The sequence below is a fragment of the Acinetobacter sp. YH12132 genome (assembly GCF_013418645.1).
Classification (GTDB): Bacteria; Pseudomonadota; Gammaproteobacteria; order Pseudomonadales; family Moraxellaceae; genus Acinetobacter; species Acinetobacter indicus.
Genome location: NZ_VPBR01000003.1, coordinates 173015 through 287065, shown reverse-complemented (window position 1 = coordinate 287065; position 114051 = coordinate 173015). Strand labels below are relative to the sequence as shown.

Annotated in this window: 123 protein-coding genes (2 of these 123 only partly in view); 83 read left to right on the top strand and 40 right to left on the bottom strand. The window is 46.3% G+C overall.

What is annotated here, in order from left to right:
- The 15 genes from FTU67_RS05335 to FTU67_RS05265 all read left to right on the top strand — a co-directional run.
- Nucleotides 1–226 carry the end of a pilus assembly protein PilP gene (locus FTU67_RS05335; RefSeq protein WP_045795346.1) on the top strand. Its footprint begins 302 nt before the window's first position, so the window shows 226 of its 528 coding nt (coding positions 303–528); its start codon lies off the left edge, out of view; it ends in the stop codon at nt 224–226.
- Nucleotides 227–286: 60 nt separating this feature from the next.
- The gene (locus FTU67_RS05330) at nt 287–2428 is read left to right on the top strand and encodes a type IV pilus secretin PilQ (protein WP_180057398.1); all 2142 of its coding nucleotides are present in this window, start codon (nt 287–289) and stop codon (nt 2426–2428) included.
- Nucleotides 2429–2464: 36 nt separating this feature from the next.
- The gene (aroK, locus tag FTU67_RS05325; RefSeq protein WP_075167858.1) at nt 2465–3007 is read left to right on the top strand and encodes a shikimate kinase AroK; all 543 of its coding nucleotides are present in this window, start codon (nt 2465–2467) and stop codon (nt 3005–3007) included.
- Between the two features lie 22 nt (nt 3008–3029).
- Nucleotides 3030–4112, top strand: coding sequence for a 3-dehydroquinate synthase (gene aroB, locus FTU67_RS05320; protein ID WP_075167859.1), 1083 nt, complete (start codon nt 3030–3032; stop codon nt 4110–4112).
- 12 nt (nt 4113–4124) lie between these two features.
- Nucleotides 4125–4961 (top strand): hypothetical protein, encoded by an 837-nt coding sequence (locus tag FTU67_RS05315; RefSeq protein WP_180061500.1) that lies wholly within the window; start codon nt 4125–4127, stop codon nt 4959–4961.
- Nucleotides 4962–5399: 438 nt separating this feature from the next.
- Nucleotides 5400–9875, top strand: a complete 4476-nt coding sequence (gene gltB, locus FTU67_RS05310) for a glutamate synthase large subunit (protein ID WP_160232280.1) — start codon at nt 5400–5402, stop codon at nt 9873–9875.
- 73 nt (nt 9876–9948) lie between these two features.
- A complete protein-coding gene (locus FTU67_RS05305; RefSeq protein ID WP_104472446.1) occupies nt 9949–11370 on the top strand; it encodes an FAD-dependent oxidoreductase in 1422 nt (473 codons plus the stop codon).
- Nucleotides 11371–11610: 240 nt separating this feature from the next.
- Nucleotides 11611–12495, top strand: a complete 885-nt coding sequence (locus tag FTU67_RS05300) for a metal-dependent hydrolase (RefSeq protein WP_180061499.1) — start codon at nt 11611–11613, stop codon at nt 12493–12495.
- Nucleotides 12496–12661: 166 nt separating this feature from the next.
- On the top strand, nt 12662–13252 hold the full coding sequence (locus FTU67_RS05295) for a LemA family protein (protein WP_163170438.1): 591 nt from the start codon (nt 12662–12664) through the stop codon (nt 13250–13252).
- Between the two features lie 25 nt (nt 13253–13277).
- Nucleotides 13278–14342: a YgcG family protein gene (locus FTU67_RS05290; protein WP_180061498.1), complete on the top strand. Its 1065-nt coding sequence runs from the start codon at nt 13278–13280 to the stop codon at nt 14340–14342.
- Nucleotides 14336–14896: a TPM domain-containing protein gene (locus FTU67_RS05285; protein WP_180061497.1), complete on the top strand. Its 561-nt coding sequence runs from the start codon at nt 14336–14338 to the stop codon at nt 14894–14896. The genes FTU67_RS05290 and FTU67_RS05285 overlap by 7 nt, the downstream gene beginning before the upstream one ends.
- A 195-nt stretch (nt 14897–15091) precedes the next feature.
- Nucleotides 15092–15529, top strand: coding sequence for a pilin (locus FTU67_RS05280; protein WP_180061496.1), 438 nt, complete (start codon nt 15092–15094; stop codon nt 15527–15529).
- 178 nt (nt 15530–15707) lie between these two features.
- Nucleotides 15708–15926: a hypothetical protein gene (locus tag FTU67_RS05275; protein WP_180061495.1), complete on the top strand. Its 219-nt coding sequence runs from the start codon at nt 15708–15710 to the stop codon at nt 15924–15926.
- A gap of 152 nt (nt 15927–16078) precedes the next feature.
- A complete protein-coding gene (tfpZ, locus tag FTU67_RS05270) occupies nt 16079–16813 on the top strand; it encodes a TfpX/TfpZ family type IV pilin accessory protein (RefSeq protein WP_180061494.1) in 735 nt (244 codons plus the stop codon).
- 92 nt (nt 16814–16905) lie between these two features.
- Nucleotides 16906–18546 carry a PglL family O-oligosaccharyltransferase gene (locus FTU67_RS05265; protein ID WP_180061493.1) on the top strand — a complete coding sequence of 547 codons (1641 nt, stop codon included), beginning with the start codon at nt 16906–16908 and terminating at the stop codon, nt 18544–18546.
- Nucleotides 18547–18657: 111 nt separating this feature from the next.
- Here the strand turns inward: FTU67_RS05265 and bfr are convergent, their stop codons facing one another.
- From bfr to gmk, 6 genes are all read right to left on the bottom strand, one after another.
- Nucleotides 18658–19122: a bacterioferritin gene (gene bfr / locus FTU67_RS05260; protein ID WP_005180468.1), complete on the bottom strand. Its 465-nt coding sequence runs from the start codon at nt 19120–19122 to the stop codon at nt 18658–18660.
- A gap of 226 nt (nt 19123–19348) precedes the next feature.
- Nucleotides 19349–19543 carry a bacterioferritin-associated ferredoxin gene (locus FTU67_RS05255; protein ID WP_034597991.1) on the bottom strand — a complete coding sequence of 65 codons (195 nt, stop codon included), beginning with the start codon at nt 19541–19543 and terminating at the stop codon, nt 19349–19351.
- 154 nt (nt 19544–19697) lie between these two features.
- Complete coding sequence (locus FTU67_RS05250) at nt 19698–20081, bottom strand: RidA family protein (protein ID WP_104513240.1); 384 nt, start codon at nt 20079–20081, stop codon at nt 19698–19700.
- Between the two features lie 70 nt (nt 20082–20151).
- Entirely contained in the window at nt 20152–22251 is a 2100-nt protein-coding gene (locus FTU67_RS05245) for a bifunctional (p)ppGpp synthetase/guanosine-3',5'-bis(diphosphate) 3'-pyrophosphohydrolase (RefSeq protein ID WP_180061492.1), read from the bottom strand.
- Between the two features lie 222 nt (nt 22252–22473).
- Nucleotides 22474–22755 (bottom strand): DNA-directed RNA polymerase subunit omega, encoded by a 282-nt coding sequence (gene rpoZ, locus FTU67_RS05240; protein WP_004809957.1) that lies wholly within the window; start codon nt 22753–22755, stop codon nt 22474–22476.
- A gap of 76 nt (nt 22756–22831) precedes the next feature.
- Nucleotides 22832–23455 carry a guanylate kinase gene (gmk, locus tag FTU67_RS05235; protein ID WP_045795273.1) on the bottom strand — a complete coding sequence of 208 codons (624 nt, stop codon included), beginning with the start codon at nt 23453–23455 and terminating at the stop codon, nt 22832–22834.
- A 135-nt stretch (nt 23456–23590) separates the two neighbouring features.
- Here gmk and ispH point away from each other — a divergent pair, with 135 nt between their 5' ends.
- The 12 genes from ispH to rplS all read left to right on the top strand — a co-directional run bounded on the left by ispH (nt 23591) and on the right by rplS (nt 34260).
- Nucleotides 23591–24541, top strand: a complete 951-nt coding sequence (ispH, locus tag FTU67_RS05230; RefSeq protein ID WP_104490304.1) for a 4-hydroxy-3-methylbut-2-enyl diphosphate reductase — start codon at nt 23591–23593, stop codon at nt 24539–24541.
- Between the two features lie 163 nt (nt 24542–24704).
- On the top strand, nt 24705–25121 hold the full coding sequence (locus FTU67_RS05225) for a Tfp pilus assembly protein FimT/FimU (protein WP_180061491.1): 417 nt from the start codon (nt 24705–24707) through the stop codon (nt 25119–25121).
- Between the two features lie 12 nt (nt 25122–25133).
- The gene (gene pilV / locus FTU67_RS05220; RefSeq protein ID WP_168381546.1) at nt 25134–25637 is read left to right on the top strand and encodes a type IV pilus modification protein PilV; all 504 of its coding nucleotides are present in this window, start codon (nt 25134–25136) and stop codon (nt 25635–25637) included.
- Nucleotides 25630–26709 (top strand): PilW family protein, encoded by a 1080-nt coding sequence (locus tag FTU67_RS05215; protein WP_218946087.1) that lies wholly within the window; start codon nt 25630–25632, stop codon nt 26707–26709. Before pilV ends, FTU67_RS05215 begins: the two co-directional genes overlap by 8 nt.
- Nucleotides 26706–27413 (top strand): PilX N-terminal domain-containing pilus assembly protein, encoded by a 708-nt coding sequence (locus tag FTU67_RS05210; protein ID WP_168408052.1) that lies wholly within the window; start codon nt 26706–26708, stop codon nt 27411–27413. The genes FTU67_RS05215 and FTU67_RS05210 overlap by 4 nt, the downstream gene beginning before the upstream one ends.
- A gap of 26 nt (nt 27414–27439) precedes the next feature.
- Complete coding sequence (locus tag FTU67_RS05205; protein ID WP_180061490.1) at nt 27440–30976, top strand: PilC/PilY family type IV pilus protein; 3537 nt, start codon at nt 27440–27442, stop codon at nt 30974–30976.
- Between the two features lies 1 nt (nt 30977).
- Nucleotides 30978–31523: a prepilin-type N-terminal cleavage/methylation domain-containing protein gene (locus FTU67_RS05200; RefSeq protein ID WP_005180440.1), complete on the top strand. Its 546-nt coding sequence runs from the start codon at nt 30978–30980 to the stop codon at nt 31521–31523.
- Nucleotides 31523–31957, top strand: coding sequence for a type IV pilin protein (locus tag FTU67_RS05195; protein WP_005180438.1), 435 nt, complete (start codon nt 31523–31525; stop codon nt 31955–31957). Before FTU67_RS05200 ends, FTU67_RS05195 begins: the two co-directional genes overlap by 1 nt.
- Before the next feature lie 144 nt (nt 31958–32101).
- On the top strand, nt 32102–32359 hold the full coding sequence (gene rpsP, locus FTU67_RS05190; protein WP_004809941.1) for a 30S ribosomal protein S16: 258 nt from the start codon (nt 32102–32104) through the stop codon (nt 32357–32359).
- A 28-nt stretch (nt 32360–32387) separates the two neighbouring features.
- Nucleotides 32388–32936, top strand: a complete 549-nt coding sequence (gene rimM, locus FTU67_RS05185) for a ribosome maturation factor RimM (protein ID WP_075167879.1) — start codon at nt 32388–32390, stop codon at nt 32934–32936.
- A 26-nt stretch (nt 32937–32962) separates the two neighbouring features.
- Nucleotides 32963–33712 (top strand): tRNA (guanosine(37)-N1)-methyltransferase TrmD, encoded by a 750-nt coding sequence (trmD, locus tag FTU67_RS05180; RefSeq protein WP_180061489.1) that lies wholly within the window; start codon nt 32963–32965, stop codon nt 33710–33712.
- A gap of 173 nt (nt 33713–33885) precedes the next feature.
- A complete protein-coding gene (rplS, locus tag FTU67_RS05175; protein WP_168406100.1) occupies nt 33886–34260 on the top strand; it encodes a 50S ribosomal protein L19 in 375 nt (124 codons plus the stop codon).
- Nucleotides 34261–34322: 62 nt separating this feature from the next.
- Here rplS and FTU67_RS05170 read toward each other — a convergent pair whose 3' ends face one another.
- The 4 genes from FTU67_RS05170 to FTU67_RS05155 all read right to left on the bottom strand — a co-directional run bounded on the left by FTU67_RS05170 (nt 34323) and on the right by FTU67_RS05155 (nt 38867).
- Nucleotides 34323–35306 carry a triacylglycerol lipase gene (locus FTU67_RS05170; RefSeq protein WP_180061488.1) on the bottom strand — a complete coding sequence of 328 codons (984 nt, stop codon included), beginning with the start codon at nt 35304–35306 and terminating at the stop codon, nt 34323–34325.
- A gap of 71 nt (nt 35307–35377) precedes the next feature.
- Nucleotides 35378–36352, bottom strand: a complete 975-nt coding sequence (locus tag FTU67_RS05165; RefSeq protein WP_180061487.1) for a triacylglycerol lipase — start codon at nt 36350–36352, stop codon at nt 35378–35380.
- 87 nt (nt 36353–36439) lie between these two features.
- Nucleotides 36440–37426 carry a triacylglycerol lipase gene (locus tag FTU67_RS05160; protein ID WP_075174928.1) on the bottom strand — a complete coding sequence of 329 codons (987 nt, stop codon included), beginning with the start codon at nt 37424–37426 and terminating at the stop codon, nt 36440–36442.
- A gap of 412 nt (nt 37427–37838) precedes the next feature.
- On the bottom strand, nt 37839–38867 hold the full coding sequence (locus FTU67_RS05155; RefSeq protein ID WP_180061486.1) for a lipase secretion chaperone: 1029 nt from the start codon (nt 38865–38867) through the stop codon (nt 37839–37841).
- Between the two features lie 149 nt (nt 38868–39016).
- On the opposite strand from FTU67_RS05155, the gene truB reads away from it, so the two are divergent.
- The 3 genes from truB to FTU67_RS05140 all read left to right on the top strand — a co-directional run bounded on the left by truB (nt 39017) and on the right by FTU67_RS05140 (nt 41344).
- The gene (truB, locus tag FTU67_RS05150; protein WP_180061485.1) at nt 39017–39922 is read left to right on the top strand and encodes a tRNA pseudouridine(55) synthase TruB; all 906 of its coding nucleotides are present in this window, start codon (nt 39017–39019) and stop codon (nt 39920–39922) included.
- Between the two features lie 36 nt (nt 39923–39958).
- Nucleotides 39959–40726: a TSUP family transporter gene (locus FTU67_RS05145; protein WP_104473447.1), complete on the top strand. Its 768-nt coding sequence runs from the start codon at nt 39959–39961 to the stop codon at nt 40724–40726.
- A gap of 159 nt (nt 40727–40885) precedes the next feature.
- Nucleotides 40886–41344 (top strand): hemerythrin domain-containing protein, encoded by a 459-nt coding sequence (locus FTU67_RS05140; RefSeq protein WP_075168265.1) that lies wholly within the window; start codon nt 40886–40888, stop codon nt 41342–41344.
- Nucleotides 41345–41413: 69 nt separating this feature from the next.
- Here FTU67_RS05140 and FTU67_RS05135 read toward each other — a convergent pair whose 3' ends face one another.
- The 3 genes from FTU67_RS05135 to serA form a co-directional block, all read right to left on the bottom strand.
- Nucleotides 41414–42286: a DMT family transporter gene (locus FTU67_RS05135; RefSeq protein ID WP_034598244.1), complete on the bottom strand. Its 873-nt coding sequence runs from the start codon at nt 42284–42286 to the stop codon at nt 41414–41416.
- A 146-nt stretch (nt 42287–42432) separates the two neighbouring features.
- Nucleotides 42433–43308: a DMT family transporter gene (locus FTU67_RS05130; protein ID WP_005180400.1), complete on the bottom strand. Its 876-nt coding sequence runs from the start codon at nt 43306–43308 to the stop codon at nt 42433–42435.
- 236 nt (nt 43309–43544) lie between these two features.
- Entirely contained in the window at nt 43545–44777 is a 1233-nt protein-coding gene (gene serA / locus FTU67_RS05125) for a phosphoglycerate dehydrogenase (RefSeq protein WP_005180397.1), read from the bottom strand.
- Nucleotides 44778–45131: 354 nt separating this feature from the next.
- Here serA and FTU67_RS05120 point away from each other — a divergent pair, with 354 nt between their 5' ends.
- The 3 genes from FTU67_RS05120 (at nt 45132) to FTU67_RS05105 (ending at nt 48526) form a co-directional block, all read left to right on the top strand.
- Nucleotides 45132–46541, top strand: coding sequence for an FAD-binding oxidoreductase (locus tag FTU67_RS05120; protein WP_045795292.1), 1410 nt, complete (start codon nt 45132–45134; stop codon nt 46539–46541).
- Between the two features lie 152 nt (nt 46542–46693).
- A complete protein-coding gene (locus tag FTU67_RS05115) occupies nt 46694–47065 on the top strand; it encodes a hypothetical protein (protein WP_005180395.1) in 372 nt (123 codons plus the stop codon).
- Nucleotides 47066–47296: 231 nt separating this feature from the next.
- Complete coding sequence (locus FTU67_RS05105) at nt 47297–48526, top strand: MFS transporter (protein WP_180061484.1); 1230 nt, start codon at nt 47297–47299, stop codon at nt 48524–48526.
- A gap of 114 nt (nt 48527–48640) precedes the next feature.
- Here the strand turns inward: FTU67_RS05105 and FTU67_RS05100 are convergent, their stop codons facing one another.
- The 4 genes from FTU67_RS05100 to FTU67_RS05085 form a co-directional block, all read right to left on the bottom strand.
- Complete coding sequence (locus FTU67_RS05100; RefSeq protein WP_045795347.1) at nt 48641–48940, bottom strand: DUF3817 domain-containing protein; 300 nt, start codon at nt 48938–48940, stop codon at nt 48641–48643.
- Nucleotides 48941–49226: 286 nt separating this feature from the next.
- Complete coding sequence (gene sodC, locus FTU67_RS05095; protein WP_104489504.1) at nt 49227–49772, bottom strand: superoxide dismutase family protein; 546 nt, start codon at nt 49770–49772, stop codon at nt 49227–49229.
- Nucleotides 49773–49877: 105 nt separating this feature from the next.
- The gene (locus tag FTU67_RS05090) at nt 49878–51005 is read right to left on the bottom strand and encodes an AI-2E family transporter (RefSeq protein ID WP_162182848.1); all 1128 of its coding nucleotides are present in this window, start codon (nt 51003–51005) and stop codon (nt 49878–49880) included.
- Between the two features lie 136 nt (nt 51006–51141).
- Nucleotides 51142–51786: a ParA family protein gene (locus FTU67_RS05085; RefSeq protein ID WP_005180385.1), complete on the bottom strand. Its 645-nt coding sequence runs from the start codon at nt 51784–51786 to the stop codon at nt 51142–51144.
- Between the two features lie 119 nt (nt 51787–51905).
- Here FTU67_RS05085 and FTU67_RS05080 point away from each other — a divergent pair, with 119 nt between their 5' ends.
- Complete coding sequence (locus FTU67_RS05080; protein WP_180061483.1) at nt 51906–52373, top strand: Holliday junction resolvase-like protein; 468 nt, start codon at nt 51906–51908, stop codon at nt 52371–52373.
- 23 nt (nt 52374–52396) lie between these two features.
- Entirely contained in the window at nt 52397–52987 is a 591-nt protein-coding gene (locus FTU67_RS05075; RefSeq protein WP_286420076.1) for a hypothetical protein, read from the top strand.
- 6 nt (nt 52988–52993) lie between these two features.
- On the opposite strand, the gene FTU67_RS05070 is transcribed toward FTU67_RS05075, so the two are convergent.
- Nucleotides 52994–53620, bottom strand: a complete 627-nt coding sequence (locus FTU67_RS05070) for a class I SAM-dependent methyltransferase (protein ID WP_168384184.1) — start codon at nt 53618–53620, stop codon at nt 52994–52996.
- A gap of 200 nt (nt 53621–53820) precedes the next feature.
- Here FTU67_RS05070 and FTU67_RS05065 point away from each other — a divergent pair, with 200 nt between their 5' ends.
- Complete coding sequence (locus FTU67_RS05065) at nt 53821–54354, top strand: hypothetical protein (RefSeq protein ID WP_373366849.1); 534 nt, start codon at nt 53821–53823, stop codon at nt 54352–54354.
- A gap of 55 nt (nt 54355–54409) precedes the next feature.
- Nucleotides 54410–54829, top strand: a complete 420-nt coding sequence (locus FTU67_RS05060) for a protease inhibitor I42 family protein (protein WP_034597979.1) — start codon at nt 54410–54412, stop codon at nt 54827–54829.
- Between the two features lie 57 nt (nt 54830–54886).
- On the opposite strand, the gene FTU67_RS05055 is transcribed toward FTU67_RS05060, so the two are convergent.
- A complete protein-coding gene (locus tag FTU67_RS05055; RefSeq protein ID WP_034598239.1) occupies nt 54887–55219 on the bottom strand; it encodes a HopJ type III effector protein in 333 nt (110 codons plus the stop codon).
- A gap of 173 nt (nt 55220–55392) precedes the next feature.
- On the opposite strand from FTU67_RS05055, the gene crcB reads away from it, so the two are divergent.
- Nucleotides 55393–55773, top strand: a complete 381-nt coding sequence (gene crcB, locus FTU67_RS05050) for a fluoride efflux transporter CrcB (RefSeq protein WP_180061482.1) — start codon at nt 55393–55395, stop codon at nt 55771–55773.
- Between the two features lie 105 nt (nt 55774–55878).
- Here crcB and FTU67_RS05045 read toward each other — a convergent pair whose 3' ends face one another.
- The 4 genes from FTU67_RS05045 to FTU67_RS05030 all read right to left on the bottom strand — a co-directional run bounded on the left by FTU67_RS05045 (nt 55879) and on the right by FTU67_RS05030 (nt 59548).
- On the bottom strand, nt 55879–56136 hold the full coding sequence (locus FTU67_RS05045) for a type B 50S ribosomal protein L31 (RefSeq protein ID WP_016658507.1): 258 nt from the start codon (nt 56134–56136) through the stop codon (nt 55879–55881).
- Nucleotides 56137–56244: 108 nt separating this feature from the next.
- A complete protein-coding gene (locus FTU67_RS05040) occupies nt 56245–57543 on the bottom strand; it encodes an AarF/ABC1/UbiB kinase family protein (RefSeq protein ID WP_016658508.1) in 1299 nt (432 codons plus the stop codon).
- Between the two features lie 156 nt (nt 57544–57699).
- Nucleotides 57700–58998, bottom strand: coding sequence for an MATE family efflux transporter (locus FTU67_RS05035; RefSeq protein ID WP_075168245.1), 1299 nt, complete (start codon nt 58996–58998; stop codon nt 57700–57702).
- Nucleotides 58999–59089: 91 nt separating this feature from the next.
- Nucleotides 59090–59548, bottom strand: a complete 459-nt coding sequence (locus FTU67_RS05030) for a DMT family transporter (RefSeq protein ID WP_016658510.1) — start codon at nt 59546–59548, stop codon at nt 59090–59092.
- Nucleotides 59549–59675: 127 nt separating this feature from the next.
- Between FTU67_RS05030 and hemW the strand changes: the two genes are divergently transcribed.
- The gene (gene hemW / locus FTU67_RS05025; RefSeq protein WP_180061481.1) at nt 59676–60830 is read left to right on the top strand and encodes a radical SAM family heme chaperone HemW; all 1155 of its coding nucleotides are present in this window, start codon (nt 59676–59678) and stop codon (nt 60828–60830) included.
- Nucleotides 60831–60879: 49 nt separating this feature from the next.
- Here hemW and FTU67_RS05020 read toward each other — a convergent pair whose 3' ends face one another.
- From FTU67_RS05020 to hemF, 5 genes are all read right to left on the bottom strand, one after another.
- Nucleotides 60880–62499, bottom strand: coding sequence for a PT dipeptide repeat lipoprotein (locus tag FTU67_RS05020; RefSeq protein WP_180061480.1), 1620 nt, complete (start codon nt 62497–62499; stop codon nt 60880–60882).
- Between the two features lie 352 nt (nt 62500–62851).
- A complete protein-coding gene (locus FTU67_RS05015) occupies nt 62852–64675 on the bottom strand; it encodes an acyl-CoA dehydrogenase C-terminal domain-containing protein (protein WP_016658512.1) in 1824 nt (607 codons plus the stop codon).
- Between the two features lie 408 nt (nt 64676–65083).
- Nucleotides 65084–65872, bottom strand: a complete 789-nt coding sequence (aroE, locus tag FTU67_RS05010; RefSeq protein ID WP_075168246.1) for a shikimate dehydrogenase — start codon at nt 65870–65872, stop codon at nt 65084–65086.
- Nucleotides 65873–66090: 218 nt separating this feature from the next.
- A complete protein-coding gene (locus tag FTU67_RS05005) occupies nt 66091–66300 on the bottom strand; it encodes a hypothetical protein (protein ID WP_016658513.1) in 210 nt (69 codons plus the stop codon).
- A gap of 204 nt (nt 66301–66504) precedes the next feature.
- Nucleotides 66505–67446: an oxygen-dependent coproporphyrinogen oxidase gene (gene hemF / locus FTU67_RS05000; protein WP_180061479.1), complete on the bottom strand. Its 942-nt coding sequence runs from the start codon at nt 67444–67446 to the stop codon at nt 66505–66507.
- 235 nt (nt 67447–67681) lie between these two features.
- On the opposite strand from hemF, the gene hemN reads away from it, so the two are divergent.
- Entirely contained in the window at nt 67682–69055 is a 1374-nt protein-coding gene (gene hemN, locus FTU67_RS04995; RefSeq protein WP_180061478.1) for an oxygen-independent coproporphyrinogen III oxidase, read from the top strand.
- 315 nt (nt 69056–69370) lie between these two features.
- Here the strand turns inward: hemN and ribA are convergent, their stop codons facing one another.
- A complete protein-coding gene (gene ribA, locus FTU67_RS04990; RefSeq protein WP_034598236.1) occupies nt 69371–69973 on the bottom strand; it encodes a GTP cyclohydrolase II in 603 nt (200 codons plus the stop codon).
- A gap of 310 nt (nt 69974–70283) precedes the next feature.
- Between ribA and dxs the strand changes: the two genes are divergently transcribed.
- From dxs to FTU67_RS04950, 8 genes are all read left to right on the top strand, one after another.
- The gene (dxs, locus tag FTU67_RS04985; protein WP_005180334.1) at nt 70284–72194 is read left to right on the top strand and encodes a 1-deoxy-D-xylulose-5-phosphate synthase; all 1911 of its coding nucleotides are present in this window, start codon (nt 70284–70286) and stop codon (nt 72192–72194) included.
- A 112-nt stretch (nt 72195–72306) separates the two neighbouring features.
- Nucleotides 72307–73137, top strand: coding sequence for an inositol monophosphatase family protein (locus FTU67_RS04980; RefSeq protein WP_034597976.1), 831 nt, complete (start codon nt 72307–72309; stop codon nt 73135–73137).
- Nucleotides 73138–73594: 457 nt separating this feature from the next.
- Nucleotides 73595–75403 (top strand): DEAD/DEAH box helicase, encoded by a 1809-nt coding sequence (locus FTU67_RS04975; RefSeq protein WP_180061477.1) that lies wholly within the window; start codon nt 73595–73597, stop codon nt 75401–75403.
- A 390-nt stretch (nt 75404–75793) separates the two neighbouring features.
- Complete coding sequence (locus FTU67_RS04970; protein WP_005180329.1) at nt 75794–76615, top strand: ABC transporter ATP-binding protein; 822 nt, start codon at nt 75794–75796, stop codon at nt 76613–76615.
- A complete protein-coding gene (gene mlaE, locus FTU67_RS04965; protein WP_005180328.1) occupies nt 76612–77391 on the top strand; it encodes a lipid asymmetry maintenance ABC transporter permease subunit MlaE in 780 nt (259 codons plus the stop codon). Before FTU67_RS04970 ends, mlaE begins: the two co-directional genes overlap by 4 nt.
- The gene (locus FTU67_RS04960) at nt 77391–78062 is read left to right on the top strand and encodes an outer membrane lipid asymmetry maintenance protein MlaD (protein ID WP_075168244.1); all 672 of its coding nucleotides are present in this window, start codon (nt 77391–77393) and stop codon (nt 78060–78062) included. The genes mlaE and FTU67_RS04960 overlap by 1 nt, the downstream gene beginning before the upstream one ends.
- A gap of 18 nt (nt 78063–78080) precedes the next feature.
- The gene (locus FTU67_RS04955) at nt 78081–78713 is read left to right on the top strand and encodes a phospholipid-binding protein MlaC (protein ID WP_005180322.1); all 633 of its coding nucleotides are present in this window, start codon (nt 78081–78083) and stop codon (nt 78711–78713) included.
- Nucleotides 78714–78724: 11 nt separating this feature from the next.
- Nucleotides 78725–79012 (top strand): STAS domain-containing protein, encoded by a 288-nt coding sequence (locus FTU67_RS04950; protein ID WP_045795311.1) that lies wholly within the window; start codon nt 78725–78727, stop codon nt 79010–79012.
- Between the two features lie 136 nt (nt 79013–79148).
- Here FTU67_RS04950 and FTU67_RS04945 read toward each other — a convergent pair whose 3' ends face one another.
- Nucleotides 79149–80162 (bottom strand): CorA family divalent cation transporter, encoded by a 1014-nt coding sequence (locus FTU67_RS04945; RefSeq protein WP_005180320.1) that lies wholly within the window; start codon nt 80160–80162, stop codon nt 79149–79151.
- Nucleotides 80163–80314: 152 nt separating this feature from the next.
- Here FTU67_RS04945 and FTU67_RS04940 point away from each other — a divergent pair, with 152 nt between their 5' ends.
- The gene (locus FTU67_RS04940) at nt 80315–80908 is read left to right on the top strand and encodes a TIGR00730 family Rossman fold protein (RefSeq protein WP_160240933.1); all 594 of its coding nucleotides are present in this window, start codon (nt 80315–80317) and stop codon (nt 80906–80908) included.
- 2 nt (nt 80909–80910) lie between these two features.
- Complete coding sequence (locus FTU67_RS04935; RefSeq protein ID WP_180057072.1) at nt 80911–81312, top strand: NUDIX domain-containing protein; 402 nt, start codon at nt 80911–80913, stop codon at nt 81310–81312.
- 24 nt (nt 81313–81336) lie between these two features.
- Here the strand turns inward: FTU67_RS04935 and FTU67_RS04930 are convergent, their stop codons facing one another.
- A complete protein-coding gene (locus FTU67_RS04930; protein ID WP_180061476.1) occupies nt 81337–81972 on the bottom strand; it encodes a ComF family protein in 636 nt (211 codons plus the stop codon).
- Nucleotides 81959–84004: an ATP-dependent DNA helicase RecG gene (gene recG / locus FTU67_RS04925; RefSeq protein WP_180061475.1), complete on the bottom strand. Its 2046-nt coding sequence runs from the start codon at nt 84002–84004 to the stop codon at nt 81959–81961. The genes FTU67_RS04930 and recG overlap by 14 nt, the downstream gene beginning before the upstream one ends.
- A 33-nt stretch (nt 84005–84037) precedes the next feature.
- Here recG and FTU67_RS04920 point away from each other — a divergent pair, with 33 nt between their 5' ends.
- Entirely contained in the window at nt 84038–84853 is an 816-nt protein-coding gene (locus tag FTU67_RS04920; protein WP_180061474.1) for an NAD(P)H-binding protein, read from the top strand.
- 80 nt (nt 84854–84933) lie between these two features.
- On the opposite strand, the gene plsB is transcribed toward FTU67_RS04920, so the two are convergent.
- On the bottom strand, nt 84934–87498 hold the full coding sequence (plsB, locus tag FTU67_RS04915) for a glycerol-3-phosphate 1-O-acyltransferase PlsB (protein ID WP_016658523.1): 2565 nt from the start codon (nt 87496–87498) through the stop codon (nt 84934–84936).
- Nucleotides 87499–87785: 287 nt separating this feature from the next.
- Between plsB and FTU67_RS04910 the strand changes: the two genes are divergently transcribed.
- Together FTU67_RS04910 and FTU67_RS04905 are read left to right on the top strand one after the other, a co-directional pair.
- The gene (locus FTU67_RS04910) at nt 87786–88658 is read left to right on the top strand and encodes an acyl-CoA thioesterase II (protein WP_005180310.1); all 873 of its coding nucleotides are present in this window, start codon (nt 87786–87788) and stop codon (nt 88656–88658) included.
- Nucleotides 88659–89020: 362 nt separating this feature from the next.
- Entirely contained in the window at nt 89021–90265 is a 1245-nt protein-coding gene (locus FTU67_RS04905) for a dicarboxylate/amino acid:cation symporter (protein WP_180061517.1), read from the top strand.
- On the opposite strand, the gene FTU67_RS04900 is transcribed toward FTU67_RS04905, so the two are convergent.
- The 6 genes from FTU67_RS04900 to FTU67_RS04875 form a co-directional block, all read right to left on the bottom strand.
- Nucleotides 90256–90681, bottom strand: a complete 426-nt coding sequence (locus tag FTU67_RS04900) for a VOC family protein (protein WP_180061473.1) — start codon at nt 90679–90681, stop codon at nt 90256–90258. The genes FTU67_RS04905 and FTU67_RS04900 overlap by 10 nt on opposite strands.
- Before the next feature lie 113 nt (nt 90682–90794).
- Entirely contained in the window at nt 90795–91742 is a 948-nt protein-coding gene (locus FTU67_RS04895) for a metal-dependent hydrolase (RefSeq protein ID WP_168406090.1), read from the bottom strand.
- 149 nt (nt 91743–91891) lie between these two features.
- Nucleotides 91892–92731 (bottom strand): ribosome biogenesis GTP-binding protein YihA/YsxC, encoded by an 840-nt coding sequence (yihA, locus tag FTU67_RS04890; RefSeq protein ID WP_005180304.1) that lies wholly within the window; start codon nt 92729–92731, stop codon nt 91892–91894.
- A gap of 87 nt (nt 92732–92818) precedes the next feature.
- The gene (locus FTU67_RS04885; RefSeq protein WP_005180301.1) at nt 92819–93271 is read right to left on the bottom strand and encodes an Rrf2 family transcriptional regulator; all 453 of its coding nucleotides are present in this window, start codon (nt 93269–93271) and stop codon (nt 92819–92821) included.
- Between the two features lie 91 nt (nt 93272–93362).
- Entirely contained in the window at nt 93363–94574 is a 1212-nt protein-coding gene (gene hmpA / locus FTU67_RS04880; RefSeq protein ID WP_005180299.1) for an NO-inducible flavohemoprotein, read from the bottom strand.
- 149 nt (nt 94575–94723) lie between these two features.
- Nucleotides 94724–96307 (bottom strand): helicase HerA-like domain-containing protein, encoded by a 1584-nt coding sequence (locus tag FTU67_RS04875; RefSeq protein WP_180061472.1) that lies wholly within the window; start codon nt 96305–96307, stop codon nt 94724–94726.
- Nucleotides 96308–96557: 250 nt separating this feature from the next.
- Between FTU67_RS04875 and FTU67_RS14185 the strand changes: the two genes are divergently transcribed.
- Entirely contained in the window at nt 96558–98258 is a 1701-nt protein-coding gene (locus FTU67_RS14185) for a hypothetical protein (protein ID WP_257221833.1), read from the top strand.
- Between the two features lie 56 nt (nt 98259–98314).
- On the opposite strand, the gene FTU67_RS04865 is transcribed toward FTU67_RS14185, so the two are convergent.
- Nucleotides 98315–99502 (bottom strand): PLP-dependent transferase, encoded by a 1188-nt coding sequence (locus tag FTU67_RS04865; RefSeq protein WP_180061471.1) that lies wholly within the window; start codon nt 99500–99502, stop codon nt 98315–98317.
- Nucleotides 99503–99663: 161 nt separating this feature from the next.
- Here FTU67_RS04865 and FTU67_RS04860 point away from each other — a divergent pair, with 161 nt between their 5' ends.
- The 29 genes from FTU67_RS04860 to rplQ all read left to right on the top strand — a co-directional run.
- Nucleotides 99664–100416: a type 1 glutamine amidotransferase gene (locus FTU67_RS04860; RefSeq protein ID WP_168383351.1), complete on the top strand. Its 753-nt coding sequence runs from the start codon at nt 99664–99666 to the stop codon at nt 100414–100416.
- 266 nt (nt 100417–100682) lie between these two features.
- Nucleotides 100683–100994 (top strand): 30S ribosomal protein S10, encoded by a 312-nt coding sequence (gene rpsJ, locus FTU67_RS04855; protein WP_005180291.1) that lies wholly within the window; start codon nt 100683–100685, stop codon nt 100992–100994.
- Nucleotides 100995–101053: 59 nt separating this feature from the next.
- Entirely contained in the window at nt 101054–101692 is a 639-nt protein-coding gene (rplC, locus tag FTU67_RS04850) for a 50S ribosomal protein L3 (protein WP_005180289.1), read from the top strand.
- A gap of 11 nt (nt 101693–101703) precedes the next feature.
- Entirely contained in the window at nt 101704–102306 is a 603-nt protein-coding gene (gene rplD, locus FTU67_RS04845) for a 50S ribosomal protein L4 (RefSeq protein WP_005180287.1), read from the top strand.
- On the top strand, nt 102303–102623 hold the full coding sequence (gene rplW, locus FTU67_RS04840) for a 50S ribosomal protein L23 (RefSeq protein ID WP_005180285.1): 321 nt from the start codon (nt 102303–102305) through the stop codon (nt 102621–102623). Before rplD ends, rplW begins: the two co-directional genes overlap by 4 nt.
- An 11-nt stretch (nt 102624–102634) precedes the next feature.
- Nucleotides 102635–103459 carry a 50S ribosomal protein L2 gene (rplB, locus tag FTU67_RS04835; protein WP_127801047.1) on the top strand — a complete coding sequence of 275 codons (825 nt, stop codon included), beginning with the start codon at nt 102635–102637 and terminating at the stop codon, nt 103457–103459.
- A 20-nt stretch (nt 103460–103479) separates the two neighbouring features.
- The gene (gene rpsS / locus FTU67_RS04830) at nt 103480–103755 is read left to right on the top strand and encodes a 30S ribosomal protein S19 (RefSeq protein WP_001138119.1); all 276 of its coding nucleotides are present in this window, start codon (nt 103480–103482) and stop codon (nt 103753–103755) included.
- An 11-nt stretch (nt 103756–103766) separates the two neighbouring features.
- Complete coding sequence (gene rplV, locus FTU67_RS04825; RefSeq protein WP_001982638.1) at nt 103767–104096, top strand: 50S ribosomal protein L22; 330 nt, start codon at nt 103767–103769, stop codon at nt 104094–104096.
- Between the two features lies 1 nt (nt 104097).
- Entirely contained in the window at nt 104098–104850 is a 753-nt protein-coding gene (gene rpsC / locus FTU67_RS04820; protein ID WP_005180281.1) for a 30S ribosomal protein S3, read from the top strand.
- A 3-nt stretch (nt 104851–104853) separates the two neighbouring features.
- Nucleotides 104854–105267 carry a 50S ribosomal protein L16 gene (gene rplP, locus FTU67_RS04815; protein ID WP_005180280.1) on the top strand — a complete coding sequence of 138 codons (414 nt, stop codon included), beginning with the start codon at nt 104854–104856 and terminating at the stop codon, nt 105265–105267.
- A complete protein-coding gene (gene rpmC / locus FTU67_RS04810; protein WP_000849928.1) occupies nt 105267–105464 on the top strand; it encodes a 50S ribosomal protein L29 in 198 nt (65 codons plus the stop codon). Before rplP ends, rpmC begins: the two co-directional genes overlap by 1 nt.
- Entirely contained in the window at nt 105461–105718 is a 258-nt protein-coding gene (rpsQ, locus tag FTU67_RS04805) for a 30S ribosomal protein S17 (RefSeq protein ID WP_005180277.1), read from the top strand. The genes rpmC and rpsQ overlap by 4 nt, the downstream gene beginning before the upstream one ends.
- Nucleotides 105719–105809: 91 nt before the next feature.
- Nucleotides 105810–106178, top strand: a complete 369-nt coding sequence (gene rplN / locus FTU67_RS04800; RefSeq protein ID WP_001982634.1) for a 50S ribosomal protein L14 — start codon at nt 105810–105812, stop codon at nt 106176–106178.
- A gap of 9 nt (nt 106179–106187) precedes the next feature.
- A complete protein-coding gene (gene rplX, locus FTU67_RS04795) occupies nt 106188–106505 on the top strand; it encodes a 50S ribosomal protein L24 (protein WP_005180274.1) in 318 nt (105 codons plus the stop codon).
- A gap of 16 nt (nt 106506–106521) precedes the next feature.
- Nucleotides 106522–107058, top strand: coding sequence for a 50S ribosomal protein L5 (rplE, locus tag FTU67_RS04790; protein WP_005180272.1), 537 nt, complete (start codon nt 106522–106524; stop codon nt 107056–107058).
- A gap of 9 nt (nt 107059–107067) precedes the next feature.
- The gene (gene rpsN / locus FTU67_RS04785) at nt 107068–107373 is read left to right on the top strand and encodes a 30S ribosomal protein S14 (protein ID WP_005180266.1); all 306 of its coding nucleotides are present in this window, start codon (nt 107068–107070) and stop codon (nt 107371–107373) included.
- Nucleotides 107374–107385: 12 nt separating this feature from the next.
- Complete coding sequence (gene rpsH / locus FTU67_RS04780) at nt 107386–107781, top strand: 30S ribosomal protein S8 (protein ID WP_005180264.1); 396 nt, start codon at nt 107386–107388, stop codon at nt 107779–107781.
- Between the two features lie 13 nt (nt 107782–107794).
- Entirely contained in the window at nt 107795–108328 is a 534-nt protein-coding gene (gene rplF / locus FTU67_RS04775; RefSeq protein ID WP_005180261.1) for a 50S ribosomal protein L6, read from the top strand.
- A gap of 14 nt (nt 108329–108342) precedes the next feature.
- Nucleotides 108343–108693 carry a 50S ribosomal protein L18 gene (rplR, locus tag FTU67_RS04770; protein WP_005180260.1) on the top strand — a complete coding sequence of 117 codons (351 nt, stop codon included), beginning with the start codon at nt 108343–108345 and terminating at the stop codon, nt 108691–108693.
- 2 nt (nt 108694–108695) lie between these two features.
- Nucleotides 108696–109193, top strand: coding sequence for a 30S ribosomal protein S5 (rpsE, locus tag FTU67_RS04765; RefSeq protein WP_005180258.1), 498 nt, complete (start codon nt 108696–108698; stop codon nt 109191–109193).
- A 6-nt stretch (nt 109194–109199) separates the two neighbouring features.
- Nucleotides 109200–109376 carry a 50S ribosomal protein L30 gene (gene rpmD / locus FTU67_RS04760; RefSeq protein ID WP_005180256.1) on the top strand — a complete coding sequence of 59 codons (177 nt, stop codon included), beginning with the start codon at nt 109200–109202 and terminating at the stop codon, nt 109374–109376.
- Between the two features lie 3 nt (nt 109377–109379).
- A complete protein-coding gene (gene rplO / locus FTU67_RS04755; RefSeq protein WP_005180254.1) occupies nt 109380–109820 on the top strand; it encodes a 50S ribosomal protein L15 in 441 nt (146 codons plus the stop codon).
- A gap of 45 nt (nt 109821–109865) precedes the next feature.
- Nucleotides 109866–111185 carry a preprotein translocase subunit SecY gene (gene secY / locus FTU67_RS04750; RefSeq protein WP_171065119.1) on the top strand — a complete coding sequence of 440 codons (1320 nt, stop codon included), beginning with the start codon at nt 109866–109868 and terminating at the stop codon, nt 111183–111185.
- Nucleotides 111186–111205: 20 nt separating this feature from the next.
- A complete protein-coding gene (gene rpmJ, locus FTU67_RS04745; RefSeq protein ID WP_000867907.1) occupies nt 111206–111322 on the top strand; it encodes a 50S ribosomal protein L36 in 117 nt (38 codons plus the stop codon).
- A gap of 107 nt (nt 111323–111429) precedes the next feature.
- Nucleotides 111430–111786 carry a 30S ribosomal protein S13 gene (rpsM, locus tag FTU67_RS04740; RefSeq protein ID WP_005012957.1) on the top strand — a complete coding sequence of 119 codons (357 nt, stop codon included), beginning with the start codon at nt 111430–111432 and terminating at the stop codon, nt 111784–111786.
- 19 nt (nt 111787–111805) lie between these two features.
- Nucleotides 111806–112192, top strand: coding sequence for a 30S ribosomal protein S11 (gene rpsK / locus FTU67_RS04735; RefSeq protein WP_001040166.1), 387 nt, complete (start codon nt 111806–111808; stop codon nt 112190–112192).
- Nucleotides 112193–112204: 12 nt separating this feature from the next.
- A complete protein-coding gene (rpsD, locus tag FTU67_RS04730; protein ID WP_005180248.1) occupies nt 112205–112831 on the top strand; it encodes a 30S ribosomal protein S4 in 627 nt (208 codons plus the stop codon).
- Nucleotides 112832–112848: 17 nt separating this feature from the next.
- Nucleotides 112849–113856 carry a DNA-directed RNA polymerase subunit alpha gene (locus FTU67_RS04725; RefSeq protein ID WP_005180245.1) on the top strand — a complete coding sequence of 336 codons (1008 nt, stop codon included), beginning with the start codon at nt 112849–112851 and terminating at the stop codon, nt 113854–113856.
- 19 nt (nt 113857–113875) lie between these two features.
- Nucleotides 113876–114051, top strand: the beginning of a protein-coding gene (gene rplQ / locus FTU67_RS04720; RefSeq protein WP_004754212.1) for a 50S ribosomal protein L17. 190 nt of this gene lie beyond the right edge of the window; 176 of the gene's 366 nt are visible here — the first part of the coding sequence; its start codon is at nt 113876–113878; its stop codon lies beyond the right edge, outside the window.

Here is a 114051-nt window from a genome sequence, read left to right as displayed (position 1 = left end):
TATGAAAGGTAGCATGCGCGGGCAACGCGGCGAGATTCTGGCCCTGATTCAAACTCCAGATGGGGAAATTGAACGGATTCAGCGCGGCAGCTATATGGGCTTGAATCATGGTCGGGTCATCAATATTACGCCGACACAAATTGACTTAATTGAGATTATTCCAGATGGTCGCGAAGGGTATGTTGAACGTCCAAGAAGTCTAGTACTGATTGGGCCGGCGCCATAAATTAAAGGAATAAAAATGAATAATACTGTGAAAGATTTTATTTTTGGGGATGGCATTACAATGAACAATTTGTTCCGTCAGTTTTCAATGGGCGCTGTTGCGATGGCCGTCATGCAAGTGGCCAATGCGCAGGTCAGCATTACCAATATTGTACCAATGCAAATTCCAGGACAAGGTACTGAAATTCGTGTCATGTTCAATGGCTTGCCACCTCAGCCTGCAGCCTATCAGCTTGAGCAGCCATCACGTTTGGTGCTGGATTTTGATAAAGCCCAGCAGAGCTTAAAACAGGCCAGCATTCCGGTTGCGACCCGGGAAGCCAGCTCGGTTGATGTCAGTTCCGATGCCCAGCGTGCACGTTTAACGGTTAATCTGGCTGAAGCGGGTGCTTTGACTACCCGTGTCGAAGGTAATACTTTTATTCTTAAAATTAACAGCACTCAGGCAGCCGCAACACCAGTAGCTGTACAGCAGACGGCTCAAGGCATATCGAATATCGGCTTTCAGCGTGGTGCAGAAGGGGAAGGTCAGGTAGTAATTGACCTGGCAGGCAGCAATACCCCGGTCGATGTACAACAGCAAGGCAGTAAAATTATTGTCCGTACCTTGGGTAATAAAATTCCTGCACATCTGGCACGCCGTTTAAATGTCAATGATTTTGCCACGCCGGTATCTACCATTGATGCGCAAAATGATGGTGGTAATGGGGTGATTACCATTCAGTCTGCCGGAAGCTATGAATATATGGCGTATCAGGCGGAAAATAAACTGACCATTAGCCTGAAACGCCCGGTAGATAAGAACCCGTTTAAACCACGTGCAGCACAAAGCTATACTGGCAAAAAGATTTCTTTAGATTTCCAGGATATTGAAGTGCGTCGTGTGCTGCAGTTACTGGCGGATTTTACTGGAATTAACATGGTTGCCGCCGATACGGTACAAGGCAATATCACCTTACGTCTCAAAGATGTGCCGTGGGATCAGGCACTAGATATTATTTTAAAAACCAAAAATCTGGATAAACGCCGTAATGGCAATGTGATCTGGATTGCACCCGTCGCAGAGCTGATCAAGGCCGAAGAAGAAGAAGCCAAAGCGATTGCACAAAGCGTCAAGCTGGCGCCGCTGCAAACCGAATATATTCAGTTAAATTATGCCAAGGCTGCTGATATTGAAAAACTGATTACCGAAGGTAAAAATGCGTCTAATTCCCGTAGTGGCACAAGTAACAGTACAGCCAATACTGATCCACTCGGTGATAGTGTCGGTAGTCTGCTCAGTCCACGTGGTACGGTGTCAGTCGATCCACGAACCAATACCCTGATTATTAATGATACCGCGCAAAAGATTGACCAGATTCGCAGCATGATTGACTTGCTGGATGTGTCGGTGAAACAGGTGATGATTGAAGCGCGTATTGTGCGTGCCACCACTGACTTCACCAAAGAGATGGGGGTGAAGTGGGGTATCCTGTCACAGGGTATCACGAATAATAACCATCTTTTGGTTGGTGGTAGTGATACCACACTGTGGAATTTACGTGAGCCAGAGCTTGATGAAGAGCGTGGTGGTTATACCTATGAAATTGAACGTCCGCAAAACCTGAATGTCGATTTAGGAGTGACCAGTGCAGGTGCTAGCCGCATTGCCTTTGGTTTAATCAGTTTATCTGACTTTATGCTAGATTTGGAATTGTCTGCCCTACAAGCTGATGGTTATGGTGAAGTGATTTCGACCCCGAAAGTACTGACTGCTGATAAGCAACAGGCCAAAGTGGCTTCAGGTACGCAGATTCCGTATCAGTCTGCTGAAGGTGGTGGTGTCAATGCGGTGTCAACCACCGAATTTATTGATGCAACTTTAAGTCTGGACGTAACGCCAAGTATTACCCCGGATGGTAAAGTACAGATGAACCTGAATATCACCAGTGATAGTCCGGGAGCACCAACGCCGACCGGTCAGCTGACGATTAACAAAAACTCGATCAATACCAATGTACTGGTCGATAATGGTGAAACCGTCGTGCTCGGTGGTATTTTTGAGCAGCAGACAGCCAATCAGCAAACCAAAGTGCCATTCCTGGGGGATATTCCGTATTTAGGCCGTTTATTCCGTAAAGATATTAAATCGGACAATAAACGTGAGTTGCTGATTTTTGTGACACCACGAATTGTTAATGACAGTGTTTCAAGAAATCATTAATATATTTTCAATTTAACAAAATAAATAGGTGACTCCTTGCCAAGCAAAGAGTTTAACGCCCTGCCAAATATCTATTTGGTGGGGCCAATGGGGGCCGGAAAAACCACGGTAGGGCGACATTTGGCAGAGCTGCTCGGACGCGAGTTCCTGGACAGCGATCATGAAATCGAGCGTCGTACCGGGGCCACCATTCCCTGGATTTTTGAAAAAGAAGGGGAAAGTGGTTTCCGTCACCGTGAAACCACCGTCATTGACGAGCTGACCTCTCGTACTCAACTGGTTCTTGCCACCGGCGGTGGTGCAGTCACCCAGGCCCCAAACCGTGAATTCCTCAAACAGCGTGGTATTGTGGTGTATCTGTATACTCCGGTGGAAATCCAGTTGCAACGTACCTACCGCGATAAAAACCGTCCTCTCCTTCAAGTTGAAAATCCTGAACAGAAACTGAAAGATTTGCTTGCAGTACGCGATCCATTATATCGTGAGGTGGCGCATCATATTATTGAAACCAATCAGGGTGCAGCCCGTGATCTGGCACAAAAAATCCTGAATGTGATCGTGGCGAAAAAATCAATTTAATTGAGTACAGTGTTTTAAAACCATGCAAACCTTATATGTTGAACTCGGCGATCGCCGTTACCCGATTTTTATTGGCAGTGATTTAAATCCTCAGACCTTACTGGAACCTTATATTCAAGGCAAGCAGGTCATGATTGTGAGCAACAGTACCGTAGCGCCTTTGTATTTAAAGCACTATCAAACTGCCATAGAAGCACTGGGTAAACAGGTGGCAACATGTATTTTGCCCGATGGTGAAAAATACAAGGATATTCAGCATCTCAATCTGATTTTTGATGCCCTGCTAGAGGCCGGGTTTAACCGCGATTGTACCGTGCTGGCACTCGGCGGCGGTGTGATTGGTGATATGGCCGGTTTTGCCTCAGCCTGTTTCCAGCGCGGCGTGTATTTTATTCAGGTACCGACCACCTTGCTGTCTCAGGTCGACTCCAGTGTGGGTGGGAAAACCGGGATTAACCATCCGCTAGGTAAAAACATGATTGGTGCCTTCCAGCAACCGCAAGTGGTGCTGGCCGATATGTCACAGCTAAAAACCTTGCCCGATCGTGAGCTGTCTGCCGGTCTGGCCGAAGTGATTAAATATGCACTGCTGGGTGATATTGAGTTTCTGGACTGGCTAGAACAGCATATGGATGCCTTGGTGGCGCGTGATCCGGTTTTACTGGCAGAAGCGGTGTACCGTTCTTGCGCGCACAAAGCCCGTATTGTCGCCAATGATGAAAAAGAGCAGGGCGAACGCGCATTGCTGAATTTGGGTCATACCTTTGGTCATGCCATCGAGTCTTATCTCGGTTATGGCGAATGGCTGCATGGTGAAGCGGTTGCGACCGGCATGGTGATGGCTGCCGATTTATCGCATCGGATGGGCTGGATTTCTGCAGACGATGTTGAGCGTACAAAAAGAATCATTTCTCGTGCCCAATTGCCGATAGTATGTCCTAAAATTCCGTTGGATGATTTTCTCGGTTTTATGGCCCATGACAAAAAAGTGCTGAATGGCCAGTTGCGACTGGTATTAATGCAGCGTCTGGGACAGGCCATCATTACCCGGGAATTTGATCCGGAATTAATGAAACAGTCTATTCTTGCGCATCAGGCAGCATAAATAAGGGATCCCATGGCAGCAGCATCACAAAGCGTCAAACAACGTGTTCAGAATTCCATCTGGTTGGTGTGTGGTGCGCTGTGTCTGCTGCTGGCGATTATCTTCTGGGCCATTACCGATCGTGATGAGCTGGTTGAAGTGGAAAAAGCCCCGGAATCGGAAGTTGAATTACAGATTCAGCCGGCAAAAGTCACGGCAACCGCGCATTTGGGTGCCTTGATCGACGAAGTCAAGCCATTAGAACAAACCAAACGTTTAACCGCTTCCGGTTTGCATGAGCCTGAATTCCGTGGCACCAAATTTATCTCCGAGCAGCGTAAAAACCAGACCATTGAGCTGTTTCGCGTGAGCGAAGAAGATATTATCAAGGGCTTTCTGAAAAAACAGGCTGATCGCCAGAATTTTCTTTATATTCGCTTGAGTGGTGAAAACCGCGCCGAGCAATATGTGTTGCTGTATGGCAATTATAAAAATACCAGTCAGGCGCGAAGCGCTTTAGAACAGCTGGCGCTGCAATTGCCTGCATCGGTCAAACCGGTGGTAACCAGCTTTATGGACTATCTACCGTTTGTGAATGACCTGGGTGCAGAGGAAGTGAGCCTAAACAATAAACTTTATGAAGTGGCTTTAAAGCCGGCTGCGCTGCCGAAAATTGATGAAAGTCTGCTGGCTGCACCAAAACAGAGCGCAACCAGTCCGCAACGCTCCACTACAACCACCACCGTAACCCGCCGTGATCAGGACGGAAACGTGGTGGATGTGCAAAAATCACAAAGTGGTGTTGCTCCACCTGCACCAGCATCGAATAACACCACCACAGAACAAGAAATTAGCGATCCTTTCAATTAAACTGCCGTTCTAAAATAGCGCAGGCTGGTGTATAAAAATAAAGATATGCACAAAAACAGTGCGTATAAAATAAGCGAAACTTCCCTGAAAGCGCACCGCTCTCACTGAAACTTGCCCAAATTAAGTCATTTAAAAATAGCACAATAAAGTTGGCATCATTTTTGCATTATTGGGGCATCAATTGAGTTAATGTCCCTATTTTGGAGCAAGAAAGATTCAATGATTGTGCGAAATCGTCAAATGTTTATGCTTGATTTAAGTGCGTAAAGGCAGTCACGGTTTTCCTCAGCTTGTCATCTTGATCACTCAAGATCAAAGCCAGGAGAAATGAACTTGCTCAACATGGATCTTAAGCTAAGTCAGTCGGACCAGGTCGCAAAAGAAAGTAGATTGTTAATGCCCAGCAAGGGCGCGTTGAAAGAAGGGTACGCTATGCACATGCCATCGCCTAATACTGTAGCTCCCGCTCAAGGTTTATACCAACCGGATGAGTTTAAAGATAACTGTGGTTTCGGTTTAATCGCCCATATGCAGGGTGATGCAAGCCATGATCTCGTCAAGACCGCCATTCATAGTTTGAGTTGTATGACCCACCGTGGTGGTATTGCCGCAGATGGCAAGACGGGCGATGGTTGCGGTCTATTGCTTGCCATGCCAAAGCAGTTCTTCCGTGAAGAAGCCAAACGCTTAAGTGACATTACCTTAAGTGAAGTGTTTGCTGTGGGCACCATTTTCCTGAGCCTCGATCCGGCCTTAGCTGCGCATGCCAAACAGACGTTAACCAAAGAAATTGAAGCAGAAGGCTGTAAAGTCATTGCCTGGCGTGTAGTGCCAACCAATAACGATGCTTTAGGTTCAATTGCCATGCAGTCTTTGCCTGCATTTGAACAGGTCATCGTGAACTGCCCGATTGGCGTGACTGAAGTTGAATTTAACCGTAAATTATTTTTGGCGCGTCGCCGTGCCGAACAGCAACTCAGCAATGATCCGTATTTCTATGTGACCACTTTATGTTCAACTGTGATCAGCTATAAAGGTCTGATGATGCCAGCTGCGATTGCTGACTTCTATACCGACCTGGCTGATGAGCGTTTAGCGTCCCATATTGTGGTGTTCCACCAGCGTTTCTCGACCAATACCTTGCCACGCTGGCCGCTGGCGCAGCCGTTCCGTTATCTGGCGCACAATGGTGAAATCAACACCATTACGGCAAACCGTAACTGGGCGCTGGCACGTACCCCTAAATTTGAAAACCCGTTATTGCCGGGCTTAACCGAGCTGAATCCAATTGTGAACCGTACCGGTTCGGATTCATCCAGCCTGGACAATATGCTGGAAATCCTCGTGGGTGGTGGTATGGACCTGTTCCGTGCGCTACGTATGTTGGTACCACCAGCCTGGCAAAACGTGGAAACCCTGGATGCAGACCTGCGTGCCTTCTATGAATTTAACTCGAAACACATGGAAGCCTGGGATGGTCCGGCAGGTCTGGTGATTCAGGATGGCCGTCATGCCATCTGTATGTTAGACCGTAACGGTTTACGTCCGGCACGCTGGGTCATCACCAAAAATGGTTACATCACCCTGGCTTCTGAAATTGGGGTCTGGGGTTATGAGCCGGAAGATGTGGTGTCAAAAGGCCGTGTTGGTCCGGGCCAGATTCTGGTGGTGGATACCATGACCGGCAAAGTGCTGGACACCAGTGATGTAAACCAGCACCTGAAAAAAATGCGTCCTTATCGTGAATGGTTACGTGAAAATTCAATTCGCGTTCAAGGCAGCCCGGAATTAGAAGAATATTTATGTGATCAGGGCTTAAAAGGCGATGGCCTGAAAGCGGCACAGAAAATGTTTATGGTCACTTTTGAAGAGCGTGACCAGTTGCTGCGTCCAATTGCAGAAAGCGGTCAGGAAGCGGTCGGCTCGATGGGCGATGATACCCCAATGGCCGTGTTGTCGCGTCAGGTGCGTCATGTATCGGATTATTTCCGTCAGCAGTTTGCACAGGTCACCAACCCGCCAATCGACCCGTTACGTGAATCAATTGTGATGTCGCTGGAAACCTGTCTGGGCCGTGAGCAAAATGTGTTTGAACAGGGACCGGAACATGCTGATCGTCTGATCATTTCCAGCCCGGTACTGTCAAACTCGAAAATGCACCAGATTCGTACTTTAGGACGTAAAGGCTATGAAATTGCCGATATCGACCTGAACTATGCTGAAACTGAAGGTCTGGAAGCGGCAATCACACGTATTTGCGAGCAGTCTGCGCAAGCGATTCGTGATGGCAAAACCTTATTGGTACTTTCCGATAAGAAAATCCGTGAAGGCTATCTGCCGGCCAATGCGGTAATGGTGACGGGTGCGGTGCATCACCACCTGATCAATACCGGTTTGCGTACCGATGCCAACCTGATTGTGGAAACCGGTTTTGCCCGCGATCCGCATCAATTTGCAGTGTTACTCGGTTTTGGTGCCACCGCCATCTATCCATATCTGGCTTATGATGTGATCAATGATCTGGTCGCTAAAGGTGAACTACTCGGTGATCCGGTCTATGCACAATCGAACTTCCGTAAAGGGATTGAAAAAGGCCTGCTGAAAGTCCTGTCAAAAATGGGTATTTCAACCGTTGCTTCGTATCGTGGCGGTCAGCTGTTTGAAGCAGTTGGTTTATCTGCCGAAGTGGTGAATACCTGCTTTAGCGGTGTACCAAGCCGTATTCAGGGCGCGACCTTCGTCGATCTGGAAAATGACCAGAAAAAACTGGCCGATACCGCGTGGAAAGCGCGTAAGCCAATTGATCAGGGTGGTTTGCTGAAATTCGTCTTCGGCAAGGAATATCATGCCTTTAACCCGGATGTGATCAATTCCTTACACAAGGCGGTACGTTCAGGCAATTATGCCGATTTTAAAGAATACGCCGAGATTGTGAATAAGCGTCCAATCGCGACCATTCGTGATTTATTCAAACTGAAAACAGACAATTCGATTCCACTGGAACAGGTGGAGTCAGTTGAAGAGATTTTACCGCGCTTTGACTCTGCCGGGATGTCTTTAGGTGCATTGTCACCTGAAGCACACGAAGCAATTGCGATTGCCATGAACACCATTGGTGGTCGTTCAAACTCGGGTGAGGGCGGTGAAGATCCAGCGCGTTACGGCACCATCCGTAACTCGAAAATCAAACAAATTGCATCGGGCCGTTTTGGTGTGACGCCTGCTTACTTAACTTCAGCAGAAGTCCTCCAGATTAAAGTCGCGCAAGGTGCAAAACCAGGTGAAGGTGGCCAGTTGCCGGGCGGTAAAGTAAACGGTCTCATTGCCCGTTTACGTTACTCTGTACCAGGTGTAACCCTCATTTCGCCACCACCGCATCACGACATTTACTCGATTGAAGATTTATCACAGTTGATCTTCGATTTAAAACAGGTGAACCCACAGGCGATGGTGTCGGTGAAACTTGTTTCTGAGCCAGGTGTCGGCACGATTGCGGCCGGTGTTGCGAAAGCTTATGCCGATTTCATTACCATTTCTGGTTATGATGGCGGTACAGCGGCTTCGCCACTTTCTTCTATTCACCATGCCGGTTCTCCTTGGGAGCTCGGTCTGTCTGAAGCACATCAGGCACTGCGTGTGAACGATCTGCGTGGTAAAGTTCGCGTACAAACCGATGGGGGTTTAAAAACCGGTCTGGACGTGGTGAAAGCGGCCATCCTCGGTGCAGAAAGCTTCGGTTTTGGTTCTACCCCAATGATTGCTTTAGGTTGTAAATACCTGCGCATCTGTCACCTGAACAACTGTGCAACAGGTGTAGCAACGCAGCAGGATCACTTGCGTCAGGAACACTATATTGGTGAGCCGCAAATGCTGATCAACTTCTTCACCTTTATTGCTGAAGAAACCCGTGAATGGCTGGCGGCGCTGGGTGTATCCAGTCTGAAAGACCTGATCGGTCGTACAGACTTGCTGGAAATCCTGCCGGGTGAAACCGACAAGCATGCGCATCTGGATTTAAGTGCCTTGCTGGAATCGCATCCTGCGGCGGAAGGGAAGGCGCAGTACTGTGAAGTACAGGGCAATGAGCCGTTCGATAAAGGTGTATTGGCTGAGCAGATGGTTAGCGAGATGCTGCCAGCCATTGAAGCCGGTACAGGTGGTGAATTTAATTACAGCATTGGTAACTGTGACCGTTCAATCGGTGCACGTATTTCCGGTGAAATTGCCCGCCGTTATGGCAACCTCGGTATGGAAGCCCATCCGGTGAAAATGAACCTGACCGGTACTGCAGGTCAGTCCCTGGGTGTCTGGAATGCCGGTGGTTTACACATCAAGCTGGAAGGCGATGCTAACGATTACGTCGGTAAAGGTATGGCCGGTGGTCGTCTGTCGATCTTCCCGCCAAAAGGTTCACCGTTCCAGACCCAGAATACCGCGATTATTGGGAACACCTGTCTGTACGGTGCCACTGGCGGTAAACTGTTTGCAGCCGGAACTGCAGGTGAGCGTTTCGCGGTGCGTAACTCGGGTGCCTTTGCTGTGATTGAAGGCGCAGGCGATCACTGCTGTGAATATATGACAGGTGGTATCGTAACGGTACTGGGTAAAGTCGGACACAACTTTGGTGCCGGGATGACAGGTGGTTTTGCTTATGTACTTGATTTGGACAACGACTTCGTTGACCATTACAACCATGAGCTGATCGAGTTAAACCGTATTTCTACAGAGTCGATGGAAGAACACAAAGAGTTCTTGTCACGTATCTTAGATGAGCATATTCAAGAAACGGGTAGTGCCTGGGCGTACAAGATCCGCCATGAGTTTGATTACTACAGCCGCAAGTTCTGGCTGGTAAAACCAAAAGCAGCCAACTTGCTGACTTTGTTAAAGACAACTCAAGCTGATCCTCAATAATTCCACGACTGCAGAAATGAAGCCAGATGCAAGGCAACTGTGAATCCCTTGCATCTAGCCACGGAGTAAAGACATGGCAGAACGCCTAAGTAATGACTTTCAATTCCTGGATGTTGCACGCCAAGACCCAGAGAAAAAAGAGATTGACGTCCGCAAATCTGAGTTTGTGGAAATTTATAAGCCATTTACCGCAGAAGTGGCGACCAACCAGACCCATCGCTGTTTAGGCTGTGGTAACCCGTATTGTGAATGGAAATGTCCGGTACATAACTACATTCCAAACTGGTTAAAACTGGTTTCAGAAGGCCGTATTTTCCAGGCAGCAGAACTGTGCCATCAGACCAATACCTTGCCAGAAGTGTGTGGCCGGGTGTGTCCGCAAGACCGTCTCTGTGAAGGTGCCTGTACCCTAAATGATGGTTTTGGTGCCGTGACCATCGGTAATGCAGAAAAATACATCAATGACACCGCTTTTGCGCTGGGCTGGCGTCCAGACATGTCACATGTCAAATGGACCGATAAAAAAGTCGCGATTATTGGTGCGGGCCCGGCAGGTCTGGGTTGTGCCGATATTCTGGTGCGTAATGGTGTAAAACCAGTCGTATTTGACAAGCGTCCGGAAATTGGTGGTCTGCTGACTTTTGGTATTCCAGAATTCAAGATGGAAAAAGATGTGATGAAACGCCGCCGTGAAATTTTCACCGGTATGGGCGTAGAATTCCGTTTAAATACCGAAATTGGTACAGATGTCACCATCGACCAGTTACTGGCTGATTATGATGCTGTCTTCATGGGCATGGGTACTTATACCTACATGAAAGGTGGTTTTGCCGGTGAAGACTTAGATGGTGTGTATGATGCACTGGATTTCCTGATTGCCAACGTCAACCGTTGTCAGGGCTGGGAAAAGGATCCATCGGAATACATCTCTGTGGAAGGCAAAAAAGTGATTGTCCTGGGTGGTGGTGATACCGCGATGGACTGTAACCGTACTTCAATCCGTCAGGGTGCCGAGTCGGTGACCTGTGCCTATCGTCGTGATGAAGCCAATATGCCGGGTTCACGTCGTGAAGTAACCAATGCGCGTGAAGAAGGCGTGGAATTCCAGTTTAACCGTCAGCCAATTGAAATTGTGGGTGAAAATGGCAAAGTTACTGGAGTAAAAGTGGTGACCACGCAACTGGGTGAACCAGACAGCCGTGGCCGTCGTAGTCCAGAGCCAATTCCGGGTTCAGAAGAAATTCTGCCGGCAGATGCAGTATTGTTGGCCTTTGGTTTCCGTACCAGCCCAGCCGACTGGTTTGCCGATGTGAACATCAACCTGGATGGTTCAGGTCGTGTCGTGGCTGCAGAACAGCAGCAATTCAAGTTCCAGACTTCAAACCCGAAAATTTTCGCCGGTGGTGATATGGTACGTGGTTCTGATTTAGTCGTGACTGCAATCTGGGAAGGTCGTCAGGCAGCAGAAGGCATTCTGGATTATCTGGATGTCTGATTCACGCTGAATTCATTCAAGAAGCCCGCTTTTAGAGCGGGTTTTTTAATCACTTTGGTTTTAGAATCGGTAGGTGAAGATGAAAAAGAGACAAGGGCTGCTAGCAAATTCGCTGTAAACACACTTTATGCAACAGGTCATTTTGAAGTTTTTTGCAAATTGAATCGGTCTTTTTGCCATAGGGGAAAAGTGATTTTGTTCACATACTGAGCTTCTCCAAAATAAAAAAGGTCAGTAACCATGACGCAAGTGACGGCAGAAAAATCCTATCTTCATCGTCCGAAAGCCATTGGGATCACGGTTCGCCGGCTCAAATTTAATCCTCATGCTATCCGCCGGCATTATTTTGCCAATTCTCCAGTGATGTCGCATCTGCTTACCGCCTTATCTTCCACTTTTCCCATTGGTGAGCAGTTTTTTGTGCATAGCGTGCGCAATGTGCGCGATCAGGTTCAGGATCCGCAGTTACAGGCACAAATTGCTGCGTTTATTGGGCAAGAAGCAATGCATTCCAAAGCGCATCGTGAATTTAACGACGCCTGGCGCCGTGATGATTATCAGCTCGATCGTTTTCAGGCCTGGCTGGCGCGTAAAGATCATCGTGTCAAAAGTCTGCCCCCTAAAGTGCAACTGGCGATTACCTGTGCCTTTGAACATTTTACTGCGCTACTGAGCGGTTATATCCTGCGTCATCCGGAAGTGCTGAGTACGCTGGATGATGATGCGGCCAAGCTGTGGATCTGGCATGCGATTGAAGAAATTGAACATCGAGCGGTGGCGTTTGAGGTATATCAGCATGTGTATGCCGATCATCGCCTGCGCCGTATGATCATGCGCAGTGTGACTGCCGGTTTTGCCAGTCTGACTTTTTATAGCGCCTCACAGCTGTTTTTGCAGGATAAGAAAAACAGTATGCCGAAGATCGGCGGTAATCTGTTTGGCCTGTATTTGCTGGCGAAAATGCTGCTGCAGCTATTGCCGGAATATCTGTCTTATTACCGGAAAGATTTTCATCCGGCTAAAATCAATTACAGTCGCAGCCTTACCTACTGGAAGCAGCGCATGGCAACGCAGTATCAGGTTGAAAGTTTCCAGCAGGAACAACAGCCACAATTATTCAGTTAATTCAAACAGATGCTAAACCAATGATTAAAACCGGACTTCTTTACGCGTCCGGTTTTTTCATGCGCGTATGTTTTCCAAGTGATAAATAAAATTAACAAAACTGGGCTAAAATACCGTTAGAATCAAATTATTGAACAAATACAAATAAATAATTAGAGGATAAGGCATGAACTTGATGAAAAAAACACTGCTGATGCTGGCGCTCAGCAGCAGCTTGACCCTGAGTGGCTGTGGCTATAACACCTTACAGGTCAAAGATGAAGCCGTGACAGCGGCCTGGTCGGAAGTCCAAAACCAGTATCAGCGCCGTGCCGATCTGGTGCCGAACTTGGTCAATGTGGTGAAAGGCTACGCCGCGCATGAAGAGCAGGTATTAACTGAGGTGACTCAGGCACGCGCCAATGTGGCCGGCTTAAAAGTCGATCAGGCGGTGCTGGAAGACCCAGCCCTGTTCCAGCGTTATCAGGAAGCGCAAGCGCAAATGACCAGCGCGTTATCGCGTTTAATTGCGGTATCAGAAAATTATCCGGATTTAAAAGCCAATCAGCAGTTCCGGGATTTGCAGGTGCAGCTTGAAGGCACCGAAAACCGTATTGCGGTAGCGCGTAACCGTTATATCACTACGGTGCAGGACTTTAATGCCTACTCACGCCAGTTCCCGCAGGTCATGACTGCAAAAGTGATTGGTATGGACACCAAGCCAAACTTTAGTGCCGATCAAAACGCACAAACCGCACCGACCGTGTCGTTTGAATAATCCCACGCCCAAGGAGCCGCGGATCATGCCTGATTCAATTACTGCTCTCATCCGGTGGATACTGCACAGCCTGCTGTTGTGTTGTGCGCTATTGCTCAGTTCACTCAGTCTGGCAGACACGACTGCCACCGGCTCAGCAGATGATCTGGCAGCGGCACGCATCATTCAGGAACAGCAACGTGCGGCCAATGCTCGTCATCAGAGTCAGGCAGGCGCTGCATCCGAGGCAAGTGTTGAACAACTGGTGATTGCCAATGATATGGCAGAAGGCGAGTCCATCCGCGGCTTGCCGACTTTAAATGAACCGGTGATTGATCAGGCCAATTTGCTGAGTGCAGCGCAGAAACAGGCGATTAGCCAGCGAATTTTAGCGCTGCATCAGCAGGGTAAAGCACAAATTGGGGTGGTAATTGTCCCGACCACCGGTCAGGAAGATATTTTTGATTTTGCCATGCGCATTGCAGAACGCTGGCAGTTGGGCTCGGCCAAATATGACAATGGCTTGTTAATGGCAATTGCAGTGAATGATCGCCGTATTCAAATTCTGACTGGTTATGGTCTGGAAGGGGTATTACCCGATATTGTGCTGGGCCGGATTATCAACAACCAGATCACCCCATATTTTAAGCAAGCGCAATATGCCAGCGGCATTGAAGCTGGTCTGGCTGAAATTGAACGTATTTTGAATATGGACCCGGACGTGGCGGCTAATGCTGCCAAAGAGCTGCAGGAACGCCAGCAACAGGCCTTACGTGAGCAGCAGGCACGGGAAAAAACTTTTAATACAGTCATTTTTATTTTAATTGCCGGGGTGATTGGCTCTTATATTGTCGGTAAACGTCTTAGCGCTTCAACCGCTGCGGTAGCGGCTACGGTGGCGGGGCTGGTCAATGGTGTGGGCATATTCACCAGTTTATTAATGGGACTTGGGATTTTCTTTTTACTCATTACCGCACTGGCACAAGCGATTTTTCATATTTTCCTGGCCTCGGCTGGTCGTGGCGGTGGAGGCGGCGGCTTTGGTGGAGGCGGTGGATATAGCGGCGGAGGCGGCGGCTTCGGCGGGGGAGGGGCATCAGGATCATGGTAACCACAACAGATACAACCGAAATTATTACCCAGCCGAAAACCCAGGAGCTGAGTCAACCCAGTTTAAAACGCTGGTTCAGGCATTTTTTCTACATGCCGGCCACTAAACGCTTTTTTAACCAGCAGGACCAGTACGCGATTGCGCAAGCGGTCACAGAAGCCGAGCATGGCCATATTGGTGAAATACAGGTGGTGATTGAAGGCTGTCTGCCTTCGCGTTTGGCTTATTATCAGGATACACGTACCCGCGCACGGCAGCTGTTTGCTGAATTAGGTGTTTGGGATACGGAATATAACAGTGGTGTACTGCTGTATTTAAACCTGTGTGAGCGGAAAGTCGAGATTGTGATTGACCGTGGTATTAAGCATGCCACCGAGCAGCAGGTCTGGGATGAGATTTGCCAGAAAATGGTGTATGGCCTAGCGCAAAGAGAGTATCAGCAGGCAGTGATCTTGGGTGTTAAAGAAATTGGCATGATTCTGGATGCTTTTTATGACCGGAAAATTCAGGATGAAGCCAATGAGCTAGGGAATAAGCCGATTATTCTTGGTTAATGTTGTAAATATGTGACATTAAGTGTCACTTTTTTACATAAAAATACATTAAAAAAATAAAGTGAAAATTTTTTATCCATAAATGGCTGTTTTTTCTTTAAATATATTTATAATAAAAGTTGGCACATATAGTGCTATATACAAAATAGCTTATAAAGCTTATAAAAAATTAACAAAACATTTGTGGAGAATGTTATGAACGCTCAAAAAGGTTTTACCTTAATTGAATTAATGATCGTTGTCGCGATCATTGGTATTTTAGCTGCAATTGCGATTCCTGCTTATCAGGACTATGTGTCTAAGTCTAAAGCATCAGCTGCATTGGCAGATATTGCCGCTGGGAAAACAAGCTATGAGTTGCTTTTCACTGAAAAAGGAGCAGGTGGATTTACTGCTGGTGGTGCTGTACCTGGAGATATCGGTTTGTCGGCTTCAACAGGTAACTGTTCTGCAATTACTGTGGTTGCTCCTGGTGCTACTGGTGCTGCAACTGGTGCGATTGAATGTACAATTAATAATCCTGGTCGTTTAGGAACTGGTGCTACTATTAGCTTTGACCGTACTACTGCTGGTCTTTATGAATGTAAAACTACAGTTATGGATGCCAAATATAAACCAGCTGGTTGTGCATAATAAGATAGTCTAAAAAAGAGAGGCGAAAGTCTCTCTTTTTTATTATTTTTAGATGAATTTAAAAATATAAATAGGAAAACTAATCACTTATCCTTGGTGAAATTTGTTAATTGATATTGTTTTTAAGCATATATCATTTCTAATCTGGATGGTAATTGTAATTTTTTAGGTAATGAAAATGAATAGATTTAGTCAGTATATGGACGGACTATCAGAAAATTCTTTAAGGATGATGCATGATAGCATTCAACGTTGTCTAAATGAAGAAGATAATTTGCTCTCAAATCAAACTAAGCCTTATGGAATTAGAGAACATGATGATTTCCGTTTACAAGCAGAAGCTATAGAGTTGGAATTTACAAAGAAAAATATCTCTTTTGATAAAATTAACTGGTAGATTTTAATATATCGATTGCATAACTAGTCTAAGCATTGTTATAAGGCTTGATTCATTGAGACATTCGACAGTCAAATGATTTATGTAAAAAATCTAATAGGTTTACCTTATTTAGATAATAATTAACTTATTATTGGAGGATGTTAATTCTAATGTCCAAACGCCTAAAATTTTTCCTTAGTCATTTATCACTCTCCTTTCTAATTGCTTTATTCGTGATTGGACTCGTCTTTTTTATTTGGTATCCATCACCACTTGCCACAGTAGTTGGCGTAACGCATATCTTTTTAATGCTGTTGGTCATCGACGTAATTTTGGGACCACTTTTGGGGTTGTTGGTCTATAAAGAAGGTAAAAAAACACTCAAATTTGATCTTAGTGTCATTATTCTCATTCAAATCGCGGCTTTATGTTATGGCGTATTTAGCATTGAGCAGGGACGCCCTGCATGGTTGGTTTATAACGTAGATCGTTTTGAACTTGTACGCAAAAATGAATTGGTTGACAGTAATATCCAGCAAGCACAGCCACAGTTCCAACAAGCTTCATGGTTTAAACCACAATATGCAGCAGCTGAATTTGCCAAAGACACACAACAACGCAATGATGAAATGTTTGCGGAAGTTTTTAGCGGTATTTCAATTGCACAGCGTCCAGAACGCTACGTAGAACTCACGCAAGCCAAACCCCAAATCCAACAGCGCGCATTACCACTTAAAGAATTGGAACAGTACAACTCAAAAACTGAAGTTGAAAAGACTTTAGCTAAATATCCAAAAGCAGATGCTTGGCTGCCTTTAAAAGCCAATGCTATGGATATGGTTGTTCTTATAAATAAAGAAAAAGCTGAGGTCATCAAAATCGTCGACCTCCGCCCTTGGCACTAACATAAAAATAGAACAGTAATTTCACCAAGCAGCTGATTCCCTCAGCTGCTTTTTTGATTATCATAGCTCATCTTTTTCTCAACTCTTGCAGCATGAAATTTTTCCTCTTGCTTCTCGCTGGTATTTTTATCTCCCTCGCTTGGCTCCTTCCCATCCATTACCGCCCTTGGGTGACCTATACCGGCGAGCTGTATGCCTTTTTTGCATTGTTCGCTTTGGCTGCCATTTTCTTAAAAGAAAAACTACTTATCCCAAAAATCAGCCTGCCTTTACTGGCCTTAAGCGCTATCCCATTCATCCAATGGGCCTGTGGTTTATTATTCTTTTTTGACAAAGCCCTATTTAGCAGCCTGTATATCTTTGGTTTTTGGCTGGCAATTGTACTGGGTTATAACCTGACCGTAGATGCTGCGCAGCGAGAAAAAATATTTACAGGTTTGAGTTTCGTCTTTTTAGGTGTCGGCACGATCACTGGTCTCATGGCCATTTGCCAATGGCTCACCATCGACCAGTATTTCCCGTTTATGGTCGATATTCGTACCGGCCAGCGCCCTTATGCCAACTTTGCTCAGCCGAACAATATGGCGACCTTTCTGGTCATGTCCTTAATGGCCTGTTTATATCTATATGAAAAACAGAAACTGAAAACAGCACTTTTGGTTGCAACTGGTTTGATCATCTTAAGCGGGGCAGTGTTGAGTCAATCGCGTACCTCTTGGGTCGCCTCGCTGTGTATTCTGACCTATCTCGGTTATCAGCAATACCAAGGCTATATCCGCCTGAAATGGTTCTATAGTGCGCTCTGGTTTGCCGCTTTTGTTGGTTTAATCTTTATTGCACCTTCTTTAAGTCAGCTACTCTCTCAAAGCGCAGATATAGCGGTCCAGTCTCGTGATGTGGTACAGCGTGCTACAGGGGATATGTCGCGGCTGGCAATCTGGGAGCAAATGCTGCATGCCATTGCCCATCAGCCCTGGTTTGGCTATGGCTGGCATCAGACCAGTGTCGCATACACGACGATTAGTGAATTTTTCCAGGGACCGGTATGGATTCGTAGCGCTCACAACGTCGTGCTCGATCTTCTGCTCTGGAATGGTCTGCTGATTGGCTTGCCATTATTGGCTTATCTGGCCTATTGGGGTTATCAACTACATCGGCAGGTGAATTCAACTATTTCGGTGATTGGCCTGTTGATGCTTGGTGCCTTCCTGATTCATGCCATGCTGGAATTTCCACAGAACTATGCCTATTTTCTGCTGCCCGCCGGTTTTATCTTGGGAATTGTACAATCGCAACGTCCAAATGCTGGCGTGCAGTTATCGCCAATATTCATGCGGGTTAGCTTTGGCGTGGGCTTAGTCCTGCTGCTGCTGATTTATCGTGATTATGAAGTGATGGTGCCAAAGCTGAATCAATCGGTGCGTTATGAAAAAACACCGGAAAAAATCACCAATCAGGATCAGATTTATCTGCTCGAGGAGTTTAAGCGCCGCATTGCCTGGATTCGTCTGAATCCGTATAGCCAGCAAAGCCCAGAGCAATTACAGCAGATTCATGAGATTGTATTGAACTATCCAACCCAGTATGACCTGCTTAAATATGCCCGTGTGCTGGCCTTTAATGGCTATGAAGTAGAAGCCAAACAGCAGCTGGAGTTGTTAAAGACCTTGCGCAAGGTTGAGGTGGATTATGATAGCTTGCTGGATGGAGCAGAAATTAGACCAGAACCATAAATTATCTTCTGATTTTTAAGGCTGCTGTTTGGGATTTGAAACACATTGCTCAATCCATAAAAAAGACCGGAACTCCGGTCTTTTTTATGCAGTTAATCTTTTTAATTGAGCTTAGAGCTGGCTCTGAATATAGTTTTCAATACCGACAGATTCAGTTAAATCCAGTTGCGTGGTTGCCCAGTCCAGATATTCTTCTTCTTTTTCCAGAATTTCCTGAACCAGATCACGGGTCACATAATCCATTTCCTGTTCAGCCAAAACGACGGCTTTCTGAATGGCTTCAATATTTTCTTTGACTTTACGGACATCACAGTTCAGCACTTCAACGGTGTGTTGACCAATATACAGTTTGCCCAAATGTTGCAGATTTGGCAGACCTTCTAGAAATAAAATCCGCTCGATAATTTTATCGGCATGTTTCATCTGACGAATTGATTCTTTATATTCAGCCGAGCCGAGTTGTTCAATGCCCCAATCGTTAAACATACGTGAATGTAAAAAATATTGGTTAATTGCAGTCAGGTGATGATAAAGCACCTGATTCAGTTGATTAATCACCTCACGATTGCCTTTCATTGCACTACTCCATCTCACAATTTCTGCCCTAAACAGTTTTAAGGCAATCTAGAGCTTTATCTTAAACAAGATGATGCAGGATGGCGAGTAATTTATTGAACAGCAAATGAAAATCGTCATCAATGCGATTCGGCAGCAAGGCCCAGTCGGGCAATAAAAACCCGCCTGAGTCAGAAGCGGGGGAGGAGAGTCGGCCCACGGACCGAAGGATTTATTCTTATTGGAATTAGGCAGCAACTGCGAGACGGCCAGCAAGTTCGGCCACTTCATCGCTAATAATGGCACGTGCTTCAGGGGCACAGCGGCCACAGCAGGTTCCCAGATCGAGCAGGTCACGAATTTCGCGATAGCTTTCAGCACCGTTCGCTACGGCGTCTTTAATGTCTTGATCTGTAATACCACGGCACAAGCAAACGTACATTGATACAACCATGAAGAATTAAATAAGATAAGTGTTATTATTGATAATTATTATCGTTTGTCAATAAAAATCATTTGAAAATTCATTTGTTGTGATTGGGTTTTTGAATAAAAAAATACCATCTTATCGATGGTATCTTTTTTGTGCAGCTAAGTTATTGATTAACAATCACCACGCCATCCATTTCAACCAGTGCACCTTTTGGCAGGCTGGCCACACCTAAAGCGGCGCGTGCTGGATATGGCTGGGCAAAATATTCACCCATAATCTGGTTCACCAACTGGAAGTTAGATAAATCGGTCAGGTAGATATTGAGTTTGGCAATATCAGCCAGCGTGCCACCTGCGGCTTCACAGACGGCTTTCAGGTTATCAAAAACACGGCGGATTTGCGCTTCAATGCCTTCAACCAGTTCCATGCTGTAAGGATCAAGGCCGATCTGTCCTGACAGGTACACGGTATTGCCAACTAAAATGGCTTGAGAATATGTACCAATGGCAGCAGGCGCATTTTCAGTATGGATTACTTGGCGGGACATCGATTTCTCCTTTTATAAGTATGGACAGCATAAACGCTAGCCGGGCAGGCCCGGGACTATCGTATCATGATTAACAGGCTTTGGATGTTTCGGCAATATTGGGCGGCAGTTCCAGACGGATAATCCGCGGGAAACCGAAATGCATACGCAGGTCGCGAATAATCTGGGCAATCTGTTTACGGTTATTTACCACAATATTGACATAGGTCTTGGCATCGTGGCTACGGACCATTTCCACCCCGGTCTTGGCTTTACGGCATTGATAGATCAGGTCAGAAATCTGCTCATCATTCATTTCAATATCAATGCATAAATAGGCGGTGAAGCTGACGTCATCGATATCATCCGAGTTCCACTGTAGCGGCATGATATTTTCTGGATGCAGATGCTGTTCATGCAGCAGGTTATGGCAACGCGCGCGATGCACAATTAAACCACGGCGGGATAAATGGCCCTGAATCGGATCGCCAAGCACCGGATTACAGCAATGCGCATATTTAACATCAATGCCTTCGGTGCCCTGAATCAGACGATCCGAAACTTCCGAGCTGCTGTCCTGTGAATAGAGATGGTTGGCCACCAGTTGCGGTAACAGGTCACCGACTGCAATCTGTTCAAACAGGCGTTCTTTACTGTCGATATGACGCCATTGCAACAGGTTAATCCAGTCGTCTTCGCTTAAATCTTTAATCGAACAGTTAAACAGTTTTAAGGCACGGTTAAGGGCCTGCTCACCGACCAGACGCTGCTCATCAATATCCTGATCACGCAGAATGTTTTGCAGGGCACGGCGCGCTTTTTGGGTATTAATAAAGCTGAGCCAGTCCGGGTTTGGTGTCGCTAAAACATCGGTAATCACTTCCACCACCTGACCGCTGGTCAGCGGCGTAGAGAGCGGTTTGATTTCTCCATTAATTTTGGCACCGACCGCATGGTTACCGAGGAACAGGCTGGCTGAATAGGCAAAATCCACCGCGGTGGCACCTTGCGGTAATTCATGCAGATGGCCATGCGGAGTATAAACCCAGATTTTTTCCTGATGCAGATAATCCAGCAGTTCGCTAAAGGTGGTTTTGGCACAGGCGCCATCAATCAGTACGTTCAGGTTTTGCATGGACGCCTGAATCGCCGAGCGGCAGGCTTGCGGTGCATTCTCACCAAGAACCACACCAAAACGGGCCGCTTTACGCATCAGCTCGGTTTGAATAGTTAAGGATAAGGTGGTTTCTTCACCTTTCAGCCGCAGCATCAGCGACTGGTTGCCACCCGGTAAGGGCCGGCGAATATGATCGGCAAAATGCAGTACCTGAAAATGTTCACGTAAAATATCGGCTAAGCGGTCACAGTCGGCGATGCTTTGCAGAATAATTTCAAAGGCGTGGCTGTGAGTCAGCTCTTGCAGATCGATGTCGTTTTTGACGAAATAACGGAGCAGTTCGATATTGTTATTTTTCTTTTTAATCCGGCCGCTAATTTGATGATATTGCAGCAGCTCGGCCAGGTTCTTTTCCCATTTGGCCTGATATTCACAGCGTTTCGGCTTGGTTTCTAGCAGGGCAGCCTGAACATTATTGAACATATCTAGGTCAAGATTCTGGTAGCACAGATGTTCCAGGTTGTCGGCCATTTCATTCATACCGACAATACGCGCCATCGGCACAAAAATATCAAAGGTTTCCTGGGCAATGCGGGCGCGTTTATCTGGACGCAAGGCATCTAGCGTGGTCATATTGTGATAGCGGTCAGCCAGTTTAATAATGATCACACGCGGGTCTTGCAGGGTCGCTTGCAGAATTTTACGGAAGGACGCGGCTTTATTGTATTCTTTATCGCTGGAATGGCTGAGTTTGGTCACGCCATCGACCAGCTCGGCCACGGTTCGGCCAAATTTCTCGGTAATATCTTCTTTGCTAAATTCGGTATCTTCAATCACATCATGCAGCAGCGCCGCCATCAGGGTTTCGGTATCCAGACGCATATGCGCCAGAATGCAGCTGACTGCAATCGGATGCAGAATATAAGGCTCGCCGCTTTTACGGGTCACGCCATCATGCGCCAGATCGGCATAGTCACAGGCCGCAAGCACGCGCTCGCTATCGCTTTCACTCAAGTAAGCGTCGATAATCATATTTAGTTGCTGTTTGGCTTGGCTGACCTCTGCGCCTGGCATATACCACCTTTAACTACAATGCTCGTAATAATCACAAAAACTGATCTTCTAATGAAAAACATATTGCATGACTTGTCAATTTTTTTCACCGAAAATATCGAAATAAAAGCTCGTTGTAATTACGAGTTCCGATGCTTATGTTATAACGGTTATTGCGCAATTATTAAAGTTCAAATAATAAAAAAGCCTAGTAAAAACTAGGCTTTTTCAGGATGTATTTTCTTATTGGAAAGAAAAACCATCTAAATTCAAGTTATTTGCTGAAAGTGCAAGGTCAAGGCTAGAGGTTTGGTAGTCCTGATCGCGTTGTTTCAAAATGTCTTTAGAAACGTGGCCTTCTGCAATTTCACGTAAAGCAACAACGGTAGGTTTGTCGTTGTCCCACTCAACGGTAGGTTCAATTCCTTGACGTGCCAATTGACGCGCGCGTTTGCTTGCCACTAGTACAAGCTCAAAGCGGTTGTCTACATGGTCTAAACAATCTTCAACGGTGACGCGTGCCATAAGAGTTCTCGTTTGAATGGTAAATTTAAACAGACTGTGCAGTATAAGGTGCTTTGTCTGAAGACTCAAGTTTTAATCAGGGTGCTGTAGGGGTAATCAGCTTCTGGATCAACTCCTGGTGACGGTTGGCCTGCTGGCTTAACACCAGACGGTTGGCAATAATCACGGCTTCTAGGTCATGCAGTGCTTTATTGAAGTCATCATTGATAATCACATAGTCAAAGTTGACATATTGCTGCATATCTTCTACCGCACAGCTTAAGCGATGTTCAATCACATCGACAGCATCGGTGCCGCGATTGGACAGGCGCTGGCGCAAGTCAAACTGGCTTGGCGGTAAAATAAAAATCTGTTTCGATTCAGGAAAAAGTTTGCGCACCTGCTGCGCACCTTGCCAGTCAATTTCCAGCAGGACATCGTGACCTTTGGCCAGTTGTTCTTTGACTGTGGCTTGGGCTGTTCCATAATAATTGCCAAAGACTTCGGCATATTCAATAAAACCGCCTTGTTGCACCAGGTCGATAAAATCCTGTTTCTGGGTGAAATGGTAATGAACGCCGTCCAGTTCGCCAGGACGTTGACCACGGGTCGTGTGGGAAACAGAAACGTGCAGATTGTTGACACGTTCAAGCAGGGCTTTAACAAGGGATGTTTTGCCTGTTCCTGAAGCTGCAGAAACGACAAACAAGAGACCCGACATGATATTTTTCCTGATATGATAAAATATCTTCTCTATTTTAGAGCAGAGCTGGCTTAAACAAAATAGTTAAGCATCTATTTGTTTGCATTAATTTCGCATCTGTCTGCAAAAGTTGAAATGAATATCGAGGGTTCTATGGAAATTGTATTGGCTAATCCACGTGGTTTTTGTGCGGGTGTGGACCGTGCAATTGCGATTGTGAATCGTGCCCTTGAATGCTTTAATCCACCAATTTATGTGCGTCATGAAGTGGTGCATAACAAGTTTGTGGTCGATGATTTACGTCAGCGCGGTGCGATTTTTGTAGATGAGCTGGATGAAGTACCAGACGATAATATCGTGATTTTTAGTGCCCATGGTGTGTCGAAAGCCGTCCAGCAGGAAGCCGAGCGCCGTGGCCTGAAAGTGTTTGATGCCACCTGTCCGCTGGTGACCAAGGTGCATATTGAAGTGACCAAATATGCCCGCGAAGGGGTTGAGGCGATTTTAATTGGACATGAAGGCCATCCTGAAGTGGAAGGCACCATGGGTCAATATGACAAGAAAAATGGTGGTGAAATTTATCTGGTGGAAGATGAAGAAGATGTTGCGGCTTTAAGCGTGCGTCATCCTGAAAAAGTCGCCTTTGTCACCCAGACCACGCTATCGATTGATGATACCGCCAAAGTGATTGATGCCTTGCGCCAGAAATTCCCGCAGATTCAGGGGCCGCGTAAAGATGATATCTGTTATGCCACCCAAAACCGTCAAGATGCGGTGCGTGATTTAGCCAGTCAGTGTGATGTAGTGCTGGTGGTCGGGTCGCCAAACTCGTCGAATTCGAACCGTTTACGTGAACTGGCCGAGCGCATGGGCAAACAGGCGTATCTGGTCGATAATGCCGATCAGCTGGATCAGGCCTGGTTTAATCCTGAAACGAAAATTGGTGTGACTGCCGGCGCGTCTGCACCGGAAATTTTAATTAAACAGGTGATTCAGCGCTTGCAGGACTGGGGGGCAACCGCCCCTACCGAGCTTGCCGGCCGAGAAGAGAACATTACCTTTAGTTTACCGAAAGAGTTACGTATTCCTGTAACTCAGGCTTAAACTGAGAAATAGATAACAGTCTAATTTTTCTTTTAAAAATAAGCAGATGATTGTGATATGACAGTCATCTGCTTTTTTATGCCTTTTATCTGTTCTGTGTAGGTTTTGTAACTTTAATAAGTATGATTTTAACTGGGCCAACATTTTTGCCTAGGGGGAGAGCATGCGAAAAAGTCAGGGATTTACCTTAATTGAATTGATGGTCACGATTGCAGTACTGGCGATTGTGGCGATGATAGCGGCTCCTTCTTTTATAGAAATAATTAGAAAGAATGAACTTAATCAAGAGACTCAGCATTTAATTTTTTTGTTGCAGGAAGCTCGAAGTGACGCAATTTTTACTCGATCTTCCAAGCAAATTGAAATTCCTACATATGGTTCAGATGAAAAAAGATTTTCAGAATGGTCTGTAACTAATGATATGAGTTCGTTAGAGTTTACTGCTATGGGCTATCTAAATTCTAATACATCTATTTGCTTAACTCTAACTCATAAAAAGAATTCTCATTTAAGCAGCTCGATTAGAGTCGAGAAAAATGGGGCTATTTCTAAAGATACATCAAATTGCCTAACTAATTAGGAGAGACTAGTAATGGGGAAGTATCAAAACGGAGTTGGACTCATGGAGGTTTTAGTTGGCTTAGTTCTGTTAGCTATAGCTGTGCTAGGTTTCTCTGCTTTGCAACTGCGAGGTGTATACGCAAGTGTAGAGGCTACCAATAATACGCAAGCAATGCATTTAGGTCGAGATCTCGCAGAAAGAATTAGAGCGAATCGGTCTGGATACGAAGCTTTGAATAAGAATAATGTTTATGTTGAGGGTAAAGGGGAGTGTTACTCAGGTTTTTGTGAACCAAATGATTTTGCAGAGGCAGATTTTCTACAAGTTCAGAACAAGGCTGAAAATTTAGGAATGAATGTTGCTGTTAGGGATTGCCAAGGGGTGGGAGAAGTGTCGTTAAAAAGGCGATGTATATATGTTGCATGGGACAAGACAACGCCTACTGATGGGCAAGCTGAAAATGATTGCACGTCTGGAGCTGCATACAACGTTGGGGCTAAATGCATAATTATGGAGTTATATAATTATGAATAATTATAAAAAAGGGTTCACTCTTATTGAGCTAATGATTGCAATCGTTTTAGGGTTGTTAATTTCAGCAGCTGCATTAACTGTTTATTTAACAGCTCAACGTTCACTGTCTTTACAAAATGCTATGGGTGAGCTACAGCAGAATGGAATTTTTGGTTTAAACCAAATTACATATGACCTTAGACACGTAAATTTAAATACAGCCTCAGCTCAAATAATTAATCCACGAGTGGTCGGTTCAGGTATTATTTTTAATCATCGTAATTTGCCAAGTTCACTCAGTGGTATAAGTAGTGATTTTTTTACATCATTTGAATTGGCTGAAGGTGCGACAACAGATAATAGTGATCAACTCACAGTTCAATATGTGCCGCAGTATTTAACAGCGACATCTTATGTCGATTCAGATAATGATGGGAAGAAAGATGTCACTATAAGTAAGAAAAATAGTGAACAATATGATTGTGAAGGTAATAAAATTGAGTTTGAGGAAGAGTTTCCTGGGGATGAGGCTGATCATGGTTCTGGAGCGCCAGAGACAGCGGATCGTGTAATTGTCCAGAGATATTATATTTCTGAAATTAAAGACTCTAAAAATAAATCGTTTAATCCTCAAAGATATGCCTTGTTTTGTGATGCAGGATTTTATCAAGAAAATGATACAATAATTAATGGTCTTGGCACTGGAGCTCAGCAATTAATGCAAGATGTAGATGCTTTTAAATTTCTTTTGGGGGTAAGACAAAAAAGTAATGGAAAGTTATCTTATCTTACAGTAAATGAATACAAAGATTTGATGCCTAAGGAAGATCCAACAGATGTAAATGCAGAGATCTACAATATTGTTTCAATTAAATTGGCTTTATTAATGCGATCTTCAAACCCGGTTGGCGCAAACGAACACATAAATAATAATAAAACATTTATTACTTTTGGTGATCAATTGGAGGCAAATGTAAAGGATGCGAAATATACGTTGAGCTTAAGCAACGATCAAAAAACTAGTTCTAAATATTTACGTCAAGTTGTTAGTCAAGTTGTAGCTTTTAGAAATACGTTAGGAGAAGCACAATGAGAATGAATCAGCAAGGATCAACTTTAATCATTGTGCTTGTCGTATTGTTATTAATTACAATTATTGGAACAATTGCCGTTAAATCAAGTATTTTAAATCTAAAAATTTCAACAAATGCACAGATTGATGCTTTGTTGTTAGAAAGTAACGATGCTGCATTATTTGCATTAGAGGATCAAACCAAAGTTTCTCGTCAATTGGCTCAAGATGGGATGTTTGGTTATTTCAACTCTGCAGACAGTAATGATGAATTGGTCTTCTGTTATCGTGCAAATGCGAAGAATTTTTTCAGTATGTCCAATGCGAGTGTTATTAGTGCAAATGGCAACTTTACAAAAAATGGTGTTTCTGGTTTTTGCAAGGCTAAAGAATATTCTACACGGAGAGCAGCTGTTCAAACACAATTGTATTTGCGTAAAAATGTCAAACCCACAACACCATTAACAACTCTACCTATAGGGACGAGTGTTGGTCAGTCAGGATTACCTGTTATCTCCAACCATATTGCAGTCACTGCTATTTCTATCTTGCCTAGTTTTTCAAGTGCATCTGATGATGAGATTCAAAACTGTTTTAAACAAACAAGTATTAAAAAATCGGATACTACTGAAACAGTAAGGGAATGCTTTGAACGGTTAAGCATTCCTTATAACCTACAGAACGCTGAATATATGGTTGGTGGACAGCCAAAGTTAACGTCGTAGACGAACATGAATGAAAGAGGTTTATTATGAAAAGTTTTGATAAAAAAATACTTTCGGCAATGGTGTCCATGTCTATGACGTTGGCAATTTCCCATTCTGCGAATGTTTATGCAAGTGACATTGAGATTTATTCCAATTCGACCCCAGGTAAACTTAATTTGTTTTTAATGTTGGATACCTCGGGAAGTATGGGCTATGGTAGGGGATATGGTGGAGGGAACTCTGCTACTGATACTAGTAGTATATTTCAAGATTACGGTATATGCACTTATAATAATTATTCTGATTATGGATTAAGAAAAGATGTTAGTTCTGAGAGTTTATCTTATCAGGTTAATGGTAAAGTAAAATCATATACCGTTAATTATTGTCATATATCGAAATCTCAATATAATAATTTGCGTAATACTTGGAATCCTTATGATAGAACTTTTGTGGCTACAGGGGATGAGTTAAGAAGAAGGATTTCTAATGAATGTGATAAACAAGCTGATAATAGCTATAAATGTTATGATCGAATAAGTAGATTAAAAAAAGCATTAGTAAATGTTCTAACGAGTGATAAAATATTAGATACTGTAAGTTTGGGTGTAGGACAATATTCCACTCCAACCACTACAAGTTGGAATTCTCATGATAGTCGTTCAGGCCGAATTATTTATCCTACTGTTGAATTATCCCCAGAAAATAGAGAAAAAATTCTAGAAAAAATTGTAGAACTGAATGTATATAATGGTACTCCTTCAGCTTCAGCTTATGCTGAGGCAGGTGCTTATATGCTTGGTAAAAATACTTATGGCATGACCTATAGTGGCTATACATATTCACATCCAGAATCAAGGGATGGTAATAATGGCTATAAGTCACCCTTATTTGGCATTGATACAAGTAGTAGATGTAATGGACAAGGTATTTATTTCCTAACAGATGGATTTGCTAATAACTCAGTATCTGATTATACAGAAGCATTAATGAGAAAGTCTTTTAGTTCATTGACCGAAAGTGGTTTAAGTGGTGGGACAAGTAGTGCTGGTTGGTCACTAATTGGTAAATTTGCTAAACAATTGTACAAAGATAAAAATATAAAAACAGCTGTAGTGGGTTTTGGCAGCCTTTTTCCTAATGGAACAACGTATATAAAAAATCTTAAAGAAAATGAAGATGATGAAAACACTAAGCCTTACTATGATTGTTCATTGTTGCCAGAGGGCGATTTAAGGAATACATGTAATTGGGGAGCTAAAAAGCATAAAGATCTACCAAATTCCGTTGGTGGATATGGCAATGGAGGTTTCTACTCAGCTCAATCTGAGCAAGATATTATTAATAGTATTGTTCAATTTGTCGAGGATACAACACCTAAGTTTGAATCCATTGCAACAGGCTCACCCACTATTCCAGTTGATGCTTTAAATCCAATCGAGCTACAAGATTATGGTTACTATGCATCTTTTTTGCCTAAACCTCAGGACTCGACAAAAATATGGACAGGTAATTTAAATAAATATGATGTGTTTAATGGTCAATTAGGTAAAAAAATAGATGCTAGCAAAATTATTCCATTAATCAAAGCTGATGGTAAATTAGATTCATCTGTACAAGGTCTCTGGACTGGTGGGGTTGAAGCTAAAATTCCTTTAGGTACAAGTATTAATTCAACATCAAAAAGAACAGTCTTTACCAATCGACAAATTGATTCAAATAAGCAAGCTATTTCTAGTCAAACTTTGACGCAAGTTAATTTAGAAACCTTATTTGATGCTGATGATACAAAAGCAAAATTTAAAAATGATGAGCAAAAAAATTATTGGTTAAACGTACTAGGTTATAAAGTTGATGTTAACTCAACCTTAACATTAGCTAATTTGCCAAATGAAGAACGTAGAAAATTAGGGTCGGTGATGCACTCTAAGCCAATTCTTTTGACTCAATCAGGGGAAATTGATCCTACTCAAACTAGTATTACTACTTCCAATCGTGAAGACTATCTGTTGTTTGGCACAACGCAAGGTGCATTACATGTTGTAGATGATAATGGTGTAGAAAAGTTTACCTTCATTCCGCATGAAATGATGAACAAACAGAAAGAAGCTTTTTTAGATGATTCTGCAAGTAAAAAAGACAACACCAATGACATTTTTTATGGGATAGATGGACAATGGGCTGCTTTTACACAGTATGTGACAGATGAAAATGGCAAATTCACCGTCAAAAAAATTAAGAGAACATTGGATGATAAAGAAATAGAGTACTCTGGTTTGCAGTGGGTGTATGGTGGTCTAAGAATGGGTGGACGCAGTTATTATGCGTTAGACTTGTCGGATATAGATAAGCCGACACTTAAATTTCATATTGACCCAGATGCCGCAGTGAAGGAAGATAAAACTGATGACCCTAACAACGCTTTAGCCTATATGGGAGAAAGTTGGTCTAAACCGACAGTAGGATATATCAATTGGGAAGGTAAAAAGACCTTAGTCATGGTTGTAGGTGGTGGTTATCATCGTGGTTATGAAAATCCTGAATACAATGCTGATGATATAGGGGTGAAAAAAGGTGCTGGAGTTTATATATTTAATGCTAATGACGGAAGTTTGCTATGGTGGGGTGGAGTAAATGCTACCAAAACTAAAGGGAGTGAAGCCTATACAACCAATAGTGATATGAAATATAGTATCGTTAGTCAAGTCAATGCGATTGATCGTGACAGTGATGGTTTACTTGATAATCTATATGTTGGTGACTTAGGTGGTCAAGTATTCCGTATAGATATTAATAATAATGCTCTAAATAAAAATAATACTGTGCATAGAATTTCAAAGCTCTATGGATTTAGTGAAGCAGATAAAATTAAGCCAAGATTTTATGAAATGCCTAGTTTCTCTGTAGAGAAAGGTGTAGACGGTTTATATGGTGTTATTGCAGCAGTCTCTGGGGATAGAAGCTCACCATTAGCTGGAACAACTGGAAAGAATGCAAATACTAAAAAAACTGCAGAAGATGGTGTATTTGTAATTTTTGATAATGATGTGGGGCGTATGGACTTAATGAAAAATATTAATAATTTGCGGACTCCTTCAAATAAGCAGCTTTTAAATCTTGACTTAAAAGCAGGCGTCGCACAAAAAAATGGTGATAGCTATAATTTAGGCTGGAAGTATACCTTTGGTGGAGAGAATGGTCGCTACAAAGGTATGAATGAATTATATGCTATGGACAGCTATTTATTTACCAACGTATATGATCGTGATGGCGTTGGTGTTAGTGGCTCAGCTTGTGGTGGTGGAGTAAAGGGGGATACATACCTGTATCAATTCTGCTTGCCATCAGGAAAGTGTAATTTTTATAAGTCAGGAATTACCGAACCGAATAAGGTTAAATTAGGTGCTGGTATATTGGGGGCAGGACTAGGTAAAGGATATTTAAATAATAATGACGAAGTTGGGGTTATTGTACCTAGACCGGATGAAACAGACTGTTTAAAAACACCAAATGCACCTGAGTGTCAGTTATTCAAAACCAATGTTAATTTGAAGCAACTGCGTTGGTACGAGGTAAGATAATATGAAGCTATCTATCTCGGGACAAGGATTTACTCTAATAGAGCTCATGATTGTTGTGGTGATTATTGCGATTATTGCAGCGATCGCTTATCCATCGTATAGAGTTTATATGGAGCGAAAAGATTTAGCCCTTGCTCAAAAAGAAGCTTTGCTGATTGCTTCTGAACTTGAGAAATTTAAGTCCAAGAACTTTAGTTATAAAAACTTTTCTGCTGAATATTTATATCCAAATGACTATGATTCAGATACAGGTCTGCTGCTTATTCCAGTTGGAAGCACGGCTGGTCAAGAGAAGTATGTAATAACACTTAGTGATCTAGACTCTAATAAGCCATTACAAGATACGAGTGCTGTTGGATTGAATTGGGTGATGAAGGTTGAAAGGGCTGATTTATCACCTTCGCAAAAGAAACAACCAAGTAATTATGATTTATTACTCTCAAGCAACGGTTTGAAATGTAAATCTAAGACCAATAATGCTTTCAAAGATTATGATAAGACTCAGACCGACTGTAAGGCAATTGATAGTCAAAGTGAGGCTTGGTGATGCATCAAAATCAAGGGTTTACATTAATTGAATTAATGATTGCTGTGGCAATCATTGGGGTTTTGGCTGCAATTGCGTACCCTTCTTATACTGAGTATGTTAAACGCACAAATCGTACAGATATGCAGGGTCAATTGTTAAATATCACGTATAAATTGCAAAATTATAAAGTTGTAAATCATACCTATCAGAATGCCACCTTATCTGTTTTGAAAGTTGATTCAACCTATCCATCAACAAGATTATATGATATTGAATTATTAGTCGATGCTGATGGACAAGGTTATTTATTAAAAGCTTCACCTAATAAGAGTAAAAATCAAAAAGATGATGGTGACTTGTGTATAAATCAGGAAGGTCATAAATATTGGAAAAAAGCGAATACGTGTGACAGCAGTGATTTAGATGCCACAACCAACTGGGACGGCAAATAAGCTCAAATTCAAAATTGTGGATAAATAAGTTTTAATCTTTCATTCAGGGCAAACTTCGCGTAAAATACTGCCCTCTATGAAAGGGGTTTGAAATGTATCGATGGTCGGTACAGGGATAATCCGTAAAAACTATAAGGTTGTATCATGGTAGTTATTCGTCTTACTCGCGGTGGTGCTAAAAAGCGTCCATTCTATCAAATCGTTGTAACTGATAGCCGCAATCCACGTGACGGTCGTTTCATCGAACGTATCGGTTTCTTCAACCCTACAGCGCAAGGTAAAGCAGAAAAACTTCGTTTAGATGCTGACCGTTTTGCTCACTGGGTAGCACAAGGTGCTCAACCTTCTGAACGTGTTGCTTCTTTAGCTGCTCAAGCGAAGAAAGCTGCAGCTGCTGCATAATTTTAAAGAATTAAGTAGTAGGTAGCCCATGACACCAACACAGAATGTACCCGAAGATCGTATTCAGATTGGACAGCTACGTTCAGCATATGGATTAAATGGGTGGCTCTGGGTCTATTCCAATACAGAACCTATGAGCAACATGTTTGACTACCTGCCTTGGTACATTGAGACCAAAGCAGGTTGGCAAACTGTCGATGTAAAACGTTGGAAACCACATGGCAAAGGCCTGGTTGTCAGCTTAAAAGGTGTGAGCGATCGCACTGCAGCAGACGGTCTGGTTGGTGCAAATATCTGGATTTCAAAATCGCAACTGCCTCAAGCGGGCGTGGATGAGTATTACTGGTCTGATTTAAAAGGTCTAACCGTGTTAGGTCTGGATGATGAGGAACAGGAAGTCAATCTCGGTCAAATCCACGAACTGTTTGAAACAGGTGCTAACGATGTGATGGTGGTTCGCGCAACTGCCGACAGTATCGATGGCGAAGAGCGTATGATTCCATGGCATAAAGATGTGGTACAACGCGTTGATCTCGAAGCGGGTCGTATTTATGTCAATTGGGGCGTAGATTACTAATATTTTTGGAAATACGGGAGTCTGCGATGTTTTTTGCAGTCATTACGCTTTTTCCTGAAATGTTTGAAGCGATTACACGTTTCGGTATTAGCGGGCGCGCAGCACAACGTGAGTTGATGCAAATTCATTGTATCAATCCTCGCGATTATGCTGAGGGTAACTACAAACGAGTGGATGAACGTCCATTTGGTGGTGGTCCCGGTATGGTAATGATGGCTGAGCCACTGGCAAAAGCAATCCGCCGTGCCAAAGAACTTGCTCATGAAGCAGGTGCGGTCAACGTACCCGTGGTGTATATGTCACCGCAAGGAAAAACCTTAAATGAACCAGCAGTACAGGACTTCGTTCAATATGACGGATTGATTGTACTCTGTGGGCGTTATGAAGGTGTCGATGAACGTTTAATCCAAAAATACGTTGATCAGGAATGGTCAATCGGGGATTACGTGTTATCGGGTGGTGAGTTGCCTGCGATGGTGTTATTAGACAGTATTATTCGGAGACTTCCGGGTGCCATGTCTGATGAACAATCCCATGTACAAGATTCATTTGTGGATGGTCTGTTAGACTGCCCACAATACACAAAGCCTGACCATTTTGAAGGTTTGGATGTGCCTGAGGTACTTAAATCAGGTCATCATGCAAATATTGAAAAATGGCGGTTTTTGCAGCGTTATCAGCGTACACTTGCACGTCGCCCTGAATTGGTTGAACAAGTTGAGCTTACGAAGCAGCAGAAAAAATGGCTAAAAGATTTGCCAGAACATAAAGCTTAATTTATGCTCTGCGCACAATGAAAAGCTTGATCTTCGGATTAAGTACTTAAATAGGCTCTTTATGCATTGAAGCGGTCAAGCATAAAGGGAAAGTCAATCGGGTCTATGCGCTTTAGCCTCTAGCCCCAGCGATGATTAGACCTCTTCTAACTCGCACATATTGGAGATACCCCATGAGCGGTAAGCATCCTTTAGTACAAGCTGTAGAAAATGCTCAGCTTAAACAAGACATCCCAGCTTTTGCACCAGGTGACACAGTAGTTGTTTCTGTAAAAGTTAAAGAAGGCGACCGTGAACGTCTACAAGCGTTTGAAGGCGTTGTCATTGCGAAGAAAAACCGTGGTTTGAACTCTGCGTTCACAGTACGTAAAATTTCTAGCGGTGTTGGTGTTGAGCGTGTATTCCAAACTCACTCACCAATCGTTGCTAAAATCGAAGTGAAACGTCGTGGTGACGTTCGTCGTGCTAAACTTTACTACCTACGTGAATTGTCTGGTAAAGCTGCACGTATTCGTGAAAAGTTACCAGCGCGTAAAACTGAAGCTTAATCAGTTTTATCTCGTTGAAAAAATGCGCCCCATGGCGCATTTTTTTATGGCTGTAGATTGGTTTATAGACCTTGCAGTTTGAGCCGGTTGGCATGCTGGCGATAGACCGCGACCGGGTCTGGAGCAAAAGTACCTTTTAAACCGAACAGTAAATTCACTTCATCGAGATGATTCCATGGAAAATCATCCCGAATGGTTTTACCAAATTTGGCGCTACAGACCGAGACAATGCCATCATTGGCACCGCCTTTATGGGCCGAGATTAAATCAAGGACTTTCATAGCAGCATCACCAACATCCAGTGGATTGGTGACTTGCGTATTTCCGGTCATTGAATATAAAGCAATACCCTGATCCTGATATTTGCCTTCACCACAGGGTGTTAAGGATAAGCCCAACTGAAAACGCTGATTAAACTCCGCGGTTCCTTCAATTGAGGTGCTATGACCTGCAGCTAAGGCATTATGCGGCAATGCATTGCCGTCCAGGCCCTGTGCCCACATAATCACTTTGCCAAAACTGCTGATCAGCACATTTAACAGGTCAGAGCTTCCTGTTTGATCGGCAAATTTCATCACGTCGGAGGCCACCACGGTACCCTGATTGGCACCACCGACAGTCAGTACCGAGGCCACCTGGTCAGGCATTACACCTGCGGCATAACGCACCGCATGTGCCCCATGACTATGGCCAATCAGGTTGACTTTTTTCGCTCCGGTGATGGCCATCACCTCCTGGAGCTGGGCCAGATATTGTTCACCCCGGACTTCACTGGAGTTAAACGGTGACATCCGTGCTGCCCAGGCATTGCTGCCGTTACGGGCTAAATCCGGTAGAATCTGATACCAATAGTCCATGCCCAAGATATCGGTACCAATGCGGTTAAACCCGACCATGCCATGGGCAAATACAATCGGATATTGGGTTTGGGCATAAGTCGAGGTCACCCGTTTGCTTTCGGCTTTAATCACATGGCTGTCTTGTGCCAGTGCCGTTCCACAGCACAGTACAGTTGTCATAAGCGTAAGTAAAATTTTTATTTTCATAAAATTCCATTTTGCTTCATCATCAAAAATAAAAACCCTGCTCAAAAGAGCAGGGCATATCATCCTCAAATTTACAGGTCTTGTTGTTTTAAACGGTTGGCATGTTGGCGGTAGACACTGACCGGATCTGGAGCGAATACCGCTTTCAGACCCAGAAACTGATTGACTTCATCTAAATGGTTCCAGTTATAGTCATCGCGGATGGTTTTCCCAAACTTGGCACTACAGCGAGAGACCAGACCGTCATTTTCTTTGCCGCCATCAATCAGCAAGCTGGTGATTTTCAGGGCAGAGTCGGGGTCCAGAATATTGGTGACCGTACCAATACCGGTAAAGGAATAATTCACAACCCCATTCTGTTTATAGGCACCTTCACCGCAGGCCGTGGTTGGCATCCCTAGCGGGAATTTCTGGTTAAACTTGGCCGAGCCGGCCAGGGTCAGACTGCTGCCGCCAGCAAGAGAATCATGCGGGAAGCTGTTCGGGTCCAAACCTTGCGCCCAGGTAATGGCTTTGGACACCAGATTGACTGCACCAACCAATGGCCCTTCAACCGGTGTGCCTTCGGCTTTTAAAATCAGGTCGGCCACCGGTGAACCTTTATTCGGTGCACCCACCGCAGTTAAAGATGCCACCTGGTCTGGCATTACCCCGGCCACATAACGAATGGTAGGCCCGCCATGCGAATGGCCAATCAGGTTGACTTTGCCGGCACCGGTCACAGCGAGAATTTCCTCGACTTGCTGTGCCAGCTGCTCGCCACGGACCTCACTGGAGTTAAATGGCGATACCCGGGTGGCCCAGACATTACTGCCGTGGCGCGCCAGATCTGGCAGAATCTGATACCAGTAATCCAGGCCAAAATTGTCGGTCCCCAGGGTAATAAAGCCACTCATACCATGACTAAATACAATCGGATATTTGGTTTTGGCATACTGCGAGCTAACAAAAGGTGCTTTGACCTGGGTGCTGTTTGAGGCGTGCAGCTGTGTGGTGCCGCTCAATACGGTAGCGGCCAGACCGGCGATGAGATATCCATATTTCATTGTTAAATCCTCAGTCTTGTTCTTGTGAGTACAGACCGCTCACGATCTGTACGGTGTTCAGCCTTGTCACCAAGGCAATTTAAAAGTCTAGAGCTGCTGCTGTTTCAGGCGATTGGCATGCTGACGGAACAGTGCCACCGGATCCGGGGCAAAGCGGCCGGTCAGTCCGAACATCATATTGGCCAGATCGGTATGGTTCAGGTTGTAGTTGTCCCGAATCACCTTGCCAATATGCGAGCTGCAACGTGCCACCATGCCGTCATTGTCCTTATTGCCATACGACAGCGGCCCGAGTTGCATCAGGATGGTGTCAATATCCAGCAGATTGGTGGCTTGTGCAGTACCGGTCCAGGAGTAGTAGCGGATCCCGCGATCAACTTCAGCGCCGGCCTGATCACAGTTTGCTGCCAGTGCCGTGGTCGGGAAACGGCGGTTAAAGTCCGCAGAACCGGTTTCGGTCAGGGATTTCATCGAGGCATCAAAGTTGATGGGCATATCTGGCTGTAACTGGGCATAACTGATGAGCGGGGCAATCATATAATCACCGACCAGATTGAAGACGGTACGCAGTGCCGTACTGTTCTGAATATCATCGGCCACTTTAGAGCCGCGGAACGTGCCACCAATACCGGTGACTGAGGCCACATATTCAGGTTTGACCGCCGCCACATAACGTACAGTCGGGCCGCCATGTGAGTGGCCAATCAGATTGACCTTATTTTTGCCCGTAATGGCCAGCACATCTTCCACCTGGTGAATCAGCTGTTCACCACGAAATTCAGTCTGATGTGCCGGAGATAGCTGTGCGGCAAACACAGTGGCGCCGTGACGCGCCAGATCGGGCAGAATCTGGTACCAGTAATCCATATTGAAAGTTTCATTGCCAATTCGCGACCAGCCAAGCCAGCCGTGGGTCATGACAATTGGATATCGGGTTTGGGCATAATGGCTGATGGCGCGTTCCTGAACCTGCAAGACGCCCGGTTCGGCCTGTACGGGTGTGCTTAAGCCAAACAGGGCCGTAGCAAGTAACAGGGCTGAACCCCATGTGGTTTTTTGTTTTAAATGATGCATAACTGATCCTTCATTTCATTTTTTTGTTTTATTGATGCAGTACCACCTGTCAAAAATTCCTCCTTTGTCGTGCTTTGCATAAAAATGTGATGATGTTTTCGATTTATATGGAATGATGACTACTCATCCCGGCAACCTGCCTGCAAATATGTCATTTCAGGCCAAAATTTATCAAAAATTACTGTTTTTATAAGGGCTTAGTAATTTTAAAATCCATTGTTTAGCATAAATAAACAGTTTTCTTGAAATCGTCATTAGCCATTCGGTTATTTTTTGTAGTTGCCGATAACTGGTCGATGAAGTGCACGTGAAATGGCAGAGATATTGATAAAAAATGAGGGGGTGGTGCTTAACAGAACGTTAAACCTAGACCCATCCACCGCAATGATGGATGAGTCATCTTTAGAGGATGTTATTCGGCAAAAGGCAGTTTACCGCCCTGATCGTGCACCGATTCAAAGGTATCCAGCCGCAGCTGTTCTTGCGGATTGTTAAAATACTGCTGACGTAATTCTACGACCGCCTGCTGTTTGGCAGCATCATTCAGGCCAGCACTGAGAATCTGATCGCGTTGATTTAAATATTGGGTGACACGGGTTTTCCAGTGGCTGCGCTCGACATCCAGCTGTTCCAGACGCTGCGTGGCTTCAGGCCCGACCAGATTCAGGCGCATCTGGCGCAGTTCTGCACTGGAGCCACCACGGGCTTTAATTTCTGCGGTCAGTGCTCTTAAATCTTCCAGCTTGTTGAGCTGTTCCAGATTGGCCTGCCAGTCTTCCGGCAGCTGCTCAAACAGGGCTTTTAACTTCTGGGCTTTTTCTGCTTCGGATAGCTGTTTATTGTCCATCACACTCAGGCGCTCCAGGGTATAGTCATGATAAACATCTTCCACCCCAAACAGACCCTCAATTTCATAGGCCGAGAAAAACTGCTGACGCAGGTTTTTCATGCTAGTAAAAATGCTGCGGTAATATTGCGGACTGTCCGGATCCAGTTGCGGCGGCTGCAATTCCCCCAAACGCTCCCGATAATCCAGATAGCGCTGCCATAAATCCAGAATTTGTCCCAAGGCCGGTTCCTGATGAGTCTGGGCGATATAACGCTGAAAATCCTGACGAATCTGCTCCAGGGTTTTCTCGCCATATTGGGTAATAAAATATTCAAAACAGTTGCGGGTCTGTTCATTGACCATCAACCGGTTGCCCGAGTCGAGCTGTAACTGGCAGTTAATTTCAGTGTCCTGCTGACTGGGACTTAAAAAGGACAGGGTTGCAGAGCTGTTTGGACTGCTCACGGGTAGAGACGAGGTTGCAGATGTACGCGCTGTGGCGGCCTGTGCATGACCGGGGGATGGTGGTGAATGGGGAATTAACCAGTAAATAATGCCCACCACCGCTATGGTGATCAGGCCCAACCAGAGCCATAATTTATGTTTTTGCATTCCTATGCACCTGTTTTTCCATTGTATTTATTTTAGGTTTTCGGTTTGGCCTCAATATGCCATAAAAATGACATTGTTTTATAGAAAAGTTGTAAAGCTTGTGCTCAGATTGCTACCATGGCGCAGTTTAGAATTGTCCGATTTTTGCCATGAAAGCATCTTCTCCTAAAATTCAGCGTCGTCCTGTGCATGGCGTATTTTTATTGAATAAACCCCTGGGTATCAGCTCGAATGCTGCACTGCAAAAGGTGCGCTGGCTGTATCGTGCGCAAAAAGCCGGACATACCGGTGCTTTAGATCCGTTGGCCTCTGGTTTATTACCAATCTGTCTGGGCGAGGCGACCAAGTTTTCGCATTTTCTTCTGGATTCAACCAAGCGTTACCAGACCACCATTCAATTGGGACACAGCACCACCACCGGTGATGTTGAAGGTGAAGTGCTGTTAGAGGCTGCGGTACCGGCATTGACTGAAGAAAATATTTTAACCATCCTGACGCAATTTACTGGCGATATTCAGCAGGTGCCACCGATGTATTCAGCGCTGAAAAAAGAAGGCCGTCCCTTATACGAGCTGGCCCGTAAAGGCATTGAAATTGAACGGGATGCGCGTCCCATCAGTATTTATGCGCTGGAGCTGCTAGGGTTTACTGACAATAGTATCACCCTGGATGTGACTTGTTCCAAAGGCACCTATATTCGTGTACTCGGTGAAGATATTGCCAAGGCGCTCGGCAGCTATGGGCATCTGACCTATTTGCACCGTATTCAGACCGGGCATTTTGATCTGATCCCAAGCTACACCCTGGACTATCTGGAAAGCCTGAGCGAAGCCGAGCGTGAAGCGCTGTTGCTGCCGGTTTATGCCCCGATTGAGCATTTTCCACAGGTACAGGTGCCAGAAGGCCGGGCCGAATATTTTTGTCGCGGCATGGAAAGTAATATTGACCATGCGGCGGCAACTCAGGTATTGGTATTTGAGGGCGAGAAATGTTTAGGGCTGGCGGAAATTACCGATAAAAAACGTCTGGTACCAAAACGGGTCTTGAATCTCTAATTTTCATCTGCACTGAGGCCACAGGATTGCCCCGATATGGATATTGAAATCGTCATCAGCCTCGTGATTTTTGCCTTCTGTGCCGGTGCAATTGATGCCGCGGTTGGTGGTGGCGGCCTGATCCAGATTCCGGCGATTATGGGCGCAATGCCGCAACTGGCGCCGGCCACGGTGTTTGGCACCAACAAACTGGCTTCCATTTGTGGCACTGCTTCGGCGGCCTTTTCTTTTTTACGCAAAGTGCAGCTGTCCTGGAAATTGCTGGGCGTGATTGGACTATGTGCCTTTCTCAGCTCTTTCGTTGGCGCAGCCTGCGTGTCAATGATTCCGACCGATATTTTGCGGCCCTTTGTGCTGCTGATGCTGATCGTGATTGCCATCTACACCTTCATGAAAAAGCAGTTTGGCCAGCTGCATGTGCAGCAGACTTTAAACCGCAAAATGTTGCTCCTGGCGGCGTTGGGCAGTGTGCTGATTGGTTTTTATGATGGTATTTTTGGCCCCGGCACGGGCAGCTTTTTTATTTTCTATTTTATTCGTTATTTACAGGTCGATTTTTTGCATGCCTCGGCCTTGTCGAAAATTGCCAATTTTATGACCAATCTGGCAGCGCTGAGTTTCTTTATTCCCACGGGGCATGTGCTGTTTATGGTCGGGGCGATGATGGCACTGGCTAATATTACCGGTTCTCTGGTCGGGGTACGTCTGGCCTTTAAATATGGCAGCGGCTTTATCCGGATTGTATTTCTGATCCTGGTTAGTGTGCTGATTGTGCGCATGGCCTATCAGATGTTCTGGTTGTAAATCATTCTCATTATTAAAATTTCCCATACAAATTGCTGCAGGAACCGTCGCACGGGCTTGGCGTATAGTGAATGCTTAGCCTGACCTGTCTGCTTAACAATAATGATGCAACCCGTTGTCGGGTGTTTAAATTTTGGCATTTGAAAGGGTAATAACAACATGAATATTTTTGAAGCACTGCGTGAAAGCCATGAAATACAGCGTGATCTGGCCGAGCGTTTAATCCAGACCTCGGGGGATACACCAGAACGCCGCGAGCTGTTTGATCAACTGAAAAATGAATTATTCGCCCATGCTGTGGCCGAAGACCGTTATTTTTATATTCCACTAATGATGACCGATTCCGGGCTGAACATTACCCGGCATGCGCTGGCAGAACATCATGAAATGGATGAGCTGCTGGAAAAACTGACCGAAACCGAATTTAGCAATCCGGGCTGGCTGGCGATTGCCAAGCAGCTGTCTGAAAAAGTGCATCATCATTTGCAGGAAGAAGAACATGGCTTTTTCCAGCAGGCTGGGAAAATTTTGGAAGAACGCCAGAAAACCGAGCTGGCCAAACAGTATTTAAATGAATACGGCAAATATAAAGCCATTCAAAAAGACAGTCTGGTCTAAATTCAGGACTTAAAAAAGATGGCTCTCTTGGCCATCTTTTTATTCATCTTGTTTGATCTCTCTTTTTGCTTAAGGGCTGACAGCTTTCTTACGGCTGGCTCTTAGAGTCACGCCCACGGAGGCCAGCATCACACAGAACAGCGCGACCCATTGCAACAGGCTGATCTGTTCACCGAGTAACACCAGGCCGGTTAGCGCGGCCAGTGCCGGCGATAAACTGGACAGGGTGCCATAACTGAGCTTGCTTAAATGCTGTAAGGCTTTCAGGTCCAGTGCATACGGAATGGCGGTGGCCAAAATGGCAATGGCGATGGCTTTGCCCCAGTATTGGGTATCGACCAGGGCCGCGGCATTGTGATACAGACCAATGGGTAACAGGGTCAGCGCAGCCAGACTAATGGCAATGGTGAGGGCATGCATGCCAATATTCTGCTGTACCACGCGCTGCCCGAAATAAATATAGAGGGCCCAGCAAAAGCCGGCGCCCAGCGCACAGAGGGCACCAAAGACTGAAAAATTGTCACTGTTGGCCTGTCCCCAAGGCACCATCAGCGCAATTCCCAAAATGGCTAAAAGCACCCAGATATAATCACTACGCTGTTTAATCGAGAGCAGGGCCAGTCCCAGTGGGCCAATAAATTCCAGACCAACCGCAATCCCTTGCGGCAATTTGCCCAGCGACATATAGAACAGCACATTCATCAGACACAGGGCCGCGCTATAGCAGAGCAGATCACGCCATTTTAAAAAGGACAGCCGGGAAATAATCTTCCAGGAACGGAACATCAGGCAGATAATAATGGCGGCAAAGCACAACCGTAAAATGGTCACGGTAAGCGGATCGAGCACCTCAAACAGTTGTTTGGCAAAGGAGGCACTAATCTGGTACGAAGTCATGGACAGCACCATGAACAGTACCGACAGCAGTTGAGCATTTTGCATAAGCGCACCACCAACACCGGAAGGTGTCAGCATATTGGGGAGATGCTGCTGATTATAGCAATTTGCTTAAATTTTGATGAGTAGCCGGTCAAAATAAATTCCAGCACTACACAGCAGGAGGCTCAGTCTGGCCAGATCCACTCTACTTAACTGGACTGCTGTTTACGCTGCTGTACGGTATAGGTACAGCCAATAGAGGCGGCAATAATGGTGCTTAAGGCCAGCCATTGATTCCAGAGTAACTGTTCGCCCAAAAAGACAAAACCGGAGAGCGCGGCAATGGCCGGTTCCATGCTCATCAGTGTACCGAAACTGAGTGCGGTCAGGTTGCGAAGTGCAATCATTTCCAGACTAAAGGGCAAGGCGCTGGCCAGAACTGCCAAGGCAATAAAATAGATGAAATTGCCCGGTTCAAATACGCTAACAGGCAGGCCATCCCATAAAGCAATGGGTAATAAAATCAGGGTACCGACCAGCATACCTAAACAGACCGTATGATTCCCGGACACACCCGACGGTTTCTGTCCGGCCACAATATATAAGGCCCAGCAGGCACCGGCGCCTAAGGCAAACAACACACCCAGACCATCGAGCGGCTGCGCGGTCTGATCAAAGGGAAATAACAGCACCAGCCCGACAATGGCGAGGCCGACCCAAATAAAATCGAATTTGCGCCGGGCATAAAACAGCGCCACGCTTAACGGCCCGATAAATTCAAATGATACCGCAATCCCCAGCGGCAGGCGGTCAATCGCCAGATAAAACAGCATGTTCATGCCGGCCAGTGCTGCGCCGTAGCTGAAAATCGCTGGCCAGCGTATGGCTTTGGGCTGAATGTTCCAGAGCTGAAAAATCAGCATCAGCACCAGCGCGCTCAGCAGCAGCCGCATGGCAGAAACGGTCAGAATCGGGAACTGATCAAATAGCAGCTTGGCCATCGAGCCGCTGCTTTGCAGGCTGAGCATGGCAATCAGCAACAACAGCACAGCGCGGAGATGCGGCGCATTTTGAAGTATCGACATAACTGGAATGGGCTGGTTGGGAGAGTAGGGCGATCATCAACAGATCAATAGCCGCTAGCATAGCATGAACAGATGACGCTTCCATGTCGTGGCTGCGTAAGTGGCCAGCAGATAAAACAAGGCTCATTCACGATTTCAAAAGAACATGAAATAAGGATTGCGTATTGTTTTAGAAGCGGGACATAAAAAACCACAGCGCAAGGGCTGTGGTTTTGGGTGTTACTGTCTAATTGAAATTAGAACAGAACACGTACACGGATAGTGCCTTCAACATCATGCAGCATATCCAGTGCTTCTTGAGATGCAGTTGCATCCACATCCATCACCAGATAACCGACATCACCTTTGGTCATTAAAGATTGACCCGAAATGTTGATGCCTTGCTCAGCAAACAGGTTGTTGATTTTAGACAATACGCCTGGAATGTTTTTATGAATGTGCAGTAAACGGTGTTTACCTTCAGTCAATGGCAAGGCAATTTCAGGGAAGTTCACTGCAGACAGGGTCATACCCTTGTCAGAATAAGCCACAAATTTCTCAGCCACTTCCAGACCAATGTTGGCTTGCGCTTCCATGGTTGAACCGCCCACGTGTGGAGTCAGGATCACATTGTCCAGACCGCGCAGTGGAGAAACGAATTCTTCACCATTGGCTTTCGGCTCTTTCGGGAATACGTCAACCGCAGCACCAGCCAGATGACCTGATTTAATTGCATCTGCCAGATCTTCAATAATGACACAGGTACCACGTGCCGCATTCAGGAAGATCGCGCCTTCTTTCATTTGTGCAAACTGTTCTTTGCCCATAAAGTTACGGGTTGATGGAACGTCTGGCACGTGTAGCGATACCACGTCTGCATTGGCCAGCAATTCAGCCAAAGAACCGACCTGGCGCGCATTACCCATTGGCAGTTTGGTCACTGCATCATAATAGATCACATGCATACCCAGGCTTTCAGCAAGCACAGACAGTTGCGAACCAATTGAACCGTAACCCACAATACCTAAAGTCTTACCGCGTGTTTCAAAAGAACCCGCTGCAGATTTTTCCCAGCCACCGCGGTGACATGATGCCGATTTGGCTGGTACGCCACGAAGCAGCAGAATCAGTTCAGCAAGGACCAGTTCCGCAACAGAACGGGTATTTGAATATGGTGCGTTAAATACTGGAATACCACGTACCATGGCTGCATTTAAATCGACTTGGTTGGTTCCGATACAGAAACAGCCAACCGCGATCAGCTTGTTCGCAGCTTCAAAGATTTCTTCAGTTAATTGCGTACGTGAACGAATACCAATGAAGTGTGCATCTTTGACCGCTTCTTTCAGCGCTTCACCCTCAAGCGCAGTTTTACGGTAGTCGATGTTGGTATATCCGGCAGCATTTAACGTGTCGATGGCATTTTGGTGAACGCCCTCTAACAACAGGAAACGAATTTTATCTTTAGGTAGTGAAAGATGTTGGCTCATTACGGCTCCGCTACAAAGGCCAAATTTAGTGGCAGTATCATATCATAGGAGCGGGCAGGAGATACATTCCATTTATGGCTGATCGGTCTGCTATTTCTGTAGAAAATATAAACGCAGGATTCATTTTTGGTTGAATTAACTCTGTATTTTCAAAGCTATATTATCAAAATGATGGTTTTTCTCAGGTTTTACAGAAAAATCGCTTATAATAGCCCCAGACGGCAAAAACCAGCCTCAGGCTGTTGGTTTCTTGCCCGTTTTTTATCTTTTACTGTGCTTTGGCATGACTTTAAAATGTACAGCGCCAGTCCGGATAAATCTCTTCTTGTTTAATTCTTGCCAGGTCTGCAAACGATGAATGCTCCAGTCGCTTTAACCCCAGAGTTATTGACCCAATTGACTGCAATTGTAGGTGAAAACCGTATTAAAACTGATGCGGACAGCCTCCAGAATTGGGGTCGAGATCATACCAAGCACTTTGATCCAAACCCATCCGTCATCGTTTTTCCATCGAGCACTGAGCAGGTGCAAGCGATTGTGAAACTTGCCAATCAGTTCAATGTGGCAGTCACGCCATCGGGCGGTCGTACCGGTCTTTCTGCGGGTGCGGTAGCGGCCAACGGTGAAATCGTGGTCAGCATGGACAAGATGAACCAGATTCTGGAATTCTTCCCGGCAGACCGCATGGTACGGGTACAGGCCGGTGTGGTGACTGAACAGCTGCAAAACTATGCCGAAGAGCAGGGCATGTATTACCCGGTCGATTTTGCCTCTGCCGGTTCATCACAAATTGGCGGTAACATCGGTACCAATGCCGGCGGCATTAAAGTAATTAAATACGGCATGACCCGTAACTGGGTGCTGGGCTTAACCGTGGTGACCGGTAAAGGTGATGTGCTGCGTTTAAACAAAGGCATGATCAAAAACGCCACCGGTTATGCACTGCAACACTTATTCATTGGTGGTGAAGGGACTTTAGGCCTCGTCACTGAAGCGGAAATCAAGCTGGAGCGTCAACCGCAAGACCTGCAAGTGATGGTGCTGGGTGTACCGGATTTTGATGCAGTCATGCCTGTGCTGCACGCTTTCCAGGCCAAAATTGATTTAACTGCGTTCGAGTTCTTTGGTGAACTGGCAATGCAGAAAGTACTGGCCAATGGTCATGTACAGCGTCCGTTTGAAACCGAATGTCCATTCTATGTATTGCTTGAATTTGAAGCGCCGTTTGAACCGATTATGGACAAGGCGATGGAAATTTTTGAGCACTGTATGGAACAGGGCTGGGTGCTGGACGGCGTACTCAGCCAAAGCCTGGATCAGGTCGAAAGCTTATGGCGTTTACGTGAAGATATTTCGGAATCGATTGCGCCGTTTATTCCATACAAAAACGATATTTCAGTGCTGATTACCCACGTGCCGGCATTTATTAAAGAAATTGATGCGATTGTGGCCGAGAACTATCCAGACTTTGAAATCTGCTGGTTCGGTCATATTGGGGATGGTAACCTGCACCTGAACATCCTGAAACCTGCCGATTTAAGCAAAGATGAATTCTTTGCCAAATGTCAGGTGGTGAACAAGTATGTGTTTGATACTGTAAAAAAATATGACGGTTCAATTTCTGCAGAGCACGGTGTTGGCATGACCAAAAAGCCATATCTGGAATACTCGCGTTCTGCTGAAGAAATCGAATATATGAAAGCCTTGAAACAGGTCTTTGACCCGAATGGGATTATGAACCCGGGTAAATTATTCGACCTGTAATCAGGCCAATAGAACGAAAAAGCGCATCTCCGGATGCGCTTTTTTTATGGCACTTATCATGTGCACTCTCGCTCAAATTACATTCTGTGCATAGTGTTAAGCGCAAAAAGCCGGCATCATTTTTACAGTGTTGAATCAGTTTGGATAGAGTTATGTTTCGTTTCGCTGCAATGGCAGGACTGGCGATTGCTGTTACAGGATGTGCCACCACCCAGAATATTGTGTCTAAAGTGACACCGTCTGCCGAAACACCGTTGGCACAGGTGTTAAAAGAGCGTCCGGATTTACGTAAACAGCTGGCGACAGTCGAGCTGCGTCAATTCTTTAATAATGTCGAATCACCGACTGCGGCCCAGGTTAAAGTGACTGAAACCGGTTTAATGGATGATTCGGTACGCTCGATTCGCACCATTTACAGTTTTAAACTGGTCGATGGCGACTGGGAAAAAGTGAAAACTGAAAAGAGCTATCAATGTCTGCGCGGCAAAAATACCAAGACTTTCCAGAAGGCTGTATGTCCTTAATCCGCTTGAATCTTTTAATGATTTTGATTGAAAAGCGTAGCTAAACCCTACGCTTTTCTGTTTTTAAACCGGGGATTTATACTGATTTTGTTCAGCCGCTCTAGCTAAGTGCTGCTGCCGCAAATCCAGCATTTCCTCATCAGAAAAGTCACAGATTTTAAAAATAAACTCTGCTACACTGCGCCCATTGTTATGATTGCAGCCTGCTAATCTTGCAGGCTTTTGAGCGCTATGCAAACCACTCCAACTACAACGCTCTCCCGCGCCACCTTAATGTTTCCGCTGGCTTTGGTGCTGTTCGAATTTTCTGTCTATATCGGCAATGATCTGGTACAGCCGGCCATGCTCGCCATTACCCAGGATTTTGGCGTCAGCAGTTCCTGGGCAGCCTCTTCGATGTCGTTTTATCTGCTCGGCGGTGCCTGTGTCGCGGCCATTTTAGGTCCTTTATCGGACCGTTTAGGCCGTAAAAAAGTCCTGCTGGGCGGGGTGCTGTTTTTTGTGGTGACCTGCCTGCTGATTTTATTGACCCAGAACATCGAAAGCTTTTTATTGCTGCGCTTTTTGCAGGGCTTTGGCTTGTCAGTAATTACTGCAGTAGGCTATGCCGCCATTCAGGAAAGTTTTGCCGAACGCGATGCAATTAAAGTCATGGCACTCATGGCCAATGTATCGCTGCTGGCGCCGCTATTGGGGCCAGTGTTGGGTGCGTTTATGATCGAGCATGTGTCCTGGCATTGGGGCTTTATTGGGATTGCAGCTTTGGCGGCTTTGAGCTGGCTCGGACTGAAAGCCAAAATGCCGGAGCAGCAGCTCAGTATTCCGAAACAGCCGATTGGCTATATCTGGGATGATTTTAAACAGGTACTGAAAAACCGCCGTTTTCTGACCATGACCTTTGCCTTGCCGCTCTTAAGCATGCCGCTGATGTTATGGATTGCCTTGTCGCCGGTGATGCTGGTGGAGCAGCTCAATCTGAGCAGTCTGCAATATGGTCTGGCCCAATTTCCGGTCTTGGGCGGGCTGATTGCCGGGAATTTATTGCTGCTGAAAATCATTGACCGTTTTGCTTTGGGACAGACTGTGCTGATGGGCTTGCCACTCATGTTGGTCGGTACCTTGCTGTTAATTCTTGGTCTGCTCATACCAGACTATTTAATCTGGTGTCTGATTCTGGGTATGACTTTAATCAGCTTTGGTGAGGGCATCAGTTTTTCAATTATTTACCGTTTTGCTTTGATGTCGTCCGAGGTGTCGAAAGGGACCGTGGCCGCAACCGCTTCTGTGCTGATGATGCTGAGCTTTTTTGTGGTGATTGAACTGGTGCGCATGCTCTACAGTCATTTTGAGCTGTGGGCTTATAGCCTGTCCTGTTTTGCCTTAATCGCCTTGTGGTTTGCTTATCCACGGCTAGGCTTAAAACAGATTATGCACGAACGTGCCGAAAGCGGTCAGTTTTAAGTGGGCTGATCATCTGGCATCTATAAATAAGATCATGTGGCTAAAAGGCCAAAAATAAAAGGCATCCAGCAAACAGTAGTCTGGTGAATGCCTGATTGATCGATGAGTCTGGAGTTACACTTCGACCTGCGGTTGTGCCATTTTCTTCAGTTTGGCATCAAAAATAAACGGGCCAAACGGTAAAATTGAAGCAATCACGCCCATTAAAAACACCTGAATTGACCATTTCTGTTTTTCACAGACCACGAACAGCACCACCAGAAAGGCAATAAACAGCACACCGTGGCCCATGCCGACGTATTTCACCAGAATTGGGTTACCCCATATATATTTCAGTGGCATGGCAATAAACAGCAAGGCCAGAAAAGATAAACCTTCTAAAAAACCCACCACGCGCAAGCTTTGGATGTTCATACTCTGCAATTTCCCCATAGATCTAGTTGCAGTGTAGCGAATATTGGCGCAGAGGGCCATGCTTTTTAGTGCACGGCCCGGTTTTAAGTTTTTGTTTTTTAATATAAATCAGACTGTAGGGCTTGGTTTTTGCTAAGCTGTTGATGTTGAAATAAAAGCCTGATAATTAATCTTGTAGCCTCAGATTGCTATTTAATCTAGGCATAGAAAAAGGCACTCATCGCTATGGATAAGTGCCTTAAAAATCAGAAAACTGTGGATAAGTCGGGATTTATCCGCACAAGGTTTAGATCACGCCACAGGCAATTCGGTCACCACCACCGCCTAACGGTTTTGGCGTATCGGCATAGTTATCGCCACCGGCATGAATCATGAGCGCCAGACCTTGTACATCCTGTAATTTCAGACGCGGCGCCAGTAGGGTGACACGTGCCGTGCCATTGGCTGCCACATTCAGGACCGGTAAATCACCGAGATGGCCGCTTAATGGATTGCCGTGGTTGGGTGCCTGATTCGGATTAAAGTGACCACCTGCGGCTAGCGCAGCCTGCATTTTACCGTCTTTTTCTGCTGGGGCGCAGGAACCGTTTTCATGAATATGGAAACCATGTGGACCCGGTGGTAACTGGGTCAGATTGGTACGGATAACCAGACCTGCAGCACTATCGGTCAGTTGGACTTCACCGAGCTGGGCGCCAATGCCTTGGGCAGAGACCGCATTAACGGCAACGTTTTTACTGGCGCCAATCACGGTATCGGGTGTGGTGGTACAGCCGACTCCGACCAGCGCGGTAAACGCACATAAAGCACCGAGTTTAAAAAGTGGGGTCATGGTTTGCATCCTGTCTTATTCGAATATGTGGCTTCATTCAAACAAGGCTCAGGAGGCAACACAATGCAGTTTGCGTACAGGCGTGTATAAGTTTCTTAATGAAATTTAGCCTTTTGGTGCAGCCGGTCCCTGATCATCGGGCAGGTCATAGGCCATGGTGGTTTTTGGCATCATCATGGCTTCGGCTTCATTGGTTTCATGCAGCCATTCACGCCAGATTGCCAGCAAGACCGCCAGAATCACCGGGCCAATAAACAGGCCAATCAGGCCAAAGCTGGCAATACCGCCCAGAACCCCGAACATGATCAGCAGGAATGGAATCTGGGTGGCGCCGGAAATCACCAGCGGACGAATCACGTTATCTGCGGTACTGACCACACACACGCCCCAGGCCATCACGCCAATTGCTTCAATGGTTTGCCCTTGAGAGAACAGCCACAGCGCCACCGAGCCATAGGCCAGCGGTGGGCCAAACGGAATCAGGGCAAACAGGAAAGTGACAATGGTCAATACCATCGGGTTTGGCACCCCGGCCACAAAGTAGCTGACCCCGGCCAAAAGTGCCTGGGCAATTGCAGTCAAGCCAACCCCGTAAACCACCGCACGGGTGGTTTCAGAAATGGTATCTAAATAATGGTGTACACGTGGTCCGATCACCATTTCCAGCGCTTTACTGACCTGATTTAAAATGGTCTGGCCATCACGATAGAAGAAGAACAGCGACAGCATGGCAAAGCCGAGTTTAATTAAATTGCGGCTAATTTCACTGAGCAGGAAACGGCCATAATTCAGATGGCCCTGAATCCAGACTGAAATCGAATTAATGATGCTGTTCGGATCTTCATTAATTTCGCGTAAGGAGCGGCTAATTTCTTTACCCACAAAGGGCAGATCGCGGATAAAATCCGGCACATTCAAATGCCCGGAAAAGACCTGCTTCTGTAATTCGTAATACAAGTTGCGCCCTTCGTGCTGCAAGATAAAAATGGCAAAGGTCAATGGAATACCGACCACCAGCGTCACCAGAATCATCATAATTGTGGCACTTAAGGTCGGCCGTGGACCGCACATGCGCTGTACCGACTGATACAGCGGCCAGGTCATATAGGCAATAATGGTGGCCCAAACTACAGGAACAATAAAGTATTTGAGGACATGAAAGCTCAAAAAAATCAGGACAAAAAATAGTCCAAATAGCAAGACTTTTTGTAAAGTGGGCGCGTATTGTTGCACTGAGTTCACTGGCTCATTCCTAAGGTCTTGAAGCATATTAACTGAAAACCCAGCGCTCGCAAATGAACGCTGCGTAAGTTCTGTTAAATATTGAAGCGGGAGTGGAAAGGCAAAAGCCGTTTAATCGCTTAAGCGCTTAGAACCATTGGGCCGGATCATCAATAATTGCATTCAGGACAGGCTGCCACTGATTTTGAATGGTCAGGTAATTTTTCTGGGTTTTATCAAATACGCTTAAACCCTGCATCGCCAGTTGACCATAGGCAGCACGTTCAGAAATCCAGGCCACCGGTTCCTGTTCAATTTTTTCAAAGAAATCACGAATTTCTTTGGAGCTGGCACTGTTGGCCTTGACCCGGTTGGCTAGCAGTAAAATCTGAACCTTGCCTTTACGAATCCGTTTAATTTCCTGCAAATGCTTTAAAAAGCGGCGGGTTGAATCAATATCGAAGAAGGAAGGCTGCAGCGGGGTAATAATCGCATGCGCTTCACTAATCAGCTGCTCGGCCTGATCACCAGATAATGCCCCCGGCGCATCAATAATCAGGTATTCGATATTTTTAGGCGCATCACCGACCGATTTTTCATGACGCCAGTCCAGACTCTGAATGGGAGCGGCGCTTTCTGGACGCTGTTTTAACCATTGTCGTGCAGATTTCTGGTTATCGGCATCGGCCAGGGCGACTTTATATCCTTTTTGGGCTAAGGCGGAAGCTAAACTGATGGCGGTAATGGTTTTTCCACATCCACCTTTTTGATTGGCGACTAAGATTGTTTTCATGACCCTACTAAAGATTTTATTCTGCTCATCCCTAGCATATCATTGTTTGATGTGCTGGAGATGACCGTTGACAAAAGTCGTAGCGCTGCTTGCAAATTTTAAAAAATCAGGAAAACCCCATGTCAATATGGATGGCAATGCTTATAGGCGTTGCAATAGGAGTGGTGCTGACCACCATCATTTTAAGTCATAGCCGCAATGGCCGGATTAAGGCCGAATATGAACAGTATATTGCCGAGCTGGAGCTGGAACATCAGCAGGCACTGGCGCAGGCCAAAAAGCGCAGCGTCAATACCAGTCGCGCGGTGCTCAAAGGCAAAATGGCCGAGCAGATGGCACCGATTATGCCGCAATTTGAATACTTGCCCAGCGATGCCAAATTTCTGGGCGATCCGGTCGATTATATCGTATTTGATGGCTATACCGACTTTCGGGATGGCGATGGTCGGGCTGAGGATATTCAGGTGGTGTTAATTGATATTAAAAGTGGCGGCGCACGTCTGACCAAAGGCCAGCAGGCCATTGCCGAAGCTATTCAGCAGGGGCGACTGCGCTTTGAAACCATCCGTATTGATTTCGAGGATTAATTTTTTGATGACTGAATTTTCTTGTGAATAAAATACTGCTCAGTCTGGCGGGACTGGCCCTGATGATCTGGCTATGGTCGGAATATTTTCGTGCCATCCCACATTTACAGCAGTCAGGGGTGTTAAAGAACTTTGCGCTGGAAACTGAAGGGGATTTTTCCGGGCAGTATCAGGTCGTGGCAAAACGTTACTACAGTCCGGATCGCCGGGTGATTCATCCGGCTGCACCGGTGGTGGGACATTTTAATGATCTGGCCTATGTCAGCAATATTGATCTGCTGCTGGCCAAAGACGTGTTTAGTTCATCAGAGCAGGCCCAAACGGTCGATTTTGAACAGACCCAGCGCTGCTATCAGTTTCAGGTGGCGTCCACTAGCTCGCTTGCAGCACAACAGGTGATTGCCAACACGCTCAATATCAGCGCCATTGCTGCCAGCGAACAGATTGCTCAGCGCCTGCGCCGTGTTAAAGCCGGGCAGCGTATAGTGCTGCGCGGCGAGTGGGTCAAGGTGCGTTCAGTCAGCACGGGGCAGTATTTTCAGATCAACCATTACCCGCTACCAGCGAACAATTGCCGGATAGTACGGGTGCAGCAGCTTCAAGTACTGGATTAACCGCGTTTAAGCCGGTTTACGCACACGGGCCAGCAGCATCCGCTGGCCAATTTTCGGAATACCGGCCGCATCTATCTCGTATTTTTCCTGAAATTCAAAACCGGCCTGCTGTAACAGCAGCGCCAGATCGCGGTTGAGATGACAGCCATCCGCCAGCCGTTTTTGCAGCGGCGTCAGCAGATGTTGCAAGCGTTGAATATATAAATTTTCAGGATGCAGTACATGCTCGACCAGATGCAGGCAACCACCCGGTTTCAGTACCCGATAAATTTCGGCCAGACACTGTTCAATCTGTTGCACGCTGCATAAGGTCCAGGTTGATACTACATGCTCCAGACGATTATCGGCAAAATCCAGCTGCTCAGCTTTGCCAGCCAGATGCTCCACCAGAATGGCACTGTCACGAATCCGTGTTTCGGCCAGCTGGAAAATCTCCAGGTTTGGCTCCAGCGCATAGACTACATCGACATTTTGGTAAAAGGGTAAATTCAGCCCGGTGCCAAAGCCAATCTCCAGTACCTCACCCTCAATTGGCAGCAGCAATTCACGGCGTAAATCCATCAGGCTCGGCGTCTGCATCACCTGATTCAGCAGGTGTGGGAAAATATGCTGTTGATAGAATTTATAAAGCATTGAAATCACATATTTTTATTTAATCTATGTTTATTTTAACTGAGCCGCGCAGGCAAAGACAAAAATGAGACCAAAGATAACCATTTTCTTACCATTTCTTTATTTTCTGCTGATCAACATCAATTAATATCAAAGATATATCTGTTCTGACTGAAGGATCTGAGACTCTCATGAAGCTGCGCTTTGGACTTATTTCGTTTATGACGGCCGCCTTGTTACAGACCAGTGCCATGGCATCGGTCGACTATAATATTGCCAAAGGGTTAGCGCCGGCATCTGCTGATCAGTCGATTTCGGTCTTGCAGTCCTTTCGTGGCGATTTCCGGATTTTAGGTTCAAAAACCTATACCGATGATGAGCAGGCCAAGTTTTCTCCGATTGATTATGCGGTGAGCTGGGGCCTGTTTGCAGAGCCGGAAATTGCCCGGCATATTACGGTAAATCAGTATGACCGCTATTTAAACTGGAAGATGGATCGTTTGCCGGTGCCAGCAGAGCAGGCCATGCAGATGGTTTCCAATATGCACATCATTCCGGCTAATCCAAAAATTGCCAAACAGATTAAACAGGTCAAACGTGGTGATCTGGTGCGTTTAAGCGGGGAGTTGGTCGAAGTTAAAGACAAAGATATGGTTTGGACGTCGTCACTCACCCCGACCGATACAGGTGATGGTGCCTGTGAAGTGTTTCGGGTCAGTTCAATCCAGTGGATTGAAAAAGTAAAACGCAGTTAATGTGGCCTGATGGGTAAAATGTAGCACCAGGGGAATGTTGATGAATCATAGGTGGATGAATCATAGCAAGACACTCATTCTCTGTAGCTGGCTGGGGCTGTTGACCCTCAGCGGTTGTGGTAGCGTCAGTACCCCGGTCGATGGTACTCATGTTTATCATGCCGATCAGCAATGTCCGGCACTGTTAAATTTAAAGATCGGGGAAACCCTGGAATTGCGTCTGGCAGAAAATCCAGCCACCGGCTATCACTGGTCGGTGATGCAACATCCGTCCATCTTTAAGCTGGAAACCTTGTATCTACACGCGGATGCAGAAAATGCTCAGCATGACTCCGCGCAGTTAAATGCCGCTGGAGAAAAAACCTTCCGTTTTCGTGCGGTTCAGGTGGGTGAAGGACTGATTCATTTAAAACAGGCTAGGGCGGGAGAACCGCTTCCCTTGGCAGAATGGAAATGCCGGGTGCGCGTAGCTTAAAACCTGAACATCAGACATAAAAAAACCTCTGTTTTAGAGGTTTTTCGTTTTAAAGGCTTATTTGGCTGTGAGCACTTCGCCTGCAAACTGTACACCAGCCCAACCTTGCTGCATAAACTGGCGGATATTCTGGTGGTCGGTGGCTTCAGGCGTGGCCAGTACCGCCGCATAGTGTTCAGCAAACAGGCTTAAGGTTTGCGCATGATCTAAACCATTTAATTTGGCAAAACTCAGTACTTTAGCGCTGCCTTGGTTTTCGGTGGCGGCATTGTGTTGCTGGCCATTACTAAACGCAGTTGGTGTGTGGGTATAACGTGCATCAATATAGGCAATTACATCTGCAAAGTTCGCTTTGCCTGCATGCAGCTGGGCCAATAAATCTTGAGCCATCATGTTCTCAATCCATAGAAAAAATTGGTAAAAGCCCTGCGACAATAGCATGTTTTTTCGCAGGGGTTTAGCCTATTTCGGCCTCAATTTTTGCACCCGGCAGATGAAAAAATCTGCGCTTTGGCCCAACTTGTGGATAAAATGGCAGTTATACACATGGAGATAAACACAACATGAATTGGCTTTGGGTGGCATTGGGTGGAGCAATCGGGGCGAGTCTGCGCTATGGCCTGAGTCTGTGGCTATTTAAGCCCGGTGTGTTATTTCCCTGGCCGACCTGGTCGGTGAATCTGCTTGGCTGTTTTGCTGCCGGAATATTTTTTGCCTTCAGCCAAAAGTTCCCGGTACTACAACAGGAGCTGCGACTGTTTCTAATGGTCGGGATTTTAGGTGGCTTTACTACCTTTTCCAGTTTTGGACTGGAAACTTTTCAATTGCTGAAACAGGGACACACCAGCGTGGCGTTAATATATGTGATCTCAAGTGTGATTTTGGGTGTGCTCTGTCTGGCGGTGGGTTTTTATCTGTTTCAGGTGCTATTAAATACGAAATAAAAAACAGGAAAATCAACTGCATAAAATAAAAAATGAAGCCTAGCTGGAGATAAAGGTCTAGACTTCATAAAGGATGTGTATGCCAATTTTTTTCTACTGCGCGGCTTAGTCCTTGCTGCGTTTAAAACGGGCAAAGCGTTTATTGAAGCTGGCGACACGGCCTTCATTGCTGGCCTGACGTTGCTCACCGGTATAAAACGGATGCGAAGCACTGGAAATATCTAAAGTCATATAGGGATAGATTTTGCCCTGATATTCCTTGGTCTGCTGCGGCTTCAGGGTGCTGCCAATAATAAAATAGGCATCGGCATTGGTGTCGTGAAACAGCACTTCCTGATATTCGGGATGGATCTCTGGACGCATAACAATTCCTCATGTTTGCTGAATATTGTAATGTTATAACGTAACAAATAAAAAGTAAAGTCAGCCCGAATGGGTCATTCGGGCTCAGCGTGGTTTTTAATATATGGTTTAAGCGTGTGGTGGAACCAGTTCTTCAAACAGATCATTTAAATTGTCATGCACTTTTAAATGAATCAGATTCCAGTAATGACCCGATACCGTACGGTTGACCATTAAGGTATCGGGTGATGGCTTGAATACATCCCAATATTTTAACGAGGGTTTCATCAGTTCCATACCATCATGATGGGCCGAGTTTTCGGCAAAATCATAATCGGTGGTCAAAGGGCGCATCAGCACTTCCAGCCAGGCCTGATACAGTTCTGGCGGGAATTTGCCTTGTTCGGACAGGGAGTGCAGGGCAGTCAGTTCCTGTTCCATTAAGGCAATATTCTGGGCACGGCCGGCCTGAATCAGCGCTTTAAAATGCTGCACAATGTCATTGGACAAGGTCTTCACACCGCCGTAATCATAAATAATCACGCTGCCATCTTCACGGAAGGCAAAGTTACCCGGATGCGGGTCACAGTGGAAACGCTTGAGATAGAAAATTTCCTGACCAATAGCGCGAAACAGCCGGCGTCCCAGTTCATTCCGGGTCGCCAGTGGCCACTGGCTGGCGGTTTCAATACTGTCACCCTGTTCCAGACTTAACGTTAAAATATGCCGGGTCGAATAGTCCTTAAAGACCTGCGGAATAATAATTTTACTGTCCAGCGCCTGATGGAAGGTACGCGCCACTTCCAGGTTTTGTGCTTCAATCTGGTAGTTCAGCTCATTGTCCAGACTGTCCTGAATTTCCTGGAACAGTTTGTCCTGCAATTTGCGGTCAATTTTTAACACACCCATTAAACGCAAGGCCAGACGCACCTGTTTCAGGTCACTTTCACAGGCTTCATCGACACCCGGATACTGGATTTTCACTACCACCTGTTCACCCGTCGGCAAAATTGCCTTATGTACCTGGCCAATGGACGCGGCGGCAAATGGGGTTTCATCAAAATGCTGGAAAATCTGCGCGAGGGGCTTGCCCAGTTCTTTTTCGATTTGTGCCTGAATTTCGGCAAAAGGCATGGGCGGTGCCTGACGTTGTAATTTGCTGATGGCCCGCGCCACTTCTGGTGGGAAAATATCTTTATATTGCGAGGCAATTTGCCCCACTTTCATGACCGCACCTTTCATTTCTCCCAAGGTATCGGCAATCTGGATACCAATATCCTGAAACAGTTTGCTGCGTGCGGCATTCTTCTGCTCGTCATCGGCAGAAAAGTTTTTAATTGAATTGGAAACGGTTTTGGTGGCGATACTGGCGGTCATACTGGCCAGTTTCATAAAGCGACGACCCGGTGTACTAGCCGTTTTTGCCATGCGAGGTTCCTTAAGATCATCTTGACTATCTGCCTTGAGCATACCGGCAGTTGGGTGAAAAGCCTACTTTAAATTGTTAATAAGCAATTTCACTGCATGCTACAAATAAAAAAGCCGGCGGTAATGGCCGGCTAGAGATGATGGAAGGCGAATCGCTTAGCTGCTTTGACTCAGGCGCTGGTTGTTCATATACAACCGGATCAGCAACAGTACACAGGCCACGCTCAAGCCGACAATCAGGCCGACCCAGACCCCGGCGGCACCCATGCTGCCAAAGCGGGAAAAATATACCCCGACCGGAAAGGCAATGACCCAGTAGGCCAGCATGGTAATCCACATTGGGCCTTTGGTGTCCTGCATACCGCGTAAACAGCCGGCTGCACTAATTTGCCAGGCATCCATTAGCTGGTAGGCAATTGCAAACAGCAGCAGATACATTGCCACCTGTGCCACATCGACATCCGAGGTATAAATCGAAATAATTTCCGGACGGAACAGCCACATAAAACTCATGGTCATAAAGGCCAGCAGGGTTGCGGTAATCAGACCCAGATACTGCACGCGGCGCATGGCAGCCCAGTTTTTTTCACCATAATAGGTGCCAATGCGGATGGTCAGTGCAATGGCTAGAGACATCGGAATCATAAACAGCTGTGAGGTCACCGACATGGCAATCTGGTGTGCTGCTACCAGCGTTTCCCCTAAGGGGCTAATCACGATGGCTGCGGTACTGAAAATACTGACTTCAAAGAAAATTGCCAAACCAATCGGCAGGCCGAGCATTAAAATCCGTTTCATCCAGTAACGGTCGATGGGTTCCCAGCGGGTGAAAATCTGGGTGCTTTGGTAGGCGCTGCTTTTGGAAATGTACAGCGCCAGGGTAATAAACATCAGCCACTGTAAAATGGCCGTGGCAAAGCCGCAGCCGGCACTGCCCAGTTCAGGCAGCGGCCCTAAACCATACATAAAGATCAGGTTCAACGGCACCAGTACTACCAGCGCCAGCAGACTGATGACCGTTACCGGCCGTGGATAACCCAGCGCCTCGGAATAGCCACGTAGCGCAGCATACATGGTCACCGCCGGCATACCAAACCCAATGGCATGCAGGAACAGTCCGGCTTTCGGTTGCAGGCTTTCTGGTACTCCAAGCAGCGGCAATAACAGCGGCGCCAGCTGTAGAATCAGGCAGGCAATCCAGCCCAAAATAAACGCCACCCATAACGATTGCCGGGCAATGGTGGCAATTTTTTCCGGTGTACGCGCACCATTGGCCTCGGCCACCAGCGGTGTAGTGGCAATCATGATGCCACTAAACAGCAGCATCACCGGAAGCCACAGCCCCACACCAACTGCAATTGCGGCCAGATCGGTCGGTGAAAACTGACCGGCCATAATGGTATCAATTAGCCCCAGACCGGCCTGGGCAAATTGCGTCACCAGAATCGGAATCATTAAACGGAACAGTTGTTTTAATTCAAAACGTGTGCTGCCAAGCGTAGCCACAGTTATTACCCATATTCATCATGTGCTTAGAACAGAGCGATTAGCGTTGTAAAGTGAGAAGCACACCTATAAAAATCACCACGCCACCCAGAAGACGTTGCCAGTTGATGGGTGCTTTTTCTGTGCCCAGGACACCAAAATGATCGACCAGCATCGACATGGCAATCTGGCCAAACAGGATTAAACCGGTCAGGGTGAGATAGCCGAGTTTCGGTGCTGCATAAATACTTAAACTGATGGCATAGACCCCTAACACACCGCCCAGCCACATATACCAGGGCAAATGGACGATCTCGTGCAGATTGGGTTTGGGAACCTGTTGAAAAAACACCAAAATAGCCAGCACTATTGTACCAACCAAAAACGAGAAAAGGGCAGCCTGCAAAGGAGAATATAAATATTCGCGTAGCTGGGTATTGATGGCGGTTTGCAGGGTCATGGCAATCCCGATCCCCATGGCCAGCGGCATTAAAAGCAGTAATTGCGAAGATATTTTCATCATTCTAACACGCTAATTCTTCTGTAATTTTTTCTAGTGTAGCGGGATTCGCTGTGAGATTTTATCGGTGTCCTGATGCAGTCATGTTAAAATATGCATCTTCCTTTGCTGTTTTTGAGCTTGTTCCTTGGCTGAATTGAATCCTGCGTCTGTTCCCTTGTCCCTCTATATTCACATGCCGTGGTGTGTGCGCAAGTGTCCGTATTGTGACTTTAACTCGCATGCCGTCCCGGATGGCAAACTGTCACTAGATTTGGAGCAGCAATATTTACAGGCCTTGGTCGCCGATTTTAATACACAGCTGGAACTTGCCCAGGGTCGTAAAATTCACAGTGTGTTTATTGGCGGTGGGACGCCATCGCTGATTTCAGCAGCCGGCTATCAATGGCTGTTTGCACAGCTTAAAGCGCTGTTGCCGTTTCAAGACGATTGCGAAATTACCTTAGAGGCCAATCCGGGCACCATTGAACATGATCCTTTTGCCGGTTATCTGGCAGCGGGAATTAACCGTCTGTCAATTGGGGTGCAAAGTTTTAATAGCGATCATCTGCAAAAACTGGGCCGGATTCATAGCCAGAGTGATGCGCTTTCAGCGATTCACTTGGCGCGTGAGGCCGGCTTTCAGCGCATTAACGTCGATTTGATGCATGGTTTGCCGGAGCAGACTTTGGAACAGGCCTTAAATGATTTAAAACTGGCGGTCGAGCAGGGCGCAACCCATATTTCCTGGTATCAGCTGACCATTGAACCGAATACCGTGTTTTTCCGCACCCAGCCGGTGTTACCGGTCGATGAAGTGCTGGAAGCAATTCAGGAACAGGGTGAGGCTTATTTAAAGGCCAATGGTTTTATCAATTATGAAGTATCGGCGTGGCGGAAGGAGCGACCTTCGGCACATAATTTGAATTACTGGCAATTTGGCGATTATCTGGCGATTGGCGCTGGTGCGCATGGCAAAGTCACCCGACCTGATGGCGTATATCGTTATCAAAAAACCCGTCAGCCGAAAGACTATTTAGCCAAAGTACCTGCCGAGCATTTGCAGTTTAAACGCATCGAAGCTGAAGACATGCCGTTTGAATTTATGATGAATGCACTACGTTTAAATAAAGGTGTGGATGCTCATCTTTATACAGCACGTACAGGTTTGGCATTAGATACGGTTTTGCCTGTGGTAAATTCCTTACGCCAACGTCATTTGATGGTGGCAGATGAAACTCGCTTGTCGTGTACGCCGCAAGGGCATATGTTCTTGAACTCAATATTAGAAGAGTTTTTATAAGACGATAAAGCCCAATATATATTGGGCTTTATCTGTTTTTAAGTAGTGCTTAAGGCAAATTGACACCTGTTAATGAGCCAATCATGCTATTTGGATCATTGCTAAAAATATAGCCATCGCCTGTGTACAGCCAACCAATTTTACCTTGTTCATTTAAACGACGTAGTAAATTTGGACTGCCATTGTTTAAACGCAAAGCATTTTCTGCAAAGACTTTATATTCTGTAGTAGTCGATTTACTGCTGTCTTTTTCAAATAAAAGCGCTTCTGTTTCGGTTGGTTTGACATAAAAAGTGCTAGAAACTAAACGATAACCCGCTTTCAATTGATTTTGAATGATTGTATTGATTTCTGCAGTATTTGGTTCTGTTACTGAGTTCATTGGCTTTTTGACATATACATAGCTATAGGTACCGTTATGTGTGCTGCTATTGGCACAGGTTGCTATATCAACGCTATTGGTATTCGCTAAGGTGGTTTGTGCACCAACAAAAACATTCGAATCCCATAAAATCAATTTACAGCCTTTTGCCCCGAGTTCATTAAAGCCAGCAATCATATCTTGGACTGTGGCAGCAGGATAAAAGTGTTTGTAATCTAAAGTATAGCTGTCTGATGCAGAGGTTTTTTTCACAAAATAATGGGTGAAATTCAGTGATGAACCTGCACGATGTGATGAAAATGGTAGATAGCCATTGGCCGCTTGCGCTTTCGCTTCATCAAACCAACGTGCATAGCGAATATCAAGGCTATTTAAATTCAAATTTTTACTGGTATAGGCATAGCGCTGCTGTTGCTTGCTATTGGTTAAATATAAGTTTTCAGGGCTGCCTGAAGACGTCGTTTTAATATTACGGTGCAGCAATGCATAACCTTGCTGACCTAAGGTGTTGAGTTGCGCTAAATATTCTGTTGCTTGACTTACGGGATCTAAAGACGCAGCTAATTGATAACTGCCCGTTGCCAATACTGTTTTTGGAGCGAGCGTACTAAAAGCCGGTGAACTTTTAGTTAAACAACTTGCATTTTTAATAGGGTCTGCAATTGCATTGATTTGTTTTTCAATTTCTGTGCGATCTTGAGAGGTAATGATGCAGACTGCATTGCTGTTTTTATAAGTTAATGCCACTTTTAGCGCAGGCGCGTTGGCATTCGAAAGTGCAGACCTATAATCTGCTAAATGATAAATCACAGCACCTACTTGTTGCTTAGGTTGAATATTACTCACCATAGCAAACTGATCTGTTAAGGTTCGATTATCAATTAGAGAGCTAGCACAATTTCCAGCTTCTGTTGCTTTAACACTTTCTGTGGTGATATCTAAAGCTGTTGCTGCTGTTTTAGAAACCACGGCTTTACTGTATGGACAACCTGTCGGCATACCAAATAACCAAGAACCTTGAAATTGATCTGCAACATCTGCGACTGGTGTTGGTGTCGGTGTTGGTGTCGGTGTCGGTGTCGGTGTCGGTGTCGGTGTCGGTGTCGGTGTCGGTGTCGGTGTCGGTGTCGGTGTTGGTGTCGGTGTCGGTGTCGGTGTTGGTGTTGGTGTTGGTGTTGGTGTTGGTGTCGGCGTGTTGGATGAGCTATCAGAACCACCACAGCCAGCCAGTACCAAGCTGCCCATACTGATCGCTAGAATATGCAGTGAAAGCATTTTATATTTCATGATTATTACCTGTTATTTTTAGAGTTTTCACCGCAGAGCTTAGCGATTTTTCAATATAGAGATGAGCTGAGAATGTAAGCGATTTTATAAGTGTAAAGGGGAGTTAAGATTGGTTGTGATTTCAATCACGTTTTTAAATGGTGCTTAAAGATCAAAATGAGCGTGATTTTTAGGCCAAGTCACTTTTGTATTCAAATTTAATAGTTGTTAAAAGAAATATTTTTCTTTAATTCAAGCACATTTTTGGTGCTTGAAATTAGTACACAATGCACATTTTAGAAAAAACAGTAGGATTACAAAATCACAAAATAAAAAAGAGCGCCGAGGCGCTCTTTTTTACTTGCTTTGATCATTAGTAATCGAAGCTAAAATGTTCTGGTGCTAATGCTGTCATGGTTTTAGATGGATTGACCATCGCTTCGGCATGACCTTGGGTACGTGGCAATAAGCGTTCAAAGTAGAAATCTGCCACTTTGATTTTCGCTTTGTAGAACTCTGGGGTTTCTGCGCCATCATTCGATGCCAGTTTGGCCGATGCAACGGCCGCCTGCTGTGCCCAGAAGTAAGCCATCATCACATAACCCGAGAACATCAGGAAGTCGACAGAGGCACTTGAGACGATGTCGCGGTCTTTACGTGCTGCCAGCATGATGCGTACCGTCAGGGCATTCCACTGCGCGCATAGCTTGGTTAAGTCCCAGGCAAAACGGCGCATGTATTTATTGCGGGCATGCTGACCACAGAATTTCAGAATTTCTGCGGTATAGTCACGAATCACTTTACCTTTTGAGGTCAGCAGTACTTTACGGCCAATCAGGTCAAGCGCCTGTACACCGGTGGTGCCTTCATACAGGGTCGAGATACGCGAGTCACGTACAATCTGTTCCATGCCCCATTCTTTGATATAGCCATGACCGCCATAAACCTGCATGCCATGGTTGGCGGCTTCATAGCCCATTTCAGTCAGGAAGCCTTTTAGAATTGGAGTATAGAAACCGAGGTGATCATCATGCTGTTCAAAGGCAGCGGTATCGCCACGCTCCAGTGCATCGGTCATTTTGTCGGCAATTTGTGCGGCATGATAAATCATGGCACGACCACCTTCAGCAATAGCTTTTTGCGTCAGCAGCATACGGCGCACATCGGCATGGTGAATAATGGCATCGGCCACTTTTTCCGGATCTTTTTTACCGGACAGGGCACGCATTGACATCCGTTCTTTGGCATACGGTAAAGCACCCTGGAAGGCCAGTTCCGCATGACAGATCCCCTGAATCGCGGTACCAATACGGGCAGTATTCATAAAGGTGAACATGGCATGCAGGCCTTTGTTTGGTTCGCCAATTAAATAACCCACCGCATTGTCAAAGTTCAGCACCGCGGTTGCCGACGCGCGAATCCCCATTTTGTGTTCAATTGAACCACAGGTCACTGGGTTACGCTCACCCACGCCACCGTCTGCAGATGGCAGGAATTTCGGTACGATAAACAGGGAAATACCTTTGGTACCGGCCGGAGCATCCGGTAAACGCGCCAAGACAATATGGACAATATTTTCGGTCAGGTCATGTTCGCCGGCAGAAATAAAGATTTTGGTGCCTGAAATGGCATAAGTACCATCGGCTTGCGGTTCCGCTTTGGTTTTCACCTGACCTAAGTCAGTACCACATTGTGGTTCGGTCAAACACATGGTTCCTGACCAGGTGCCTGCCACCAGATGCGGCAGATAGGTATCTTTTTGTTCGTCTGTACCGTACTGGATAATGGTGTTGATACAGCCCACACTTAAACCCGGATACATCTGAAATGACCAGTTGGCGGTGCCCATCATTTCAGATTTGATCAGGTTTAACGACATTGGCAGGTTTTGACCGCCGTACTGTTCTGGATAAGACAGACCTTGCCAGCCGCTTTGCACAAACTGGTCATAGGCTTCTTTAAAGCCTTTTGGCGTTTTCACTTCGCCATTTTCAAAATGACAGCCTTCCTGGTCGCCGGTCTGGTTCAAAGGAGAGAGGACATTTTCACAAAAATCAGCCGCCCCTTCGAGAATCATGTCGACTGTTTCTGGATCTGCTGCTTCACCGTTAGACAAAGTTTGATAATGTGCTGGATAGTCAAACACTTCATTCATTAAGAAACGAATGTCGTGTAAAGGCGCTTTATATGCTGGCATAACATTAATCCTGATTTAAAAATAGTTTTGGATTATCTGATCGGATAGTTTGATTATTCACACTGCGCATCAAAATACATTGATGTTGAATTCAGTTAAAAATGTCAGAAAAGCGAATCAATAGAATCTTATAGACGTGGGATCAGTTCTAATTTAGGAGAAAATCCTGCCCTTGTCACCACTGTTTTTTGTATTCTATTTATTTAAATTATAACAAAATAAAACATAAGTGAGCATGATCTAGGACCAAAGCCTAATGGCCGGCAAGGTGTTTAAATCTGGGCAAAACGGTTGCCATATTTGTGTCATTAAATCCAATCATAATGCGGGTTAATTGTGCAGCCTAAATCTCAGCCATAAAAAAGAACCGTGCAAGATCGGTTCTTTTTCCGGGAAAAATCGCAGATTTTAAAGAAAATCTTTTAAATCGGGTTTGACCCCATTCCAGATTGAAAACGATTCAATTGCCTGTCCAACCAGCATGCCAAAGCCTTCCGAGGTTGGAATCTGACGGGCCTTGGCCTGTTCCAGAAAACTGGAGGGCTTGCCATAAGCCATTTCATAAGCATGTTGAAATTGCAGCGCATCCGGCAGGATTAAGGCATCGCCACTCAAGCTGGCCGATGTCGCGTTAATGACAATGTCAAACTCGCCAGCCAGGGCATCCAGACCAATGGCAGACAGTTCGGCCTGTGGTACGGCTTGCTGCAAATCAGCCACCAGCTGTTCGGCGCGCGCCAGAGTACGGTTGGCAATCACCACTTTTTTGACGCCGGCCTGAACCAGCGGATAAATCACGCCACGGGTGGCGCCGCCGGCACCAATAATCAGAATTTCGGTATTGTCCAAATTCCAGTTCAGCGCACGAATGGCATCGACCAGCCCTTGACCATCGGTATTGTCCCCATGCAGCTGGCCATCTTGCATCCACAAGGTATTTACAGCTTTGGCGGTTTTGGCCCGTTCGCTGAGTACATCACACAAGGCAAAGGCCTGTTCTTTAAACGGCACGGTGACATTCATGCCCACCCCACCTTCGGCAAAGAATTCACGAATATTGGCTTCAAAACCATCCAGCGGTGCCAGGCGTTTGCGATAGACCAGATCAACCCCGGTTTTTTCGGCAAAGGCATGATGCAGTTCTGGAGAGCGGGACTGTTCAATCGGGTTGCCCACTACGGCAAATTGTTTGCGCATTTTCACATGATCCATTTGCTGAAATGCCCATCAATATACGCCAAATCGGGCAGGGGCTAAAGCCTGCAAATGATGAACAATTGGAATAAATCCAATAAGCAAAACGACACAATCGGGTGTCGGGCAGGGAAGAGGGGGATAAGGTAAAAGAAGAGAAAATCGAATAGAGAAAAATAAAAAGATCAATAAAGCAGTCTGATCTGTAAACCTGTGACGGCTTAAGGATTACAGATATCCAAGATGGTATCTAAAACCAGCAAAACTGAAGTAAAGACCAGAGCAATCAGGGCAAAAACACTGGCTACAATCGACAGGCTGTCACTTAAAGGATGTTCAAAAATAAAAGTAATGCTGAGAGAGCAGACTAGAAGACTGAGAATTAGCCAGAATAGCAGACCTTTGTGTTGAGCAATAAAATTTTGCAGCATGGGAGTGTTCCTTAAATCGATATTGGCTCAATTCCATCTTTCGCCAGACACATTAAACCAAGACTATAGAGTCTACTCGCTTTAAATGAAAGTCTTGTGAAGAGTTGGCGAAAAAGTGTATGCAAATATATTTAAACGTATGCGACTTGCAAGCGTGTGTTGCAGGAAAAAAGCTACCGCTATTTGCGGTAGCTTTTTAGAAACTTATTGTAGTTCGCGTAGCCAGTCATGCGGCTTTAAATAATAGTCGGTGAGTTTTTTCTCTGCGGAATTGGCCTCCCATTCCGGGCGATAACTCCAGCCGGCCAGGTTAGGCAAGCTGACCAGAATGGATTCAATCCGGCCGCCAGTTTGCAGGCCAAACAGCGTACCACGGTCATAGACCAGGTTATATTCCACATAGCGACCACGACGATAGAGCTGGAATTCACGCTGCGCTTCGGTATAAGGTTTATCCTGATTGCGTTTAAAAATTGGCAAAATTGCTTCCAGATAGCCGTTGCCCACCGCCTGAATATATTCAAAGCAGGTGTCAAAATCCCACTGGTTTAAATCATCAAAAAACAGGCCGCCCACTCCACGCTGTTCATCGCGATGTTTCAGATAGAAATAGTCATCACACCACTGTTTATGTTCGGCATAGACCTGCTCGCCAAAGGGCGCACATAAGTCATGTGCCGTCTGATGCCAGGACAGGACATCTTCATCATTCGGATAAAACGGGGTCAGGTCAAAACCGCCGCCAAACCACCAGATCGGGTCCTGACCTTCCGGTTCGGCCACAAATAAACGCACATTGGCATGTGAGGTTGGAACATTTGGATTTTTCGGGTGAATCACCAGAGATACGCCCATCGCCTGCGCTTTGGCACCGGCAATGCCAGGATGGCGTTCGGTTGCTGAGGCAGGTAGTTTGGAAATATTGATATGCGAGAACATCACCCCGCCTTTTTCAATCACGCTGCCATTTTGTAAGACCCGGGAACGGCCACCGCCCCCTTCAGGGCGCTGCCAGTCATCAATCACAAATTCAGCCGTACCGCCGCCGGCCTGTTCCTGTTGTTCTAACGCGGCACAGATGCGCGCCTGTAAATCGAGAAGAAATTCACGTACGCGTTGAATATCAGCGGAGGTAGGATGCTGCATGATGACACTCATGAATAAAAAACAATAAGCACATCAAAGCACAGATTGGTAAAAAAATTAAGAGGGGAAGGGCTGCTGTGCGCTGCGCATGGCTTATCTAAGTGAAGAGGCAACAGCATGAGCTTCCCGATTCCCGACCAAAAGGCTAGGTTGAATTCCTGTTTTAAGCTCCGCAGAATAGTGAATACGGGCCTTGTGCCCACCTCATAGGGTCAATTGCAGTGGAGCAATGTAGATGTTGAAACCGGCCAGTTCTCTCGTACAAAAATACAATGTTCCGGGACCCCGCTATACCAGTTATCCGACCGTACCGTATTGGGAAGAGGCCAGTTTTTCTCGCGAGGCCTGGCAGCAAAGTCTGCAACGCGCGTTTGCTGAATCCAATGCCAGCGAAGGCATCAGCCTGTATATCCATCTGCCCTTCTGCGAAAGTTTATGTACCTTTTGCGGTTGCCATAAGCGCGTGACCAAACGCCATGAAGTGGAGCAACCCTACATTCAGGCGGTGCTGAAAGAGTGGGATTTATATTGCCAGTTGCTGCCAGACCGGCCGATGATTAAAGAAATCCATTTGGGTGGCGGCACGCCGACTTTCTTTTCTGTAGCCCATTTACAGCAGCTGATTCAGGGCATTCTGGGCAAAGCCACAGTGGCGCCCGAGCATGAATTCAGTTTTGAAGGCCATCCGAACAATACCACTCGTGAACATTTGCAAGCGCTGTATGATCTGGGCTTTCGCCGGGTCAGCTATGGCGTGCAGGACTATAATGAAAAGGTCCAGAAAGCCATCCACCGGATTCAGCCTTATGAACATGTGCAGCGTGTGACCGAATGGGCGCGTGATATTGGCTACACGTCAATTTCGCATGATCTGGTTTTTGGTCTGCCTTTTCAGAATCTGGAGGATGTTTTACATACCATTCAGCAGACCACCCGGTTAAATCCGGACCGTCTGGCTTTTTATAGCTATGCGCATGTGCCGTGGATTAAAGGCAATGGCCAGCGCGGTTTTAAAGATGATGATGTGCCAAAAGATGAACTGAAACGTACCCTGTATGAAGAGGGCAAGAAAAAACTGCTGGCGCATGGTTATCATGAAATTGGCATGGATCATTTTGCCCTGAAAAGTGATGCCATGTATCAGGCTTTTCAGCAGGGCAGTCTGCACCGTAACTTTATGGGCTATACCGCTTCCAAAACCCAGCTGATGATTGGCCTGGGATTGTCCTCGATCAGTGATAGCTGGTACAGCTTTGCGCAAAATGAAAAGACCCTGGAAGATTATTATGCGCGACTGGAACAGAACGAAATTCCGGTATTTCGCGGGCATGTACTGACCGCTGAGGACCTGATGATTCGCCGGCATATCCTGAATTTGATGTGCAGCTTCCAGACTTCATGGGCCGAGCCAGAGATGCAGTTCCCGGAATTGCCTGAGGTGCTCAAGCAGCTGGAAGAAATGCAGGAAGATGGCTTGTTAACGCTGTTTGAGGATCATTTACAGGTTACGGAGCAGGGCAAACCGTTTGTACGTAATATCTGTATGGCGTTTGATTTGCGTTTAAAACGTAAAGTACCGAGTACCCGTATTTTCTCGATGACGATTTAATTTTTATCTCATTCAATTCAGCATTCAATCACATGACCCGGCGACAGGGAGGTCGCCATTTCACTGTATGGCAGGGATGCCATATCAGTGAAATAAAGGGGTTTGGTTACTTTGCCCCGTCAAAGTAACAAAGAAAAAGCCTTCATGCAGAGTGAAATGTTATTGATACAGACCGTCTGCCAATTTGAAATAGTTTAAAAACAAGTTATTTAGTCGAGATAAGCAGAAAGGCGACATTCCTGTCGCCGGTCATTTGATTAAAAGGTTTTTTGACTTTAAAAGAGGGAAAGCTGTTTTTGGAAACCTTAAAATGACTTAGAAGTCATCTTTTTGGTACATATGCGCCATACGCTCATGTTTGGTCTTTAAATACTGCTCATTAAATGGGTTTAAACCCACCGTTAACGGCACGCGATCCACCACATTAATCCCTTGTTCACGGAGTGCTTCAATCTTTAGCGGGTTATTGGTAATTAACCGCACCGCTTTGACTTGCAGATGATCCAGCATAATGCTGCACATATCATATTGACGGGCATCGGCTGGCAGATTCAGCATTAAATTGGCATCTACCGTGTCATGTCCCTGATCTTGCAGGGCATAGGCACGAATCTTGTTGGTCAGGCCAATGCCGCGTCCTTCCTGACGTAAATATAAAATCACCCCTTGTCCGGCTTCATTAATCAGGCGTTGGGTGGCCTGTAATTGCGGGCCGCAGTCACATTTTAATGAAGCAAAGGCATCCCCGGTTAAACACTCGGAATGGACACGAACCAGTACCGGTTCGGTCGGGGCCTGTTCCAGACCTTTAGACAGTGCAACATGCTCTTCGCCAGTTTTCGGATCTTGAAATACAGTAATTTTAAATTCACCAAAAGCGGTTGGTAGTCTTGACGTTGCGACAAATTCTATAGGCACAGTTTTACCCGTTAAATTGTTCATGAATGCGTTAAAGTATAGCCTAATGCTCAGACATTAGTAGAATAGGATTGCTGAATTTCTGCAGAAGATTTTCTTTTTTGTAGAAAGCGAACGATAATAGTTGATAAATAGCAAGGTTATTCAGGATAATCTACGCCACCTAAACACTGCCCGACTGAAATCATTGCTCAAAACTACATCGCTAGAAATGTGGCTGATTGAAGATGGTACAATTCGACTATATGATCGAGTAACTCCCCCTTGACCTAGCTTAGGTTTTGCCAGGCTTTAGAAGGCTTTGCCACATATGTTGTATACAGAAATACCGACTCAACGCCCTGTAACACCGTTGCTGGATAGCATAGATCATCCACAACAATTACGTTTACTCGCGCAAAGCCAGTTAGCACAAGTGGCAGATGAGTTACGTCAATTCATTTTGTATGCAGCAGGGCAAAGTGGCGGGCATTTCGGTGCCAATTTAGGGGTCATCGAACTGACTGTGGCCTTGCATTATGCGTTTAATACGCCACATGACCGTCTGATCTGGGATGTCGGTCATCAGGCTTATCCGCATAAAGCCTTAACTGGACGCCGTGAACAGCTGACCACCATTCGAGCCAAAGATGGTCTGGCCGCGTTTCCGGCCCGTGAAGAATCTGAATTTGATACCTTTGGCGTCGGACATTCATCCACCGCGATTTCTGCCGGTTTGGGCATGGCGCTGGCTAGCCGTTATCAGCAGCAGCAGCGTGAAGTGGTGGCAATTATTGGTGATGGTGCCATGACCGCCGGCATGGCCTTTGAAGCCATGAATGATGCGGTGGCGCATCAGGCCGATTTAATGGTCATTTTAAACGACAATGATATGTCAATTTCCTGCAGCACCGGTGGTTTTGCCAAACATCTGGCGGCGCTGTGGCAGCGCGGCGAAAGCGTGCATATTGATGCTGCTGGCGAGGCCTATATCCAGCCACATCCCGAGTGGAACTACACCTCACGTTTGCATTGTGCTGCAACCGATGCGGCTGATAATTTATTTAAAGCGATTGGTTTTGATTATTTTGGTCCTTTTGATGGCCATGATGTTGATCAGCTGGTCAATGTATTCCAGGCGCTGAAAAAGCGTAAAGGCCCGCGTTTAATCCACGTTTATACCAAAAAGGGCAAAGGCTTTGCCCCGGCAGAAGCGGACCAGATTAAATATCACGCAATTAGTAAAATCAACAGCAGCGCGTCTGCAGCAGCGGCACCTAAATATTCCGATGTTTTTGGCCAATGGCTATCCGATGAAGCTGCACAAGATTCACGCCTGCTGGCGATTACTCCGGCCATGTGCGAAGGTTCGGGCATGGTGCAGTTTGCCAAGCAATATCCGGAGCGTTTCTTTGACGTAGCCATTGCTGAACAGCATGCCGTGACCTTGGCGGCCGGAATGGCCTGTGAAGGTTTAAAACCGGTGGTCGCGATTTATTCGACTTTCCTGCAACGTGGTTATGATCAGCTGATTCATGATGTGGCGCTGCAAAATCTGGATGTCACCTTCGGTATCGACCGGGCCGGTCTGGTCGGTGAAGATGGTCCAACCCATGCCGGAGCCTATGACTATGCCTACATGCGCACCGTACCGAATATGGTGATCATGGCGCCGAAAGATGAAAATGAATGCCGCCAGATGCTACACACGGCTTATCATTATCCGGGGCCGGCAGCGGTGCGTTATCCACGTGGTAATGGCGTTGGAGTCGAAATTCAGCAGCAATTGAACCTGATGGAGATCGGTCAGGCAGAAATTGTGGCGCGTTTTAATGAACAGTCGGATGAGCAGATTGCCATTTTGGCCTTTGGTAGCCGGGTCTATCCGGCCATTGAAGCAGCACAGGCATTTGCAGCCCGGCATGACATTGCCGTGCAAGTGGTGAACATGCGTTTTGTGAAACCGCTGGATGAAGCCATGATTGAACGCCTGGCTGAAAACACCCAGCTGTTTGTAACAGTAGAAGAACATGCAGTGATGGGCGGCGCGGGCAGTGCCGTCAGTGAATATCTGGCCAAGGCTCAGCTGGTCAAGCCTATTATTCACTTAGGCCTGGATGACAGCTTTATGCAACAGGCCACACATAGCCAGATGTTGCAGCAGGCCGGTCTTGATGCCGCCGGTATCGAGCAGGCCATGACCCAGGCCTGGAACAAGCTGACCGAGAGCGTTTCATCCTGAAGCAATAAATTTTAGAAACATTTATTCCCCAAAAGCCCCAATATTTGCTAAAATGTTGGGGCTTTTATGCATTATTCTTTATCAGTATCTTCAAATTTGTAGTGGGTGTTCAATGGAACCTATGGTGGTGATGGCTGCGCGTGCGGCTCAAACAGTTGGTCAAGAGCTTTTAAAAGCGCATCAGAATCGTCATAAACTCGATCTACAAGTCGAAGAAAAAGGAATTGATGGTCCAGTAACGCGTGTTGACCGTTACCTGGAACAGTTGACCATCGATACCCTACGTAAAAGCTATAAAAATCACAGTTTCTTGGGTGAAGAGTTCGGTCTGCAAGAAGGTAAAGGTCATGACGCCGATTGGTGCTGGGTGATCGATCCTTTAGACGGTACGCTTAACTTCATCAACGGTTTTCCGCATTTCTGTATCTCTATTGCTGTTCAGCACAAAGGCGTGACTCAGCACGGCGTGATCTATGATCCAGTCAAAGACGAATTGTTCTCTGCCAGCCGTGGTCGTGGTGCCATGCTTAATCAGCGCCGTATCCGCGTGAATGTTAAAGACAGCCTGGAGAATACGTTCCTGGCTGTGGGTCATGCTTACCGCGCCAAACGTAATGGTGAAGTGGTGTCGTATGCCAAAAACCATTTCGAATCATTATTGAACGTGACTGAAGCTGGTGCGCAATATCGCCGTGCAGGTTCTGCTGCGCTGGATCTGGCTTATGTGGCAGCTGGCCGTTTAGATGGCTATTTCGAGCTGGGCCTAAAACCGTGGGATATCGCAGCGGGCGAGTTAATCGTCAAAGAAGCTGGTGGTACTGTAGTGGATGCACGTGGTGGCAGCGATTCTATGGACAATGGTCAGGTACTTGCGTGTTCTATGAAAATGCTGAAGCCTTTAATGAAGGCAGTAGTACCTGCCTGGGGCGACGCGGCAAAATAATAGACGCATTGAGTGAAATGACAAGGCTTGCTCCCAAGCCTTAAAAAACAGCCCGCCCAGTCGGGCTGTTTTTTTTGCCTGTTATTTGTGCTTGATTTAATTCAAGTTTAACGACTGGTACAGAAATTAACGCAAAAGTTGATTAAATTAGATGACTTTTAAAATAATCCTGCTATAATCCGCCCACGCACTTAATTTCCGTTCATTACCTGAACATTTCTCTTCTAATCATTGTGTATGCGCGTGCGGTCCAAAGAGAGGACGATATCTCGCGCCCCAATCGCTAAAGCGATTCCTTCAGGTTAAGCCGTAATCATGCGTGCGTTATATCAACATCGTCGTTACTCGGATCGCCGCTGAATTCTTAAATTTTCAGCGTTCAATGCTGTGCCGCTTTTTGCCGATGTCCATTTGACTTTATTATTATGGAGCACCCAATTCTCGGGTGAAATACTCTATGAGCAAAACTTTTGCTGATTTTCCTCTACACGAAACTTTACAACAAGCGTTAGACGCTCTTGGCTTTACTGCGCCTACGCCTGTACAGGAACAGTCAATTCCTGCGGCATTAGAAGGTAAAGATCTTCTTGTATCAAGCCAAACCGGTTCGGGTAAAACTGCAGCGTTCCTTCTCCCAACGCTGAACGCACTTGCAAACCAGGACACATTCGTTCCGTTTAAAGAACGTATGAAAGCCATTACTCAGCCATCTATTCTGGTACTTTGCCCAACACGTGAACTTGCTCAACAGGTGAGCCAGGACGCGATTGCATTTGTACGTCACATGAAAGGTGTTCGTATTGCTGCGATCATGGGTGGTATGCCTTTTGGTAAACAAATTCAACAGTTAAAAGGTGCACAAGTGGTTGTAGCGACGCCAGGTCGTCTACTTGACCTTGTGAACCGTCGTCAAATCAAACTCGACAAAGTTAATGCGTTGATCGTTGACGAAGCTGACCGTATGCTGGACCTGGGTTTCTCTGAAGACCTGGAAGCAATCAGTGATTTGGCTGCAAACCGCGAACAGACCTTAATGTTCTCTGCGACATTTGCACCACGTATCATCACGCTTGCTGAACGTATGATGAATGAGCCAGAACGTATTGCGATCGAAACTGGTCACTCTACTAACACTGACATCACTCAAACGCTGCACTGGACTGATGGTTTCGAGCACAAGAAAAAACTGTTGACGCACTGGTTGAGCGAACAGGATCTTGATCAGGCTGTTGTATTCGCTTCTACCCAAGAAGATACCGATATGCTGGCTGAAGAACTGGCTGAAGCAGGTCACTCAGTTGTTGCGCTGCACGGTGCAATGCCACAAACTGTTCGTAACCGTCGTTTACGCAGCATCCGTGAAGGTCGTGCCAAGATTTTAGTTGCAACTGACGTTGCAGCGCGTGGTCTGGATGTACCGACTATTTCTCACGTGATTAACTTCGGTCTGCCAATGAAGAACGAAGACTATGTACACCGTATTGGCCGTACTGGTCGTGCCGGTCGTACTGGTAAAGCGATTACTTTGGCGACTTACCGTGAACGCGGTAAAATTCGTGCGCTTGAAGATTACTTAGATGCACGTTTAGAAGTATCTGAAATTGAAGGTTTAGAGCCATCTCCACCTCCAGCACGTCCACGTCGTGACGGCGGTCGTGGTGGTAAACGTGACGGTGGTCGCGGTGGCCGTGGTGGTTTCGGCGGTGGCCGTCGTTTTGAAGGCGAAAGCAACTTCAAACGTCGTGAAGGCGGTGATGACCGTCCACGTCGCAGCTTCGACGACAAACCACGTGGCGAGCGTCCATTTGGTGAAGACCGTCCACGTCGTGAATTCAACAGCGATCGTCCGCGTCGTGAAGGTGGTTTTGGCGACCGTCCACAGCGTTCTTTCGATGACCGTCCACAGCGTTCTTTCGATGACCGTCCACGTCGCGAATTCAACAGCGATCGTCCACGTCGTGAAGGTGGCTTTGGTGACCGTCCACAACGTTCTTTCGATGACCGTCCACGCCGTGAATTCAACAGTGACCGTCCGCGTCGCGAAGGTGGTTTCAATGAGCGTCCACGTTTTGACAGCAATGATGACAACCGTGGCAACCGCGTAGACTACAAACCACGTCGTGAAGGTGCTTTCGGTGACCGTCCTAAGCGTGATTTTGGCGACCGTCCAGCGCGTTCATTCGGTGAAGACCGTCCACGTCGCGAGTTCAACAGCGACCGTCCACGCCGTGAAGGTGGTGACCGCCGTCGTAAATTCAACGACTAAGTTGAACTGAGCGAATTCAGAAAACCGGTGCTTGCACCGGTTTTTTTATGCGAGAAAATTTGAATTTTGATGAGGAAAATGTATACTGGTTCAAGTTTATTTAAGAATATATTAAGCGATGTCTCATTATCATTCGCACAAACTGCCCGGTGTGTCATCTATGAAAGAGGTGCTTATGCCATATATTTTTTTGGTTTTGCTGCTCTGTAACCTCATCTTTTTTATTTACAGAACTTTTGCCTAAGCTGCATCTCTTTGTTTCTACGCTCAAATTAGACCATAATAAAATCGTACAACTTGTACACAGTTTAAAAGAATTTCATAGATAACAATTTGTTCTCCAATCCTTTATAGTATGCATGCTGAAAAAATGCAGGAAAATCCTCAGCTATGAATAATCAGACACCTCTACAGGCGCCAGCACTGATTGAAGTCAATCACCTGAGCTTTAAACGAGGGGAGCGGGTCATTTACGACAATGTCAGCTTAAAAATTCGACGTGGGCAGATTACTGCAATTATGGGACCGTCAGGCACGGGTAAAACCACCTTGCTGCGTTTAATTGGCGGGCAGCTCACTCCGGATCAGGGTGAAGTGCTGCTCGATGGCAAGAATATCGGGAAAATGTCACGTCAGGAGCTGTTTGCAGCACGGGCGCGAATGGGCATGCTTTTTCAAAGCGGTGCCTTGTTTACCGATATGACGGTTTATGAAAACGTGGCCTTCCCGATTCGTGCACATACCCGTTTACCCGAACATCTTATTGCCGAACTGGTGGCTTTAAAGCTGGAATCGGTGGGTTTGCGTGGTGCCGAGCAGCTCATGCCGTCTGAACTGTCTGGCGGGATGAACCGTCGTGTGGCTTTGGCGCGTGCCATTGCGCTGGACCCGGAACTGATTATGTACGATGAACCTTTTGCCGGTCAGGACCCGATTGTGATGGGTGTATTGACCCGTTTAATCCGTTCATTGCGTGAAGCGCTGGATTTAACCACCATTATTGTGTCGCATGATGTGGCTGAAACCCTCTCCATTGCCGACTATATTTATGTGGTGGCGGAAGGGAAAGTGCAGGGTGAAGGCACCCCAGAACAATTAAAACAGCATGCCTCGCCTTTTGTACGTCAGTTCTTAACCGGTTCAGTTGAAGGCCCGGTCGACTATCAGTTTAGCCATCAACCCTATTTAAGTCATGAGGTGCATTCAGCATGAATGCGATTGCTGCATTAGGACGCCGTGTGATTGAGCGGGTACGTGGTATAGGCGTTGCCACATTGATGCTGCTCCAGATTTTATTTTCTATGCCAACCTGGATTGGCGTGAAACTGTTTATTTACCAGATGTACCGCGTCGGGGTGATGTCACTGCTGATTATTGTGGTGTCGGGTTTATTTATTGGGGCGGTGCTGGGCCTGCAAATGTACAGCATTTTGGTGACCTTTGGCAGTGAAGCCATGCTGGGTACTGCTGTGGCCTTAACCTTGCTGCGTGAACTGGCACCGGTGGTTGCGGCCCTGTTATTTGCTGGCCGTGCCGGTTCTGCTTTAACTGCTGAAATTGGCCTGATGAAAGCCACCGAACAGTTGTCCAGTATGGAAATGATCGGGGTGGATCCTTTAAAACGGGTCATCTCGCCACGTTTATGGGCCGGTATTTTCAGCTTGCCGATGCTATCCGTGATTTTTGCTGCAGTCGGCATTATGGGCGGTAAATTCGTTGGGGTAGATTTTTTAGGCGCCGATGAAGGCTCTTACTGGAGCGGTATGGAAAGCACCGTGCAGTTCTATAAAGATATCTTTAACGGCACCATTATTAAAAGTTTTGTTTTTGCATTAATTTGTACCTGGATTGCGGTCTACCAAGGCTATGCCTGCGAGCCTACGTCTGAAGGTATCGCGACATCTACCACGCGTACCGTGGTGTATTCATCGCTTTGTGTTTTAGGTTTTGATTTCGTATTGACTGCGGTCATGTTCGGAGGTGTTTAATGAAATCACGTACTAGTGAGCTGGCCGTCGGTGTTTTTGTCATTCTGTTTGGTATTGCTTTATTCTTCCTGGCGATGCGGGTCAGTGGTCTGGTGGGCACCACCATTCAGGACAGTTATTCCATGACTGCAACGTTTGACAATATTAACGGGATTAAACCACGTGCCAAAGTGGCCTTAAGTGGGGTTAAAGTCGGGCAGGTTGAATCTATTACTTTAGACCCGGTGACGCGTCTGGCCACTGTGACCATGATTCTGGATGGTGAGCTGACCACCTTTAATCAGGAACAGTTACAACAGGTGCAACAATATGCTCTGGAAGAGTTGCGTTACAGCAGCGAATACAGCGAAGCCGATCCTGCGCAACAAAAAGCAATGGAAAAGCAACTATTGGATAACATGACCTCCATCACCAATATCGATGAAGATGCTTACATAATGGTAGCAACCAATGGTCTTTTGGGTGAGAAGTACCTGAAGATTGTACCGGGTGGTGGTCTGAATTATTTAAAACGTGGTGATCAAATCAGCAATACCCAAAGCACCATGGAAATTGAAGACCTTGTGACCAAGTTTGTAACCGGCGGCGCAGGCAACAAGTCATCATCCGATAACCCGGCAGATGAGACATCCGCTGAAACAACAGATGCAGAAGTGTCATTTGTTGAGTAATTGAGAGGAGAAATTTTAGTGAAGACATTGTTCAAACAAACCTTGACCGCAAGTGTTTTGGCCACGCTGGTGGCAGGTAGTGCATTTGCTGCACCAACCGAAACTCCTCCCGCATTTATCAAGAAAGTGGCGGATGGCCTGATTTCGCGTTTAAAAGCCGATCATGCCAAACTGCAAAATAATCCGGCCTTGGTGAAAACCATTGTGCGCCAGAACCTTGATCCGTATATCGATTCGCAAGCCTTTACCCGTATTGTGATGGGAACCTATGCGACCAATCAGTACAGTTCGGCTGCCCAGCGTGCCCAGTTTGAAAAGAATTTCCGTGAAACCCTGATTGAAAACTACGGTTCAGCCTTTGCGAAATTCAGCAACCAGACTTATACCTTACGTCCGTATAAAGCCAGCAACAGCAAGAACCCGGTAGTGACCATCGACTTTAACAACAAAGGCGAGAAAATTCCGGTATCGTTCCAGCTGGTCGATAAAGGCAATCAGTGGAAAATCCGTAACATCAACGTATCCGGGATTGATTTAGGTCTGCAGTTCCGTAACCAGTTTGCAGCCAACGTCAAACGTAATGGCGGCAATATTGATAAAGCGATTGCGACCTTTAAACCAGATGCAGAAGCTGCGGTTGATAAAAAATAATAGGACGTGCTGTGATTGAATATGTAAATCAGGAACTGCGGGTTTCCGGGAAAATTGACTTTAACAATGCCGAGCAGTATTACCAGCAGGGGCTGCAGCTGATTCAACAGCAGCCCGCCCCGGTGGTGGTGAATCTGGCCGAACTTGAGCAGGGCAGTACCCTGGCTTTGGCTGTGCTGGTGCGCTGGTTAAGACAGACCCCGGATGCGCAAGGGCTGGTCTTTAAAGCCGTCCCGGAAAAAATGATGAAGATTATTCAATCCTGTCATTTGCAGGATGATTTACAGCTCAGCGCTTAAACAAAAAGCACCTCAACCGAGGTGCTTTTTTATGGCGTTAAGTTTCTCTCTTTACCTAAGGGAGGTGAGGAGGGATGAAGGATTAGTGAAACCAGCCCTCTCTCTAACTCTCTCCCTTAGGGAGAGACATGTCGCATTAAATCCATTTCTTCCATCTGAAGTAAATCAGCGGCCCGATAAAGAAGCCAATCAGGATAATACTGACAATAATAAAACTGGTGGTGCCTTTGGCAAAAGGCAGTACGTCGGTGTTCATGCCATAAACACTGGCCACCAGCATTGGCGGTGCCAGCATACTTGGTAAAATCGAGAAGCGACGGATGGTGTCATTCTGTTCGGTGTTAATGAAACCCGAAGTAGTATCGAGCAGGAAGCGTACTTTCTGGAACAGGAAGGCGTCGTGTTCGACCAGCGAGCGTACATCTTCACTCAGTTCACGGATATCGGCATCATAAATATGACTGCCCAAGGCACGTGGACGCGCTAAAAAGGTCAGCACACGGCGTAAATCAATCAGACAGAGCTGGGCTTTTCCAAGCATATCTTCCAGTTGAGCCAGCCGGGTAATCATGTCATCAAGGTCTAAAATCATTTCCCGGTGGCGGTTATTCAGCACTTCGGTGGAGTATTTTTCCAGGTCCTTGTGGATATCTTCCAAGATATCCGCAAGCTCATCCAGCTTGGCTTCTAACAGACCGAGCAGCACCCAGGTCGGGTCTTTATAATCAATTTCATAATCATTGCGCCGTGCACGGGCACGAAAGGCACGAAAGGCCACCAGTTTTTCACCGCGCAGGGTTAGCAGGCGGTCCCGGTTTAAAATAAAGGCAACGGTTTGTACCGTGGCGAGAATACTGGAATTTTCTTCCGATTCATCATCGACCTGATAGTTTTTATTTTTCGTTAAAAAATAGGTGCTGATGTGTAAAACCCCATCATCATCACGGTAAAATCGGGCAGATGAGGAAATATCTTCCAGAGACTTTAAGGTGGGTAAATCCTGCCGGTAGGCGTCCATGACCCACTGTTGTTCTTCTTGTGAAGGGGCGATCAGGTCAATCCAGACCAGTTCTGGATGCAGGTCGAAGCCGCCGTTGATGGTGGCATCTTCTAGACTACCGCGCTCTGTGGCGTAAAAGGCTTCAAGCATTAGTCTTTTCTCCCTTGCGCAGTATGGGTTTTATTGATGGGTGTATTTTAGACAAGGATTTGATTAAAAACACTGTTTGAAGTGCTAATTTATTTAAAAAACCAGCTCAAGGGTATATTTGCGGCATCATAGCCGCTGAACATGGTGAAAAAATGACAAATTCAATTGCAGTCTTCTGTGGCTCGGCTTTAGGTTCCGATGCGGTTTTTGTGGACACGGCGCAGCTGGTCGGGCAAACGATTGCAAAACAGGGCAAAACCCTGGTCTATGGTGGTGGTCGCTCCGGGTTAATGGGTGTGGTCGCAGACAGTGCCTTGCAGGCCGGTGGTGCCGTAATTGGCGTGATTCCGGAGCCACTGGTTGATCGCGAGCTGGCCCATCCCGGTTTAACCGAGCTGCATGTGGTGAAGAATATGCATGAGCGTAAAACCAAAATGTCAGAACTGTCCGATGCCTTTATTGCCATGCCAGGTGGTGCCGGCACACTGGAAGAAATTTTTGAGCAGTGGACCTGGGCCCAGCTGGGAATTCATTTAAAACCGAATGCCTTTTTAAATGTTGAAGGTTTTTATGATGATCTGCTGTGCTTTATTCGCATGACTACTGACAAGGGCTTTACCCATGCACGTTTTACCGAGGCGTTAATTGTGTCTGATTCTATGGATGAGATTTTAAGCCAGTTTGAACGCTTTCAGGCACCTGAACCGAAATGGGGTATGGCCGACCGTCAGGCCTTGGTGAAATAAATATGAACACCATTACCGTAGCTGCGGCCATTATTCTGAACGAGCAGCAGCAATTGCTGCTGGTACGCAAACAGCACACCCAATGTTTTATGCAGGTTGGCGGCAAGCTGGAAAGCAATGAGCCACCGGAGCAGACCATCTGCCGGGAAATTGCGGAGGAAATTGGCTGTCAGGCCCAGATTAAACAGTTTGTTGGCCGTTTTGAAACCGCTACAGCCAATGAGCCGGATCATCGTCTGGTCAGTTATGTCTATTATGTGCAGCTCGATCAGGACCCGCAGGTTCAGGCAGAAATTGCGGAAATGAAATGGATTGAACTGGGGGATAAGACGACACGTCTGGCACCGTTAACCACAGAAGTGGTGATTCCCTGGGTGAAACAGCAGCTGTTACAGTCGGCTTAAGGCTGGCTGTCTTTTTGAAATGATTTATCCGTCGGCACTGGCAATACACACCGCATAGACCTTGTGACAGCCAAGTTGCTCCAGCTGCTGTTTCAGTGCACGAATTGAGCTGCCGGTGGTGACCACATCATCAACAATTAATACCCGGCGATAAGGCCGGCCGGCATCGGGTCGCAGCTGGAATTGCTGGTCCAGATTTTCCAGTCGTTCCAAGCGGCTTAAGCCTTTTTGACTGTGTTGATGGCGCCGTACAACCGGTTGCCAGATTGGCAGCTGTAAATGGCGTGCCAGCACCTGAGCCAGCAGCAGGGTATGATGATAACCGCGCTCTGCCAGTCGCTCGGTTGCCACCGGCATCGGGACAATGGCCTGTACCCGTGGATAGGCCAATTCACACAGGCTGCCCGCCAGTAAAGGCTGATAATGCAATTGCTGCTCATATTTGAATTGCTGAATCATCCGGTCGACTGGATAACGATAATGACAGGCCACCTGAATCTCGGTTTCCTGCCGGTAGACGTTTGCTTTTAACCATGGCAGTTGCTGCAAGCAATCTGCACAGACCCGGTACTGCTGCTGGGCCGCACTGCCACAGAGCTGGCAGGGCAGTAATTTTTGTAATAGCGTACGGCTATGCGCCAGCAGCTTAGACATAGGCATAACGTGGTGCTTCCGGCAGCCAGCGTTTGAGCAGGGCCTCGGCCTGCTCGGGATAATCTTTCAGCATCTGCTGGGCCACATAATGCGCCTGATTCAGCAGATGATCATCGCGTTCCAGCTTGGCCACACGAAAGCCCATATCGCCGGTTTGTTTGGTGCCCAGTAACTCTCCCGGGCCGCGCAGTTCCAGATCTTTTTCGGCAATCACAAAGCCATCATTGCTTTCTCTTAAAATTCGCAGCCGTTCCTGGCCGTTTTGCGACAATGGATGCTTATACAGCAGGGCACAGAAACTGGCTTTGGCGCCCCGACCGACCCGGCCACGCAGCTGATGCAATTGTGACAGCCCTAAACGCTCGGCATTTTCAATCACCATAATTGAAGCATTCGGGACATCGACGCCGACTTCAATCACGGTGGTGGCAATCAGCAATTGTAGCTGGTTGTCTTTAAACTGCTGCATCACCGCCTGTTTGTCATCAGCCTTCATTTTGCCATGCACCAGACCAATATTCAGTTCCGGAAAGCGTTCCTTGATTTCAGCAAAAGTCGCTTCGGCAGCTTGCGCATCTAACGTTTCTGACTGTTCTACCAGGGTGCAGACCCAATAGGCCTGTTTGCCTTCGGCACAGTTGCTGGCAATACGCTGTAATACCTGCTCGCGCCGGTCCAGTGGAATGGTCACGGTCTGAATCGGGGTACGGCCCGGCGGCAGCTCATCAATAATGGAGGTATCCAGATCGCCATAGGCGGACATCGCCAGCGTACGTGGAATTGGGGTGGCGGTCATCACCAGCTGATGCGGAGTCATGTGATTCAGGCCTTTGTTTCTTAAGGCCAGCCGCTGATCGACCCCAAAACGGTGCTGTTCATCAATAATCACCAGTCCCAGCTTGGCAAATTCGACATTGTCCTGAAACAGCGCATGGGTACCGACCACCAGCTGGGCGCTGCCATCCTGAATAATCTGTTCGGCGCTGGCGCGGGCCTTGCCTTTCTGTTTTCCGGATAGCCAGGATACGGTCAGTCCCAAAGGTTCAAACCAGCGTTTAAAGTTTAAATAATGCTGCTCAGCCAGAATTTCAGTCGGTGCCATCAGCGCCACCTGCCAGCCTTCTTCTAGCGCATGACAGGCCGCCACCGCCGCCACCAGTGTTTTGCCGGCGCCGACATCACCTTGTACCAGCCGCAGCATCGGCTTGTTTTGTTTCAGGTCCTGGATAATTTCCTTGGACACTCGTTTTTGTGCGCCGGTCATGCTAAACGGTAAGCCGGCCAGTAACTGCTTGGCCAGATGTTGGCTGGGCGCAAAAGCTGGCGCTTCAATCTGCTGAATATAAGCACGGCGGGTCAATAAACTGACCTGATGTGCCACCAGTTCTTCAAAAATCAGCCGCTGCTGGGCCGGATGCGAACCCTGACCAAGCTGCAGCATATTGGCACTGGTTGGCGGCTCATGGATATATTCCAGCGCCTGTTTCAGTGCATAGCCGTTGGTAAATTTTTCCGGCAACAGTTCCGGCAGATCATCACTGTGCTGTTTCAGCGCCTGTTTGACATATTCGCGCAGTTTGGGCTGGGTCAGCCCTTCGGTGCTTGGGTAAATCGCCGTGAGTTGGGTTTTCGGTAGCGGAGTATGCTCGCTGATCAGCTGGATTTCCGGATGATACATTTCCAGACCACGTGCGCCGACCCGGACTTCACCAAACACGCGCAGGCGGTTGCCGACTTTGGCACGGTCGGTTAGGCCTTTATAAATATGATAAAAACGTAAGGTGACTTTGGCGCTGTCATCATCCAGCAGAATTGCCATCGACTTGCGTTTGCCGGGTGGGAAATCGACCCCTTTGACAATGCCTTCCAGTAAATAGCTGCGGCCGACGTTCAATTGGTTCATCGGAATGATCGTGCTACGATCTTCATAATCACGCGGCAGATGAAACAGTAGGTCATCTGTGGTGAAAATATTCAGTTTTTCCAGTAACGCGGCAGCAGCAGCGCCAACGCCTTGTAATTGATGGACTGCGGCCATGTCCCCTCAACAATGGTAATGAGCAAGTGGGTTATGCATATTTTATTTATCGGTTATGGTAAAACATCTGCACGTGTGGCTAAACAACTATTTCAAGCCGGCCACCAAATTACCACAATTAGCCGCAGCCGGAAAAGTGATGTGCATGCAACGCATCTGATTCAGGATGTGCAGCAGCTGGATTTAAGCCAGCTGGCGCCCATTGACTGGGTCTATGTGCTGCTCAGTCCGGGACAGAGTACGCCGGAGGCCTATCAGCAGACCTATCTGGATTCGGTGCAACCAATTGTAACGGCGCTGGTAGCGCATCCGGTGCGGCGCATGGTGGTGGTGTCATCGACCCGGGTGTATGGACAAAATGCCGGGGAATGGATTGAGGATACCACACTGCTTCAGCCGCCAGATGCACAGGCAGACATTCTGCTCAAGATGGAGCAGGCCTATTTAAGCGCTTATCCGGAGCGTTGCACCATTATCCGGCCCAGCGGTATTTATGGCAGCTCAATCGCAAGGATGGTCAAGCTGGCGCACACGCTCACTGAATATCCAAACCGGCACTGGTCTAACCGGATTCATATTGATGATCTGGCGCGTTTTCTGGCACAGATGATTCACGTGGAACATCTGCAGGAGAGTTATATTGTCAGTAATGGTCAGCCGCAACTGCTGCATGAAGTGGTGCAATGGTTTCAGCAGCAGCTACATCGGCCGTTATTAACCCTGACCAGTCCGCACGAAACCGGCAAGCGGATTCGACCGAAACGGATGCAGGACAGTGGTTTTAAGTTACAGCATGATGACTGTTTTCAGGATTATCTGGCCCTGTTACAGCAAGCGGATGTGAACTAAGAGTTTTTCATTTTATTGAGGATGGCTTATATTTCCCGCACCTTTGCACGAAGGCAAAGATACGGGTTATGGACGGTTTTTTATTTCTTTTTACGTTTTAAGCGACGTTTGGCTTGCTGCGCAGCTAGGGCATCCAGCGCATCTTTCAGTTCTTCATCGCTAAAGGTGGTGATGTGTTGCAGCATTTGCAGGGTGACATCATCCAGCACAAGATTGGCATACTGCGCCACATTGCTAAAGTTCTCATCAAAGACAATAGCATTGTCGCTGTTGGTGCTGATATAGCCTTGCTGGGTCAGTACTTTAATAAAGCTCTGGAACAGGGCCTTATCGAAGAACTCTGGTGAGTTGAACTCATACAGCACCGATAAACGCTGACCCACCAGATGACTCAGTTCTTCAACCTGACGGGCGGAAATATTGCCAGAACCACGCTGGGTAATCAGCGCCAGGGTCATGTAGTAGCGTTCCAGGCTTTGCATCACCGGCGCAGCCAGCACCACCAGCTGGTTATGATCTTCACTGTTCGGTGCCGGAGAAAGTAGATTCCCTTCAGCATCTTCACTGATCAGTTTGGCCTGAATCAGCCCATCGGCATAGGCACAGATCTGCTGTTTCAGTTCTGCTTCATTCCATTTCAGGAACAGCTCGGCTTTCAGGAACGGATACAGCGTGCGAATTACATTAATCAGATCGCCGCGCTTGATCGAACCATTGTGCTCAACCAGTGCCGCTACCAGAGATGGCAGGACAAAGGCATGCAGAATATTGTTGCGGAAGTAGGTCAGCAACACCGCCTGATTGTCTTCAATGGCAATTATATCGCCCAGAACGTGTTGTACACGTTTGATCAGTTTCAGCTTCAGACCGTAGGCAATAATTTCCTTGCCTGAAAGCGGGGTGATGTGGGTGCGCTCATCGTAAGGCAGGGCAGTAAGCAGGTCACGATAGGTATCCAGCTGCTTGATACAGATCGCTTCATCTAAGGTATGTTTTGGCGTGCCCAGCAAAATCAGCGATAACAGCGATACCGGGTTAATTACCACGGCGCGGTTAATGTTTTCCAGAATCGCATAGGCCGAGCTGTTTACCGCATCGGATACTTCCTGCGGAATCGGATCGTCATTTTTTTCGATACTGATCTGCTCGGCGCCATGCTGTTTTAGCATGTCATCTAAAAACACTGGCTCGCCAAAATTCACATGCACCTTGCCAAAAATACGCTCGATTTTTCTCAAGGTTTTCAGAATACCGACAATGGATTCGGCCTCTTTCGGTTTACCCTGCATTTCACCGACATAGGTCGAACCTTCCATCAGGCGTTCATAGCCAATATAGGTTGGCACAAAGGCAATCGGTTTGGCGCGGCCACGTAAATGTCCATGTACGGTCATGGCCAGCATACCGGTTTTTGGTGGTAACAAGCGGCCGGTACGCGAACGGCCGCCTTCAATAAAGTATTCCAGCGGCGTGTTGCGCGACAGAATGCTGTACAGATATTCCTTAAATACGGTGGTGTACAGGCCATTGCCACGGAAAGTCCGGCGAATAAAGAAAGCCCCGCCACCGCGTAATAACTGACCGACAAAGGGCATGTTCAGGTTATCGCCAGCGGCAATGTACGGCACCATCATGCCGCGTTTATAAATCACATAAGACAGTAATAAATAGTCGATATGACTGCGATGGCACGGGGTATAAATAATTTCGTAGTCTTTGGCCAGCTCACGCACGGTACTGAAATTATGCACCTCGACGCCATCATAGAGTTGGGTCCATAAACGGGTTAGCGCCGTTTCAGCAAAGCGGATGGCGGCATAGGAATAGTCCGACACGATTTCATTTAAATAGCCAATGGCACGGCGCTCGGCTTCAATCATGCTGATTTTACTGCGGATGCTTTCGCGGCGAATGGCTTCTTGTACATCCGGCGCTTTAATCAGGCTATGCATCACATTACGGCGATCCGATAAATCGGGGCCTAACACCACTTCGCGCTGGCTGTCTAAATAATTATTTAAGGTATTGATGATACAGGTCGCCGGCGACAGGTTCGGGGCCTGCATCTTGGCGGTCTGCACCATGGCTCTTAAAGACTGTGCCTCATGAAATTCCAGATAGGATTGGCGACCATGCAGGCCAATATTGACCAGCTGCTTGACGGTGCCTGGTGTAGCCCAGGTATCGGTCAGTAGCAGTTTGAGCCAGGAATCTTCTTTATCTGGTGCGCGGCCCCAGAGGACGGTGACTGGAATCAGCTCAATATCCAGTTCCGGGTACTGCTCCAGCAGTTCAATCAGACGCAGCAAACGCGGCGGAAAGGCGTGTGGCGGCGGATTTAGCAGATTGTTTTCATCATAGTGCTGTAAAAACAGGATTGAGGCTTTTTCCTTGTGCTGGCCAATCTGCATCGGGTCTAATGCGGGCGGCAGCTTTAAGCGGCGTGTTTCACCATCAAGGACCAAGGCATTGCTGCGGGAATGGTTCTGCAGCACATAGCAGACAATTTTCTGGGTCGGCTGTTCTGAATGGTCTGTCGCTGCTGCTTCGGCAGGAACCTCGCCCAGTACATGCGGGGTTACCACCAGATCAAGCAGTTTGCTTGAAAGCTGACGATAAATTTGACCAAAACCACTCTTGGACATACCAACTCCTAAATCAATGACCAGTACCGCAGATTATCTGAGGAAAAAAATAATGAATCTAATTGTAGCGAAAAATAGCCTGACATTTTCTGACAAATTCTATCTTTAGTGCTCAATTTTATCGTTAAAAATCGTATTTTTAGTGCGGCGCATTATACGGGAGCCGTGACAGGGCAGTCAGTTAAACTTTAGTGTTTTGGTCAACAAATATGGCAAAATAGGCAAGATTGAGCTGTTTCTATTTTGCTTGTTTTGATTTTTAAATATCCCGACATAGGTTTCCCCGCATGAATGCACTGACTCAGGAGCTGGTTGAACTGCTTAGCCTGGAAAAACTTGAAGAAAATATCTACCGAGGCATCAGCCGCAATCTGGTCGGTAAGCGCGTGTTCGGTGGACAGGTGCTGGGCCAGGCGCTGCGTGCGGCCTCGTATACCACCGACCGTCCGGCGCATTCCTTACATGCCTACTTCCTGTTTGGTGGCGATGTCAACGCACCGATTATTTATGAAGTGGACCGGATTCGTGAAGGCAAGAGCTTTGTTAGCCGTCAGGTACGAGCCATCCAGCATGGCCGGACCATCTTTATGTGTATGGTATCTTTTGCTGCGCCAGAAGAAGGGCTGAATTACCAGATTTCCGAGCCTGAATATCCGGCACCGGAACAGTTAAAAAATGAAGCAGAACTGGTACAGAGCATTGTCGAGTTTATTCCGAAAAACGTTCGTGCCAGCTTTACCCGTGACCGGCATGTGGAAATCCGTCCGGTGAATCCAAGTAATCCGTTTCAGCCGCAGCCGGAAGCGCCGTCTTATGCGCACTATATCCGTACGCATAGTCCGATTGCAGCGGAGCAGGATGAAATTGCCCTGCATCAGGCCATTGCTGCTTTTTATTCCGACTTTACCCTAATGACCACTGCGCTGCGTCCGCATGGCCTGAGTTATCTGTCGCCAAGTTTGCAATGTGCCAGTATCGACCATGCCATGTATTTCCATAAGCCATTCCGGGTCGATGACTGGATGCTGTATGACATGGAAGCCACCATCAGTAACAGTTCGCGTGGCCTGAACTTTGGCCGTATGTGGCAAAACGGCGAGCTGGTCTGTAGCACCACGCAGGAAGGTTTAATTCGCTTACGCGAAATTGAAACCCAGTAAGCTCACCTCAATAAAAAAGCTGAATCAACCGATTCGGCTTTTTTTATCCTGCCGTCAATGGCAATGCGGCAGCTCACTTGGTGCATGTTTATGGCAGCCTTGTGCCTTGCTGTTGCCCGAAGAATGGGCAAAAACCTGCGTAGTGCTACAAATGAGTGCAAGAATAAGGGCGAGTTTTTTCATGAGGTTACTCTTTTAGTCTTAAAAACAAGGTAATGCACTGATAAAGCACATCTTATGCCAGTTTTTCTGGCACCGGGCTTTTTTGCTGAGCTGGATTTGCTTTTGACAAAATAATGCTCGATTCAGCGCAGCTCGCATGGCATAGTGCCAAGCAAGATGACATCACAATATATGCACCCATGAGCTTAAATACACAAATTCTGGTGGCCGCAATTTTAGGGGTTCTATTTGGTTTTTTCTTGAACCTGTTGCCGGACAGCGCATTTTATGACGGCAGTTTATATGGCCTGAGTATTGCCAGCAGTATTTTTATCGGCCTGCTGAAAATGCTGCTGATTCCCCTGATTTTCAGTTCGATTGTGGTCGGGGTATCCAACCTGCAGGCTTCTGGCCAGCTGAGCCGGGTCTGGAAAATTACCTTATTGTGCTGTGTGACCACCACCACATTGGCACTCATTCTGGGGCTGGCCTGTGCGCATCTGTTTGAAGTCGGTAAAGGCGTAGATGTGCGTTTATTCCAGGACGCGATGAGCCAGCATCAGACGCCGGATACCTTAACGCCGTCATCCTTCTTCACCAATTTTATTCAAAACACCCTGATTAATCCGTTTAAAGCCTTGGCCGAGGGCAATGTACTGGCGGTGGTGGTGTTTGCCTTATTTGTCGGGGTAGCGCTGGTCAAAGGCGGTGAGCAGTTCCGGACCGTGCGCCGGCTCAGCCATCAGTTTTTTGACATCATGATGCTGATGATTGGCTGGGTAATGAAACTGGCACCGCTGGGGATTTTTGCCCTGCTGGCCAAGCTGATTGCCACCGAAGATGTGACCGTGCTCAGCCGTCTGGCTGAGTTTGCTGTGGTGGTAACGGGTACCACCATTTTTCATGGTCTGGTGGTACTGCCGCTACTGCTATGGCTGTTTGGAAAAATGAATCCGGTGACCTTCTTTAAAGGAACGCGCGCTGCTTTAATTACTGCATTTGCCACCAGTTCCAGCTCGGCCACCATGCCGCTTTCGATGAAATGTGCCCAGGAAAACCTGAAGGTGCGCCCGCAAACAGCTGGCTTTGTAATTCCGCTGGGGACACAGCTGAATATGGATGGCACAGCCTTATATGAAGCCGCTGCGGCGCTGTTTATTGCCAATTTAATGGGGCTGGATTTGACCTTGGGCCAGCAGCTGGTGGTTTGCGCCACCGCCATGATTGCCTCCTTGGGCGCGCCGGGTATTCCAAGTGCCGGCATGGTCACCATGATTATGGTGTTGCAATCGGTTGGTCTGCCGGCAGAAGCAATTGCCATTTTACTGCCGATTGACCGTTTGCTGGATACCGTACGTACCGTGGTCAATGTCCAGGGTGATATGATGATTAGTGTAGTGGTTGACCGCTATACCCGCGACGATGAGATCACCACTCAATCCTGAGCATCTTCCCAGCACGGATTCCAGACCACTTCCCAGAGATGGCCATCGGGGTCCTGAAAATAACCGGCATAACCGCCATAAAAGGTGGCTTGTGCCGGTTTGACAATGGTGGCACCGGCACGCTCGGCCTGCTGCATCACCTGATCTACGTCCAGCGGACTATGCACATTATGCCCCAGACTGATTTGGGTCGGGCAAAAACGGCTCAGGGGCAGGCCTGAATCTTGCGCCAAGGCAGCCTGCGGCCACAGTGCCAGTGTCAGGCCTGAATCCAGTGCGATAAACGCCACTGCGCCCTGTTCAAATTCCTGCCCGACGATACCTTCACTCTGCCAGCCCAAACCTTGCTGATAAAAGCGCAAAGCTGCGTCTAAATCCTGCACAGCCAGCGTGATCACACTCAAAGATGCGCGCATTGTTCCTGCCTTTTCATTCAAGTCTGATTTTTATCTTAGCGGAAATCTGGCTCGACACAGTGCTGCCTGTGTCGGGCAATTGTATCTCTGCAATTCTGCACCAGGTGGATGCTTTACGCGACTTTAAGCTGGGCGCGCTGTGCCGCCGGGGAGGCTTGCAGATAGGCCAGCGCATCTTCGGTTTTGGCTTCATGCAGCGGGTCATACCACGGCATTAAATAACCCAGCTGCTGTGATACCAGCCAGAATGGTGAGGGCAATAAGCCGTTATTGGCCTGTGCAGTGCGGTACCATTCCCGCCAGATCCACGGTTTATACAGGGCTGGCCGGATTGATGCATAACGTGGGTCCTGACGCATAATATGCGCCGCACCATCGACCCAAAGACCAATTACCCCGGCAATCACCAGCAGGCTCAGATAATAACGGGCCAGATAACTGCCACCCAAATGCCGGTACAGGTCAAAGGCTACGGTGCGATGCTCGATTTCTTCTGCGCCGTGCCATTTGACCAGATCCAGCATGGCCGGGTCGGCGCCCTGACGCTGCCATTCGCGGTTATACAGCGCATATTTACCCAGCACGCAGGTCATGTGTTCTACCGTAGCAACAATACCTAAACGGAACAGATCCCAGTGCCGTTCGCTCCACTGCGGCAATTGCAGACCTAAAGGCCGATCAGCCAGTAACTGGTTAAACAGCCCGTTCATCAGACTGATATTGCGCTGAATATCAATCTGGCGTTCAGTTAAATAATCCTTGTTGGCCGAGTTGTGCGCCTGGGCGTGCATGGCTTCCTGGCGGATAAAGGCCTGCACATCCTGTTTCAGTTTTTCATCCTGAATCTGCGGCAAAACCTTGTTGTACAGCCGGCAAAACCAGAACTCGCCGGCCGGCAGAATCATGTTAATTTCATTAATAAAATAACTGGCAAAAGGCTGCTGCGGAATCCAGTCGATGGGGGTGTCCTGCCATTCAAAGCGGACTTTACGCGGTTGAATAAAGTAGCCAATGGATGAGCCACGGGCAGCACGGCGAAAACGTGCGAGGAGTTTTTTCATGCTGTATTGCACCTCTAAAATGTGATGCGGTTCAAATTATGCTCAGCATGAGTATGAAAAAAATATCCCCCATTGAAACTAGCAATAGGGGACATTCCAATATCAATAGATGTAAATTATTGTCAGACAGTTTTGAGTTGTTGCAAAGCTTATGGTTCTTTGGCGGCCGTTTCAGTCAGCTGTTCAACAGCTTCTGTATCCGGCAGCTCTTCTGCTTCCAGTTCATCTGCCGTGGCTTCCGGAATGCTGGCCAGATCAAACTGCTGCGATTGTTCCAGGGTAAAGTTCAGACGACCGGCCATTACACTGGCCAGTTCTTCCAGACCCTGACGATTGAGTGAGGAGAACAGTTGAATCGAGAAATCCAGCTTCATCTTTTTCAGCTGCTGTTTTACTTCCAGCAGGACTTTATTGGCCGGGCCACGATTCAGCTTGTCGGATTTGGTCAGCAAAACATGCACAAACAGATGACGAGAATAAGCCCATTCCAGCATCATCACATCAAAATGCTGCAGCGGATGGCGAATATCCATCAGCAACACCAGACCCTGTAAGCTCTTGCGATGAATCAGGTAGTTTTCCAGTTCTTTTTGCCAGACAATTTTCATCGATTCGGGTACCGCAGCATAACCATAACCCGGTAAATCGACCAGACGCTGCTCCGGATTGCCCAGACTAAAGAAGTTGATCATCTGGGTACGGCCCGGTTTTTTCGAGGCACGTGCCAGCTGTTTCTGGTTGGTTAGGGCATTAATCGCACTGGATTTGCCAGCATTGGAACGTCCGGCAAAGGCCACCTCATAGCCGCTATCTTCTACACAGAGATTCAGCTTTGGCGCACTCATCAGGAATTCGGCTTTACGTAGCCAGTTCAGGGCACGAACGGCGTATTCGGTAATCGCAGGATCAGCCTTTTTCTCATAGCTAATCTTTTGCTTCGGCGCATTAGCGGCCTTAGTGTTTTTCGATTTTCCTCTGCTATGGTGCATAACTTAACTTCATCACTGCTTTTACAAAGCGGTATTATAGATCAACTCGCGCAGACACGCGAACTTTGCTGTAGCTGTGTGCAAAAGTTAGCTGACTTGGAGATTGATCAGCTGAATTGGCGATTGTGTGCTCCACTGTGCCGGTGCAGGAGTATCTAACACGTCGGACAGGGTGTACTGGTCCAGACTCTGATAAAACTGTTCCAGCGCCTGATCTAAAATGCCTTTTAAGCCACAGCGGCTGCGCAGCACGCACGGCGGGGTATTACATTCCACAATCTGGGTTTCACGTTGCAAAATACGCACGATCTGGCCCAGCTTCAGTGCCCGTGCATCCGGATTTAAACGCAGGCCGCCCCCTTTACCGCGGGTGGTAATCAGCCATTCCTGTTTGCCCATGAAATGCACAATTTTAACCAGATGGTTTTGGGAAACATGCAAATCCTGCGCAATTTCCGCAATCGTATACGGCAGATCTCGCGGTGGGGAGATATACAGCAGAATACGTAATGCATAGTCGGTGAATTTATTTAATTGCATGATCGCACAAATATTTTTTCAAAGTTGAAATACAAGAAGGCTAGTCTACCATAAGCAGACTAGCCCTCCTATGTTTTACACGTGGGGGGTTTTAGTGACGTACACCACCCGTACCAAACGCTTCACTGTGAATCTGTTCGGCTTTAATACCACGTGCCAGTAAGGCTTTTTGCTGCTCGGCCATGAATGGCATTGGGCCACACAGGTAGTAATCAGCATTTTCCGGTAATAAGGCAGCATCCATGGTGCTCAGGTCCAGACGACCGGCCACATCATAATCCTGACCTAACACATCTTCGGTATTCGGGAATTCATAGGCTGTAAAGGTATGAATACGTGGATACTTCGCCTTGATGTCCTGAATATGCTGTTTCATGGCATGTACCTGTTTGCTGCGGCAGGCATGAATGAAGGTCACCGGTTGTGGCACATCTAAAGTGACCAGCTGGTTCAGCATCGCAATCATTGGGGTTAAGCCAACACCACCACTGATGAACACATTACGTTTGTTGCTGTCGATCAGGTAGAAGTTTCCGGTTGGCGCTGAAATTTCAAGTTCTGCACCTTCTGGCAGCTGATGCAGCGCATTAGATACCCAGCCTGCAATCTTGTCGGCGCCATTACCCGGTTCGCGTTTCACTGAAATACGTAAGTAGTCTTGCTGCGGGCTGGTTGACAGCGTGTATTGACGTGGTTGTTTCAGGTCCAGTTCAGGGACAAAAACACGTACTGAAATGTATTGGCCGGCTTCATATTTTGGTAAGGCACCACCATCGACCGGTTCAAAGTAGAACGAGGTAATTTCGTCGCTTTCTACCACTTTCTTGGCAATTTTGAAATTACGCCAGCCTAACCAGCTGCCTTGAGTTTGCTGATGCTGCTCGTAAATGGCACGTTCGGTATTAATGAACACTTCTGCAAGCTGGCCATACGCGGCGGCCCAGGCATCAATCAGTGGATCATCCATGGAAATATTCAGCACTTCGCTGATGGAGTGCAGCAGGTTTTCACCGACAATATTATAGTCCGGAGCTTGAATATTCAGACTGACATGCTTGTGTGCGACCAGTTCAATTACTGGCGCCAGTACTGATGGATCTTCAATATTTTCTGCATAGGCCAGTACCGCACCTGCCAGTGCCTGCGCCTGCGCACCACTGCGTTGATGACCCAGGTTAAAGGTTTCTTTAAGGTCCGGATTATTCCCCAACATGCGGTTATAGAAATAGCTGGTCAGGGCCACACCATTTTCACGTAGAACAGGAACAGTTGCTTTTACAAGGTCAATTTGCTGTGGAGTCATGGCTGATCTCTCATGGCTGGTTATTTATAAGATGTATTTAAAATACATTTTATAAAACGCCAGTGCAAGCACTGTTTTTAAAAAACCATAAAAAAATTATGGGATATAAAAATATCCCATAATGAAAGCTGTTCCTATCGGTTTTTTGATTATTTTCGGCCAAACAGGGAGCCTAATAATCCGCGGACAATTTTCTGTCCGGTGCTGCCGCCTAAGGTTCGGGCCGCGCTCTTGGCAAAGGTGCCGACAATATCCTGAGTCAGCTTTTCACGCTGCCGTGCAGTGCGTTCAGCTTCTTTTTGCTGTTCGCGGGCCAGACGTTCCTGCTCACGCGCTTGCTGTTTGGCTAAAGCAGCCTGCTCTTTGGCTTGCTGCTTGGCTAGGGCTTCCTGTTCCTTGGCGCGTTGCTGTTCGAGCGCGGCCTGTTCAGCCTGTTGCTGACGTTCCGCTACTTTCTGTTGCAGCATTTCATAGGCACTGTCCCGGTCCAGACTCTGCTCATATACACCGGCGACAATACTCTGGCTCATCAGTGCCTTGCGTTGTTCAGGGCTAATCGGGCTAAACGAGGAGTAGGGTGGCATCACCCAGCCGCGCTCTACAATCTGCGGCGTGCCTTGTTCATCCAGACAGCTAATTAGGGCTTCACCGACCGCCAGTTCGGTAATGGCCTGTTCTACCTGAAACTCCGGATTGGCACGGAAGGTCTCGGCAGCGGTTTTGACCGCTTTCTGATCTTTCGGGGTAAAGGCGCGCAAGGCGTGTTGCACCCGGTTGCCGAGCTGTCCCAGTACACTTTCAGGCAAATCCAGCGGATTCTGGGTGACAAAATAAATTCCAACGCCTTTGGAGCGAATCAGGCGGACTGCCTGCTCAATTTTCTCCTGTAGGGCCGGGCTGGCATTGTCAAACAGTAAATGCGCTTCATCAAAGAAGAACACCAGTTTGGGTTTGTCCATATCACCGACCTCCGGTAACTGTTCAAACAGCTCTGACAGCATCCACAATAAAAAGGTCGCATACAGTTTCGGGGTGTGCATCAACTTGTCTGCAGCCAGCAGGTTGATGTTGCCGTGTCCCTGGGCATCGGTCTGCATGAAATCCAGAATATTCAGGCTCGGCTCGCCAAAAAACAGATCACCACCCTGATCGGCCAGTGCCAGTAAATTGCGCTGAATCGCGCCCAGACTGGCTGGAGATAAATTGCCATAGTCGGCCTTTAACTCTGCCGCATGTTCGCTGACATAGCTGAGCATGGCTTTCAGGTCTTTAAAGTCAATCAGCAGGAGGCCCTGATCATCGGCAATCCGAAACACCGCTGACAATACACCTTCCTGAGTGTCATTTAAATTCAGCATCCGGGCTAGCAACAGGGGGCCAATTTCGGAGATGGTGGTGCGAATCGGGTGGCCCTGTTCACCAAATAAATCCCAGAACACCACCGGCGAGGCAGCAAAGGGGATACTGTCAATGCCAAGGCTTTTAATCCGTTCATCAAATTTGGGATTGCTGGAACCAGCCTGTGCCAGACTGGAAACATCGCCTTTGGCATCGGCCAGAAAGAATGGGACACCAATGCGGGAAAAACTTTCTGCCAGGACTTTTAAGGTCACGGTTTTACCGGTACCTGTTGCCCCAGCAATCAGGCCATGACGGTTGGCAAGCTGAGAATGCAGCACGATATCCTGTGTGGTATCGGCGGTTTTTTTAGCAATAACGATTGGTGTATTCATTGACTTGAAAACCTCTATATAAATTTTTGTCTTTTGGAATACTTAAATTTCCCTTATGCACGGATTTGTGATTTAAGTCTCTTTTTTGGTTTATTATGTTACATGTTAAGGTATTTTGACTTTATTGTTGAAATTGTATGCATTTTTTTGTAATGTTCACCATTCATTTTATTTTTAATAACATTATGAAAAATAAAATTTTAATTTAATAGCTTTTATTAAATAGTTTGAAAACGGTTAGAGGGTATAAATGAAACTTAACAAACAATTATTAGCAATGTTAGTGGGAACATCTGTATTTTTAACGGCATGTGGTGGTGATTCAGATAGCTCAATATCTACAAAGCCTACTGATCCAGCTCCACCAGAACAGCCAGACGAAACGCTTACTACTATTCAAGATGTTGCAACTGTAGTAAGTGAAAAGGCAAATATTGCAGTTTTTGGTGCAGTGAATCCTAAATATTTTACAGAGACAGCATTAACATCAGGTCGGACTGTTTTATTGTTAGATGATAATGTGACAAAAGCAGCTGGATTTGCTTCACAGGTTGATTTAACTGCTTCATCGGCACAGAATCAAGCGAAAGTGAGATCCGTTGTATTAAATCAAAATTTAGATGAATTTAGTAAATTCTATTTAGCTGCATTTACTGATGCTCTTATCCAGCAAAATGCAAAAGTCAATATTTTAACTAATCGTGTATCTACGAATGCTCAAGGTGAAGTGGTTAATGTAATCTTGGATATTGATTTTTCTAATGCCAATGAACTGACTAAAGTTCGTGATCTGTTGTTATCTGTATTAAATTCAAATTCATCTGTTACTACTCCTGTAGCCGTACAAGCAAGTGATAAAAAATTACGTCTCAATCTATCTTTTTGGCTTGCAAACCAATCAGGTTATATTTGGGGAAATACTTACGTAGCGAGTAATAGTGATCAAGTTAACCAAGTATATGGTGATTTGAATATTGCTAGTGCTTTAAGTAGCAATGCGGTTATTGAAGTGGCTACAGTAAAAGAAACTTTTACTCAAACAACACAATCTACAAATGCGGTTGACATTTTATGGAATATTGATTCTTCAGGTTCAATGTCTGAAGAACAGCGTAACTTGGCTAATGGTGCTGCACAGTTCTTTAAATCATTGAATCAAGCAGGTGTAGATTATCGTTTAGCAGTGAATACGCAGGATGCGTACGCATGTAAGTCGCTTAGAACTTTAAAAGATAAAACGACTAATTTTATTGATAGAAATACACCAGATGCAGAGCAAGAGTGGGCTACCTTGGCTCAACCTGGAACTTATGGTTCAGGTACTGAAACAGGTTTTTACTGCGTTCGTGAAGTAGATTTGACTGGTTTTGATCGTCCAAATGTGAAAAATTTAGTAGTGTTTGTTTCAGATGAGCCTGAAAATGAAACATATTGGCAGTACAGTCCAGTATATAGTAACTATACACGACGAGATTTTAATGATTATAAAAATTATTTCTTGTCTACAAACACTACCTACTTTTCGATTGTAGGTACATCTGATCATATCCGTCCAACTTTTGCAGATCCTACAACTTCTTGGAGTACACTAGGATTTGAATGTAATGGTCAAGGTGGATCTGCTGAAGGAGGAGGGCACTTTAAAGAGATTGCACGTTTGACTGGTGGGGCTTCTGCTTCAATTTGTGCTGATGCTACAAGCTGGAATGTGGTATTTGATGACATTATCCGTGTAGCAACTGGTCTTGCAAGTCAGTTTAGTTTAAAACAGGTACCAGTACCTTCAACTGTTAAGGTGACAGTAAATGGTCAGAATATTGAGCGTGATACAACACATCGACAAGGCTTTGATCTAGTTTATAGTAATTCTGGAGTAAGCTTAGTATTTTATGGAACAGCTTTACCAAAAGCAGGTGAGACTGTTTCTGTAAGCTATGATTACTTTAAGTAAAGCGAAACGATAATGTAAAAAATTGGGCAATTTGCCCAATTTTTTTATGTCTATATTTAAGCTAAGACTTTTAAAGCCTGTTTAATATCCTGAATCAGATCTTCCGGATGTTCCAGTCCTATACAGAAACGCACCAGCAAACCTTGTTTTAGGTGTTTATGCTCAAGCACACGCATCTCTTTAAGGTTATACAGCATTACCAGACTGACCGGCCCGCCCCAGCTAAAGCCCAGCTTGAACAGGGTTAATGCATCACAGAATGCCCGAATATCGTTTAAATTGTATTGCGCATCAAAAATCACACTAACCAGTCCGGCGCTGTGACCGTCTTTGCAGATGTCCTTCCAATATGCATGACCGGCACTGTCCGGATCAGCCGGATGCAGGACCTGAACCAGCTCTTTTTGCTGTTTTAGCCAGTTCAGCAAGGTCAGTGCTGATTGTGACTGTTGCTGGTAACGCAGCTGCATGGAGGCCAGACTGCGCTGGATTTGCGCCGTATCATCTCCGCTGACACAAATCCCCTGAATGGCATGCATCCGGAATAATTGATGATGGAGCTTCTGGTCACGCGTCACCACCGAGCCCATTAAAATATCGCCACCCCCGCTTGGATATTTGGTCAGCGCATGTACGGTCAGATCTACGCTTAAGTGGTCCTCGCCAAAATCAAAGGCATTAAAGGCCAGTCCTGCGCCCCAGGTATTGTCCAGCGCAGTCAGAATGCTATGAGCTTGGGCTTTTTTCACCAGACCGCTTAAGTCCGGAAACTCCAGCGTCACCGAACCAGCCGCTTCCAGCCATAACAGTTTGGCTTTATCACTTGGGTTAAAGCTTTCTACCTCCACCGGGTTATAGACCTTAACGGCAATGCCATAACGCTGCTGCAGATTACGCAGATGCTCCATATTCGGGCCATAAATATTATCCGGAACCCAGACTTCATCGCCCTGACTTAACAAGCAGGAATTGACCAGATTAATCGCAGAAAGGCCGCTCGGCGCCAGCAGGTGATAGAGGCCGCCTTCAATCTGCGCGATGTGATCACCTAACGTAAAGGTCGTCGGCGTGCCGTGCGTGCCATAACTATAGTCATAGACATCGGTCCAGTGGCGATTAAACAGTGCATCGGTGTTGTTAAAAATAATCGTCGATGCACGATAGAGGGGAGGTTGAACCGTAGAAATCAGTTGAGGGGCTTTTCGTGGTGCATGAATCAGTTCGGTTTGCGGATTTTTTTTCACGACTTCGCTCAAATCAGGACAATCAATTGAATTTAGCTTAAGAGAAAAGGATCAGTTGTGCCATATCTGGCTGTATTTATTTGACTTTGAACATGCAGCGCTAAAGTTGGCTTCATTTTTGCAAAACCTAAAAGCAGAGCTACAACAACAGGTTTCAGCGCATGGCGTCGCATTTAAAAGTACATTATTTTCAGCATATTGCTGGTGAAGGATTTGGAAGTTGTTATACGCATTTAAAACGGTTAAATGCAGAGATCAGTGCCACAGAATTTTTTGCCTTGCCGGTTGATTCAGCACTGGATATTGAAGCGCTGCCGCAGATCGAGGAGGTCGATTTATTAATTGTCATGGGCGGCACCATGAGCGTTAATGATGAAGCCAATTTCCCCTGGTTAAAAATGGAAAAACGCTGGCTCAGGCGTTATTTGGCCATGGGTAAACCGGCCATTGGTTTGTGTTTGGGCGGGCAACTGATCGCCAATGCGCTGGGCGCGGCCGTCAGTCGCAATCCTGTACAGGAGCTGGGCTGGCACGAGGTGCGCAAGGTCAGGCATGTGCCAGCAGACTATTTTCAGTTGCCGGAGCAGTTTAATGTCATGCAGTGGCATAGCGAAAGCTTCGAGATTCCCAAAGGGGCTGTGCATCTGGCCGAAAATGATGCCTGTCGCAATCAGATGTATCAGATTGGCAAAAATGTACTGGGCTTTCAGTTTCACCCGGAAACCACGCCAGAAAGCCTGCAATTATTCCTGGAAGATGAAGAAGAGCTGGCCCTGTTTCAGGGACCTTATGTGCAATCGCTAGAGCAGCTGCAGCGCGCTAATAAAAATAAATTTATTCAAGGAAATCAGATATTAAATCAGGCGATAGATTATGTATTACAGCAAACTGCAGCGCAGCGGCGGGCTGTATAATTATTAAACAATTGATTTGTCGAAATATTTGAAAAATGATGTAAAAAGCCACAAAAGGATTTGCTTATGCATTAAACAATCGTTATAATGGGCGACCCTTTGATATTAAGGGGGTTAACCGCGAAGAAAGTGGTTAACTATCGTTACAGTCGTGGCATCGATCACGACCTTAGTGATATTTCACTGCTCTTGACACTTGCCTTTATTAGTGGGGTGAGATGCGTCAAGAGTGATTCTTTATATATTTTGGCTTGGAGTTAACTGGTATGTCTAACCAGAGAATTCGTATCCGTCTTAAGTCTTTTGATCACCGTTTAATTGATCAATCTGCTCAAGAGATCGTAGAAACCGCTAAGCGTACTGGCGCACAAGTGTGTGGTCCAATCCCGATGCCTACTCGCATCGAACGCTTCAACGTTCTTACATCACCGCACGTTTACAAAGATGCGCGTGACCAATATGAGATCCGCACTTACAAACGTTTGATCGATATCGTTCAACCTACAGACAAAACTGTAGATGCATTGATGAAATTAGATCTTGCAGCTGGTGTTGATGTTCAGATCGCATTGGGTTAAGGCTTTCGGTTAATTAACGCTCTAAGTTAATTAAGCCGCTTTTTTAGAGGTTTATGCACATGGCTATTGGTTTAGTCGGTCGCAAGTGCGGTATGACCCGTATCTTTACAGATGCTGGTGTTTCTGTACCTGTTACAGTGATTGAGGTTGATCCTAACCGCATCACACAAATCAAAACGCTTGAAACTGATGGTTATCAAGCGATTCAAATCACTACTGGTGAACGTCGCGAATCTCGCGTAACTAACGCTCAGAAAGGTCACTTTGCGAAAGCGGGTGTTGCTGCTGGTCGTCTGGTTCAAGAATTCCGCGTTACAGAAGCTGAGCTTGAAGGTCGTGAAGTTGGTGGTACGCTTACTGTAGATTTGTTCACAGTTGGTCAAATCGTTGACGTAACTGGCACATCTAAAGGTAAAGGTTTCCAAGGTGGTGTTAAGCGTTGGAACTTCCGTACTCAAGACGCTACTCACGGTAACTCTGTTTCTCACCGTGTTCTAGGTTCTACAGGTCAAAACCAGACTCCTGGTCGCGTATTCAAAGGCAAAAAAATGGCTGGCCATTTAGGTGCTGAACGCGTAACTACACAGGGTCTTGAAATCGTTGCAATCGACACAGAGCGTTCAGTTCTAGTTGTTAAAGGCGCGGTTCCTGGTGCTACTGGTGGCGACGTAACTGTTCGTCCTACTATCAAGGCCTGAGGGGAAATAACGTGAATTTAAAAACTGTTTCCGGCTCTGCTGTTGAATTGTCTGAAGTAGCTTTCGGCCGTGAATTTAACGAAGCGCTTGTACACCAAGTTGTTACAGCTTACTTAGCTGGTGGTCGTCAAGGTTCTAAAGCTCAGAAGTCACGTGCAGACGTTTCTGGCGGTGGTAAAAAACCATTCCGTCAAAAAGGTACTGGCCGCGCTCGTGCTGGTTCTATTCGTAGCCCAATCTGGGTTGGCGGTGGTAAAACTTTTGCTGCTCGTCCACAAGACTGGTCTCAAAAAGTGAACCGTAAGATGTACCGCGGTGCAATGCAATGTATCTTAGCTGAACTTGTTCGCCAAGATCGTCTTGTATTAGTTGAAGAGTTTGCTGTTGAAGCGCCTAAAACTAAAGCATTGCTTGCAAAACTGAACGACTTGAATGCAACTCGCGCATTGATCGTTACTGAAGCTGTAGATGAGAATCTATACCTTGCAGCTCGCAACCTTCCACACGTTGATGTGGTTGACGCTACTGCAATCGATCCTGTTAGCTTGATCGCGTTCGATAAAGTTGTAATGTCTGTTGCTGCTGCTAAGAAAATTGAGGTAGAACTCGGATGAACAACGAACGTTTATATCAAGTCCTACAAGGACCTGTATTCTCAGAAAAAGCACAAGTTTTAGGTGAAACTGCTGGTGTTCAAGTGTTCAAGGTTGCATTAAATGCAAACAAGCTTGAAATCAAAAAAGCAGTGGAACAATTATTTGGTGTAGAAGTTGTTAAAGTTAACACGACTATCACTAAAGGTAAGACTAAACGCTTTGGTAAAACTATCGGACGTCGTTCTGATGTTAAAAAAGCATACGTCACCCTGAAAGCTGGCCAAGATGTTGAAATGGCTGACTTGGGCGATACCGCTGAAACCGCAGCGGAATAAGGACGAAAATTATGCCTATTCAAAAATGTAAGCCAACGTCTCCAGGACGTCGCTTTGTAGAGAAAGTGGTTCATGATCACCTTCACAAAGGCGCGCCATATGCTCCGTTGGTAGAAGCTAAAAAACGTACTGGTGGTCGTAACAACAACGGTCACATTACGACTCGTCACGTTGGTGGTGGCCACAAACAGCACTACCGTATCGTTGACTTCAAACGTAACAAAGACGGCGTTCCTGCTGTAGTTGAGCGTATTGAATACGATCCTAACCGTACTGCACACATCGCACTGCTGAAGTATGCTGACGGTGAACGTCGTTATATTATTGCGCCTAAAGGCTTACGTGCTGGTGATAAAGTACAGTCTGGTAACGATGCTCCAATTCGTCCAGGTAACTGCTTGCCACTTCGCAACATGCCTATCGGTTCTACACTTCATAACATCGAACTTAAAATCGGTAAAGGCGCGCAGTTAGCTCGTTCAGCTGGTACTTCAGTTCAGTTGTTGGGTCGTGACGGTTCTTACGCTATCGTTCGTTTACGTTCTGGTGAAATGCGTAAAGTACACGTTGAATGTCGTGCTGTATTGGGTGAAGTTTCTAACTCAGAAAGCAACTTGCGTTCACTTGGTAAAGCAGGTGCTTCACGCTGGCGTGGCGTTCGTCCTACCGTACGTGGTATGGCGATGAACCCGGTTGACCACCCACACGGTGGTGGTGAAGGGCGTAACAAAGGTATTCAACCTGTAAGCCCATGGGGTCAAAAAGCTAAAGGGTACAAGACACGTACCAACAAGCGTACGACTAAGATGATTATTCGCGACCGTCGCGTTAAGTAACAAGTAAAGGAATCTGACTAATGCCTCGTTCATTGAAAAAAGGCCCATTCGTCGATGCGCACTTGTTCGCTAAGGTTGAAGCGGCTGTTGCGAGCAACTCTCGTAAGCCGATCAAAACTTGGTCGCGTCGTTCGATGATTCTTCCGGATTTTGTTGGTCTAACAATTTCTGTACACAATGGTCGTAACCACGTTCCAGTAATCGTTACTGAACACATGGTTGGCCATAAACTAGGTGAATTCGCGCCAACTCGTACCTATCGTGGTCACGGTGTTGACAAGAAGTCTAAACGTTAATAGGTGCTATGATGGAAGTAACTGCTAAATTACGCGGTGCCGCTATCTCGGCACAAAAGGCACGTTTGGTTGCAGACCTTATTCGCGGCAAATCTGTTGCGCATGCGCTTAACATCCTGAACTTCAGCAACAAAAAAGCTGCTGTACTGGTTAAAAAAGCGTTGGAATCTGCAATTGCAAATGCTGAACACAATAACAGTTTAGATGTAGACGACCTTAAAGTTTCTACGATCTACGTTGATGAAGGCATGAGCCTGAAACGTATTATGCCACGTGCTAAAGGCCGTGCAGATCGTATTACTAAGCGTACTTGTCACATCACCGTTAAGGTAGGGGTTTGATATGGGTCAGAAGGTTCATCCAATCGGTATCCGCCTAGGTGTTGTGAAACGTCATAACGCTAACTGGTATGCGAATCCGAAACAATACGCTGAATACTTGCTTAAAGACCTTCAAGTTCGTGAGTTTTTAACTAAAAAACTTAAGAACGCAATGGTAAGCAATATTCTTATCGAACGTCCGACAGGCGCTGCTAAAGTAACTATTAGCACTGCTCGTCCTGGTATCGTTATCGGTAAAAAAGGCGAAGACATTGAGAAATTACAGCGCGAACTTACCAACATTATGGGTGTTCCAGCGCAAGTAAGCATCAACGAAATCGATCGTCCAGACTTAGACGCACGTCTGGTTGCTGAAGCAATCGCTTCTCAATTAGAAAAGCGTGTAATGTTCCGTCGTGCTATGAAGCGTGCGGTTCAAAACACTATGCGTGCTGGTGCCAAAGGTATCAAAGTTGAAGTTTCTGGCCGTTTAGGCGGTGCTGAGATCGCTCGTACAGAATGGTATCGTGAAGGTCGTGTACCTCTACATACACTTCGTGCGGACATCGACTACGCGACTATGCGTGCTGAAACGACTTACGGTACGATTGGTGTTAAAGTTTGGATCTTCCGTGGTGAGATCTTGGGCGGCATGAAACAAGTCATGAACCCAGCTCCAGCTGAAGAACGTCCAGCTAAACGCGGTCGCGGTCGTGGTGAAGGTCAAGAGCGTCGTGGTCGTCGCAATGATCGTTCTGCTGAAAAAGGAGAATAATCCATGTTGCAACCTAAACGTACTAAGTTCCGTAAGGTTCAAAAAGGCCGTAACACTGGTCTAGCGCACCGTGGTAGCACTGTATCTTTCGGTTCTATCGCACTTAAAGCGACTGAACGTGGTCGTATGACTGCGCGTCAGATCGAAGCTGCGCGTCGTACAATCAGCCGTCGTGTTAAACGTGGTGGTAAGATCTTTATCCGTGTATTCCCGGACAAACCAATTACTGAAAAACCATTAGAAGTTCGTATGGGTAACGGTAAAGGTAACGTGGAATACTGGGTTTGCGAAATCAAACCAGGTAAGATCCTGTACGAAATGGAAGGTGTGAACGATGAATTAGCAACTGAAGCATTCAAGCTTGCTGCTGCTAAACTTCCGTTTAAAACCACTATCGTGACTCGGACGGTAATGTAATGAAAACTAAAGATCTACGTGAAAAGTCGGTAGAAGAGTTGAAAGCTTTGCTTGATGAGCAACAGCTTAACCAATTCCGTCTTCGTATGGCGAAAGCAACTGGTCAATTGGGCAAATCGCACGAAGTGCAAGTCGCTCGTAAAACTATTGCTCGTATTAAGACACTCCTTACCGAAAAACAGGGGAACGGACAATGAGTGATAAAACAGTCCGCACGTTAACCGGCAAAGTCGTAAGCGACAAAATGGACAAGTCTATTGTTGTGCTTATTGAACGTCGTGTTCAACACCCGTTGTATGGCAAATCAATCCGCCGTTCAACAAAATTACATGCTCATGATGAGAACAATACCGCTAAAATCGGTGATGTTGTAACCATCAAAGAAAGCCGCCCAATTTCTAAAACTAAGTCTTGGACTCTAGTTGAAGTTGTTGAAGCAGCTGCTGAGTAATTAACGTTCTTGTTGCATCATCGGTCAATTTCGAGTACTCTTTGAGCCTTTCGAAATTGTGACCGGTGATGCTCGGTTTTGGAGTAGGGCAATGATTCAAACCGAAACGATGCTCGACGTAGCAGACAACAGTGGTGCTCGCCGCGTACAATGTATTAAAGTACTTGGTGGTTCACATCGTCGTTATGCTTCTGTTGGCGACATTATTAAAGTTACTGTAAAAGAAGCAATTCCACGCGCACGTGTTAAAAAAGGTGACGTGATGAATGCTGTAGTTGTACGTACAAAATTCGGTATCCGTCGTCCAGATGGTTCTGTGATTCGTTTCGACGATAACGCAGCCGTTATTTTGAACAACAACAAAGCGCCGATTGCTACTCGTATTTTCGGACCAGTGACTCGTGAACTTCGTACTGAACAGTTCATGAAAATTATTTCATTGGCTCCTGAAGTTCTATAAGAGGCAATCATGGCTAAGATTAAAAAAGGCGATCAAGTAATCGTGATCGCAGGTAAAGAAAAAGGCAAACAGGGTACTGTTTTGTCAGTTTCTAATGACCGCGTTAAGGTTGAAGGCCTTAACCTGGTTAAGAAGCATCAAAAGCCGAACCGTGTTACTGGCGCTGAAGGCGGCATCGTAACTCAGGAAGCTTCGCTTCATATTTCAAACGTGGCAATTTTTAATGCTACAACCCAAAAGGCTGACCGTGTTGGTTACCAAACGATTGACGGCGTGAAAACTCGCGTTTACAAATCAAATGGTGAATCAGTGGCGGTAGCGAAGTAATAGGTTGAAATAGGCAATGGCCAGACTTAAAACACGTTACAACGACGAACTTAAAGCTCAATTACAAGAACAATTGGGCATTAAGAATGTGATGGAGATCCCTCGCATCACTAAAATCACTATCAACATGGGTGTTGGTGCAGCTGCTGCTGACAAGAAACTCCTTGATGGTGCTCTTTCTGATATGCAAGCTATCGCTGGTCAAAAACCAGTTCTTACGTTAGCTCGTAAATCTATCGCAGGTTTTAAAATCCGTGATGGTTGGCCGATTGGTTGTAAAGTTACTTTACGCGGCGAACGCATGTACGAATTCTTAGACCGTTTGATCTCTATCGCGATCCCTCGTATCCGTGACTTCCGTGGTTTCTCTGCGAAATCATTTGATGGTCGTGGTAACTACTCTATGGGTCTTAAAGAACAAATCGTTTTCCCTGAAATCGATTTCGATAAGATTGATCGTATTCGTGGTATGGATATTACCATCACTACGACTGCTCGCACCGATGACGAAGGCCGTGCGCTTATGCGTGCATTCGGCTTCCCGTTCAAATAAGAGGTCGATATGGCTAAGAAAAGTATGATTAATCGCGAATTGAAACGCGAAGCTACTGTTGCTAAATACGCTGCAAAACGTGCTGAATTAAAAGCTGTTATTGCAAACGTAAATGCAAGCGACGAAGAGCGTTTCGAAGCGATGATGAAGTTACAAGCATTACCACGTAATGCGTCTCCAGTGCGTCTTCGTAACCGTTGTGGTTTAACTGGTCGTCCTCATGGTTACTTCCGTAAGTTCGGTTTAAGCCGTAACAAATTACGTGACACAGTAATGCAAGGTGATGTACCTGGCGTTGTTAAGGCAAGCTGGTAAGGAGCGACTAGAATGAGTATGCAAGATACCGTTGCCGACATGTTAACTCGTGTTCGTAACGCACAAATGGCGAAGAAACAAACTGTTTCTATGCCTAACTCTAAGTTGAAAGTTGCGATTGCAAACGTACTTCAACAAGAAGGTTACATTGCCAATGTAGAAGTTGCTGACGTTGAAGGCAAAGCAACTCTTACTTTGACATTAAAGTATTTCGAAGGCAAACCAGTTATCGAAACTGTGAAACGCGTAAGCCGTCCTGGTCTACGTCAGTATCGCGGTAAAGATGCACTTCCAAGCGTTAAGCAAGGTTTAGGTATTGCAATTGTTTCTACAAGCAAAGGCATCATGACTGATCGCGCTGCACGTGCTGCGGGCGTTGGTGGTGAAGTTATTGCTTTTGTTTCTTAATAGGTGATTCCTCATGTCTCGTGTGGCTAAAGCCCCAGTAACTGTACCTAACGGTGTAACAGTTACTCAGAACGGCCGGCAGGTCGAAGTGAAAGGCAGCAAAGGTACATTGTCTTTCAACCTGCATGCGCTGGTCGAGCTAAAACAGGAAGATGGTACTCTTCAAGTTGCTCCAGTAAAAGAGTCGAAAGACGCTTGGATGCAAGCTGGTACTGCTCGCGCTGTATTAAACAACCTTGTAAAAGGTGTGAACGAAGGTTTCGAACGTAAGTTACAACTGATCGGTGTTGGTTATAAAGCTGCGGTTAAAGGTACTGTTGTTAACCTTAACCTTGGTTTCTCTCATCCAATCGATTACAGCCTTCCTGAAGGTGTAACTGCAGAAACTCCTACTGCAACTGAAATCATCCTGAAATCTGCTAACAAGCAATTATTAGGTCAGGTAGCAGCTGAGATCCGTGGTTACCGTCCACCAGAGCCATATAAAGGTAAAGGTGTTCGTTATTCTGACGAAGTTGTACTTCGTAAAGAAGCTAAGAAGAAATAAGGCGCGAGGTTCTTATGAACGAAAAGAAACAATCCCGTTTGCGTCGTGCGAAAAGCACACGCTTGCACATCCGTGCATTGGGTGCGACTCGTTTGTGTGTAAACCGCACTCCGCGTCACATCTATGCTCAAGTTATCTCAGCAGATGGTGGCAAAGTTTTAGCGCAAGCTTCTACTTTAGATGCTACTTTACGTGCTGGTACAACTGGTAACGTTGAAGCTGCCAAGAAAGTTGGTGCTTTAATCGCAGAACGTGCGAAAGCAGCTGGTGTAACTAAAGTTGCATTTGACCGTTCTGGTTTTAAATATCATGGTCGTATCAAAGCCTTGGCTGATGCTGCTCGTGAAAACGGCTTGGAGTTCTAATCATGGCTAAAGTTGAACAAAACGAAGGTCTTGTTGAAAAGCTGGTAGCCGTTGATCGTGTTGCCAAAGTTGTTAAGGGTGGTCGTATCTTCTCTTTCACAGCATTAACTGTTGTGGGTGACGGTAATGGTCGCGTAGGTTTTGGTCGTGGTAAAGCGCGTGAAGTTCCAGCTGCTATTTCTAAAGCACTTGAAGCTGCTCGTCGCAACATGATTACTGTTGACCTTGTTGACGGTACTGTTCAGCATCCTATTCATGCTCGTCACGGTGCAAGCCGCGTTTACATGCAACCTGCTTCTGAAGGTACTGGTGTAATTGCTGGTGGCGCTATGCGTGCAGTTCTAGAGGCTGTTGGCGTGCGTAACGTATTAACAAAATGTTATGGCTCTACAAATGCTGCGAACGTAGTAAACGCGACTTTCAACGGTCTGCGTGATATGACTTCTCCTGAGAAAGTCGCTGCGAAACGTGGTCTGACTGTAGAACAAATTCAAGGGTAATCAATCATGAAAACGATTAAAGTTACCCAGACTAAATCTGCATCGCACCGCTTGAAAAATCACAAGCTTTGCCTGAAAGGTTTAGGTCTGCGTCGTATTGGTCATACTGTAGAAGTGCAAGATACGCCTTCTAACCGTGGTATGATCAACCAAGTCTACTATATGGTTAGTGTAGAGGAATAAGCCATGACTCTGCGTTTAAATGAACTTGCACCTGCAGAAGGTGCTAAACGTGAAAACCGTCGTCTGGGCCGTGGTATCGGTTCTGGCGTAGGTAAGACTGGTGGCCGTGGTGTCAAAGGTCAAAAATCACGTAAGAGCGGTGGCGTACGTCCAGGTTTCGAAGGTGGTCAAACTGCGTTATATCGTCGTTTACCTAAATTCGGTTTCACTAGCCAAATCGCTTTAAAAACTGCTGAAGTACGTTTATCTGAGCTTGCTAAAGTTGAAGGCGACATCGTTAGCCTAGAAACTTTAAAAGCGGCGAACGTTGTGCGTAAAGACATGATCCGTGCGCGTATCGTACTTTCTGGTGAAATTACTCGTGCTTTCACTGTTCAAGGTGTTGCATTGACTAAAGGCGCTAAAGCTGCTGTTGAAGCTGCTGGCGGTAAAGTCGAGGAGTAATCTCCAGTGTCTATGTCTCCTAGTTCTTCAGGTCATGTACATATGATGAAAGGCCAACCATTTCACGTGAAATATCGTGAAATTATTCGCCGAATGATGTTTCTCATTGGTGCGTTATTGGTATTTCGACTAGGAGCGCATATTCCAGTACCAGGCATTAATAATGCCGCACTTGAAAATCTTTTTAATGCAAACTCAGGTACTATCCTGGGTTTGTTTAACATGTTTTCGGGTGGTGCATTAGAGCGAATGTCGATTCTTGCTCTCGGGATCATGCCCTACATCTCTGCGTCTATTATCGTGCAGCTGATGTCAACCGTGGTTCCTTCGCTGGAAGCTTTAAAGAAAGAAGGCGAGCAGGGCAAGCGTAAAATTAATCAATATACGCGCCAAGGTACCTTGTTCCTTGCCTTAGTACAGGCAATCGGGATGTGTGCAGGTCTGATCAGTCAAGGGATTACCTTAACGTCAGGTCTTGCGTTTTACGTTCCGGCAGTCACCTCGCTGGTGGCGGGTACAATGTTCCTGATGTGGTTGGGTGAACAGATTACCGAACGTGGGGTGGGCAATGGTATTTCCATGATCATCTTCGCCGGTATCGTTGCCGGATTGCCAAATCTGATTTTGCAATCGCTATCTTCAGTCGATAATGGTCAAACCAGCCTGATTGGTCTGGTGATTTTTGGTCTGTTGTCACTGGCGGTACTGGCAGCCATTGTGTTTATCGAGAAAGCGCAACGTCGTATTCCGGTAAACTATGCTCAAAAACAGCAAGGTCGTCGTGTATTTACTGCACAGCAAACCCATTTGCCATTAAAAATTAATATGGCAGGTGTGATTCCGGCAATTTTTGCCAGCTCTCTGCTGTTGTTCCCGGCCAGTCTGGGTCAATGGGTAGGAAGTGCGGATCCTGATGCAGGGATTATCAAGCGTAGCTTGCAAGATCTGGCACTCGTATTGTCGCCTGGACAGCCATTGTATTTGGTGCTCTTTGGTGCGTTAATTATCTTTTTCTGTTATTTCTATACCGCGCTAGTTTTTAGTCCGAAAGAAGTGTCAGAGAACTTGAAACGCAGCGGAGCTTATGTGCCTGGTATTCGCCCAGGTGAGCAAACTGCTCGTTACTTAGATCATATTCTCAATCGTTTGACCTTTATTGGTTCGATTTATATCACAGTGGTCTGCTTGATGCCGATGGTATTGCAGAGCTCGTTTGGTATTCCATTCTATTTGGGTGGTACCTCATTATTGATCGTTGTGGTAGTCGTGATGGACTTTATGGCTCAGCTTCAAGCACATCTCACCTCGCACCAGTACGATAATCAAACGTTAATGAGAAAAACGACTGCTCATCCTAAGGGATAAGCGCACTTAGAGGTTTCATCATGAAAGTACAAGCTTCTGTAAAGAAAATTTGTGGTAGCTGTAAAGTTATCCGTCGTAATGGGGTTATCCGCGTAATTTGCAGCGCAGAACCTCGTCATAAGCAGCGTCAAGGTTAATCTGATCAAGACCTGTTGATTTCAGTAGGCTAATTAGGTTATTATCCGCCCCTCAAGATTTTTGTGGGGCGGTTGATTATCTTAACTGCCTTTTTGGAGAAAATTGAATGGCTCGTATTGCCGGTGTAAACATTCCGGATAACAAGCATGCTGTTATCTCTCTAACGTACATCTTTGGTATTGGTCGCCACACTGCTAAGAACATCTTAGCTGCTGCTGGTATCGCTACTACCACTAAGATCCGTGAATTAGATGACGCTCAGCTTGATGCGATTCGTGCAGAAGTTGCTAAGGTTCCGACCGAAGGTGACTTACGTCGCGAAATTTCCATGAACATTAAACGTTTAATGGATTTAGGCTGCTACCGCGGTCTTCGTCATCGTCGCAGCTTGCCTGTCCGTGGTCAACGCACCAAAACTAACGCACGTACCCGTAAAGGTCCGCGCAAACCAATTAAGAAATAAGATTTCTGGAAGCTAAAAGATGGCTAAAGATACTCGCACACGCAAGAAGGTCACCCGTACCGTCTCTGAAGGTGTTGCACACATTCACGCTTCTTTTAATAACACCATTGTGACTATTACCGATCGTCAAGGTAATGCACTGGCTTGGGCCACTTCAGGTGGACAAGGCTTCCGTGGATCACGTAAATCAACTCCGTTTGCTGCTCAGGTAGCTGCTGAAGTTGCTGGTAAAGCTGCTTTAGATTACGGTTTGAAAAACTTGGACGTCCTTGTAAAAGGTCCTGGTCCAGGTCGTGAGTCTGCGGTTCGTGCATTAGGTGCAGTGGGTTATAAAATTAACAGCATTACCGATGTGACTCCAATTCCTCACAACGGTTGCCGTCCACCTAAAAAACGTCGCGTGTAAGGAGAAACATTCATGGCTCGTTATATTGGTCCAAAATGCAAACTCTCTCGCCGCGAAGGGACAGACCTGCAACTAAAATCTGGCGTTAAACCTTTTGACGTCAAAACTAAAAAACACGCTAAAGCTCCTGGCCAACATGGCGGGGCTCGTGGTGGTAAGCAATCTGAGTATTCACTACAATTACGTGAAAAACAAAAAGTACGTCGTATGTACGGTGTTTTAGAGCGTCAATTTAGTAATTACTATAAAGAAGCAGCTCGTGTTAAAGGCGCAACAGGTGAAAACTTGTTGAAATTGCTTGAAAGCCGTCTTGATAACGTCGTTTATCGCATGGGTTTTGGTTCTACACGTGCAGAAGCTCGTCAGCTTGTATCTCACCGTAGCATTACTTTGAATGGCCGTCGTGTTAACATCGCGTCTATCCAAGTTAAAGCTGGTGACGTGATCGCAGTTCACGAAGGTGCTAAACAACAATTACGTATCAAAAACGCAATTGAATTAGCTGCTCAACGTGGTATCCCTTCTTGGATGGAAGTTGATCACGCTAAATTAGAAGGTACGTTCAAAGCTGCACCAGATCGTTCTGATTTACCTGCTGAAATCAACGAAAGCTTGATTGTAGAATTGTATTCTAAATAATCCTTGAGGTAGCAATAATGACGCGTACTGCAAATGAGTTTCTAACTCCGCAAGCGATCAAGGTCGAAGCGGTTAGCGGGACCTCGGCAAAAGTTATTCTGGAACCATTAGAGCGTGGCTTTGGTCATACTCTTGGTAATGCTTTACGTCGCATCCTTCTTTCTTCTTTACCTGGCGCAGCTGTGGTTGAAGTTGAAATTGAGGGTGTTGAGCACGAGTACAGTACCTTAGAAGGCTTGCAGCAGGACATCGTCGAGCTCTTGCTGAACCTGAAAGGATTGTCTATTAAGCTATTCGATCAAAATGAAGCTTATTTGACATTGGAAAAACAAGGTCCAGGTGACGTTACTGCAGCTGACCTTCGTTTACCGCATAATGTTGAAGTGGTTAACCCTGAACACTTGATCGGCACTCTAAGTGCATCAGGCGCGTTAAAAATGCGTTTGAAAGTGGCTCAAGGCCGTGGTTATGAAACATCTGACTCACGTTTCCCTGAAGGCGAAACTCGCCCAGTGGGTCGTTTACAGTTAGATGCTTCTTATAGCCCGATCAAACGTGTGTCTTACATCGTAGAAAATGCGCGTGTAGAACAACGTACTGACCTTGACAAGCTGATCATTGATCTTGAAACCAACGGTACTGTTGATCCTGAAGAAGCAATCCGCAAAGCGGCAACAATCTTGCAACAACAAATTGCAATCTTTGTTGACCTTCAGAAAGATCAGGCACCTGTGGCTCAAGAACCTCGTGAAGAAGTTGACCCAATTTTGCTTCGTCCAGTAGATGATCTAGAGCTTACTGTTCGTTCTGCTAACTGTTTGAAAGCAGAAAATATTTACTACATTGGTGATCTTGTACAGCGTACCGAGGTTGAGTTACTTAAAACACCTAACCTGGGTAAAAAATCGCTTACTGAGATCAAAGATGTTCTGGCATCGAAAGGCTTGCAGCTCGGCATGCGTTTAGAGAACTGGCCACCAGCTAGTCTCCGCATGGACGACCGCTTCGCTTATCGTAGCCGTTAATTAAGTAGGACTATTCACCATGCGTCATCGTAATAGTGGTGTGAAATTAGGCCGTACCAGCAGCCACCGTAAGGCGTTGTTCCAAAACTTAACCAATGCTTTAGTTGAGCACGAGTTAATTAAAACAACTTTGCCTAAAGCGAAAGAACTTCGCCGCGTTGCTGAGCCTTTAATCACTTTAGCTAAAAACGATAC

Excerpts from the sequence above, each read along its gene's own strand:
- FTU67_RS05170 (WP_180061488.1), bottom strand. The coding sequence starts at position 35,306 with ATGAAAATAAAAATTTTACTTACGCTTATGACAACTGTACTGTGCTGT.
- FTU67_RS04975 (WP_180061477.1), top strand. The coding sequence starts at position 73,595 with ATGAGCAAAACTTTTGCTGATTTTCCTCTACACGAAACTTTACAACAA.
- rpsP (WP_004809941.1), top strand. The coding sequence starts at position 32,102 with ATGGTAGTTATTCGTCTTACTCGCGGTGGTGCTAAAAAGCGTCCATTC.
- FTU67_RS05100 (WP_045795347.1), bottom strand. The coding sequence starts at position 48,940 with ATGAACATCCAAAGCTTGCGCGTGGTGGGTTTTTTAGAAGGTTTATCT.
- FTU67_RS04945 (WP_005180320.1), bottom strand. The coding sequence starts at position 80,162 with ATGCTTGAAGCCTTTTACGCCACAGAGCGCGGTAGTCTAGAAGATGCC.
- FTU67_RS05115 (WP_005180395.1), top strand. The coding sequence starts at position 46,694 with ATGTTTCGTTTCGCTGCAATGGCAGGACTGGCGATTGCTGTTACAGGA.
- truB (WP_180061485.1), top strand. The coding sequence starts at position 39,017 with ATGAAAGCATCTTCTCCTAAAATTCAGCGTCGTCCTGTGCATGGCGTA.
- gmk (WP_045795273.1), bottom strand. The coding sequence starts at position 23,455 with ATGTCGGGTCTCTTGTTTGTCGTTTCTGCAGCTTCAGGAACAGGCAAA.
- hemN (WP_180061478.1), top strand. The coding sequence starts at position 67,682 with ATGTTGAAACCGGCCAGTTCTCTCGTACAAAAATACAATGTTCCGGGA.
- FTU67_RS05160 (WP_075174928.1), bottom strand. The coding sequence starts at position 37,426 with ATGCATCATTTAAAACAAAAAACCACATGGGGTTCAGCCCTGTTACTT.
- rpmJ (WP_000867907.1), top strand. The coding sequence starts at position 111,206 with ATGAAAGTACAAGCTTCTGTAAAGAAAATTTGTGGTAGCTGTAAAGTT.
- FTU67_RS05060 (WP_034597979.1), top strand. The coding sequence starts at position 54,410 with ATGAATCATAGCAAGACACTCATTCTCTGTAGCTGGCTGGGGCTGTTG.
- rimM (WP_075167879.1), top strand. The coding sequence starts at position 32,388 with ATGACACCAACACAGAATGTACCCGAAGATCGTATTCAGATTGGACAG.
- FTU67_RS05215 (WP_218946087.1), top strand. The coding sequence starts at position 25,630 with ATGAATAATTATAAAAAAGGGTTCACTCTTATTGAGCTAATGATTGCA.
- FTU67_RS04935 (WP_180057072.1), top strand. The coding sequence starts at position 80,911 with ATGAACACCATTACCGTAGCTGCGGCCATTATTCTGAACGAGCAGCAG.
- FTU67_RS04905 (WP_180061517.1), top strand. The coding sequence starts at position 89,021 with ATGAGCTTAAATACACAAATTCTGGTGGCCGCAATTTTAGGGGTTCTA.
- FTU67_RS14185 (WP_257221833.1), top strand. The coding sequence starts at position 96,558 with ATGAAACTTAACAAACAATTATTAGCAATGTTAGTGGGAACATCTGTA.
- FTU67_RS05305 (WP_104472446.1), top strand. The coding sequence starts at position 9,949 with ATGGCAGAACGCCTAAGTAATGACTTTCAATTCCTGGATGTTGCACGC.
- FTU67_RS05005 (WP_016658513.1), bottom strand. The coding sequence starts at position 66,300 with ATGCTGCAAAATTTTATTGCTCAACACAAAGGTCTGCTATTCTGGCTA.
- rpmC (WP_000849928.1), top strand. The coding sequence starts at position 105,267 with ATGAAAACTAAAGATCTACGTGAAAAGTCGGTAGAAGAGTTGAAAGCT.
- dxs (WP_005180334.1), top strand. The coding sequence starts at position 70,284 with ATGTTGTATACAGAAATACCGACTCAACGCCCTGTAACACCGTTGCTG.
- FTU67_RS05315 (WP_180061500.1), top strand. The coding sequence starts at position 4,125 with ATGGCAGCAGCATCACAAAGCGTCAAACAACGTGTTCAGAATTCCATC.
- FTU67_RS04930 (WP_180061476.1), bottom strand. The coding sequence starts at position 81,972 with ATGCCTATGTCTAAGCTGCTGGCGCATAGCCGTACGCTATTACAAAAA.
- rplR (WP_005180260.1), top strand. The coding sequence starts at position 108,343 with ATGAACGAAAAGAAACAATCCCGTTTGCGTCGTGCGAAAAGCACACGC.
- FTU67_RS04885 (WP_005180301.1), bottom strand. The coding sequence starts at position 93,271 with ATGCAATTAAATAAATTCACCGACTATGCATTACGTATTCTGCTGTAT.
- rpoZ (WP_004809957.1), bottom strand. The coding sequence starts at position 22,755 with ATGGCACGCGTCACCGTTGAAGATTGTTTAGACCATGTAGACAACCGC.
- FTU67_RS05195 (WP_005180438.1), top strand. The coding sequence starts at position 31,523 with ATGCATCAAAATCAAGGGTTTACATTAATTGAATTAATGATTGCTGTG.
- FTU67_RS05300 (WP_180061499.1), top strand. The coding sequence starts at position 11,611 with ATGACGCAAGTGACGGCAGAAAAATCCTATCTTCATCGTCCGAAAGCC.
- FTU67_RS05295 (WP_163170438.1), top strand. The coding sequence starts at position 12,662 with ATGAACTTGATGAAAAAAACACTGCTGATGCTGGCGCTCAGCAGCAGC.
- FTU67_RS05280 (WP_180061496.1), top strand. The coding sequence starts at position 15,092 with ATGAACGCTCAAAAAGGTTTTACCTTAATTGAATTAATGATCGTTGTC.
- FTU67_RS05015 (WP_016658512.1), bottom strand. The coding sequence starts at position 64,675 with ATGCCAGCATATAAAGCGCCTTTACACGACATTCGTTTCTTAATGAAT.
- FTU67_RS05130 (WP_005180400.1), bottom strand. The coding sequence starts at position 43,308 with ATGTCGATACTTCAAAATGCGCCGCATCTCCGCGCTGTGCTGTTGTTG.
- FTU67_RS05020 (WP_180061480.1), bottom strand. The coding sequence starts at position 62,499 with ATGAAATATAAAATGCTTTCACTGCATATTCTAGCGATCAGTATGGGC.
- rplP (WP_005180280.1), top strand. The coding sequence starts at position 104,854 with ATGTTGCAACCTAAACGTACTAAGTTCCGTAAGGTTCAAAAAGGCCGT.
- aroB (WP_075167859.1), top strand. The coding sequence starts at position 3,030 with ATGCAAACCTTATATGTTGAACTCGGCGATCGCCGTTACCCGATTTTT.
- FTU67_RS04980 (WP_034597976.1), top strand. The coding sequence starts at position 72,307 with ATGGAACCTATGGTGGTGATGGCTGCGCGTGCGGCTCAAACAGTTGGT.
- FTU67_RS05030 (WP_016658510.1), bottom strand. The coding sequence starts at position 59,548 with ATGAAAATATCTTCGCAATTACTGCTTTTAATGCCGCTGGCCATGGGG.
- ispH (WP_104490304.1), top strand. The coding sequence starts at position 23,591 with ATGGAAATTGTATTGGCTAATCCACGTGGTTTTTGTGCGGGTGTGGAC.
- FTU67_RS05065 (WP_373366849.1), top strand. The coding sequence starts at position 53,821 with ATGACGGCCGCCTTGTTACAGACCAGTGCCATGGCATCGGTCGACTAT.
- rplB (WP_127801047.1), top strand. The coding sequence starts at position 102,635 with ATGCCTATTCAAAAATGTAAGCCAACGTCTCCAGGACGTCGCTTTGTA.
- rpsN (WP_005180266.1), top strand. The coding sequence starts at position 107,068 with ATGGCTAAGAAAAGTATGATTAATCGCGAATTGAAACGCGAAGCTACT.
- crcB (WP_180061482.1), top strand. The coding sequence starts at position 55,393 with ATGAATTGGCTTTGGGTGGCATTGGGTGGAGCAATCGGGGCGAGTCTG.
- rplO (WP_005180254.1), top strand. The coding sequence starts at position 109,380 with ATGACTCTGCGTTTAAATGAACTTGCACCTGCAGAAGGTGCTAAACGT.
- FTU67_RS05080 (WP_180061483.1), top strand. The coding sequence starts at position 51,906 with ATGTCAATATGGATGGCAATGCTTATAGGCGTTGCAATAGGAGTGGTG.
- FTU67_RS05105 (WP_180061484.1), top strand. The coding sequence starts at position 47,297 with ATGCAAACCACTCCAACTACAACGCTCTCCCGCGCCACCTTAATGTTT.
- FTU67_RS05035 (WP_075168245.1), bottom strand. The coding sequence starts at position 58,998 with ATGATTCCGATTCTGGTGACGCAATTTGCCCAGGCCGGTCTGGGGCTA.
- FTU67_RS04895 (WP_168406090.1), bottom strand. The coding sequence starts at position 91,742 with ATGAAAAAACTCCTCGCACGTTTTCGCCGTGCTGCCCGTGGCTCATCC.
- trmD (WP_180061489.1), top strand. The coding sequence starts at position 32,963 with ATGTTTTTTGCAGTCATTACGCTTTTTCCTGAAATGTTTGAAGCGATT.
- FTU67_RS04910 (WP_005180310.1), top strand. The coding sequence starts at position 87,786 with ATGAATGCACTGACTCAGGAGCTGGTTGAACTGCTTAGCCTGGAAAAA.
- rplW (WP_005180285.1), top strand. The coding sequence starts at position 102,303 with ATGAACAACGAACGTTTATATCAAGTCCTACAAGGACCTGTATTCTCA.
- FTU67_RS05135 (WP_034598244.1), bottom strand. The coding sequence starts at position 42,286 with ATGCAAAATGCTCAACTGCTGTCGGTACTGTTCATGGTGCTGTCCATG.
- FTU67_RS05085 (WP_005180385.1), bottom strand. The coding sequence starts at position 51,786 with ATGAAAACAATCTTAGTCGCCAATCAAAAAGGTGGATGTGGAAAAACC.
- rplV (WP_001982638.1), top strand. The coding sequence starts at position 103,767 with ATGGAAGTAACTGCTAAATTACGCGGTGCCGCTATCTCGGCACAAAAG.
- rpsC (WP_005180281.1), top strand. The coding sequence starts at position 104,098 with ATGGGTCAGAAGGTTCATCCAATCGGTATCCGCCTAGGTGTTGTGAAA.
- FTU67_RS05265 (WP_180061493.1), top strand. The coding sequence starts at position 16,906 with ATGAAATTTTTCCTCTTGCTTCTCGCTGGTATTTTTATCTCCCTCGCT.
- FTU67_RS05205 (WP_180061490.1), top strand. The coding sequence starts at position 27,440 with ATGAAAAGTTTTGATAAAAAAATACTTTCGGCAATGGTGTCCATGTCT.
- FTU67_RS05330 (WP_180057398.1), top strand. The coding sequence starts at position 287 with ATGAACAATTTGTTCCGTCAGTTTTCAATGGGCGCTGTTGCGATGGCC.
- FTU67_RS05290 (WP_180061498.1), top strand. The coding sequence starts at position 13,278 with ATGCCTGATTCAATTACTGCTCTCATCCGGTGGATACTGCACAGCCTG.
- FTU67_RS05055 (WP_034598239.1), bottom strand. The coding sequence starts at position 55,219 with ATGGCTCAAGATTTATTGGCCCAGCTGCATGCAGGCAAAGCGAACTTT.
- hemF (WP_180061479.1), bottom strand. The coding sequence starts at position 67,446 with ATGCAGCATCCTACCTCCGCTGATATTCAACGCGTACGTGAATTTCTT.
- rpsQ (WP_005180277.1), top strand. The coding sequence starts at position 105,461 with ATGAGTGATAAAACAGTCCGCACGTTAACCGGCAAAGTCGTAAGCGAC.
- FTU67_RS05255 (WP_034597991.1), bottom strand. The coding sequence starts at position 19,543 with ATGTACGTTTGCTTGTGCCGTGGTATTACAGATCAAGACATTAAAGAC.
- rplE (WP_005180272.1), top strand. The coding sequence starts at position 106,522 with ATGGCCAGACTTAAAACACGTTACAACGACGAACTTAAAGCTCAATTA.
- FTU67_RS05210 (WP_168408052.1), top strand. The coding sequence starts at position 26,706 with ATGAGAATGAATCAGCAAGGATCAACTTTAATCATTGTGCTTGTCGTA.
- FTU67_RS05275 (WP_180061495.1), top strand. The coding sequence starts at position 15,708 with ATGAATAGATTTAGTCAGTATATGGACGGACTATCAGAAAATTCTTTA.
- FTU67_RS05070 (WP_168384184.1), bottom strand. The coding sequence starts at position 53,620 with ATGCTTTATAAATTCTATCAACAGCATATTTTCCCACACCTGCTGAAT.
- rpsS (WP_001138119.1), top strand. The coding sequence starts at position 103,480 with ATGCCTCGTTCATTGAAAAAAGGCCCATTCGTCGATGCGCACTTGTTC.
- rpsE (WP_005180258.1), top strand. The coding sequence starts at position 108,696 with ATGGCTAAAGTTGAACAAAACGAAGGTCTTGTTGAAAAGCTGGTAGCC.
- FTU67_RS04940 (WP_160240933.1), top strand. The coding sequence starts at position 80,315 with ATGACAAATTCAATTGCAGTCTTCTGTGGCTCGGCTTTAGGTTCCGAT.
- rpmD (WP_005180256.1), top strand. The coding sequence starts at position 109,200 with ATGAAAACGATTAAAGTTACCCAGACTAAATCTGCATCGCACCGCTTG.
- plsB (WP_016658523.1), bottom strand. The coding sequence starts at position 87,498 with ATGTCCAAGAGTGGTTTTGGTCAAATTTATCGTCAGCTTTCAAGCAAA.
- pilV (WP_168381546.1), top strand. The coding sequence starts at position 25,134 with ATGGGGAAGTATCAAAACGGAGTTGGACTCATGGAGGTTTTAGTTGGC.
- rpsM (WP_005012957.1), top strand. The coding sequence starts at position 111,430 with ATGGCTCGTATTGCCGGTGTAAACATTCCGGATAACAAGCATGCTGTT.
- rpsK (WP_001040166.1), top strand. The coding sequence starts at position 111,806 with ATGGCTAAAGATACTCGCACACGCAAGAAGGTCACCCGTACCGTCTCT.
- FTU67_RS05225 (WP_180061491.1), top strand. The coding sequence starts at position 24,705 with ATGCGAAAAAGTCAGGGATTTACCTTAATTGAATTGATGGTCACGATT.
- FTU67_RS04860 (WP_168383351.1), top strand. The coding sequence starts at position 99,664 with ATGGCGTCGCATTTAAAAGTACATTATTTTCAGCATATTGCTGGTGAA.
- FTU67_RS05200 (WP_005180440.1), top strand. The coding sequence starts at position 30,978 with ATGAAGCTATCTATCTCGGGACAAGGATTTACTCTAATAGAGCTCATG.
- FTU67_RS04875 (WP_180061472.1), bottom strand. The coding sequence starts at position 96,307 with ATGAATACACCAATCGTTATTGCTAAAAAAACCGCCGATACCACACAG.
- FTU67_RS04920 (WP_180061474.1), top strand. The coding sequence starts at position 84,038 with ATGCATATTTTATTTATCGGTTATGGTAAAACATCTGCACGTGTGGCT.
- FTU67_RS04900 (WP_180061473.1), bottom strand. The coding sequence starts at position 90,681 with ATGCGCGCATCTTTGAGTGTGATCACGCTGGCTGTGCAGGATTTAGAC.
- rplS (WP_168406100.1), top strand. The coding sequence starts at position 33,886 with ATGAGCGGTAAGCATCCTTTAGTACAAGCTGTAGAAAATGCTCAGCTT.
- rpsJ (WP_005180291.1), top strand. The coding sequence starts at position 100,683 with ATGTCTAACCAGAGAATTCGTATCCGTCTTAAGTCTTTTGATCACCGT.
- yihA (WP_005180304.1), bottom strand. The coding sequence starts at position 92,731 with ATGCACCATAGCAGAGGAAAATCGAAAAACACTAAGGCCGCTAATGCG.
- recG (WP_180061475.1), bottom strand. The coding sequence starts at position 84,004 with ATGGCCGCAGTCCATCAATTACAAGGCGTTGGCGCTGCTGCTGCCGCG.
- FTU67_RS05245 (WP_180061492.1), bottom strand. The coding sequence starts at position 22,251 with ATGCCAGGCGCAGAGGTCAGCCAAGCCAAACAGCAACTAAATATGATT.
- gltB (WP_160232280.1), top strand. The coding sequence starts at position 5,400 with ATGCCATCGCCTAATACTGTAGCTCCCGCTCAAGGTTTATACCAACCG.
- secY (WP_171065119.1), top strand. The coding sequence starts at position 109,866 with ATGAAAGGCCAACCATTTCACGTGAAATATCGTGAAATTATTCGCCGA.
- aroE (WP_075168246.1), bottom strand. The coding sequence starts at position 65,872 with ATGCGCAAACAATTTGCCGTAGTGGGCAACCCGATTGAACAGTCCCGC.
- serA (WP_005180397.1), bottom strand. The coding sequence starts at position 44,777 with ATGAGCCAACATCTTTCACTACCTAAAGATAAAATTCGTTTCCTGTTG.
- FTU67_RS05040 (WP_016658508.1), bottom strand. The coding sequence starts at position 57,543 with ATGGCAAAAACGGCTAGTACACCGGGTCGTCGCTTTATGAAACTGGCC.
- sodC (WP_104489504.1), bottom strand. The coding sequence starts at position 49,772 with ATGACCCCACTTTTTAAACTCGGTGCTTTATGTGCGTTTACCGCGCTG.
- FTU67_RS05140 (WP_075168265.1), top strand. The coding sequence starts at position 40,886 with ATGAATATTTTTGAAGCACTGCGTGAAAGCCATGAAATACAGCGTGAT.
- rplC (WP_005180289.1), top strand. The coding sequence starts at position 101,054 with ATGGCTATTGGTTTAGTCGGTCGCAAGTGCGGTATGACCCGTATCTTT.
- FTU67_RS05120 (WP_045795292.1), top strand. The coding sequence starts at position 45,132 with ATGAATGCTCCAGTCGCTTTAACCCCAGAGTTATTGACCCAATTGACT.
- mlaE (WP_005180328.1), top strand. The coding sequence starts at position 76,612 with ATGAATGCGATTGCTGCATTAGGACGCCGTGTGATTGAGCGGGTACGT.
- FTU67_RS05165 (WP_180061487.1), bottom strand. The coding sequence starts at position 36,352 with ATGAAATATGGATATCTCATCGCCGGTCTGGCCGCTACCGTATTGAGC.
- rplF (WP_005180261.1), top strand. The coding sequence starts at position 107,795 with ATGTCTCGTGTGGCTAAAGCCCCAGTAACTGTACCTAACGGTGTAACA.
- FTU67_RS05145 (WP_104473447.1), top strand. The coding sequence starts at position 39,959 with ATGGATATTGAAATCGTCATCAGCCTCGTGATTTTTGCCTTCTGTGCC.
- hmpA (WP_005180299.1), bottom strand. The coding sequence starts at position 94,574 with ATGACTCCACAGCAAATTGACCTTGTAAAAGCAACTGTTCCTGTTCTA.
- rpsH (WP_005180264.1), top strand. The coding sequence starts at position 107,386 with ATGAGTATGCAAGATACCGTTGCCGACATGTTAACTCGTGTTCGTAAC.
- FTU67_RS05250 (WP_104513240.1), bottom strand. The coding sequence starts at position 20,081 with ATGTCCCGCCAAGTAATCCATACTGAAAATGCGCCTGCTGCCATTGGT.
- FTU67_RS05045 (WP_016658507.1), bottom strand. The coding sequence starts at position 56,136 with ATGCGTCCAGAGATCCATCCCGAATATCAGGAAGTGCTGTTTCACGAC.
- FTU67_RS05155 (WP_180061486.1), bottom strand. The coding sequence starts at position 38,867 with ATGCAAAAACATAAATTATGGCTCTGGTTGGGCCTGATCACCATAGCG.
- bfr (WP_005180468.1), bottom strand. The coding sequence starts at position 19,122 with ATGAAAGGCAATCGTGAGGTGATTAATCAACTGAATCAGGTGCTTTAT.
- FTU67_RS04970 (WP_005180329.1), top strand. The coding sequence starts at position 75,794 with ATGAATAATCAGACACCTCTACAGGCGCCAGCACTGATTGAAGTCAAT.
- FTU67_RS04725 (WP_005180245.1), top strand. The coding sequence starts at position 112,849 with ATGACGCGTACTGCAAATGAGTTTCTAACTCCGCAAGCGATCAAGGTC.
- FTU67_RS04960 (WP_075168244.1), top strand. The coding sequence starts at position 77,391 with ATGAAATCACGTACTAGTGAGCTGGCCGTCGGTGTTTTTGTCATTCTG.
- rplN (WP_001982634.1), top strand. The coding sequence starts at position 105,810 with ATGATTCAAACCGAAACGATGCTCGACGTAGCAGACAACAGTGGTGCT.
- FTU67_RS05285 (WP_180061497.1), top strand. The coding sequence starts at position 14,336 with ATGGTAACCACAACAGATACAACCGAAATTATTACCCAGCCGAAAACC.
- rplX (WP_005180274.1), top strand. The coding sequence starts at position 106,188 with ATGGCTAAGATTAAAAAAGGCGATCAAGTAATCGTGATCGCAGGTAAA.
- tfpZ (WP_180061494.1), top strand. The coding sequence starts at position 16,079 with ATGTCCAAACGCCTAAAATTTTTCCTTAGTCATTTATCACTCTCCTTT.
- rpsD (WP_005180248.1), top strand. The coding sequence starts at position 112,205 with ATGGCTCGTTATATTGGTCCAAAATGCAAACTCTCTCGCCGCGAAGGG.